This is a genomic window from Providencia sp. UF-183 (assembly GCF_058246155.1).
This window is the reverse complement of record NZ_JBSICD010000007.1, coordinates 57,672-173,014: the sequence shown is the minus strand read 5'-3', so window position 1 is coordinate 173,014 and position 115,343 is coordinate 57,672. Positions and strand designations below refer to the sequence as shown.

The following is a 115,343-nucleotide window of genomic DNA, read 5'->3' as shown; positions in this document are numbered from 1 at the left end:
ACATAACGCGCTTTTACCGTATCACTGAATTGCAATTCCAGAATATCCAAAACCCGTTGCTTTAATAGGGGATCGACTAACTGAACGGCGACTTCAATTCGGTAGTCAATGTTTCGTGTCATCCAATCCGCTGAAGAAATAAAAACTTTGTCATCACCGGCATTGGCAAACACGTAAACACGGTCATGTTCCAAAAAACGGTCAACAATGCTGGTGACTTGAATATTTTCGCTGTAACCCGCTTGGCCAGCCACGAGTGAACACATTCCGCGAACTAATAGGCGAATTTTCACCCCAGCATTGGACGCATCATAAAGCTTGTCAGTCAGTTCTTTGTCAACCAAGTTATTAATTTTTAATGTAATTCCACTTGGTAGACCTTCTAAGGCATTGGCAATTTCTTGGTCAATTAATGCGGTTAGTTTTGTTCGTGTATTTTGCGGGGAAACCATCAAATTCTCGAAGGTAACAGGACGGTACGGATTTTCAATAAAACTAAACACACGGCGAACTTCATTGGTAATTTGCTCGTTAGCTGTTAACAAGGAATAGTCGGTGTATAACCGCGCGGTTTTTTCGTTGAAGTTCCCTGTACCAATGTGGGCGTAGCGAACAATTTGGCCTTCTTCCATTCGGGAGATAATAAATAATTTGGCGTGGATTTTCAGTCCCGGCGCGGAGAAAATAACGTGGACTCCCGCTTCTGTAAGTCGCTTCGCCCAATGGATGTTAGCTGCTTCATCAAAACGCGCTTGTAATTCAACGACCACAGTGACTTTTTTGCCGTTGTGCGCTGCGTGGATCACTGAATCGATGATGCGCGAATCTTTTGCGACACGGTAAATATTGATTTTGATGGATAACACATTCGGGTCGAATGAGGCTTGGCGCAGTAACTCCAAGGTATGTTCGAAGGTGTAATACGGATAATACAACAGTACATCCCGCTCACGAATAGCATCAAAGCCGTTGCGGAAATTATCGAACCAGCGGTGGCGTAAACGGGGGAGTGGCTTGTTTAATAAGTTTTTATTTCCTTCATTGGGGAAATTAATAAAATCTTTGAAATTGTGATAACGACCGCCAGCAATGACGGAGTCATCATTGGATAACCCTAATTTTTCCCGCAATAAGGCGACCATTTCATCCGGCATATCCCGTTGGTAAACAAAACGCACCGGCTCTGCGGTTAAGCGCTGTTTTAATGTAGACGACATGATTTCCAGTAAGCTGGACTCCATTTCGGTCGCGATATCGTATTCGGCGTCACGGGTCATTTTCATGGAATACGCATTAAGTTCATCGTAATCGAAAAAGCCTTTGAAAATTTCGTCTAGCGTGTAACGCAAGATGTTATCAATAAGGATCATGGATTTGCGGCGTTTTGGCATCTCAGGCGGGAGATTCACAAATCGCGGGACTTTATCCGATGGGATTTCTAACAGCGCATACTGAATATCACTGCCATGAATTATTTCAACCGCAAGATAGGTATAGTCATCTTTTAGAAACTCAACTAAGTCCGTATCTGGGTTGATTAAAATCGGTGTAATGTGCTGGCGTAAATTTTGACGAAAATACTGACGCAGCCAGATTTGTTGGCGCGGGGAAATTTGACGCTCGTTAATCAGGAAGATTTGGTTACGGGCCATTTCAAGCAGTAAGTCATTGTATAAAACGTCAAATTCTTGTTCTTGTTTGGCGACTTTTGATTGAATACGCTTGAGTAAATGGCGAGAGCCACTGGCCGATCCTCGTTCTTCGTTAATTAAAATACGGCGCTTTACATCAGCGAAGCGCACTTTATAAAATTCGTCTAAGTTATTGGAATAAATGCCCAAAAAACGCATTCGCTCAATCAGCGGGTTACGCTTATCGGCAGCTTCTTGCAAAACGCGCTCGTTAAAAGACAGCCAGCTGAGCTCTTTTTCATGATAGAGACGTTCTTGGGACATTCTGACTCCGTATTAGACGCTTATTACTTAATGGCTATTGTATCAGCCAGTTAACTAAATGTGATGCTTAATTGCGTTATCTTGTGCGATGACGCTTTCTGGGTTCTCTGATTGCTGTTTCATCGCAAAATATTGCTGTTGGAAAACGCACATACGGATAGCCGTATGGTAGCGACCATTCACGAAAAACTCGTCGATCAATTCACCTTCGGTATGGAAGCCAAGTTTATTATAAATGTGGATCGCTTTGACATTTTCTTTATCAACAATGAGATAAAGTTTATATAAATTTAATACAGAGAAAGCATAGTCCATTGCCAGCCTTGCTGCACGGCTCGCATACCCATGGCCTTGATGGCTCGGGGCAATGATAATTTGGAACTCAGAACGGCGGTGAACATAATCAATTTCAACCAATTCAACTAACCCAACTTTTTCGCTATCATTTTCCACGATAAAACGGCGTTCGGATTGGTCATGAATATGTTTGTCGTAAAGATCACTTAGCTCAACAAAAGCCTCATAAGGCTCTTCAAACCAGTAGCGCATCACACTGGCGTTGTTATCAAGTTGATGAATAAACGCTAAATCTTCACGTTCAAGTGGGCGCAACCTAAACGGATGAACTTGCCCGGTAGTCATAAAACACCTCTATTGGTTATGAAAAAACATTTTTTGCTTAAATAAGGATACCACTTATTTGCGATAAAATAATGACATAACACAGAGAGATCATCCCCTTGTTGAAGAATAGTTCACTTTATGCAGAACTAAGTGGTTAATCGCAGAAAAAACAATCAATTGACAGGTTGTATATTCGCCAATTTTAGTGCAACAAAAAGGGTGGAAATTCCACCCTTTGAATCGTTATTTAGACAGTCAATAAACTACTCATTAGCATAACCCTGTTGAGGGAGCACTTTACCATCTAATACGGCTTTACCGTCGACCATAGTTAGGCGGTTATCACTAAACCATTGTACAACCAGAGGGTAGATAGCATGCTCTTGCGTTTTTACACGCTCAATCAGGTCTTCTTCGGTATCTTCAGGGAAAATAGGCACTTTAGCTTGTAAAATTACAGGGCCGCCGTCTAATTCTTCAGTGACAAAGTGAACGGAAGTACCGTGTTCTTTATCGCCATTTTCCAAGGCCTTACGATGAGTATGAAGCCCTGGGTATTTGGGTAATAAAGAAGGGTGAATATTGAGTAATTTCCCTGTGAAATGAGTCACAAATTCTGGGGATAAAATACGCATAAACCCAGCTAAGACCACTAAATCGGGCTGGTACTGCTCAATAAGCGATAATAAAGCAGCATCATAGGCGTGGCGATTTGCATACATTTTTGCATCAAGGCAAGCGGCAGGGATCCCTGCCTGCTGTGCCCGCACTAGCCCATAAGCTGTGCTTTGGTTGCTCACTACGGCAACAATACGACCCTTTATCGTGCCTGATTGGCAACCTTCAATGATCGATTGTAAGTTACTGCCACTGCCAGAAATGAGGACAACAATTTTTTTCATTAGCGGATCACAACCTGCTCTTCACCGGCAGGTAACTGACCGATTGAGCCAATTTGCCATGCGTTTTCACCCAGTGCTTCTAATAACGCTAATGCTGCGTTAACTTCACTTTGTGGCAGAGCAATGATGATACCAACACCGCAGTTAAAGGTGCGGTACATTTCATGGGTACTGACATCACCCGCGTGTTGTAACCAGCTGAAAACAGAAGGCCATTGCCAGCTGCTACCATCGATAATGGCTTGGGTGTTATCAGGAAGAACGCGAGGGATATTTTCCCAGAAACCGCCACCCGTAATGTGCGCGATTGCATGAATGTCATTCTTCGCGATCAGCTCTAGCACGTTTTTCACATAAATACGTGTAGGTTCTAATAAATGGTCTGCTAATGATTTACCATCTAACTGTTCAGTTTCTGGGTTCGTTTTGCTGACTTCTAAAATTTTACGTACTAATGAATAGCCATTTGAGTGGGGACCACTTGAGGCGAGGGCAATTAGTGCATCACCAGCGCTGACTTTACTGCCATCAATGATTTCAGAGCGCTCTACCACACCGACGCAAAAGCCTGCAACATCATAGTCTTCACCATGGTACATGCCTGGCATTTCAGCGGTTTCACCACCCACTAATGCACAGCCAGACTGTTTACAGCCTTCAGCAATTCCCGTGATGACGCTGGCAGCGGTATCCACGTCTAATTTGCCTGTTGCGTAGTAATCAAGGAAGAATAATGGCTCAGCCCCTTGAACGATTAGGTCATTGACGCACATAGCAACAAGGTCAATCCCGATTGAATCGTGGCGTTTTAAATCCATTGCCAGACGTAATTTTGTACCAACACCATCGGTACCTGAAACAAGTACAGGCTCGCGGTATTTTTGTGGCAGGGCACATAATGCACCGAACCCACCAAGACCCCCCATCACTTCGGGACGACGCGTTTCTTTTACAACACCTTTAATACGTTCAACCAGTGCGTTACCTGCATCAATATCGACACCGGCATCTTTATAGCTGAGAGAGGTTTTATCAGTCACTACGGCCCCCAAGGCAATTACATTTTTGAGAAAAATAACATCATGGGGCGTATTCTAACAGGCAAAGCAAACGTTTGCGATAGCTTTGTGAATGAAAATTCTTATGGCTGGAAATGGCAGAAAGTGAGCGTGTTCACAAGGTGAAATGTGTGTGGTATTTAAATATTGGCAAAAAAATAAATTCAGAGGATCATCAACATGCAACTTAACCGATATGGGGTATACTATTTTAAAAAAGTTTGCCTAATCGTTGATGTTTTGACCAAAATCAAACGTAATCTAGTGGCATTCATGGTTAAAAGAGTTATAATCCCGCGATTTTTTTGTCCGCCAGCGTCTAAAATAGTAGGAGAAACCCATGAAGATCGTTGAGGTAAAACACCCTCTCGTTAAACATAAACTTGGCCTGATGCGAGATCATGATATAAGCACCAAACGCTTTCGTGAACTGGCCTCAGAGGTTGGTAGCCTACTGACTTATGAAGCAACCGCTGACCTAGAAACTGAAAAAGTGACTATTGATGGTTGGTGTGGTCCTGTCGAAATAGAACAAATTAAAGGTAAAAAAATCACCGTAGTACCAATTCTCCGTGCAGGTATTGGTATGATGAATGGTGTATTAGAAAGCATTCCTAGCGCACGTATCAGTGTGGTTGGTGTTTATCGTGATGAAGAAACACTGCAACCTGTCCCTTATTTCCAAAAACTGACTTCAGATATCGATGAGCGTATGGCGTTAGTTGTTGACCCTATGTTAGCAACAGGCGGTTCAATGATCGCAACTATCGATTTACTGAAAAAAGAAGGGTGTAAGTCAATTAAAGTTTTAGTTTTAGTTGCGGCACCTGAAGGGATCAAAGCATTAGAAAAAGTCCACCCAGATGTTGAACTGTATACCGCTTCCATTGATCAATACCTCAATGAAGAAGGTTACATTGTTCCAGGCCTCGGTGATGCGGGCGATAAGATATTTGGTACTAAATAAAAATGAGCCGACTGAGAAGTCGGCTTTTTTTTGATTTATTAAATGAGATGAAACGTTTGCAAGCCTTAAGGGGCTTGCATAAACCATAGCTAAAAGGGGATAAGCTAAAATGACACGTCGCACCATTGGTGTTGAAGAAAGGCCACCATTACTACAAACCATTCCACTGAGTTTTCAGCATCTTTTTGCGATGTTTGGCGCAACCGTTGTCGTACCCATTTTGTTTGGTGTAAACCCAGCAACAATCTTGCTGTTTAACGGCATAGGGACATTAATCTACCTCTTTATCTGTAAAGGCCAGATCCCTGCATATTTAGGGTCAAGTTTTGCTTTTATTTCACCGGTGCTGATTTTACTGCCATTAGGTTATGAACTGGCACTTGGCGGCTTTATTATTTGTGGTGTGCTGTTTTGCCTTGTGGCGTTAATTGTCAAAGTGGCGGGAAGGGGCTGGATCAACGTCATGTTCCCACCTGCAGCGATGGGGGCGATTGTTGCCGTTATCGGGTTAGAGCTCGCACAAACGGCAGCGGGTATGGCAGGTTTACTGCCAAAAGATGGAGCTGCGGTTGATACCAACACTTTAATCATTTCATTAACCACGTTATCGGTTACCATTTTATGTGCGGTCATGTTCCGTGGGTTCTTATCGATTATCCCTATTTTAATCGGGTTCTTAACAGGGTATGCATTGTCATATTTTATGGGAATTGTGGATTTCACCCCAGTGATTGAAGCGCCTTGGTTTGCTATCCCAACATTCTATACCCCACGTTTTGAGTGGTTTGCTATCCTCACCATTTTACCCGCAGCGTTAGTGGTCATTGCAGAACACGTAGGGCACTTAGTGGTTACGGCGAATATCGTTGAGCGGGATTTAATGAAGTCTCCAGGTTTACACCGTTCGATGTTTGCTAACGGTTTCTCAACAGTGTTATCCGGTTTCTTCGGCTCAACGCCAAACACCACCTATGGTGAAAACATTGGCGTGATGGCGATTACTAAGGTTTACAGTACTTGGGTTATCGGTGGGGCGGCGATTATTGCGATTTTGTTATCGTGTATCGGTAAATTAGCTGCGGCTATCCAATTAGTACCTGTGCCAGTGATGGGCGGTGTTTCTTTATTACTGTACGGGGTCATCGGTGCATCAGGTATTCGTGTCTTGATTGATTCGAAGGTTGATTACAATAAACCACAAAACTTAATTTTAACCTCTGTGATCTTGATTATTGGGGTGAGTGGTGCGGTTATTCATATTGGACAAGCTGAATTGAAAGGGATGGCATTAGCGACTATTGTCGGGATCTTTATGGCATTACTGTTCCGCTTTATTACTTTTGTTCGCCCTGAAAAACAGTTTATTAACAGTGAAGTTAAAGAGCTAAATAGCGATAAGTAATCGCATTCTTTTATTTCAGGCAATTGCCGCTGTGGTTAAAGCAGCGGCAATTGAACGGGATCCTGTTCATCTAACCGCGTTTTTTGTGGTAAACTGTTTAGCGAAAATTGATTTGTACAGCCAGAGGCAATTCTGAACACACCATCACAGCTTTCACTACCACTTTATCTACCGGATGATGAAACCTTTGCCAGCTTTTATGCAGGGGAAAATGATGCGTTGCTGTCTGCTATCAAATCTGCCATTAACCAAGCCCACGGTAGCTACATTTATTATTGGTCACGTGAAGGCGGAGGGAAAAGCCATTTGCTCCATGCTGCATGTGCAGAGCTTTCAGAGCAAGGCATTGCTGTTGGCTATGTTCCGTTAGATAAACGCGCCTATTTTGTACCTGATGTCCTTGAAGGCATGGAAAACCTCTCACTGGTATGTATTGATAATATCCAATGCATAGCGGGGGATGAAGAATGGGAAATGGCGATTTTCAATTTATACAATCGTATTCTCGAAATTGGCCGTACCTGTTTGTTGATCACCAGTGATCGCCCACCTCGTCAAATTGACCTCAAACTGCCTGATTTAGCGTCCCGCCTTGACTGGGGGCAGATTTACAAACTGCATCCATTAAGTGATGAAGATAAAATCTACGCCTTACAATTACGTGCTCGCATGCGTGGCTTTGAACTGCCCGAAGATGTATGCCGTTTTGTGCTTAAGCGTCTCGACAGAAAAATGGGTACGTTGTTTGATATTCTCAACAAGCTCGATCACGCCTCAATTGTTGCCCAGCGCAAACTCACGATTCCGTTTGTTAAAGATATTTTGAAGCTATAGTAATATTACGGTCTTAATGATTAATATAGTCTTAAACTTGAATGGCAATGGTATTTAAAATAATAAATATAAAAGATATGGTTAGTTGACTATAAAAAAATAGTATTTTAGATTTTTCTTTACTATAAAATAAAGTAAGGAAATCAAATCATGCATGAAAGGGAATATATAGGTTCTTTTACAGTAACAGCAAGCTCTTCATTATTTCGGGCAGAAAAAAACTCAATGATTAGATAAGAAAATGAATACGTGGCCTAGTGGGCTGAAAGAACGATTTTTAACCCATATGCCATCCATATCTGCTCCGCCAAAACAATCTAAGTAAAGTACCCTAATATTATTGGTAGTGCTACGGGTGCTGTATCATCAGAATTAACGAAGAAAAATAGAGATGACAACTTAAACGGAGATAATAAATAAGTGAAAATTTTGTTGTACTTTATCTATTTTTATTTAAGTTTATTTGTTATTTTTTTTGGCGTTATAGCCATAAGCCAATTAATTAACCAATTAAATATACTCTATAAGGTTGGTAAATTATCTTATGGTAAAAGTGATTTTATTGAAGCAATAATAATTTCAAATATAGTGGGCTTTTCCACTGCTTTTTTTTTAACCATACTGAGCTATATGGAATATAAAGGTCAGAAATAACAAAAAACCAGTCTTAATTTTTCAGTGAGACTGGTTTTTGCTTATTAAGAGGAATTTTTACAAAATCTCCAACACTTGCTCAGGTGGGCGGCCTAAACGGGCTTTATCACCCTTAACCACAATAGGGCGTTCAATCAATTTAGGGTTTTCATGCATCGCTTTAATGAGTTGATCCTGCGTTAAACTGTCATCGCTTAAATTCAACTCTTTATACAGCTCTTCCTTCGTACGCATTAATTGACGTGCATCTTTAAAACCTAACATTTTTAGTAATTTTTTAATCTCTGCAGCAGTCGGTGCTGTTTTTAAGTATTCAACCACCGTTGGTGCGATCCCTTTTTCTTCTAAAAGCGCTAAGGTTTCACGGCTTTTCGAGCAACGCGGGTTATGGTAAATCTTAATTGAATCCGTCATTTTGAGTCCTTACGGTTTTGCGTTTTCATCACGTAATTGTAGTTTTCTCAATGCATCAATACGCGCATCGTAGCGTTGTTGTTCATAACTGCCTAAACGGCTTTGGCGGCTGGCATCACTTAAATAATTGATTGCCGTGTCATAACCACCACGCAATGCGAGGCCTTCGGCATAAGCGGCGAGTTCTTCGGGGCGATTGCCTTGTTTTGCTGACGCTTCAGCCAATAAATCCCAACCAATCGGGTCATCTGGGTAATCAAAGGTGTATTTATTCAGCAGTGTAGTGGCTTCTTTATACTGATGGTTGTTGATTAACGCATTCGCCAAGTTAACGATAAATACCGTGTTTTTCGGTGATTTTTTCAGTGCAGTTTGCAAGCGTGTGACCGCTTTCGTTGCTTGGTTTTGTTCAATGTCGATATCGGTCATGCTATCGATAAACCATGGGTTATCTGGCTGTTTATTTAGCAGCTCAGTGAGGATTTTCCCTGCATCTGCATATTTTTTATCCTGTGAAAGGATCAGCGCCTTACCATATTGCGCAGCGAGTTGTTCGTTTGACGTACCTTTTTCGTAGTTTTCAATGATCTGGTCAAGGGCATGTTTTTGGTCTGTGCCATACATGGCTAAAATACGGACTCGGGCTAGCATAAAATCTAAAGATGAAGGCACGCTGACTTTGGGTAACTGACTTGAACGGTTACGCGCATCTGCTAAACGGCTATCGGGAAGGGGGTGCGTTAACAAAATTTCAGGCGGTTTAGACATATAGCGGGTTTGGTCAGCCATGGTTTGCATAAAATCTGCCATTGCATGAGGGTCAAAACCCGAGCGGCGCAACGTTTGCAGGCCAATACGGTCCGCTTCTTGCTCATTCGCTTGGGTGAAACTGATCATCCCTTGTTGCACACCCGCCATGGTACTTGTCAATGCAGCAAAGCCCGCTTGAGGGTTGGCCATCACTAAAAGGAGCGAGCCGATTGTCCCTGCAATGGCTAACGGCGTGGTGCTTTTTTGGTCTTCCATCATTCGCGCAAGGTGCCTTTGCGTGACGTGGGAAATTTCGTGCGCCATTACCGACGCGAGTTGGCTTTCATTTTGGCTGTAACGGAATAAGGCAGAATGCAGCACCACATTGCCGCCAAAGTAGGCATAGGCGTTGATATTTGGGTTATTGACTAAATAAAACTTAAACGGCGTTTTAACTGAGTCGGCATTCTTCACTAAGCGCATGCCAATCTTGTTAACATACTGAGTTAAAAGAGGATCGTAAATAAGTGGTGTGCTGGCACGAATTTGCCGAGTGATGGCATCACCCATAATAATTTCTTGGTTAATACTGAGCGTGCCACCGGCAGTGGTACCGATGTCGGGTAAGGTATCTTCAATTGCGCTATAAGCAGGCAAAACTGCACCATTTATGAGTGCAGCGATCATGAAAGCCAATAATGGGTATTTCAATTTTTTTTTCATGAAACGTGAGTATCCCATACAACGTTTAAAATTTAGGGTAAATACCGACTTTATTTCGAGTTCATAAGTACAAGGTATTAAATAACTCGAAAAGTTTAAAACACATGATAGCAAAAGCTATCGTAAAATCTGTTATTCGGTATAATTTTCGATAATTTAGGAACTGTCCTTCGCATTAATTCCTCAGGAGCAACACATGCTGGAATTGTTTTTACAATGGTACCGTCGGCGTTTTGCCGATCCACAAGCCGTGGCACTGTTTACATTACTTGTCTCAGGTTTTGTGATCATCTTTTTTTTCAGCAGTATACTGGCTCCGTTGCTGGTGGCAATTGCCTTGGCCTATTTACTTGAATGGCCAACAAATATGTTACAACGCACCGGGTTATCTCGCGCTCTTGCGGTGAGTATCATTTTGACCCTATTTGCGGGAATAAGTGCCATGGTAATTTTAATTATTGCGCCAACAGCATGGCAGCAAGGCATTAATTTGATGGCCGATCTGCCTAATATGGTCAATCGCTTTAATGAATTTGCCCAAAAACTGCCTGAGCAATACCCTGCATTAGTCGACGTGGGGATCATTGATATGATGGCAGACAACCTGCGAAGTCGCATGTCTGGGATTGCAGACTCTGTGGTTAAAGCGTCAGTGGCTTCATTAATTGGGATTTTTTCCCTCGCCGTGTATTTAGTTTTAGTGCCATTAATGACCTTTTTCCTACTAAAAGATAAAGAACGTATTAGCCGTAGTTTTTTAAAATTGTTACCAAAAAACCGTTTACTCGTCGGGAAAGTTTGGGTCGAAATGAACGAGCAAATTACCAATTATCTTCGCGGAAAAGTGACGGAGATGGTGATTGTCGGTGTCGCAACCTATTTATGTTTTGCCTATTTCGACTTGCGCTATGCGGTATTGTTATCGGTGTTAGTCGGTGTCGCGGTACTTATTCCCTATATTGGTGCAGTCGCTGCCACCATTCCGGTGGTTATTGTCGCGTTGTTCCAGTATGGCATTGGCAGTGAATTTTGGTACCTGATGTTAGTTTATTTGGTCATTCAAGGGTTGGATAGCAACGTTGTAGTGCCATTACTGTTTTCAGAGGCCGTTAACTTACACCCATTGGTGATTATTTTATCTGTGGTGGTATTTGGCGGATTATGGGGCTTTTGGGGCGTTTTCTTTGCGATCCCGTTGGCGACGTTAATTAAAGCGGTTATCCATGTTTGGCCAGAAGAGCCAGTAGAAGCGGCTAAATAAGAAATCAATCATAGTGCTGTATGGGATATACAGCACTATTGAATTATAAAATATTATGCGTTTGCGTTGATGTACGCGAGAACGATTTCGTGGTGGTTAGTGGTCTTGAAATCATCAAAAACGTGTTCGATTTTCCCTGTTGGGTCGACTAAGAAACTAATACGGTGGATCCCATCATAGGTTTTCCCCATAAATTGCTTTTCGCCCCAAACCCCAAATTGCTCGCACACTTGGTGGTCTTCATCGGATAACAGCGTGAAATTCAACATTTCTTTTTCAGCGAAACGCGACAGTTTCTCTGGTTTATCTGTGCTAATCCCTAAAACTTCGACGCCTTTTGCTTTGAGTGTATCCATCTCATCACGTAAGCCGCACGCTTGAACAGTACAGCCGGGAGTCATCGCTTTCGGGTAAAAGTAAACTAATACGCGCTGACCCTGGTAATCAGAAAGATTGATGATCTCACCATCTTGGTCAGGAAGGCTAAATTGTGGCGCCTTATCACCGGCTTTCAATGGGTTCATTACATATATCTCCGTTAACTCTGCATATTGGGGTTGTTAACAATACTGATGTTGCCTTTAGCATTTAGCATTGTACATAGTTGTTGAAATTTATTCTTTATAATTATGCCATTATCGTCCAACGGGTCATGTGCAGTAATCTGAATTTCCAGTTGAGCAGGCATATCATTATTGGCTGGTTGTGTCTTAGAAACAAGTTCTGCGATATTACATTGCGAAGTTGTAAATAAATTTGTGAATTGCTCGACAATTCGAGGTGCATCATCGACAACCACATTCACAGTAACTGTAGATGGGTAATAGGTTATTTGAACACTCTGCGTCCGCTTCATGACGATCAGCAAATCGAGTTCGGCGCCCTTAGGGGGTAACGTTGCTTCAAGCAGGGTAATTGCATTCCAGCTACCCGATAACATCATAATAAAGGTGAATTCCTTGCCAAACATCGCTAAGCGACTATCTTCAATATTGCAGTCGCACTCACTAACAAGGCGAGTTATGGTGTTCACAATGCCCGGACGATCTGTTCCCAGCGCAGTAATGACAAGAAATTGCTGTTCAGTCTTAGGCAAAGTCTATTCCTTATTTTTTTGATTATGCCAGTTAAACATTTGATTATAATATAGCCTTAAAATGAGACTATAAAAACTGACGCACACTGTGGGTAAGGAAACCATAAAAAGTGACATCTGCCAAGAGGCGTCATTCACTCTTGCGAGAAAAGTCAGTGAATTATTACTTCTATTTAAGTTAACTACGCTGGCATTAACAAAATTCATTAAAATCTTGCTGTTGGGTGGTTTTCTTCTTGGAAATGAAAACGTAACATGGAGGTTCAATTATTTAAGGGGTATCGCTATGGCTAATGGAAACGCAAACTACAAAGATTTTTTAACGGGAAGCATTGTTGCCGTTATCACACCAATGGATTCAGCTGGGCGCTTAGATAAAGCAAGCTTAAAAAAATTGGTCGATTACCATGTTGAAAGCGGCACAACAGCCATCGTTTCTGTTGGTACTACTGGTGAGTCTGCGACGTTAACGCATAAAGAGCACGTGGAAGTCGTGAAAGCAACGTTAGAACTTGCTGATGGACGTATCCCGATTATCGCAGGGGCAGGTGCGAATGCAACCGCAGAAGCAATTTCACTGACAAATGATTTTGAAAACAGTGGTGTAGTTGCTTGCCTGACCGTAACACCCTATTATAATAGGCCTTCTCAGGAAGGGTTATATCAACATTTTAAAGCAATTTCAGAAAACACGAGCTTGCCACAAATTCTTTATAATGTACCATCACGTACTGGTTGCGATATGCTGCCAGAAACTGTGGGTCGTTTAGCAAAATTGGCGAATATTGTCGCAATTAAAGAAGCGACAGGGAACTTAGCACGTGTTCATCAAATCAAAGAGCTGGTTGATGATAATTTTGTGCTGCTAACCGGTGACGATGCGACCGCACTTGATTTCATGCAACTGGGCGGAAAGGGCGTTATTTCAGTGACTTCGAACGTTGCTGCCGCGCAGATGGTAAAAATGTGTGACTTAGCGCTTGCAGGCAAATATACTGAGGCGCGTGAATTAAATAAAAAACTGATGGGCTTACACCAGCAGTTATTTGTTGAACCGAATCCAATTCCAGCGAAATGGGGTTGTCATCGCTTAGGTCTGATTGCAGATGGAACATTACGGTTACCTATGACACCGTTAACTGCCGCAGGCCAGCAAAAAGTTGAGGACGCTTTAAAACTCGCTGGGTTACTGTAAAATTTAGGGAATTTTAATGGCAACATTATTGCAAAAATCGAAGGTTATGAAGGTTGCTGGCCTGTCACTTGTTGTGTTACTGGCAGCCTGCTCCAGCGATCAGCGCTATAAACGTCAGGTCAGTGGTGATGAGGAATATCTTAACGCCGCGCCATTGAAAGTGTTAAATGTGCCGCAAGGGATTACATTGCCTGCACAAAATGGTGAATATGACATTCCAAAAACCACGTCAACAGGCCCTGTTGGAAAAGCGTTGGATATTCGTCCACCAGTACTGACGATTTCGCAATTAGCAGGTTCGCGCACGGAAGATAGTGCTGATGCAAGCCGTTTGTTGCTAGAAAATACACCTGAAAACAGTGCTTTATGGTCACAAGTTACGATGATCTTAGAGCAGCGAGGAATTCCTGTTTCCTCAAAAGATGACGGTACGCATTCCATTGAAACCAATTGGGTAAAATGGGATCGTGCAGATGAAAACGTCCCAATGGAAAGCCGCCATAAAGTGTCAGTTAAACCTGAAAATGGCATGATTGCCTTGACGGTGACGAGCTTAGGCATGCGCCAAGGGGATGAAAGCATTACGGATGTCGTTGAAGTTCAACGTTATAACAAATTGTTATTAAATGAATTAACCGACAACTTATATGCATTACGTGATACATCGAACAAAAACAGCCTGCAAAACGCTTATGGCATCATTGATGTGCAAACTGGCAGTGATGACACTGGTTTACCACTGATTGTTGTCCGTGCACCGTTTGATGCTGTTTGGGAACGTTTACCACATACCTTAGAAAGCGTAGGGATGAAAGTGGGTGACCGCACGCGTTCAACGGGTTCAGTGATGGTGACTTACAAAGGCTTAAGTAGCTCTGAGTGGCAAGCGCTGGGTATTGATGACCCAACAGTGCCAGAAGCGGACTATAAAGTGCAAGTGGGTGACTTAAACAACCGTAGTACGTTGCAGTTTATTTCGACAAAAGGTGTTGCGTTAACGCAGAAACAAAATGACGAAATGGTTGCAGCATTAAAAGCGGCGTTTAGTAAAGCCCCTGCAAAGAAATAACTACTCCGTTTTGATCGTTAAAAATAGAAACCGTGGCTCTGCTAGCCGCGGTTTTTTTATGGATAAACAAATAATAATGTTCGATTATCTATATTGATAAGTGATACAGCTAGCGTATATCTTGATGAATTTATCACCAGCAATTTTTCGGATATACTTCATTTAATATCAATAACAGCGCGGAGGTGAAACGTGCATAATCATTCGACGAAACCCATAAAAGACGGTAGCAGCGATATTATGCCAAGAAAAATTTCAGGGACGGAATTTAACCAAAAATTACGCATCACCCGCCGAAATGTAGAAGATACCCAATATTTTTTAACAGAAGGTGTGTGTGAATTTGTACTTGCCAATTTTGCCTTACCCGAAGGTTATCGGTTAGTAAAATCACGAAAGAAGGAGCAATACCGCTTAATTTCAGAAGGTGAGAAGCCTGAAACGGTATATTTGGTTGAATTGCGGTTTCGGCAGGACATCGTAATAGGGAAAACCACGGGTACTCAGGTTAAAGTCTGGCGCAGTAGCGCATATAACCATGTTGAAATAATTAAAGATTTACCTCGTCAGTTTTTCATTAACTTACTGAATTCTTATTCCATTATGGTTACTGATGAAGAACAAACCGACGCTGGGCAGCGTTTTTGGGAAACGATGATCAGTTGGGCTTTTAGTCAAAATTATTTTGTCTACGCCTCTAATGGCGAAGAAGAAGAGAGGCCCCTTGGCCGTATTGCGAATATGGAGGATTTTTACCTTAACTGGATGGACGTGTACTGGGGGAAAGACAAGGATATTCATCCACATAAATTAGTTGTTATTAGTCAATCACCATTGAACCAATCAAAATAATAACTCTGATTATTAATCAGTTTATTCATTATACCGCTTCCTTTTGTTATCAAAGATATAGCTAGCTAATTAGCTATTAGCAAATTAAAGGCAGATACTTCATTTTAACACCTCCCATTATTAATGATGACTTTCAATAGAAAAAACAAATGGACAAAAAATCAGTGTTTATCGCTAAGTAATCGTTTGCGTCAGGCGTGAAATTTTATTATCATAATAGGTATTGAAAGATAAAATATTGAATATCAGTAAGTTAGATAAGTCGCATGGTTTGATGGCTAACTGACTGAAACAGAGCAAAAAATTAACAGTGAAAGGGGGTTTTTTACCTGTTTCCCATCTTCCGTTAATTTTGTGTTCTGCAAAACAGCGCCACAAAATCTATTCATGTATTGTTTTTCTCTATAGTTTAATCACATCTCTGGAGTGTGTAAGATGCAAAAGAAAGCTGAGTTGTATCGTGGCAAGGCAAAAACTGTCTATACCACTGAGGATCCTGATCTGCTAGTTCTGGAATTCCGTAATGATACATCAGCACTCGATGGTGAGCGTATCGAGCAATTTGACCGTAAAGGTATGGTTAATAATAAGTTTAACCACTTCATTATGAGCAAATTAGAAGAAGCGGGTATTCCAACACAAATGGAAGCGCTGCTGTCTGACACTGAGGCATTAGTCAAAAAATTAGACATGGTACCTGTTGAGTGCGTTATCCGTAACCGCGCCGCAGGTTCATTAGTGAAGCGTTTAGGTGTTGAAGAAGGTATGGTATTAAACCCACCATTATTTGACTTGTTCTTAAAAGATGATGCCAAACACGACCCAATGGTTAACGAATCTTACTGTGAAACCTTTGGTTGGGTGAGTAAAGAAAACCTCGCTAAAATGCGTGAACTAAGCTACAAAGCCAACGATGTATTAAGCAAAATTTTTGCAGATGCAGGTTTGATTTTAGTCGATTTTAAACTGGAGTTTGGTTTATTCAACGGGAAAGTCGTGCTGGGGGATGAGTTCTCCCCAGACGGTAGCCGTTTATGGGATAAAGAAACCTTAAATAAAATGGATAAAGACCGTTTCCGCCAAAGCCTTGGTGGTTTAATCGAAGCTTATGAAGAAGTTGCGCGCCGCATCGGGGTTCAATTAGATTAATCATTTCCTATAAATAGAACGACTTTAGCCTGCTTAGCAGGCTATTTTTTTATCTAATCAGAGGGAAATGAAATTTCTAACCCACGCTTCAGGTGTGACTGATCCAGATGATAATGTCAATGTTTGGCCCAATGAAATCAAGGTAGGGGCAGGGAGCGCAGACTCAACTTGCAATGCAGGGTGATTGAGCACCTCAATCGGTAAACCATCAGCAATCAGTTTTCCATGGGATAAATGTAGCACCCGTTTAAAATGACGTGCCACAAAATCAAAATCATGGCTAATCGTCACAATGGTCGTGCCTTTATCTCGTTGTAAATTAAGCCAGTTTTCAAAGCGCTGCATCCATAATGCATCAAAATCGCGGCTTGGCTCATCCAGCAAAATGAGTGAAGGAGAGACTGCCTCTAAACAGGCGACTGCAACCATTCTGCGTTGCCCCGCATGAAGGTCAAGGGGGTGTTTTTCAGCGACATCGGCTAAGTGGCAAGCCTCCAGCGCATTTTGCACGCGTTCTGTAACGACCTCTTTTGCCAGCTTTTGCCGCTTTAGTCCGAAAGCGACCTCGGCTTTAACCGTGCTGTGGAAAATTTGCTTTTCAGCCTCTTGGAATAGGATACCGACTTGATTAGCGCGTTCTGGAGCCGTTAATTGGGCAAGTTGCTGACCATGTAACCGTAAATCCCCTTGATTAGGGGATAATAACCCAGCAAGAAGCCGTAAGAGTGTGGATTTCCCTGCGCCATTATCACCGACAAGCGCAACCCATTCACCCGTTTCGACCTTGAACGATAAATTAGCGATATTGTTGATAGTTGAGCTTGGCCAGCGGTAACTTAAATCATTGAGCTCTAGCATATAATTCCTTAAACGCATTCACTAATTGAGTTTCATTTTGAGGGATTGCGCTTTGCCATTTGCCGAGTTTGACTAACTCACCCACCACGCGCCATGCATCGGGCATATTAACTGTGGCAATTGAGCTCGGAAAAATCGTGTCTAAAGAACCACTGACGAGCATTCTTCCTGCCTCTGAAAATACATTTCCTGTACTTAACAACAGAAAATTCTCACAAAAACTGATAGCAGGTAACAAATTACGCTCAAATAATATGACGCAGCAATTTGTTTGCATTGAATAGTGTTTCAATTGAGTTAATAGTCGCTGAGTCGCACTAGGCGTCAGTCGGCTAAAAGCTTCATCTAACAACAATAATTGTGGGCGCATAGCAAGGGCGCTCGCCAACACAACACGTTGCGCTTCCCCACCAGATAAGGTTGCGGGGTGCCGATGCCTGAGTGATTCACAAAACGTAAAGGCGATGGCATGCTCTACGCGCTGGGTAATTTCATTTTCGGTAAGGCCTAAATTTTCGGGGCCAAAAGCTATTTCTTGTTCAACCGTAAATGTGCAGCCTGAAAGCTGTAAATGTGGTGATTGCTGAATATATTGGCGCGTAGCAGATGCTTGGACTAGTGAGTTATTGACTAGCGGTTGCTGCAAGACTTCGGCTATTCCTGTTAATTCGCCGTGTAATAAATCCCCATGCCAACCAGCAACAAGCTGAGCTAACGTGCTTTTTCCACTGCCATTTCCACCCAAAACACAAAACCATTGCCCCGCATTAAGCTGGAGATCAATGGGCCCAAGTAAAGGTTGTTGCACACCTTGGGGAGTAAAGTGCATTTGCTGTAAATTTACCACCACAGAACTAGCCCACCCTCAATCAAAATCAATAATAATAGGCTGTAACGCAGTACAACTTGCCAGCGATTATCTACAGGCGGATTTAATGTTGTGCGTTTGGCACTATAGCGAAAAGCATGCATATCCAGTGCTGCACCACGAATACTTAACTCGCTTAATGCATTGCTGGCTAAGGGGAACAAAATGGCGGGTAATGAAGTGCACCGTTGCCAAAAATTACCGTCAAGGGGAACGCCTCTTGCTAATTGTGCTTCACGGATAATATTCAGCTGTTGCTTAAGTTGTTCAGCAAGCAATAGAGGCCCAGCAAGAAGGTAAGAAAAGCTAGCAGGTAGCCTGCTAGCGAACAAAGCACGGATAAACCGCTCGGTTGGAACATATTGTAGCCAGATTTGGGAAGTACTGATGATGGTGAGTAGCTTAAACCATAATGCTAAAGCGAATTCAGGGCGGCTATTTTTCAAGGTTTCACCCGTCAGTAATTGCGCTAACCAGCCCCCGTGTATCAGCCATAAACCTAACCCCATCGGGAGCATAAACCACGCGACAAATTTCCAGCGAAAGCGAGCGGGTTGCCACAATAATAAAGCAATAAACGTGCTGCACCCCAGCAGAACCAATGGCCAGCCCAGCGGCAAATAGATGGCACTGACACTGAGCCAAAACCACGCGGTTAGTGAGGTAAAAGGGTGCATTTAACGTACCTTCGCCATATTAGGATAGTTACGCTGTACGCGCTCAGGTAATTGTCGAACCAATAACCATGCGACAAGTGCTGAGATAATTTTATCGGCAATATTTGCACCTAATACTGTAATTGCAACGGATTCAAGTAAGTTATCGCCTACAGCATGGAAATAAGCGACAAAGAAGTCTGCACCGCTACCAGTTGTTCCGCCAAACAAATAAGTACGAATTGGCACGGCAACAATCATTAATGCAAAGGTGATGACAACACCCGATAAAATCACTCTTGGTAACGTACGAAACCCACCTGCACGCGCTAATAAACCCGCACTTAACCCAATCATCATTGCGACGGGGGCAAAAGCCGCGGCAATAGGCCCGCTTAATAATCCCCACAATAAGTTAGTGAGTAGGCCAGTTGTTAATGCGGCCCAAGGCCCTGCGAGTAATGCACAAATAATAGTGCCAATAGAGTCGAGGAAAATCGGCAGCTTTAACATGGAACTTAATTGGCCAACAACCATGTTAATCGCGATTGAAAAAACAATTAACGTCAGTGTACGGCTGGAAATAAACGATGACTTACTCATAAGAAAACCATTCCTTGCAAAAATAAAATATGAAAATCAACGTGAAATAACAACAAGCTCTTCGTAACCTGAAAGAGCACAGTGTTCTCGTGTAAAGGCGATATTTTCAAGCTCGCCAATAACTAACTCCAATGTGGTTCTAACGCTACAGCCTGGCATCATATGGCCACCACGCATGTGGCCTTTTTCATCAGAAACGGATAAATGAAGATGCTCACCATTGGCTTCTAATGTGCCAATTAACGAAACAATTTCGAATTTCCCACGGGTATGGTCGGTGTCTTCTTGTCCAGCAAAGCGTAACGCAACGTCCGTTAAACTCCCGACACAACCCGCAATAAACGCGGCTTGGAACCCATGAAGGGCAATCTGTTTTCTTAACGTTAATAAAACGTCTTCACCTGGAAGCAAACGCACAGCGATAAAACGCGCGTTTGAGTAAGGGGATAATGTTTGGGTCATGTTTTCAATCCTAGAGCTGAAATTGTGCAGAATGTCGCACAACCATGTAAAACATTAAAATGATAAATAATGCTAGGTTATAAGTTTTTGTGTATTGATTACTCAGGGGTATTATACGCAATAATTGAAGGGTTTCTGGGGGGAGATGTCATTTGAGGCAAACTTCAGGAAAACACACTGTAAGTTGGTGTTTATGGTGTGGAAAATCAAAAAAAAGGATAAGTTAAAAATTAAAGAGTGATGAATATTCCGAGAATTTAGCTTAAGTTTTTCCTCTCGATGTGAAAAACCAGCACAATCATGGTTTGTTTTTACATTTTGTCGGTTTGCCATGGATTATGCTGGGAGGGGAATTTGCTATGGCGTGTAATACAGGACGCCAATTTTAATAATATCTCGCCCTTGGGACTTTCGATGTTTATTGGTATCCCTCAATGAGTAAATGCAACCACAGTATTCTTGTTGATAAAATTGTTCACGTTTACTTATTTCGATCATTCGGGCGGAGCCGCCTTTTTTGCGCCAGTTATAGTCCCAATATTCCATACCTTCATAAGGCGCAACGGCACGTTTCCCGCAATCATTGATTTGCTGCATATCTTTCCAACGCGAAATCCCAAGTGAACTGGAGATCACAGAAAATCCATTTTCGGCAGCATACAAAGCCGTGCGTGCAAAACGCATGTCAAAACACATAGTACAACGAATGCCACGCTCAGGTTCATCTTCCATTCCTTTCGCGCGTTCAAACCAATTATCAGTATCATAATCAGCATCAATAAATGGAATATTATGTTTTTGAGCAAAGCGAATGTTTTCTTCTTTGCGGATTAAATATTCTCTTTTAGGATGAATGTTAGGGTTATAAAAGAAAATTGTATAATCAATTCCAGAGGCCTGAATGGCTTCCATGACTTCGCCTGAACAAGGAGCACAGCAGGAGTGCAATAACAATTTGTTGGCATTTGCAGGTAAAGTGAGTTTTTCTCGAGTTATATTCATAAAAAATTCTTATGTTGAGTCTATTTGCTGGCAGTATAAAACAATCAGATAGAAATTAAAGTAATAACTGTTGCTGATGAGTATTTAAAATGTAATGCCTAAGTGAATAAAAATCATGAGCCTGATACTGGATAGGGTTAATAACAAAAAGAGTTGATGTAATTGTTTGCTTCTTAACTAATGAGCCAATAACATGTTTTAAAATAAGTTATTTTGCTACTCACAAAAAATTGCCAGTTTTACAGGGAAAAATCTATGAGTCACGTTGACCCCACATTAATCATTCTTTTGGTCTTAGCAGGGTTAGGGATTATTAGCCATAATATGACCGTCACACTTGCCATGTTATTTTTATTGGTTGTCCGAATAACACCACTAAATAATTATTTCCCTTGGATTGAAAAATATGGGTTAACCATCGGGATCTTGATTTTAACCATCGGAGTCATGGCGCCCATTGCGAGTGGTAAAATCAGTGCGGGTGAAGTACTGGGGTCATTTTTAAATTGGAAATCCATTCTGGCAATCGTCATTGGTATCGCGGTTTCTTGGTTAGGGAGCCGTGGGGTAACTTTGATGTCAAACCAACCCTCGACCGTCGCTGGGCTGTTGGTTGGTACCGTGATAGGGGTTGCCTTATTTAGAGGTGTGCCTGTTGGGCCGTTGATTGCCGCAGGGATATTATCATTATTAATTGGGAAATCTTAATCACCTCATGAATGATTTGCTGTCTGCCTGCGTAGAGCAGCTGCGTATATTGGGTTTTCGTCGTTTGTTGGTTTTATCTGGCGATGATGAATGGGTTACTCAGCAATTAATCGAACTACAAACCCGCTTAACAGGGGATTGGGTAACGCTTTCTTCGGAATTACCCAATAGTGAGCGACCAGAAAATGCCCACTTATTGCTGGGGCGTGAGTTCTTGCATGGTGTTTTTGATGCACGCAAAGGCGTTCACAGTGAAGCGCTTGCCATGCTATCTGGCACGTTAAAGGCAGGAAGCTTGCTGGTCTTTTGTACTGTGCTGCAAGAGGTTTGGCCAAACCATCCAGATATAGATAGCTTACGCTGGAATGAACAGCATGGCATTATTCCAACGCCCAATTTTGTTCACCATTTACAACGCACGATGAGTAACTCGGAAGGCGTTATTTTTTACCAGCAAGGTAAGAACCCAAGCATAAAATTGCTGAATAATTATCCTACATGGCTACCGCCTACAGGGCAATTAACAACGCAACAGCAACAAGTCTTGAATCAATTATTATCTGCTACCACTGGCGTTTGGGGGATCATTGCGCCAAGAGGCCGGGGAAAATCAACGGTAGCAGGTCAGCTCATACAACAATGGCAAGGGGAGTGTTGGTGTTGTGCTCCCGCTAAAGTATCTACCGAAGTTTTGGCGAAACATGCGGTGAAACCTCCGCATTTTTGGGCGCCAGATGCATTGCTCGCTTATTGCCAAGCGGGTAATAACATAGCAGCTGATTGGTTGATTATTGATGAAGCCGCGGCTATCCCAAATTATATATTACGCCAGTTGGTGAATTATTTTCCTCGTGTATTACTGACGACCACGGTTGATGGTTATGAGGGGACAGGGCGCGGTTTTATGTTGAAATTCTGCGCAAGTTTACCGACTTTTACACTATTAACCCTTGATGAGCCTATTCGTTTTGCGCGCCATGACCCGCTCGAAAACTGGCTAAATGAGGCGCTATTATTGCAAGAGCCAAATCCAACTTTTATACCGCATGCGCTTATCGAACATCTATCAATTAGCCAAAGTGAGTTAGCAAAAGATGAGCGTAAATTAGCGTCATTTTATGGCTTACTAATGAGTGCCCATTATCGAACCTCACCATTAGATTTACGGCGTTTATTAGATGCAAAAAACCAACATTTTATGGCTGCATTTAATTCACAAAATGATGAGAGTTATTTAGGTGCGTTATGGTTGGTAGATGAGGGATTATTAAATGAATCATTAAGTTGGCAAGTTTGGGCCGGATTACGTCGTCCTCGTGGGAATTTAGTTGCTCAATCATTAGCTGCGCACAGTTATTTTCCGCAAGCGGCTCAGTGGAAATCGCGACGGGTAATGCGCATTGCTGTCAATGCCCATTATCGGCGACAGCAAATTGGCCTGACGTTGCTTGAACAACAAAAGCAGGATTGCATCGCACAAGGTATTGATTTTCTTTCTGTTAGTTTTGGTTTAACGCCAGATTTACTTAAGTTTTGGCAAAAAGCTGGGTTTAGGATTATTCGAATAGGTTCACAGAAGGAGGCCAGTAGTGGCTGTTATACAGCGATGGCTATTTTACCGCTATCATCGAGAGCTAAGCTATTATGTGAGCAGGGTGAAACCTTGTTTCAACGCGATCTCCACTGGCGAACAGATCTCACTGAATTTTCCCTGCGTTCAACGGATGACCAGCAACTTAAACAAGAGGATTGGGTTGAACTGATTGGTTTTAGTGAGTTTAAACGCCCAGTTTCCGCCAGCCAAAGTGCCATTTTACGTCTTTTAGCTGAAGTTTCTGATCCTACGCCTCTTTTACGAAATTACTTTGAGCAGGAGCTGCCATTAGCGAAAATTTGCGAAGAATTTAAGCTAACAGGGCAAAAACAGTGGTTAAACAGTGCGAGAACGCAGGTTGGTATTTTTGTTAGGCAATACCAGCCAGCATTATTATCAGAAATTATTCAAAAGGTTACTGCTTCTTGTCCTTAGGCCAATCATCTTCATCATCCCACAAATGGTTATTATCTTTATGGGGAGGGATCTCGGGTTTATCATCAAGAAACTTTTTAGGGTCAAGCTTCATCATTTCTTTGACGGAATTCCAAATGAGCCCAACCAAGAGAAGCGGAATTATCCACCAGTAGTCTGCTAACCATTGCATTTTTTATCACCATTTATCATTTTTACTTTGTCGCTGTGTGAGTTCTATAACGTTTATACCACTAATAAAAATTGCACGATATAAACCAACGATTTCACTGATGGGTTTAAACAGGGAAAAGCGACTTTTCATTAAACACGTTTACGATTACAGTATATCATTGATATTACTGTGAGTTACCACATGTTTATCAGGGTTTTTACTTTTGTATGAGTTTGCAAAGGAGCGCAGGCAAATTTGAAAAAAATCCTTCTTATTATACTCGGTTGGCTGGCTGTGGCGCTTGCATTTGCAGGCGTGGTATTGCCCGTCCTTCCCACAACGCCTTTTTTATTATTAGCAGCATGGTGCTTTTCGCGCTCCTCACCCCGTTTTCATCATTGGTTATTGTATCGCTCTTGGTTTGGTGGGTATATACGTCATTGGCAGAAGCACAAAGGGCTACCGAAAGGCGCTAAACCTAAAGCGATTATCTTGATTTTGCTTACCTTTTCGTTATCGATTTGGGTTGTGAGCTATTTGTGGTTGAAAATTGGTTTGTTTGGGTTACTTTGCTGGCTGCTTATTTTTATGTATCGGCTTCCTGTCGTTGAAGAACCTATCCCGACGCGTGATAAAACAGCCCCATAGGCCAATATTAGGCTTATGGGGGTAATAAAAAGGAAGGGGTTAAATGTTACTCTGGAATTTTAATATAGCGGTTAAAAACATAATCTAGGTTGCTGATTAACCAGTTTTTTCCCAAGATATCTTCTTGTTCTAACACTTGTTTGATAACATCCGGCGTTAATAATTGTTCCGCTTCGTGTGAAAGCGGCCAATAACTAATATGCCAAGGTTCGTAGGCAACGCCAGCATCTTTCGCTGTGAAAGGGCGATAAAAATCAAAAGTGGCCATATTGTCTGACAGCCAATCATTTAATTGAGCTAGGTAACCACCCGTTTCATACTCCCAAGGCTCTAATTGCAATGTTTGCCCAGTAGGAATGCGCAAGGGGTCATAAACGTCAACTTCAGTTCCCCAATGATGGCGGCTTGCTCCGGGTAATGCAGACCAATGCAAGATAGCTTCACACAGTTCGCCTTCTGAAAGCCTTGTTATATCAAGAGGCTGGCTGTGAGTGTCTAGAACAGGGCGCTTACCTGAAAACTTTTCATTCCATATCAGTTGTTGCCGCGAAAAATCACGAAATGCACTTGCTGATTGTAATTTAAAGCCTGCCTTTGCTGCGGCTTGCTGCATCGCCAGAAAGGCTTTGGTTGCATTAAATTGTAAACAATGGGGGCCACCAAGAGTGACTAAGTGGTCCGTCGAACGGCCTGTTAGCATTTCAATGGTGATCATAGGATTAGTAGCTCCATAATTCGTTCATAAATCAGTGCTAGCTGCTGTAAATCCTCCACGCTAACGCATTCATCAACTTTATGAATAGTGGCATTTAATGGGCCTAACTCAATAACTTGTGTCCCCATTTGTGCAATAAAACGCCCATCGGAAGTACCACCGCTGGTGGATAACTCTGCGGTACGACCGGTTAATTCTTGGATTGCTTGTAAGGTTGCAGAGACCAACTCGCCTTTATCGGTAAGGAAAGGTTGCCCAGATAATGACCATTCGATTTTATATTCCAATCCATAGCGAGATAGCATCTCTGTGACCCTGTCACGAATTACAACATCGGTTAGTTCTGTACTAAAACGGAAGTTAAATTGCACAAATAGCTCACCAGGAATGACATTACTTGCCCCGGTACCTGCATGGATATTGGCGATTTGCATCGTGGTTGCAGGGAAAAATGCGTTGCCGTTATCCCATGTTGTCGTGGTTAACTCTTGTAAAAAGGCCGTTGCGCGGTGGACAGGGTTATCGGCGAGGTGCGGGTAGGCAACGTGGCCTTGAGTGCCTAGTACAGTTAAATCAGCAGTAATTGACCCGCGGCGTCCATTTTTGATGATATCACCGAGCTTCGATTGGCTTGATGGCTCACCCACTAAGCAATAATCAACCTTTTCATTACGCTGCATCAGTGCTTCGACAACTTTGACGGTGCCGTCGTGGGCATCAGCCTCTTCATCAGATGTGATTAAAAAAGCGAGACGACCTTGATGGTCAGGGTGTTTTTCAACGAAGCGCTCTGCGGCAACAACCATTGCAGCAACAGAACCTTTCATGTCCGCAGCACCGCGACCATATAGGTGTTGATTAATAATGGTCGGGGTAAATGGCGGTGTTTGCCAATTTGCGTTATTTCCTGCTGGGACAACGTCGGTGTGACCTGCAAATGCGAGTGTTACACCGGATCCTCGATGTGCCCAAAAATTGAGTGTATTGCCAAATGGCATTGATTCGATAGTGAAACCTATCTTTTTTAGGCGCTCAGTCAATAAAACTTGGCAGCCTTGGTCATCTGGGCTAATTGAAGGTCTTGAAATAAGGTCTTTAGCTAATTGAATAACAGGGCAGTCCATAATATTTCCTGATTACTTGTGAGTAAATGCTTTATATTCATCAGCATTAAAGCCGACTAAATAACGATTATCCGCAGAAACGAGCACAGGGCGTTTAACCATTGCAGGCTCTTCAAGCAAAACAGCTTTTGCACTTACTGCATCAATGACGGCATTTTTTTGCTCATCACTGAGTTTACGCCAAGTGGTACCACGCTTATTCACCAAGACTTCCCAATCTATGTGATCCATAAATGTAGAGAGTAAGGTGTCGTCTAAGCCGTCAACGCGATAATCATGAAATTGATAGTCGACCCCATTGTCTTCCAAGTAACGGCGTGCTTTTTTTATGGTGTCACAGTTTTTAATCCCGTACATAATATAAGGAGAAGATGGGGTTTTAGACATACGATTTTCCTCTAAAGCAAATGATTTAGCTTACATAATGCGGGAAAATGCATTACGGATCTACCCCAAGAATACAAATAAAAGCAGGCGTTTATGATGATGATTATAATAGGTGCTATTTGTAATCATAATAAATTAATGTGTATCTTATTATATTAAATTTAATAATTCATATTGATTATTTTGAGCGCATATAAATTAAACTGGCTTCTAGGCGAGAACGAACGCGTAGTTTTTTTAAAATATTGCGAATATGGACTTTAACGGTTTCTTCTGAAATAAAAAGTAATTTGGAAATTTCACGGTTTTTTAGCCCGGCCGCGAGTTCATGTAAAATTTCACACTCTCTTCGGGTCAATGTGGATAATGGGTCACTTGACTGGTGACGTGTCATTAAATGCTGGTATATTTTTTCGCTAAACACATGTTGCCCAGCAGAAGCTTTTTTCATACTGTAATAGAGCATATCAAGTTCACTACTTTTTAATAAATAGCCTTGTGCTCCAGCATCAATAGCACCATAAATATCCGTTTTTATTGTAGAATACGATAAAACCAATAGGTAACTATTTGAACATTGTTTACGGAGTAACCTTATCGTTTCAAATGTTTTGTTGCCATGCATATTAGTATCTATGACGATAAGGTCTGGTTGTAAATGGGTGGCAATACTCAATGCTTCTGTACAGTTACAACTTTCCGCTGTAACAACAAAATGTTCATCTGTATTCATGAGCTGACGCAATCCAAAGCGTATAATAGGATGCTCATCAATAATCATTACTGTGTAATTAGACATAGAGGGTTCCTTTGTTATGTCTGAAACGTCATGGACTATTCTGGTAGGCGTGAAGAAATAATCACTATGTTGACGTTAATATAATCATTTTATTTTTTAATATATTAATGATTATAAATTTGATATGAATAAAATTATTTGACATTACTAAAATAAGCTATTTACAACGAAATTAAAGATAAAATTAAGATGGCTTTTGCTGTTTTTTGATAATACATTAAATTCAAAAAAATAATATCAGTAATTTAAATAAATTAAATGATATTTAATAAATGATGAAAATAAAATTGAAAAATATATAATAAATATATTATCTAAATAAGAATGAATAAGAAATAAATTATAAGCCTATAATAATATTTGGAATGCACTAATTGTATATTTTAAAGTGTCGTTAGGTTGTTAGTTGTGGTTTGGGTGGGGAACTGCACAAAGAAACTTATTGAAATGATGATGTTTTATCCATTTTATTGTCATTTTAGGTGTGTAAAAAGATTTTTCTGGAAATTGCCAGCATGATCATGATTTGCTAGTAAGATGTGTTTATACTGTTAGCGCTCTTACCTTACCAATTTGAAAGGACTTGACGATGGATGATAAATTAAAACAAAGCGCTCTTGATTTTCATGAGTTTCCACATCCAGGGAAAATTACGGTTACCCCGACAAAACCCTTAACAACTCAACGTGACCTCGCGCTAGCGTATTCGCCTGGTGTGGCAGTACCTTGCCTTGAAATTGCCGATGACCCACTTAAAGCCTATCGCTACACAGCAAAAGGTAACCTCGTTGGTGTGGTTTCAAACGGTACGGCAGTTCTTGGTTTAGGCAATATTGGAGCCTTAGCAGGCAAGCCTGTTATGGAAGGAAAAGGCGTTCTGTTCAAAAAGTTTTCTGGCGTTGATGTCTTTGATATTGAAGTCGATGAAACTGATCCTGATAAATTGGTAGATATTATTGCCTCTCTTGAACCGACCTTTGGTGGGATAAACTTAGAAGATATCAAAGCGCCAGAGTGCTTTTATATTGAGCAAAAATTACGTGAACGCATGAAAATTCCTGTGTTCCACGATGACCAACACGGTACGGCGATTATTTGTACAGCTGCGGTAATTAACGGCCTGCGTATTGTGAAAAAAGAAATTGGCGATGTTCGTTTAGTGGTCTCCGGGGCAGGGGCTGCATCAATCGCATGTATGAATTTATTGGTTGCATTAGGCCTTAAACGTGAAAATATCACTGTTTGTGACTCAAAAGGTGTGATTTTTAAAGGCCGTGACGAACGTATGGATGTCACGAAAGCCGCTTATGCGATAGACGACAATGGCCAGCGCACTTTAGCGGATGCGATCCCTGATGCTGACATTTTCTTAGGTTGTTCTGGTCCTCGCTTATTGACACCTGAAATGGTGAAAACAATGGCGAAGGACCCGCTGATTTTAGCGCTAGCGAACCCTGAACCCGAAATTTTACCACCACTGGCGAAAGAAGTTCGTCCAGATGCAATCATCTGTACCGGACGCTCTGATTACCCGAATCAGGTCAATAACGTATTATGTTTCCCATTCATTTTCCGTGGTGCGCTGGATGTTGGGGCGACGACCATTAACGAAGAAATGAAACTGGCTTGTGTTTATGCTATTGCCGATTTGGCGCTTGCAGAACAAAGTGAAGAAGTGGCTTCAGCATATGGTAACCAAGACCTGTTCTTCGGTCCTGAGTACATCATTCCAAAACCATTTGACCCACGTTTGATTGTTAAAATTGCCCCAGCAGTTGCGAAAGCGGCGATGGATTCTGGTGTGGCAACTCGCCCAATTGCAGATTTTGACGCGTATATCGAAAAACTGAATCAATTTGTTTATAAAACAAACTTGTTTATGAAACCGATTTTCTCCCAAGCGAAAACAGCGAAAAAACGCATTGTTTTAGCTGAAGGGGAAGAAGAACGCGTACTGCATGCAACGCAGGAACTGGTTTCCCTAGGTTTAGCATTCCCAATTTTAGTGGGTCGCCCAAGTGTTATTGAAATGCGTATTCAAAAACTGGGCCTACATATTGAGTTAGGCAAAGATTTTGAAGTGGTCAACAATGAAAATGACCCGCGCTATAAAGAATACTGGCAGGAATATTACCAAATCATGAAGCGTCGTGGTGTTTCGCAAGAAATGGCTCGCCGTGCAGTGATCAATAACCCAACACTAATTGGCGGTATCATGGTGCTACGTGGTGAAGCTGATGGGCTGATCTGCGGCACAGTAGGCAGCTATGGTGAACACTATGAAGTAGTCAAAGATCTGTTTGGCTTCCGTGAAGGCGTTCATACAGCAGGTGCCATGAACGCATTATTGCTACCAACGGGTAACACTTTTATTGCCGATACTTATGTCAATGAAGACCCAACCCCAGAAGAGTTAACCGAAATTACGCTGATGGCTGCGGACACTGTACGTCGTTTTGGTATTGAGCCAAAAGTAGCCTTGTTATCTCGCTCAAGTTTTGGTTCTTCTAATTGTCCTTCTGCACAAAAAATGCGTGATACCTTAGCGATGATCAAAGCACGTGATCCACACCTTGAAATTGATGGTGAAATGCATGCCGATGCAGCATTGGTTGAGTCCATCCGCAAAGACGTGATGCCAGATAGCCCGTTAAAAGGCTCTGCTAACCTGTTGATTATGCCTACAATGGAAGCTGCCCGTATCAGTTATAACTTGCTACGTGTGACTAGCTCTGATGGCGTGACCGTTGGGCCGGTATTAATGGGGGTTGCGAAACCTGTGCATATTTTAACGCCAATTGCCTCTGTTCGTCGTATCGTGAACATGGTGGCACTGGCTGTTGTTGAGGCACAAACAAACCCGCTTTAATATTCTAGTTGGTCAGTATTAAAATTAAGCATAAAAAGGCTTCCATATTTATAGGAAGCCTTTTTAATTGAAAATGATTATCATTATCTGTATTTTGTGGGCTTCATCTGCAGAACGGAAAATAAAATAATGATATCAAAATGCTTTATTGGAAAAGCTATCGCATTACTGGCTGGCTTCGTATTACTGGCGGGGTGTGTTCAGAAATCCCCGCAAAAAATAGTTCAACTCGATGATAAGCTCGTAGAACAAAATCAATTGATTGATTTATCCACGGGGAGATCAATCACTCCAGAGCAACTAATACAACAACTCGCTCAATCTTCCCATGTGATTGTGGGCGAAAAACACGATAACCGTTATCACCATCAAATAGAACAGTGGATAGCCCAAGAAATGCAGCAGGTCAGGCCGCAAGGTTCTGTTTTATTGGAGATGATGACACCCTCGCAACAGAAAGAATTCAATAGAGCAAAAGCGGAATTACAGGGTAATACTTATATCCGTGATGAGCGGTTACAAACGGCGATTAAATGGAATACGGGTTGGCCATGGGAGCAATACGGCGAGCTGATTAAACATGTATTAGCGCAACCTTACCCTGTGTTAGCTGCAAACTTAGATAAAGATGTGATTACAAAGGCTTATGCAAATCCGCCTAAATTGACGGGAGCACATTCAACTCAACCCGTTGTACAAGAGATTATTAGTAAAACGATTGAATCTTCACATGGCGGTGAATTGACAACTGAACAGGTCGCCAAAATGACGGTTATTCAACAAATGCGTGACCGCGCAATGGCTACCGCTTTGATTAATGCGCCGCAGCCTGCATTGTTATTTGCGGGGGGATATCATGCAACTCGTGCTATTGGCGTACCACTTCACTTACAAGATTTATCACCAGAAACGGAATTTAAGGTGTTAATTATTTCAGAAAAAGGCAGCGAGATTGATAACTTACATGCTGATTACGTCTGGTATACCCCAACAAGTGATTAATCGTCAGGTTAATTAAGCTAAATAAATATTAATAATGTGAATGAATTAGCACTATTTATAATAAATAGTTTTCATTTGCATTTGTTATTGATTATCATTTGCGTCCTTTGTTGTTACGTGAAAGATTAAAATGTCGACGATCACTTTAGAATACGCTAGAACGACGAAAACCAGTGGTGCTTTTGCTTCAGCCGTTATTCTGCATGTTGCAGTTATTCTCCTTTTTTTAAAGGTCACTGAAAATGATTGGCAACATTTATTACCACCCCCCTCAGTGGTGATGGAAATTTCCATTGAGTCACAAGCAAAACAGTTAACTGAAACTAATATCGGTGAAACTCAAGAGCTCTCGATTGCCAGCCAAGCGCAAGAAGCGGTTATGGATGATGTTGACATCCCCTCAGTGCCGATTAACGAAGAGGCTGAAGTGCTAGTGACAAAGGTGGAAAAAAAGAAAACTACACCGCTGCCTAAAAAAGAACGCAAGGATGTAAAAAACAAGCGTATTAGTGAGTTGGAAAGTGATAACTCAAAAGCCAGCGATGCCCCTGTTACAAGTGATGCAGCAGCGAAACAACAAACTGAGCGCGTTGCGGCGGCATTTAACAGTCATGCCCAATCAGATGATGAGCAACGCCAATGGGAAGCGCTCGTCCTTGGGCAACTGAATAAATTCAAGCGTTATCCAGAGGATGCCAAACGGCGTAATCGTATTGGAAAGCCAGTAATTAAATTTGAGGTAGATGCGCAGGGGTATATTGTGAATAGTGCATTAGTCAGAAGCTCAGGCACAAATTCATTAGATAGAGAAGCGCAGCGGGTACTCAGTCGAGCAGAGCCTTTACCGATACCGCCTGCTGATATGTTAATTCAGGGCAAAGTGACGGTAGAATTGCCGATTGATTTTACGATTGAAAATAAATAATCAGGGTAAAAAATGCGAACGCACTTAAATAGATTGTCAGGCTTATCAGGAGCCGTTAAATTTTGTCTTATTGCATTATTGGGATTACAGACAAGCGCAGTGTTTGCGGAGGAACGAATGACAGCACCGATGGCCAAAAAACAACCACACACGATGACTATCCACGGTGACACCCGTGTCGATAACTATTATTGGTTAAGGGATGATGAGCGCAAAGCACCAGAGGTCATTGACTATCTCACCAAAGAAAATGCCTATACACAGCAAGAGCTTAAATTAGGTGAGTCATTAAAAAAAGAGATTTATGATGAGTTATTCTCACGGATGAAACAAGATGATGAGTCAGTTCCGTACGATTTTAATGGTTACACGTATCGCACACGTGTTGTTGCTGGAAAAAACTATGCAATTTATGAAAGACGCCCTGTAAATAGCCAAGGTGAATGGGTTGTTTTGGTGGATGGCAACCAACGCGCTGAAGGTGTTGAATATTATCGCATGGGAGCGTTAACTATTTCTCCCGACAACACCATGATGGCAATTGCAGAAGACAGGCAAGGGCGCAATGAATTCGCAGTTTCATTTCGTAAAATTAATGAAAGCCAGTGGCAAAATGATGTTCTGCTGAATACATCAGGCAATATTGTTTGGGCGAATGATAACCAAACTTTATTCTATGTGAATAAAGACAAGCAAACTTTATTACCATATCAAGTCGTTAGCCATAAGTTAGGCACAAAGCAAGCGCAAGACAAACTGCTTTATGAAGAAAAAGACGACACGTTTTATGTGAGTTTAAGCAAATCGACTTCGAAAGATATCATTTTTATTGGCATTACCAGTACTGAGACATCTGAATACCGTTTTATCGATGCTAACCACCCTGACAAAGCGATTGAAACCTTTAAGCCTCGCCAAACGGGTGTGGAGTACTACCCTGATCATTTCAATGGAAAGTTCTACATTCGCTCAAACCATCAAAACCCATTATTTGGCTTGTATACCAATAACAATGCAGAAAAGCATGATGATTTTGCTGCGTGGTCGACATTAATCGCTCCTCGCGATGATGTTGATTTAGAAGGGTTTGAACTCTTCAATAACTGGCTAGTGCTTGAAGAACGAGCGAATGGGTTGGTAAACATCCGCCAAATTGATTGGCAAACCCAGCAAGAAAATTATGTGACGTTTGATGACCCTGCGTATATGGCATGGATATCCAATAATCCAGAACCTAATACCAATAAATTGCGTTATGGTTATTCATCGATGACCACGCCGTCTTCTGTATATGAAATTAATATGCAAACGCAAGAAAAACAGTTACTAAAACAAGAAGATGTCAAAGATTTCGATAAGGCAAATTACCAAAGTGAACGTTTGTGGATAACGGCGAAAGATGGTGTGAAAGTGCCTGTTTCATTGGTTTATCGCAAAGATCTCTTCAAGCAGGGTAAAAACCCATTACTTGTCTACGGTTATGGCGCGTATGGTTATGGTTTAGACCCTTCATTTAGTTCATCAAGGTTGTCACTGTTAGACCGTGGTTTTGTCTATGCTATCGCGCATATTCGTGGAGGGGGTGAGCTGGGTAAAAAATGGTATCTGCAAGGTAAAACTATCCATAAGATGAATACCTTCACTGACTTTATCGATGCAACTAATGCACTTATTGACCAAGGCTATGGGCAAAAAGGGCATATCTATGCGATGGGTGGCAGTGCAGGCGGTTTATTAATGGGGGCCGTTGTGAATATGGCGCCTGAGTTATATGAAGGTGTGGTTTCTGCGGTGCCGTTTGTGGATGTTGTGACCACAATGCTTGACCCTTCTATTCCATTGACCACAGGGGAATATGATGAGTGGGGCAATCCAGAAAATGAAGAGGCTTATTGGCGCATAAAATCCTATAGCCCTTACGACAATATTAAAGCACAGCGTTATCCACATATGTTGGTGACTACTGGCCTGCATGATTCCCAAGTTCAATATTGGGAACCCGCTAAATGGGTGGCTAAATTACGCGACATGAAACAAGGTAATTCCTTATTGTTATTAGAAACCAATATGAATGCAGGGCACGGTGGTAAATCTGGGCGTTTTAACGCACTTGATGATATTGCATTAGATTACAGTTTTCTTTTAATGCTAGAAAATAAAGCAAAATACTTTCCTTATTTAAAATAGTTTATTTAATCTAATAATAACCCTCTAAATGTGTTGATGCATTTAGAGGGGGCTTTTTGGGAAAATTCAATTAAGGGTATTGAATTTATCCTTTTTATATTGGAATGCACTGTGGGCGCGAATTGAAATATTGCGTTTACAGGAATGGTTTACATGAAAAATAAAATAATAATATTGAGTGCGAGTATGGTTTTTACTGGCGCTCAGGGCATTGCTTTGGCTGAAAATACACAGCAAGAAAAGCAAGGCAAAGAGAAAGTTGTTAAATTTAGTCAATTAAAAGTCTCAGGTGCGCAAAAACAAACACCTTTGGTTAAAGCACTGGAAAAGCCCGGTGCTTACAGTGCTGTTGGTACGGAAAATAAGTTACAAGGTATGGATAAAATTATCCGAACTATGCCCGGAACGTATACCCAAATGGATGGTAGCCAAGGCACAATTAACGTAAATATTCGAGGCCTGAGCGGTTTTGGCCGCGTGAATATGATGGTGGATGGGGTAACGCAAAGTTACTATGGTATTTCGCCTAGTCAATATACACATGGACAACAACCCAATAATGATTTCGGCGCGTTAATTGACCCTAATTTTATTGTTGAAGTTGAGGTAGAAAAAGGGCAATTAAATAGCAGTAATAGTGTGAATGCTTTAGCAGGCAGCGCAAACTTTCGTACTCTTGGTATTGATGATGTCATTTTTAAAGATAATTTATATGGACTACGTAGCAAAGGAAGTTGGGGAGATAACGGCATTGGCTATAACGGTATGGTTTCCGTTGCAGGAAAAACATTATTAAATGATGGGGATGGATATTTTGGTGGTTTAATTGCCGTCAGCGGTCACAATATTCCCGGAAGTTATAAAAATGGTGCGGGATATGACAGTGATGATTTTGCAACGGATTCAACGTTCAAACAAAAGCCTCAATCACAATTAACCAAATTAAAATATAAACCCAATGATACGCATGAATTAGAGTTTAGCGGTCGTTTTTTACAAAATAAGTTAACTCGCCGTAAAATTGACAGTGAAGATTATTACCTTAAATATAAATATACGCCATTAAATGAACTAGTGGATATTGAGGTGTTGGCAAACCACAGTAATAGCAACCAAAAGTTTGAAGGGGATTCCCTTGGGTGGGCTTTAAGAGAGGGCGGGTCTAAAAATATTGCAGATGGCCTTAATGTTTCAAATACCAGCCGGTTTTCTTATGGGGATATTGATTTTCAATGGAAAATAGGTTCTAAATTATCGAAAACGAAATACCAAAAGACAGTTAGTTCAGTTATTGATGATGACACATTAAAATATAACCCTTTTTCCCCAGAAGGCACACTGGACTTAGCCAGCGGTTATACGCAATTAGAAGCGACATACGATATTTATACGGCAGTATTTGATTTAAATTATATGCACTATCGTTTAAAAGGTTATAAACCCGCTTGCGATGAAACAGAGAAATGTTTCCCTCAGGAAGAAGCCAATATTAACTTAAAAGAGAGTGGCTTTAACCCTGGAGTATTACTTTCTGCTGAAATCATACCTGAATTCCAGCCTTTTGTGAGTTATGCACATTCAATGAGGGCACCAAATTCACAGGAAGTATTTTATTCGCAAAATGGCGGACAAAGTATGAACCCATTTTTAAAAGGCGAAAGAGCAAATACGTGGCAGGTTGGGTTTAACAGTTTAAAACCTGATTTATTTGTTGAAGGCGACCAATTTAATCTTAAAGCGTTGTGGTTTAATACAAAAATTAAAAATTACATTACGAGCAAGCCATATTTATTGTGTAAGCCAACAAATGCGGCTGAATTAGAATGGTGTTTGATGAACGATGATGTTTGGGATAACGAGTTTCCGAATATTACTCAAAAAAGTTATATCTATTCGAATGAAATAAAAGACGTTAATTTGCGTGGTTATGAACTGCAAGCAAACTATGATGCAGGTGTATTCTATTCAATGCTTTCTTATACAAAAGAGACTGGAGACCAGCCTACGTCCATCGCAAAAACAGCAGATTTTAGTGCAGGAGATTTTACGGAACTACCTGATTATTATCTAACTTTAGATTCAGGTGTCCGTTTATTGGATGAAAAGTTAACATTGGGAACGACGGTTACATGGACTGGGCCATCCAAACGTATTGGTGTTGAATCTATTGTAGATAATGAAGGGAATGCTTTAAAAGATAAATATGAAAAGCAGCCAACCGTGATTGATTTATACACCGATTATGAAATCAACAAGAACGTCAAATTGATGATGACAATAAATAACGTAACAAATAAAAACTATTCTGATGCACTAAACCGTTCAAATTCGACAGCAATTATGGAGGAACGTGGTAAACACAATGCAACAGCAAGAGGGCGCACCTATATGCTGGGTGGGCAAATTCGTTTCTAATTAGATTTAAAATATGGGTTTCATTAAATTAAAAAGATGAAACCCATAAAACAGTTAATTTGTTTTTTTCGTTGAGCGTTTTGTTTTTACTTTTTCAATATGGGTAACTTCACTTTCTACCCAACCATCATTTAAGCGCGTTCGCAGTTGTTGCCCCAGTTTAACTTGAGTGGTTTTTTTCAAAACGGCGCCATCAGGTGCTTCGCTGATACTAAAGCCACGCGCCAGTGTTGCTAATGGGCTAACAGCTTCCATTTTTGAACACGCCACTGCAAAACGTTGCTTATAACTATTCACTAACTGCGTCATCATATTTTGTAGATGATATTGTGTTTGTTGCAGGTGTCGTTGTTGTTTTTGCAATTGCGGTCGTAAATCATTTTGTTGCAGGCGACGGTTGGCTCTATCAAATTTAACAGAGGCAGTTTGCAATTGACGAGTCATTGACTGAGCAAGTTTTTGTTGTAACAAATTCAACTGATTATGTTGCCTTGCTAAGCGTAATTGCGGGTGTTGCTGTTGTAAACGGTGGTGGAGCTTAGCAAAGCGTTGCTGTTGCCCCGCAATGTAATAATCCATCGCCATTTCAAGGTGTTGCTGTGCCGATTTTATTTGGCGTAGCATTTCTTGTTGGTTGCGGCTGACCAGTTCTGCGGCCGCAGATGGCGTAGGCGCTCTCACATCAGCCACATAATCGGCAATGGTGACGTCAGTTTCATGGCCTACAGCGCTGATGATGGGCAATTGGCTTGAAAATATCGCTCTTGCGACGATTTCCTCATTAAACGCCCATAAGTCTTCTAATGAGCCACCACCACGGCCAACAATCAATACATCACATTCACGACGTAAATTCGCTAATTCAATCATACGTGCGATTTGTGCCGGAGCGAGATCCCCTTGAACCGCAGTGGGGTAGATAACAATCGGCAGTGAAGGGTCACGGCGGCGAAGAATATTTAAAATATCGTGTAAAGCCGCCCCCGTTGCAGAGGTAATAATCCCCACGGATTTTGCTGGGCTGGGTAACGGTTTTTTATGCAATGTATCGAATAAACCTTGCGCACTTAGCGTTTGTTTTAGCAACTCGAAGCGTTGCTGTAATAACCCTTCGCCCGCGGGTTGCATACTTTCGATGATTAACTGGTAGTCACCACGGGGTTCATACAATGTGACGGTGGCGCGTACTAAAACCTGTTGCCCATTTTGAGGGCGGAAGGTCACTCTTGCATTTTGCCCACGGAACATCGCCGCACGAACCTGCGCACGGTCATCTTTCAGCGTCAGATACCAATGGCCTGAACTTGGCTGAGAAAAATTGGAAATTTCTGCGGTTAGCCATATCCGACCCATTTGCTGATCGAGAAGTTCGCGAACGGCAAGGTTAAGCTTACTAACAGAAAAAATTGCACTATTTTGTGATGTCGACATGTGAGCCAGATCAAATTTTAAAACAAGGACTTAATCGCTAAATACTAACCTAGCTATCGGAGTTATCAAGTAATTTTTCAAAAAAAGGCTGGAAGCAACCGATTACGGTGTGTATAATGCCGCGGCAATATTTTATACCTTTCCATAACGCTGCCTGGTGGGATATTGCCTATGTTACGCATTAAAAAAGAAGCACTAACTTTCGACGATGTATTACTCGTTCCAGCACACTCAACTGTATTACCAAATACGGCTGATCTCTCTACTCAACTGACTGCAAACATCCGCCTGAACATTCCAATGCTTTCTGCAGCAATGGACACCGTCACCGAATCTGACCTTGCAATCGCCTTGGCTCAAGAAGGTGGGATTGGCTTTATCCACAAGAACATGTCTATCGAGCGCCAAGCGGAAGAAGTTCGCCGCGTGAAGAAACATGAAAGTGGTGTTGTCACAGACCCTGTCACTGTTACCCCAGATACCACTATTCGCGAAGTGCAAGAAATGGCTGAGCGTAATGGTTTCGCGGGTTACCCTGTGGTGGCAAAAGACAATTCATTAGTCGGTATCATTACGGGCCGTGATGTGCGTTTCGTAACAGATTTAGACCAACCTGTTACTGCGGTTATGACGCCAAAAGAGCGCTTAGTGACGGTCAAAGAAGGCGAAGCACGCGAAATCGTATTACAAAAAATGCATGAAAAACGCGTAGAAAAAGCCTTAGTCATCGACGATAACTTCCACCTATTAGGAATGATCACCGTTAAAGACTTCCAAAAAGCGGAACGTAAACCAAACGCGTGTAAAGACGAGCAAGGTCGTTTACGTGTTGGTGCGGCGGTAGGTGCTGGTGGTGGCAATGAAGAGCGTGTTGATGCGTTGGTTGCGGCAGGTGTTGACGTCTTACTGATTGACTCTTCACACGGTCATTCTGAAGGTGTATTACAACGTATTCGTGAAACTCGCCAAAAATACCCTGACTTACAAATCATTGGTGGTAACGTAGCAACTGCTGAAGGCGCAAAAGCGTTGGCAGATGCTGGCGTGAGCGCAGTAAAAGTCGGTATTGGCCCAGGTTCAATCTGTACAACTCGTATCGTAACGGGTGTGGGTGTACCACAAATTACCGCAATTGCAGAAGCGGCGGAAGCACTTGAAGGCACGGGAATTCCAGTTATTGCTGATGGTGGTATTCGTTTCTCTGGTGATATTTCCAAAGCGATTGCAGCGGGTGCTGCGTGTGTGATGGTGGGTTCCATGTTCGCAGGGACTGAAGAGTCCCCGGGTGAAACTATTTTATTCCAAGGTCGTACTTACAAAGCATACCGTGGTATGGGGTCATTAGGGGCAATGTCTAAAGGCTCTTCAGACCGTTATTTCCAATCGGATAACGCCGCAGATAAGTTAGTGCCAGAAGGTATCGAAGGCCGTGTTGCTTACAAAGGCCGCCTGAAAGAAATCATTCACCAGCAAATGGGTGGTTTACGTTCCTGTATGGGGCTGACCGGTTGTGGTACGATTGACGCTCTGAGAACAAAAGCGGAATTTGTCCGTATCAGTGGCGCAGGTATTCAAGAAAGCCACGTACACGATGTGACTATCACAAAAGAATCACCAAACTATCGTTTGGGACAATAACCGATAACTATACAGGGTGGCGTGCTGATGTCCCGCATGCTACCAATTTCTATTTTTGACTTGAATTTTTGGAATTCTCCTCAAATGACAACAAATATCCATAAGCATCGCATCCTTATCCTTGACTTCGGTTCGCAATATACACAGCTAATTGCCCGCCGTATTCGTGAAATTGGCGTTTATTGTGAACTCTGGGCGTGGGACGTTACAGAAGAGCAAATTCGAGAATTTAATCCAAATGGTATTATTCTTTCTGGTGGCCCAGAAAGTACGACTGAGACTGATAGCCCACGTGCGCCAGATTACGTCTTCAATGCCGGTGTACCAGTATTAGGTATCTGCTATGGCATGCAAACTATGTCTATGCAACTGGGTGGCGCGGTTGAAGTTTCAGGTGAGCGCGAGTTTGGTTACGCTAACGTTGAAATTACAGAGCAATGTGAACTGTTCCGTGATATCAAAGACTCTCTCAATGAAGCGGGCAAACCTGTTTTAGACGTGTGGATGAGTCATGGTGATAAAGTGACTGCTATCCCAGCAGACTTTAAAACCATCGCGAGCACGCCAAGCTGCCCGTATGCCATCATGGCAAACGAAGAGAAAAAATTCTACGGTGTGCAATTCCACCCAGAAGTGACTCACACTCACCAAGGTCTGAATATTTTAACGCGTTTTGTTAAAGATATCTGCCAGTGTGATGCATTATGGACACCTGCGGCGATTATCGAAGACACCGTTGCGCGCTTAAAAGAGCAAATCGGTGATGACCACGTATTACTGGCATTGTCAGGTGGCGTAGACTCTTCTGTTACTGCGTTACTGTTAAACCGTGCCATTGGCAAACGCTTAACCTGCGTTTTCGTTGACAACGGCTTATTGCGTTTAAATGAAGCTGACCAAGTGATGGAAATGTTCGAAGGTAAATTTGATCTGAACATTATTCACGCGAAAGCCGAAGATCGTTTCTTAAGCGCTCTGGCAGGGATCAGTGACCCAGAAGCGAAACGTAAGAAAATTGGCCATGTGTTTATCGAAGTTTTCGATGAAGAATCATCTAAACTGCCAAACATCAAATGGTTAGCTCAAGGTACTATCTACCCAGATGTTATCGAGTCAGCGGCTTCTGCAACGGGTAAAGCACACGTCATTAAATCTCACCACAACGTGGGTGGGTTACCGGATGACATGAAACTTGGTTTAGTTGAGCCGTTAAAAGAGCTGTTCAAAGACGAAGTGCGTAAAATCGGTTTAGAGTTAGGCCTGCCTTATGACATGTTATATCGCCACCCATTCCCGGGCCCAGGTTTAGGGGTTCGTGTATTAGGTGAAGTGAAGAAAGAGTACTGTGACTTACTGCGCCGCGCTGATGCTATCTTTATCGAAGAACTGCATAAAGCAGATTTATATCATAAAGTTAGCCAAGCATTTACTGTGTTCTTACCTGTTCGCTCTGTTGGCGTTATGGGTGATGGCCGTAAATACGACTGGGTTGTCTCACTGCGTGCCGTTGAAACCATCGACTTTATGACCGCGCACTGGGCACACCTACCATACGATTTCTTAGGCCGCGTTTCTAACCGCATCATCAATGAGGTTAGTGGCATTTCCCGCGTAGTTTATGATATCAGCGGTAAGCCACCTGCGACAATTGAGTGGGAATAATCCTGCAATAAGAATTAGCTAGCACTGACTAGCAAAATAACTATCTAAGCCCATGTAAAAATGGGCTTTTTTGTTTTTTTAGTTTGCCGTATCTGGCACTGATTAGCAGCGTCAAGCACAAGTTGAATGGGGTATTAAAGTTGGTATTATCGCAAGCAGATGCCATGAACACCGACTGATACCATGCGATAGTTTTTGATCTCCTCATGGTATTAAAAACAAGTAATTGTTTGTTTTTAAAGGAATTGAATCATAGTTTCCTATGGTTGTTTTTGCATGGTATCAAAACGTTAAAAAAGGATAAAAATGAATGCTGACTGATACCAAACTGAGAAATTTAAAACCGAAAGAAAAACTCTATAAAGTGAATGACAGAGATGGGCTGTATGTCGCTGTAACACCTGCTGGCTCTGTCTCTTTTCGTTATAACTACGCTATTAATGGCAGACAGGAAACGGTGACTTTTGGTCGTTATGGTATTGGCGGGATTACTTTAGCTGAAGCCAGAGAGCGGCTAGGGGAAGCCAAAAGAATGGTGACAGATGGTAAGTCCCCGGCTAAAGAAAAAGCCAGAGATAAAGCGAGAATTAAAGGTGCTGAAACATTTGGTGCATGGGCTGAAAAATGGCTTCGTGGTTATCAGATGGCTGATTCTACACGGGATATGCGGCGATCAGTTTATACCAGGGAACTCAAGGGTAAATTTGGCAACCTGAAGTTAAATGAAATCACACACGAAGACTTACGGGCGATCACTGACACTATTGTTGAACGTGGTGCACCAGCGACTGCTGTTCATACACGAGAAATCGTACTTCAGGTTTATCGCTGGGCGATTGAACGGGGTCAGAAGGTAGAAAATCCAGCAGATTTAGTGAGGCCTGCAAGTATTGCTAAATTTGAACCCAGAGATCGCTCGTTAACGCCAGGTGAAATTGGTTTGATGTATCGCTATCTTGAGAAGGTTGGGACAACGCCCTCAATTAGGGTAGCTGTAAAACTGCTATTGTTAACAATGGTACGTAAAAGTGAGTTAACTAATGCCACCTGGAGTGAAATTAATTTCAGTGAAGCAATTTGGACAATCCCAAAAGAGCGAATGAAACGTCGCAATCCGCATTTGGTTTTCTTATCGCGTCAGGTAATGGATATTTTAGTTGCCTTAAAAACCTTTGCAGGCGGTTCTGATTTTATTCTACCATCGCGCTATGATTCAGATGCACCAATGAGTAGTGCAACAATGAATCGGGTACTGGATCTTACCTATAAAGCTGCACAAAAAGACGGACACGACCTTGCTAAATTTGGACCTCACGATTTACGCAGAACAGCGAGTACATTGTTGCATGAAGCTGGCTATAACTCGGATTGGATAGAGAAATGCCTGGCACATGAACAGAAAGGGGTTAGGGCAGTGTACAATAAAGCTGAGTACCGCGAGCAGCGCACCGCTATGTTACAGGATTGGGCTGATATGATAGATGAGTGGATAATTTAATATAGAAGATCCTCTGAAAAGGAATAACTTTAAAGATTATATAATAAAGTTAATATTGATATAAATGCGTAATATCCATTACACAAATTTGAGTATTCTGTATGAAAATTAATACAGAATAGCTCAAATCTGATCAGATATATAAATCATTATATATCTATTTTAAGCTGCGTTTAAGCCTAGCAACTCTATTGATTTTTGTTAAGAGAGATATTTGACGCTGTTTCATATTTCCTCGTAAAGCTTTATCTTCAATAAAATCAAAAGTCACTTGTATGGCTGAACCGTTAGATTTTGTTCTTTTTATTTGGTATGTAAGTGCCTTTTTTATAGTGGATAAAAATGGCACAGCCATACCTAAGGCATCTAATCCTAAATCTAGACCATGTCTGATCTTGTTTTTATTTTTGAGTGCTTTCTCAAGCTCAATATTATATTGGTGTATGCGTTCATTCCTATCTGTTTGGTCAAGAGTGCTTAACTCTGAAAACAAAGATTGCATATATTTACGCGTAGTGCCACTAGACAATTCATTCTCAAACTCTAATATTGGAATATACTCATTAATATCAAATATAGAAATAAGAGATAAGCTAGGGTTTGTAATCATCTTCATTTCATTCATATCATAACACTGACTCAATGTTTGGTAGCTATACTTTTTATAAAAATTTAATAAGTGCCCCATCATTAGTGCATAGGGATGGTCTGAATATTCTGCATTTTCAGTATAGAAAGGAAAATATGTAGCATCCAAAGCATGTGCTAAATGAATCTGATTACTATTAACTGTAAATTCAAAGTCATAACTTTGTTTATTTTTAGATGGTAATAACCTAGTAATTGTATTATTGACCCCATATTGAGCTATTCCTATAGGACCTGATTGATTTAATGTATCTAAGCTATTTCTTAACGCTTTTTTTGGCCAAAGTATGAAATTGCTGATTAAATCTAAATTAATAGCTGTAAGCTCAGAAATTTGTTTCAATAGAGGAAGTATGTGTTTTTCCAATTCTGGGTCACTGAATATATAAGATTGGTTTAACTCAACTAGATCGATAGCAGATAATGCTGAAAGTGCTCTTCTGCTTATTACTGAGGACGGATTTTCGCTATATGCTTCGTTAAGTAAACCATAATCTAATCTGATTTCAGGCTGTATGTTTAATATTTTAATCCGACCTCGTTTAAGTAAAGTTAAAAATTCAAATCTACTTATTTTTTGATCTTCAAAAAAGTTATTTATATTTTCAGAAAAGGGAAGTACGCAGTAAACTATATCATAAAGTAATAAGTGATTTCTTAAGTTTGAATTTTTAAAAATAGAAAAATTCACTAGGCAACTAGACTTGTTTTTTTCAATGAAATATAATTCAGATTTTTTAAATTCGCCAGAATATATTTTATCAATATTTTCAAACCATAGGCTTTCATCACGTTCTAAAAAATTACAATTTAAATCCTTTTTATATTGAGATGGTGCGATACTGAATACTTCATCATGCATTATAATTTTTTTTGCTTCAGTATTCCCTATGATAACTTGAAATGAGTATGGGGATTTTAATTGACTAGTAGTTTTTTCAACATTATCAAGATCATGTTGTTTGCTGTTTGGAGCTAGTTCAATAATAATTCTGCTATTTTCATGATCCTCTCTGATTTGTGAAAACATTACATTAGAGTGTATAGACGCAATATGAACCAGCATTTGATCTAATGTAAAAGGTATACCTTCAAAATTTGAAGGTATATTTTCATCTGCAATCGATGTGAGTTCATACTCGTACTTTTCAGGAATTTTTGCAACAAGTTTTATAGGTGTTGTTATATATCTAATTTTGTTATCAAATATTTTCTCTATGTGGGAGAAATCTTCAGCTAAGCCAATGGCATATAAATGATATTCATAGTTACTTATTTTGAATATTCTTGTAGATATATAAGGATACTCGGCTCGAAAATTTAAATCAATTCTTCTACACCAGCCATCATAATTTAGTATCAATTTCATTACTCCATGTATACATGCTTATTTGATATATAATTTAATTGAAATTTATCACAAACTGATTTTATAGCCTTAGATACCGCTTGGTGTGATAATTTTTTACCGATCAGTGAGCTGATTATTTCAGCTATCTCTCGTTGATTAAAACCTTTTTTGCGTAAAACTAACATGCGCTTTTTATTATCTGATAAACGTGAATTGACCATTTCACGGGCAATATTGCGTATCTTATCTATATCATCAGGCCCCAAAGAAATTCCTGCATTTGTCATGTTATTAACAATACTAATTATTTTCTCACATGTTTTTTCATCAACGGTAATTGATCCAGAAAATGTATTTTGGATATGCTCAAAACATGTAAGTGATTGAGCGTAATTTATTGTTTTATTTTTAAGATAATAATAAAAATACTCATCTATGAGATTATCACCTGACATAGCGTTTAAACGCTCTGGTTTAGCTATTTGGCGACATAATCTTAAAACTTCCAATTCAAATTGTTTAGAAGAGCGCATTGCTTGTTTATAGGCTGGGTTCCAAAAGCCATCTTGTAATTGTGGTTTATGGTGAGCACAGTATTTATGGCTAAAATCTGGCCCTTTCTTTAGTCCATATTTTTCTTCAGTATCATCAATAAAACCGTCGTTATCCCAATTGGTAATAAATGAAGAAAACTCAGTTGGGTTGCCACAAAGACGACATAATCCTTTGCTTCTTTCCGTATTAAAGTAGATATCAGGTGCAAGCCTTGATCTTTTGGGGCGTTTTCCTTTGCAGTGGGAAAATAAGCTTTTTAATGTTTCTTGAGTAGCTATGAATAATTTATCTGTCTCTGTATACGTAGAATGTTCAATAAAAGGCCTAAGATAATCGCCAATACAATCCGAGCAGTAATGAAAACCTCTCATTTTGATTAAATCGCTGTAAGTTAGCTTAGCTGACGCTATTGGACTATATCGCAGATAGTTGTCTGGAAGACTATTCAAGTATTCAGATACAGCTGGGTCAACTAATTCTTTGATTAATCTGACTATATTATGGCTTTTGGAAACTTGAGAATATGAATGCCATTGTTCTCTAAACATCGTAATGGCAGCCGCTACGGATTTATCACAGCCAGCCCATATTGGAATGTAGAACTTACCTAATCGTTTTTGGATATCAAATTCTAGTTCCATTTAATAAATTCAACTTTTTTGTCCAATGGTATGGTTAATGTACTAGCAAAGCCTGACATTATCTAGCAAATAATGTTTAGGAGGAGTAAGTAATGAGCATATCAGTGAAAAATAAAAGGCTGATCAACCGTAAGACATTGTTGAAAATGATCCCATTATCAGACCGAACCATCTACAACCTGGAGCAACGAGGGGAGTTTCCTCGTCGTATTGTGCTGACAAGTCGGAGCGTTGCCTGGGATTTGGCTGAAGTTGAAAACTGGATAGAAGAAAGACGCAGAACATTGTTAAAAGCGGCTAGACCAGGAGATTTATGCAGGGAGTTATCATGGCGATTGAAATAATGTCTGCATTTACAAACGAACCACCTTTATTTGACTATGTTTTACCCAATATGGTCGCTGGGACTGTAGGGGCAATAGTTGCTCCAGGAGGTGTAGGTAAGTCTATGCTGGCTTTGCAATTAGCTGTTCAGATAGCAGGTGGGCCTGATTTATTAGGAATGGGGGAGCTAATGACAGGTCATGTTGCGTATTTACCTGCTGAAGATCCAACGATAGCGATATATCACAGACTATATGCTTTAGGTGCAAGTCTTACTTATAAGCAACAGCAATCCGTGGCAAATGCACTCATGATTGAACCTTTAATTGGCAAATCCCCAAATGTTATGTCTTCTGAATGGTTTGATGATCTACGTAATATTGCAAAAAATAGACGTTTATTAATTTTGGATACTTTAAGGCGTTTTCATATTGAGGAAGAAAATGCCAGTGGTCCAATGGCGCAAGTAATTGCAAAAATGGAAGCGATATCAACCGAGACAAATTGCTCAATCATCTTCCTGCACCATTCAAGCAAAGGAGCTGCCATGATGCGTACAGGAGATCAGCAACAAGCCAGCCGAGGTTCCTCTGTATTAGTCGATAATATCCGTTGGCAATCATATCTATCAGCTATGACACCTGAAGAGGCAGCTGAGTGGGGCATAGAGCATAGCCAAAGGAACTATTTTGTTCGCTTTGGTATCAGTAAAGCAAATTATGGTGAGCCTTTTACTGAACGCTGGTTTCAACGTCATGAGGGCGGGGTGTTATTACCAGTTACTTTGACAAAAAAGAAACGCCAGAACGTAACCAGAAACAAAGCAGTGGTGATGAGCGATGACGATAACTGGTAAGAGGCTTGTTCCAACAAGCACAGTTTTACAGGCGAGAGTGGTTATTTATCAGCCGAGTAAAAAGCCTTTAGAGCGTAAAGGTCAGTGGATTGATACTTCATTTGGCAGGTGCAGAGTGACAGGAAGACTGGGTCAACGGCACGCTGATATTGTTGAAAGTATGCTTTTCGTGGCAGAACGTAGGCGAGACATAAATGATGGCGGAATAGAATTGCTGGTCGACCCTGCAAAACTGAGGAAAGTATTATCAGACAATCAATATAGTGGAGGAAGGTTAAATAAATTACTTCTGGAGTTGAAGGCTGCAACAGTTGAAATTGTGACTCCAAAACTTGATCAAATTGGGGAGCGTATTATTGGTGGCTTAATTGATCATGTTATTCCGTCACCAATGACGAGGAATAATCCTCTTCCGGATAGTCAGGGAGGAGTTCGCAGGCTTTGGAAGGTAAGACTAGGTATCGCGCTTGTTATGTTACTGGAGCGTGATTTGTCTTTATATTATCGGCCTGAATTAATTGCACGACTGAAACATGGAATTAGCCAGGCAGTAGCTCGCCATGTACTAACACATAATAATAACCCGCCTGGTGGTTGGTATCTTGATACATTATTTGTCGCAGTAAGTGGCAATGATGTTAGCGCAAAGACAATGAGTAATTATCGAACCAGAATTAAAGATGATATAGAAAGTTTGCGCGTTATAGGCGTTGATATCAATTCAGAAAATCGGGTCAAACGACTCACAGGGGCCCGAGAGTAACTCACAGGGGCCCGAATATAACTCACGACGGCCCGATGTTGACTCACAGGGGCCCGATATTTTTGGTTTTGGCAGGATCTTTAGAATTATTCAGGATATACAAAAGGTGTATTGCCCGCTTTATGCGGACATAACACCTAAATTCAATCGGCATACGCCGATGGTTTGAACGCCAAGAAAGGAACAAAGTTTTATCTGTGAAATAAAGCTTCTTTCCTGGCGTTTGGTTCGCCCAAAGGGCGAATCAATAAAATGATGTTTTAACACTACCAGAACACAACTCAAACGCTATTGAAATGCTATTTGAGCACTATAACGACACTATTTAATCGCTGTTTTATCACTAAATTATTAAATGATAGTAAGAATGTGGTGATATAAAGCTGTTAATTTAGGTATAGCGAAAAAATAGCGATTTATTGTATGAGTATGAAGTGAAGTAATGAACTCTGAAGTTAGGGCAGGATAGGTGAAGTAGGACTACCAACAAGTTGTTAGTCGCTCTTCACTCGATTTTATTCGCACTTCGGTGCTCAACAATAAATCCTGCTCTACGAGGTTATAAGCTACCGCTATTAATGAGGTGATGATGAATAAAGAATTAAACGAAACACGGAAGAATAGCACGCCTATAAAAGTTTATTGTTTGCGAAGTGAAAAAGAGAATATTGAATCTCAAGCTAGAAAAGCAGGTATGAGAGTTGCTAAATATTTACGGGAAGTAGGTCAAGGCTACCGAATAACAGGAATAGTTGATTATGAATGTGTTAGAGAGCTAGCAAAAATAAATGGTGATTTAGGTCGGTTAGGAGGGCTATTAAAATTATGGCTAACAAATAATATCAAAACAAAAAACATTAGCAGTGTAACCATAAGAGCAGTATTAAACAAAATAGAATCTAATCAAAATGAAATAGGAAGAATAATGAAAGATATTGTAATGCAAAAATAATAGTAAATTTTAGCGGCTAAAATTTACTTCAGACTTAAAAAATAAATATCCAGTAATTAAAAGCAGCATCTTAATGTTAATTATCTTTTATAAAGAGGTATACCTATGCAAAAAATAAAAATTTTAGCGGCTAAAATTATGTTTGTCGCTTCAATTACAACTGTGACTTACATACAGTCCCCAATTGCTATGTCAGCAGGCATTCCCGTACTTGATGGTACGAATTTAAGCCAGAACATTATGTCTGCTATGGAAGCTGTAGCCCAAACAGCGAAGCAAATTGAACAGTACCAAACTCAACTACAACAATATGAAAATCAATTACAAAACACATTAGCACCTGCGGCCTATATCTGGGATCAGGCTCAAACTACGATTGATAATTTATTACAGGCAACGGATACACTTCAGCACTATCAGAATCAATTAGGAAGCTTGGATGCATACCTGAGTAAATTCCAGGATGTTTCATATTATCGAGGATCTCCTTGCTTTAATGGTAGAGGCGGATGCACGCCATCAGAAAAAAAAGCAATGGAAGAAAATCGCATATTGGCTTTTGAATCGCAGAAATCTGCGAACGATGCGCTATTTCGTGGATTAGATCAGCAGCAAAAAAATATACAAGAAGATGCAAGGAAATTACAACGTTTACAACAAGCAGCCCAAGGCGCTAATGGACAATTAGCAGCAATTGGTTATGCAAACCAATTGGCGAGTAATCAGGCAAACCAGCTATTACAAATTCGTAGTTTATTAATTACTCAGCAGAATGCCGCTGCGGCTAGATTATCCTCTGAACTGGATGATGAGGCTCGCGGTGCAGCAAGAGAAAAACAATTACGGACATGGAATTATCAACCAAGCCCAACCGATAATTATTGAGGTAATAAATATGAGTAATTTATTTTTTATCGCGTTGACTTTATTTTGTGTTTTTTTAACTGGATGTGAAAGAACAATAATAGAGGCTAATAAAATAACATGCCATGAAGATAATTATGAAAAGTCATTATCGGAAATTAAAGATAAGAGTTTACAGAAAATATTTATTGGTGAATGTAACTCCATAAGAAAATCGAAGGGAATGAGAGAGTGGGAATTTAAATCAAGTCCAGAAGACAACTTTTAAGGGAAAAAATTATGAAAGTCACTATCTCATGTTGTTTCTTAATTATATTAGGGTTATTTCCTGATATTGCATTAGCACAAGAACTAAGTAGTAGCGGTGTGATGAATGATGTTCTTAATCGTTTTCATAGCGCAGCCTCAACCTGGGCTCCAACAATAGAAGGTGCTGCCAGTCGGTTATTCTGGACATTAGTAACTATTTCTATGGTGTGGACGTTTGGCATGATGGCGCTACGTAAAGCGGATATTGGTGAGTTCTTTGCTGAATTGGTTCGTTTTACTATTTTCACTGGTTTCTATTGGTGGCTACTCTCGAATGCAACGCACGGAATGAATATAGCAGGTTCAATAGTGGATTCATTGCAACAGTTGGGAGCCGAAGCGGGAGGGCTGAGTAGCAGTAAATTAGGTCCTTCCAGCATTTTAGATATGGGCTTTGAATTATATGACAGGACTGTTGAGGCAACGTCAGAATTAAGCTGGAAGGAGTTTGCCACAGCTTTAATGATGGAGCTAATGGCATTGGCAGTACTGGTTGTATTAGCCATTATCTCAGTGAATTTATTATTACTGTTAGCTGCCAGTTGGATTTTATTATACGCAGGCGTGTTTTTCCTTGGTTTTGGCGGTTCCAGATGGACTTCTGACATGGCGATCAACTATTACAAATCCATTCTTGGTATAGCTGCACAGCTATTGTCTATGGTGCTTATCGTCGCTATTGGTAAACAATTCTTGCTGGATTATCACAATAAAATTAGCGAGAACATGGCAAGCCAGGAATTAGCCGTGATGTTAGTTATTTCTCTTTGCTTACTGTTTTTAGTGAACAAGGTTCCACCGATGATTTCAGGTTTAGTTTCTGGCGGTAATATCGGAACGATGGGGATTGGTTCATTCGGTGCAGGAGCCGCGATGGGGACAGTGATGACAGCGACAAGTATGGGGGCTGCAGGGATGAAAATAGCAGGTGGTGCGATAGCAAGTGGGGCTGCTAATGCGACTAGTGGTATCAGTGCGATAAAGGCGGCTTTTGAACAAGCACAAAGCAGCATGCTTGATGGAGCCATGCCAAGTGGAGGTAGTGAGACAACACAAAATAGAAGTGGTGGGTCTAGTACTGATTCAGGCGATTCACCTTTCAGCAAAGCCGCTGGTTTCGATAGCACGGATAGATCTTCTGTAAGCCCCCAAAACCGCACTAAGGATGCAGACTCGCCTATTCGTGATGATATGGCAGAGACAAGTGCTGATAGGGCCGAGTTTTCCGATAATGCTTTGTCAGGCGGGGATAAGCACAGTATGGATCCTGATAATGATGAGGTTAATGACTTTGTTAATCGTAACAAATCAGATAAATAAGAGGCATTGAACATGAAACAAAGTAGCTTCTTGGTAGCATTTGATTTACTTGACCAGAATGCGGATTTAAATGCAAAAGTTGCCTATGAGCCGATTGATGTTGTGCTCGCGGAAGAAAAAGTAGATGCGACAGAAGAAATAACTAATTTCATTAAAAAGAGTGAAATTGAAGTTAAAAATGAGGGATTTTGTAGTGAACTAGCCAGTAATGTGTTTGAGGAGAAATCGGAAGATAGTCCATTTTCAATAGCTGCGGGGCTTACTAGCTAGTGTTTTTAAAGCACGCAGGCCAGTGATGGTGCACTGACCTGCATTTTCACAGACCACCTGGATATGAGGTGATATATGACAACTCCATATAATACAGAAGTTCAAAAAACAATTCATCACGTAGCGAGCGAACTGGCAGCGTTAGAGTTTATAAATCAAGATGCTGCACGTGAGATCTCTCAAGTTGCCGAAGCGGTTGCCAACATGTTTACGGTACTTTATTACCAGGCAGAAACCGGAGATGCAACAAAACAGGATTTTCAGGAAGCACAGGCTAAGCTTCAGGAAGTGTTGTTAATATTATGATTTGTTGATTCAAAGGCGGTAATTAGCCGCCTTTTTATCTGCTGAAGCAGTCAGCTCTGTCGAAAATATTGATTTTTTCTTTTGGAGTTATGTTTCCAGCTTTTTCCAAGCTTATAAGTCATTGTTGGGTAGTCATCCCAGGGAGTTGCCAGTTGCTTTCCTCTAGCAGATCGTAGTCTTAACGGGTAATCTTTATACTCAAATTTGTGTAAAAAGTAGTAACCTTTCTCTTGCTTGGTACTGAAATGTTTATGTATCCAACTGCGAAGGAAAGGGTAGTATTTCCATTCCCTTTTTATTCCAAAATAAGTTTCAGGGTTCTGGTACTGCAATTTTAGTTTTTTCATAGTGCTCCTAGGTTTCTTTAAGTTACCTAGAAGTGATCTTTTGCGTAGTAGTTCATATATCTCTTATTCATATTCCCATCCCCATGAATGTAAACATTGAATTGCATGAAGAAGGGTGCATATATAAATACTTTTAGAAATGAAGAAAGGATATTTCCCGCAAATGGTTTTATCAATTTCCTCAGGAAGATTTATATAGCTTAATATCGGTTATATTATTTTGATTATAGTGGCCAAATTAACTATGTCATTACACTCATAAGCAATAAAATACGAATGGTTTCAATTTTTTTCCACAACAACCTAAGATGTCTGTTATTTTTGCAAGCATCTTAGGCTCTAAGTTAGTTAGCCACCTTCATCTTATAGTGAATTGTTAATTAAAAAATTTTTATTTTTGATTGCTGAGACTAAGGATCTTTTCTTTTAGTTGAGAGGCATACTTAGGGGAGTCACTCTTACGCACTCCAGCGTCAAGTAAGCCAATATAGTCTTCTAATCCTAAGGCTCGGTGAATGTCACTTTTAACTTCTAGGAATGAGGCTTCAAAACTAGCTGAGAAGTCCTGAAGTTTATCAATCCCAACATCAATTCTTTCTAACGCTTCTGAAAATTTATTCATACCAAATAATGATTTCGATAACCAGAAATATACGAACGGGTCGCTATCATTATTATCGAGAAGTTCCAAACAAATTGTCTCGGATTCTTCATATTGTCCTAGTAAGCAACGTGTCTCCGCGATCCTACGTACATGAAAAGGTTTTCGACGTATTACCGACATGTAAAATTCAAGCGCTAAATTTAAATAAACTTCGGCTTTAGGGTCATTCATTCTAAGGTGAATTTTTCCAGCCTCACGATAGAGATCTCCAACTGAGTTTTTAGTATTGTCATCAGAAATTAAAGAAAACGGGGGTAAAGGTAAGTAGCCAAAAATGTCTAAAAATTTCTCTGGGTGATTGAATGCCCAATCCCCAGCAAAAACACTAAAAGCACGATACGAATGGTCATAACCAAATGCCATCGATTCCTTTATAATTAATGAAATAAGGTCAGAATACTTTTCATTGAGCTCTTTTTTATACTCTCTCATCGATGTACGAGAAACTAACTCAAAAGAGGCTAGTGCCACAGAGATTGAAGGGCTACTTTCGGTTTGCCAAGCATCGAGGATTTCTTCTATTAGTTGCTTGGCCTCTATAGCTCTATCGGATTTTGAATAAATTCGTGCTAGCTGGAGCTTCACTTCGTACATAGAAGCATACTCTTGGTTAAGAATAACAAACTCAGTTTCAGCTTTCGATTCTTCGTTTAATCTAAGTAAGCACTTAGCATAGTGGTGCATAACAAGCTTAAGTAGTTCAATATCTTCTGTCACTAACCCTTTAAGCTCCAAAAAGATTGATAATGATTTTTCCAGCTCAGATTTAGCAAAATCTATAGATGTTTCTTTATCCAATAAATAAATGTTTTCTATCGATTCTATAAGAGCCAAAACTTGAGTTCGTTCTATCTTAGGCAAAAAACTACTTATATTCGCGAACTGGTCTGATGGTGAAGCAATCTCACTCTTATTTAATGTAGAAGGTACACTGGCAATCAAACTTGAGTATAGATAGATACTATCACCAGTTGACTTATACAAGCGGTAAATTAGCTCTTGATGTCGATGTGATACTCTCAAAAATGCAGCCCACATTTCTGCTTCGGTATTTTCTAGATAATCCTTTAATAGGCCTGAAATATTTGACTGTTCTATATCTAGGCTTGCTAGGGCTTCAAATATGACATCGTGTACTTTCAAAAATCCAAGATTCGATTTGGTAACAATAGTAGATTTAATTAGTTTTTTTACACCAATAGGTTTAATAGAAGCCTTAGCAAAATCTAAATCAATAATTTTAGTTTCGCATGCCTTCAAAAATGAAAGTTGTGTAGCTAAACTTCCTTGAAGGTGACCAAGTAATCTTTCTGTAAGCTTCTGGTTTTTATCATCTTCATATTCCAAAATAGCATCACAGTCACTGTCAATATCTTCCCACTCGTAGTCATCTGAACGTATATTTGCATTCATCAGCCCGTAAATAAGTGGGTAACCACCGACAACATCGTAGACCTTCTTAAAGGTAGATTCAGGACATGGTGCTTCTGTGTCGTACTCTAAAATAGATTTAGCAACTTCAGTAGATAGTAGTGGTAGTTGCCAATCACTTTTATCAACAACATTTCTTCGCGTAGCCAAAATAACAGATTCGTTAAAACATATATCTTCGAGGTGTTGTTGACTTACTGGTGCAAATAAATTGTCAAGAATTAGAAGTATTTTCTTTGATTTAAGAAGTCCAAGAATATTGACCTGATGTCCATTGCGGTAAACATCATAGTGTCCTAAATCACCTAAATTTTGTACTTCAGAAGCATCCAGCCATAATGCTAGATCGAACTCTTCTTTAATAGAGTTTGCTATAGCTATTGCTAGATTCGTTTTTCCAGCCCCCCCAAAGCCTACGACAACACATGAATGTCCCGTTAGTAATCGATGAGATAACTCAGACTCTATGTCGGCTCTCGGTTGGTAGGAATCTTCGACTTTTGGAAGGGTTAAGTTGAGAGCAGATTCATTTCGGATTGTTTTAATTGACGGTAAGAAATGCGCTAAGCGTTCGGTTACGGCTTCATCGAACAATAGATCATTGACAATATACTCGGCAATTTTACGGGCATCCCAAATTATCAGTTCTATTGAATTTGTTGCTTCAGCATTTGATACTAATTCTGTTACACGCCGTTGCGATTTTGGCGGGCACTCACGATTACTTAACAAGAAGAGAGTTTTTAGTGACTCGGGATAGTGCTCTAGAGCATGAACTTTGTCGTTCTCGATTTTTCTAAAGTCAATAAAGTATCCAGCATCGGTACTATACTCAGCTACGACTTGGCTACAAGAAGAGAAGGTATCCACGGCATGGCCTACCGGGGCACCAGCTAAATTTGTCCCTCGATGATTAAGCTCATAGTCACTAAAGACTTGTTCAACGATAATGTATCCAAAACGTTCGAATGTCGATCCTGTTAAGACTTCCGACATCTCTTTCGTTATGCGTGCGATATATGTATTTCTTAACTCTTGTTTCATCTTCATTCCTAAGCATAGTCATAGGATGTATAGTATTGAAGCTTTATACATTCAATACTAAGTAAAATCGCCTGTAATATGATCAGACGATAAGCAATGAGTATCATATTCATTAGTTTATTTTGATCAATAAATAGAAAGCAAAATTAGAGTTAGCATTGATACGAAACAGGCATGGGCTAGAGTGTGTTTTGAGTTTTAGGAACAAGAATCAGTACCACTGACTCGGTATAGTTGTAGGATCGAAGCATACTTTGGATACTCTTTATCACTCTACTCAGCAAGACAGGGCGGTGTCTTTTATTGTATATTCAAGAGCGAGACGTGAGTGATATTTTTTAAAAATAACATCCAGCACTAGAGATGGCGGATATAGCGGTTCAGCAGCTTATGAGGAGGAGCTAACCAGCACACGTAGTAGTTGGTGTCTATTGTTGTCTTAGGTACTAACCAATCGAAAAACTAAAACTGCACCAAAATCGTTCTGGTAAGAGTCTCTAAGAAGTTTACAATCAAATGTTATCACTGGTTTTCCTCTTTGTCCCCATACCATGTCTAGCTCTTTAATCACTAACACCTGCCCCAGTTTAAAGGGACATTTTTCCAAGATACTTACATTATTACCTAAAATGTGCTCTGGGTTCCTTAGAATATTACAAATGTGAAAAACCACAATAAATATATAAATCAATGGATTATAATTAATATGGCTAAGTTAGTTGCTCTCAAGGAAAAGTCTTCTCAACAATAGTAGTGAGCATACTTTCCGGCGTGGGGAAGGTGATTCCTCGATTGTGGCACATAATGAAGGTTAGAACGACTCCAACATTAAATTGAATAAGCTCATACACTTATTGTATAATGTAAGAGCTCTTTAGCTTAGGACGAATTCGTCTAGTCGGGTGTTTAGCCAGACTCTAATTTATTGAACGGTTTTATGGTTGCGATAGGTTCGCAACCTGATCTCCTCACCCGTTCGTCAATCAGGTTGCGAACCTATCGCTTCCTCTAGTAAAGAGTTGAGCCCAGCCCAAGAGTGCTGCTCTTGGGCTTCTTTATGGGGTTAGATATGATGTTGATAGAAAAATTAGCATTAATGTTGCAAAAGAGTGAAGGCGAAGTCACTAGTTTTCTTCAGAATGCGCCTAAAAGGTATAAAGTCTATACTATTCCAAAGCGTACTTTAGGGCATCGCGTTATAGCTCAACCATCTAAAGAGTTGAAAGAATATCAGCGTAAATTTTTAGAAATTCAACAGTTTCCTATCCATGCTTCAGCGATGGCTTATAGGAAAGGTATGAGTATCAAACAAAATGCAGTTGCTCATAAAAATAATTCTTACCTACTTAAGCTGGATCTTGAAAATTTTTTCAATTCCATTTCAAATAAAATATTTTGGGAAGTTTGGGAGTCAATACTTCCTTTACCCTCAAACCAAGATAAGCAAACTTTAGAAAACTTACTTTTCTGGTGTCCAAGTAAAAAAACTGGAGGCGCATTAGTTCTTAGTATTGGAGCACCAAGTTCTCCACTTGTGTCTAATTTCTTTATGTACCAATTTGATTGCGCTGTTAGCAATTTATGCATTGAAAAAGAAATTGTTTATACTCGGTATGCTGATGACATGACCTTCTCGACCAAGCATAAGGATTCTCTCTTTGTCGTTCCTAAGCTCATAAAAGATAAGTTGGCTGAATTATTTGGAGGAGCGATAAGAATTAATAGGAAGAAAACTAGGTTCTCATCTAAAGCTCATAATAGGCATGTAACAGGTATAACCATTACTAATGATGGAGTTCTCTCTCTAGGAAGAGAACGAAAAAGATATATCAAACATTTAGTGCACCAAGTTCAACTAAATATACTTGATACTGATGACAGACAACATCTTAGAGGACTTATTGCTTTTGCTAAGCATGTCGAGCCCATGTTTATTCAATCATTGAAACGAAAATATACCTCTGAGTTAATTACTCAAATTATAGAGGAGTCAAATGACTAAGTTACGTAAAAATAGAAGTAGGTCTGTTAAACACCTAGTTCAAAGCTCAGATAAAGGTAATTTTCAATCTTCGTATCAGTTGTTTAGAAATTACTCTGAAGGTAAGAATGTGGCGCATAAAAATGAGGACTTAGCTTATCAATATTTAAATAAAGTAGAATCCGCGCTTCTTGAAAAGAAACTTACTTTATCTTCAGTGCACCTGACTGATTTTAGAAGATTTACAGACCTTGATATTTCATTCGATGACAAAGTTACTGTACTTATAGGCGCTAATGGCGCAGGTAAAACGAGTGTTGTAGAAGCTATTGCGAAGACATTTTCATGGTTGAATAATAATCTGGAAAAAACAGACGTAGTTGGTAGACCAATTACAGAGAGTGATATTCATGTTGGCTCTAAAGAGTTCAGTGAAGTCATGACTCAATTTAAATTTGATAATCAGAATACCTTTGATGTGAGCTTAGGTAGTACTGTTTTGGGATATGAGGGTAGTTCTCCTACAGATGTGGTTGCTATAAGGCAAGTTGCCGATATGTATAAAAGTATAGCCAAAAATCCATCAATACATATTCCCCTTTTAGTATTCTATTCAGTTGAACGTTCAGACTTTTCCTTATCTTCAACGATCACAGAAACAGCGTCAGGAGATAGTGCTAGTAATAGATTTTCTGACCTTAAGACCGCGTTGGATGGAAGCGGAAAACTAGAGGACTTTTCTAAGCTTTATATTGAGCTCGTAAATAGAGCAAAAGGTGAAGATAATAAGGAAGTTCAAGATCTGAAGGTTCAGATCTCAACGCTGCAGGCTACTATTGATGATGTGTACGCTGGCCAAGTACCTCCAGAAAATGATGTATTCAATGCTAAGCTAAATGCTAAAAAACAGGAATTAGAAAATTTAATAAAAACTAAATCCTCAGCAAAATATCAAAGACATTTAGATTTAGTCAATCGAGCAATAGAGGTACTTGTTCCAGATGTGAAGAATCTCGAGGTCGATCGTAGTTCAGGAAGAGCCAGACTAATGGTTGATAACTTTGGAAATAGAGTGAATATTGCCCAGTTATCACAAGGTCAAAAAATGTTAGTAGCTCTTTCTGGAGACCTGGCAAGGCGTTTAGTTAAGTTAAATCCTGACTCTAGTACCCCTTTACATGGGCATGGAATTGTAGTTATTGATGAAATTGAATTACACCTTCATCCAAAGTGGCAACAAGAGATCCTAATAGGTTTTCAAAAAATGTTCCCTAACCTACAGTTCATCGTGACCACTCATAGCCCTCAAGTGCTTTCTACTGTAGATAAAGATTGTATTCGTATACTTCGATTTGATAATAATGGAGTTGCTTTTATAGACAAACCAATATTTCAGACCAAAGGTGTGTGTAGCTCTGATGTCCTAGAACAGATTATGGGAACATTTTCTGTACCTCCAGTGTGCGAAGCAAATTGGATTTCTGACTATTCAAGTTTGATAGCAGAGAAACTTTGGCAGTCGGAGGATGGTATAAAATTATTTGATAAAATAGTTAATCATTTCGGCACTGAACATCCTGAGGTTATGAAAATTAAAGGAGACATTAGAACTCAAGAATTCAAATTAAAGGCCAGAGCACTTAAAGGAAATTGATTCTGATGAAAAAATTAGTTCGTGGTTCATCTCCTTTGTGTTTAGCTCAATTCAGGCATGGCCAAGACAATTGGTCTGTTATTTCTAGCAATGGTTTAACTAGCGATATTTGGGAAAAACTCAATATCATGCAGCATGGCTTTTGTGCATATTGTGAGTGTCAGTTACATGAAGATAATACCAAAAGACATATTGAACATTTTATTCAAAAGGGCCGCGACCCAAGTATGACATTTAATTGGAATAATTTATTTGGTTCATGTAACAATCCGAATCGTTGTGGGAAGTTTAAAGATGAGGATTTAAAAGCTAAAAATATAGATTTAGCTAAGGTATGTAAACCAGATGAAATGGACCCTAGTGAATTAATGCTGTTTCTTAATACTGGAAAAATTAGAGCTAGAACTTCTTTAACATCAGAACAAAAAGAAATTGCTGACAACACTATTGTTATTTTCAATCTTGATGGTGACAGTACACTCGAAAACGCTAGAAAAGCTGCTATTGCGGGAGAAAAGAGTTTGGCAGATACTTATTGGAAGATGCTAGCTGATGATGAGAACGGCGAGCTAATTGAACTTTTAGAATCGGAGTTATCTGAAGCATTAAAAAGAATTAAAACAGTTCAGCATTCAACGGCATTGGAACATTTGTGGATGCATAATGAACAGTTTTAATTGATTGATAAGCCATAACCTGAATAGTTGTGAAGGATTGTATTAAAAATAATTTAAAAGTATCTCTAAGGTTTCTTGTGGATAGCTCACTTTTTGATGAGATACTATAAAGAATATAGTGACAAGTTGAATAGAGTTATGGGCGACATTTTTTTACCCCTGAAGATAAGTAAGAGCTTCATCGTGATATGGCTGAATTATCTGCCTGGGCAAACCTTAAAACGTCGGCGAGCAACAAAAATCAAAAAATTCTGTGTATGGCATTAATGATGGTATCGATAGTGATTACCATTCTAACTATCTGTTATATAGATTTATTTCCTTATCATTGATACTAGAGTGGGAATAATTTCCCAATAAAAACTCGCTAGCACTGACTAGCAAAATAACGACTTAAGCCCATGTAAAAATGGGCTTTTTTTATGGCATCAATTTTTCTTGATTATCAGAAACTAATGCAGTCAAAAAATCGGCAACAACACGTATTCTTCGTGAATGGGCGAGGTCAGAATGAATGGCTAACCAAATTGGTTGGTCGCAGCCAATATCATCCAGTAGACAAATCAAACCCATTTTTCTTGCAATAAAATGGGGTAAAACGGCGAGTCCAAGACCCGTTTGTACAGCACTAAATTGAGCTGACATTGTGGTCGTAGTCAACCGGCAAGACCTTCCTCTGAGGGTTCTTTCTAGCCACTGCGCAGAATTAAGGTGCTGTTGTGCTTCTGACCAACCTATAAAATCATCATATTCTAAGTTGTTAGGCCTATCTGGATTAGGTCTGCGTTGTAAATAACTTTTTGAGGCATAAAGGCCGAAGCCAAGAGTACCTAATTTGCGGATCCGTACATTACCACTCTCAGGTCTCACCATACGTAGAGCGATATCGGCATCTCGTCGATGCAAATTAACGGTTGAAACACCTGTGACAATTTCGAGGGTTAGATTGGGGTTAACGTCAGTTAACGATGGTAGAGCAGGGATAATAAGGTGGTCAGCTAAGCCTTGTGCAGTTGCTAAGCAAACATGACCCATAACGCTTTCATTCTTTTTGTGCGCAGCATTGCTAAATGCGAAGCCTGCTTGCTCTAAAGCCTCTGCCTGTGAAATTAACGCACTTCCTTCATCCGTAAGTTTATAACCAAGCTGATCGCGAGTGAATAATCGAACGCCTAATGCTTCTTCGAGTCGTTCTAAGCGCCGTGATGTCGTTGCAATGCCCAGTTTTAATACCTTGGATGCAGCACTTAGCGTGCCTTCTCGTGCAATAGCTAAAAATATTTTGGCATCATCCCAGTTCATCTTCTTTCTCACTGTTTTCCATTTTTGGAAAATTGATTGTTAATATTGCCCATATGAATAGCCATTTTAGGAAAATATACTCAAATACGTTAAATAAACCAAGGGGCAGATGATGAATAAACGTATTTTAGGAAATGGGCTCGAAGTTTCGGCAATTGGGCTAGGTTGCATGGGAATGAGTGAGTTCTATGGACCACAAGATGATCAGGCGGCGATGGCTGTACTACATAAGGCGGCAGAACTTGGTTGCACATTGCTAGATACAGCCGATACATATGGCAATTTTCATAATGAAGAACTGATTGGGGATTTTCTTAAACAGACGGATGCAGAAATCAAGGTTGCAACAAAGTGTGGCATTGTACGCCGCGCAGGGGAATATGAGCGTAGAATTGATAATAGCCCTGAATATATTCGCAGTGCTTGTGAAAGTTCATTACGTCGATTAGGTGTCGATTGTATTGATTTGTATTACATTCATCGCCTAGATCCAAAAGCATCAATAGAAATGACAATGGAAACATTGGCGCAATTAGTTGCTGAGGGGAAAATTGCACACATAGGGTTATCTGAAGTGAGCGCGGCTACACTTAAACAGGCACATTCTGTGTTTCCCGTTACCGCAGTCCAAACAGAATATTCCCTTTGGACGCGTGATGTTGAAGCTGAAATTTTGCCAACTTGCCAAAAGCTGGGTATTGGTTTTGTACCGTATTCCCCTTTAGGCCGTGGGTTTTTAACGGGTCGTTTTAATGATAAGAGTTCGTTTGACAGTGGCGATTTTCGAAAGGGATTACCCCGTTTTACATCTGAGAACCTCAAGGCTAACAGCACATTATCTGATTTTATTATTCAGATGGCGGAGCAAAAATCATGTTCACCTGCACAGATTTCACTGGCGTGGTTGTTGGCTCAAGGAGATAACATTGTGCCAATACCGGGAACGAATAAAGTAAAACATCTTGAAGACAACTTTGGCGCGGCTGATATTCATTTAACATCAGAGGATTTACGTCAAATTAAGCATGCCATAGACCGTTTTCAACCAGCGGGATCCCGATATTCTGTTGAGGGTATGAAGGGGATTAATGCTTAAATAGGGATTAATCAGGGAATAACAGTGTTTAGGCATCTGATATTTAATGGATGCCTTTATATTATCAATACGAAATGATCTTGTAAGATAGTTTGGTTTTTTATGCAAATAAAGTGAATTATTACTTGTTCAATTTCCTTAAATTGCTATCATCCAAAGAAGTTATACATTTTGTGTATATTTCCATGCCCTGTAATCATAAAAATAATGAGTTGGGGCAACATGACAACAGCTAAGGAAAAACCTTGTGGCATTTCGTTTAAAATATTTGGCATTACTCCCTCTTTTTGTTGCAGCAACTGCATGCCAGCAGCCAACCAATACAAATAACACTTCAATTGCAGCGCCAGCAGCGCAAGTACAGCCTGTGATTGTGAACAATTCATGGATTGAAATCTCAGAAAGTGCATTGGATTTTAATATCAAAAAAGTTCAAGCGCTATTAGGGGATAAATCATCCATGTGTGCCGTTCTCAAAGGCGATGCTTATGGGCATGACCTCTCATTAGTCACGCCAGTGATGATTGCTAATAATGTGCAATGTATTGGCGTGACCAATAACCAAGAATTAAAAACGGTGAGAGACCTTGGTTTTAAAGGCCGTTTAATGCGCGTTAGAAGTGCAACCGAAAAGGAAATGGCGCAAGCGACACAGTACCAAACGGAAGAACTGATTGGTAACTTAGAAATGGCGCAGCGCTTAAATGCCATTGCGAAACAGCAAAATAAAGTCATTCCTATCCACCTTGCGTTAAATTCCGCCGGTATGTCACGTAATGGTTTAGAAGTCAGTACCCCAACGGGCCTTAATGAAGCGAAGCTGATTTCACAATTACCTCAGTTAAAAATTGTCGGCATTATGTCCCATTACCCAGAAGAAGATGAGGCGCAAATCCGCAAAGATCTCGCTAAATTTAACAAAGAGTCTCAACAAGTATTAAATGTGACGGGTCTAAAACGTGAAGACGTCACACTGCATGTCGCGAATACTTATGCAACAATTACTGTGCCTGAATCATGGTTAGATATGGTGCGTGTTGGTGGTATTTTTTACGGTGATACCGTTGCAACAGACGACTACAAACGTGTAATGACATTGAAATCAAATATAGCTTCAGTAAATCATTATCCTAAAGGCAACACTGTCGGCTATGACCGTACCTTTACATTAAAACGTGACTCTGTTTTAGCAAATATCCCTGTGGGTTATGCAGATGGTTATCGTCGAGTGTTTAGTAATACAGGGCATGCACTGATCAACGGCCAGAAAGTGCCTGTATTAGGAAAAACTTCAATGAATACCGTGATGGTGGATGTGACCGATTTAAAACAAGTCCGTCCGGGTGATGAAGTGGTGTTCTTTGGTAAACAAGGTAATGAGGAGGTTACCGCTGAAGAAGTAGAAGACATCAGCGGTGCATTATTTACAGAAATGTCTATCCTTTGGGGCGCTACCAATAAACGCGTCTTAGTGGATTAAACTTATTTTTCACTCAACATATTTTAACCCGCATTGATTGCGGGTTTTTTTATTCTAAAAATAGCCTAGGATTTTATGCAATATATTGCTATGTGTTGATAACGTGCTGTTTAGGTGAATGACTCTCGAAACCTTCACGTTGATATGTTAGCTTGGTTGAACCTTGTCTGAGCGGATAGACTCAGAAAGCAAATAGTAGAATAAGAAGGATATTATTTATGTATCAAGTTGATTTACATGCCCATACCATTGCCAGCACCCATGCTTACAGTACGGTTAATGAATATTTTGCCGAGGCGGCAAGCCGTGGGGTAAAGCTATTTGCAATCACCGACCATGGCCCTGAAATGCAAGATGCACCCCATGAATGGCATTTTGGTAATATGCCTATTTTGCCACGCATTGTTGATGGTGTCGGTTTACTGTATGGCATTGAAGCGAATATCAAAAATAAGCTAGGTGAAACAGATTGTAATGAAAAAATTGCTCGCCACTTAGACATTATTCTCGCTGGCTTTCACGAACCCGTTCTTGAGCCGCAAAGCCTTGCAGATAATACCGAAGCAATGATTGCGACGATCCGCAGTGGAAAAGTTCAAATTATTACCCATCCTGGTAATCCCAAATATCCGATTGATATTAAAGCGGTTGCTCAAGCCGCCAAAGCGTGCAATGTGGCATTAGAAATGAATAATTCATCTTTTCTACATTCAAGAGCGGGTAGCCAACAAAACTGCCTAGAGATTGCGAAAGCAGTAAAAGAAACAGGGGGTTGGGTTGCGTTAGGCTCTGACTCCCATTTTGCGGGTTATTTAGGGCGTTTTGATCGCGTAGTGGAAATGCTTGAATCGATTGATTTCCCTCAATCACAAATTTTAAATGTGACCCCACGTCGAGTATTGGATTTTCTTGAATCCCATGGACGTAAACCAATCCTTGAATTTGCCGATTTTTAGTTAGCTAATAAGATAATTTGCAAAGAATAGAGCCGTTATAAGAATTAACGGCTTTTATTTTTTGTGTCTTACAACGCTATTTTCATATGAATACAGGCAAGATTAGTCTGAGCAAGTGCCGAATAATAGTTTTCATGGCGAATAGACATGAACCCGTGTTTTTGGTAAAAGCGTTCTGCATTCGGGGATGAATCTAAGGTTAGGGTGCTTATTTTTCGTTTTTTCGCCTCGGCTTTTATTGCATCCAATATTAAGCCCGCAGCGCCATGTCCCATATACTCAGGTAGAGTAAATATCGCATCAATACTATTTGATTCTAAATTTAAAAAACCTGTTGATACGGCTTCATCACGTTCATTGACAGCAACAAAAAATGGGTTGTTCTCAACCATTCTTATGTAGCTTAGGGGCATTTCATCAGGCGTCCAATTGCAAATCGTTTCTGGGTCGTAACTCGTTTTACAGCCATGACGAATGGCTTGATTGCGAATAAGCCATAACCGTTTGGCTTCTGTTGGTGAGGCTAATCGAACTTTCATTTTTTTACCTAAATAATGTCATTGCATATAATTTTATTAAAACCAAAAACAAAAGGTGAAAGCAAGTTATAAAAGTATCGGTAAGCTAAATTTGTGTAGACAAACTAAAAAAAGCGATAACAAATTAATTGATTTTAAATGGGTGATTATAATTAAAAAATTGAAATCAAAAGCGGATAATAATTAATGCTTTGTTTTTAAAGAGTATTTTTTGATTTCATTTATAATAAAAAAGAAAGGAAAAGTAAATAAATAATCAACAAACTGCAAATATATATACGCAAAAATAACCTATAAAATATTTATAAATCTTTAAATTTGTCCTATTGCGGGGGAATATTCATTTGTGGTTTATTAGTGTTGCAAGAACATCCTTGCTTTAAAATTCTAAGGTACAAAAATGAAAACGTTATTAGCAATTGCAACGGTTATGTCTATTGCTGTTTCTGGTGCTGCATTGGCGAATACAACAGTAAAAAATGAACCTGTGACTCATGTAGCCAAAGTTCAGCATACTGCGAAAACCCACCATGCTAATAAATCAAAAGCCGAGAAAAAAGAGGATAAAAGCAAAACGGTAGAAACCAACAAAGCAATATAATGCCCAAAATCTGTGACAATTATCTTTGTATTTTAATGTAAGATTTATATCAAATTTAAAGGTAGAAAAAATGAAAAAATTAGTCGCAATCGCAACCGTATTATCATTTGCTATTTCTGGTGCTGCATTAGCAAATACAACCGTTAAATCTGAGCCTATTTCACCTATCGCACAGTCGCACCAAGCGGCTAAATCATCTCACCTGAAAGCAAAAGTTGAGAAAAAAACAGCGAAAGAAAAGAGTGCTGAAAAAAGTAAATCAGCGAAATAATCAGTCATAAGTTTCGCTAACGTCACGGTGCCATGGGATATTTTCCATGGCGCTGCATCGTTGCTTCTATGGTATACTGACTATTATTTTGCGATCAGTGACCTTTATGAATTATCAATGCCCACTTTGTTTTACACCTCTCTTACAAACTCACCATAGTTATCGCTGCGAAGCAAATCACCAATTTGATTGCGCGAAAGAAGGGTATGTTAATTTACTGCCTGTGCAACACAAGCGTTCGAAAGATCCTGGTGATAGCGCCGAAATGATGCAAGCGCGCCGTCAATTCCTTGATGCAGGGCACTATCAACCCATGCGTGACCAAGTAGCTGAAAAATTAGTTCAATTTTTACCTTCAAACCAATTATCGCTATTGGATATCGGCTGCGGTGAAGGGTATTACACTGACTATTTTTGGCAAACACTGCAAAATAAATTTGGGGGCATCCAAGTTTTTGGTTTGGATGTGTCAAAGGCAGCGATTCGTTATGCGGCTAAACGCTATAAATCAGTTAATTTCTGCGTCGGCACTAGCCACCGTTTACCTTTTCCTGAAAAAAGTTTAGGGTCAATTGTGCGTATTTACGCGCCTTGTAAAGCAGAAGAGTTAAGCAGAGTATTGGTCGATAACGGCATATTAATTACTGTCACTCCAGCAGCAGAACATCTGCAAGAATTAAAAGCCCTTATCTATGATGAAGTTAAGTTGCACCCCGTTAAAGACGAGGATTTGCCTAATTTTAAATTAATGGATGAAAGCCGATTAAATTATAAGATGGCACTAACGGGTCAAGAGGCGTATGAATTGTTAGCAATGACACCATTTGCGTGGCGAGCGTCTGAAGACGTGAAGCAGAATTTGCAGCAAGCTGAAGTGAAAAATTATACGGCAGATTTTTTAATTCGAGTTTATCAATATCAAGCCGTATAATATTAATAAAGCCCCCTAAGAAAAGTAGGGGGCAATAAACTCTTATGGTGCGTACATAAATAATTCGAGGTGTTCAAACAGGATATTAAACCCAATACCAATTAATACCACACCACCGATAATTTCTGCTTTTTTTCCTAATAATGGTCCTACATAACGGCCAATCATCATACCAATAGTTGCCATAATCATGGTCATTAAACCGATGGTCATTGCGGTATGAACAATATCCACTTGTAGGAAAGCGAGACCTAAGCCTATCGCCATCGCATCTAAGCTCGTGGCAATTGCTGAAAAGATTAGGCTAGTCGAGCTGTGGCTTGAGGGTTTTGAACAACATTCATCATCTTTTGTTTTAAGGCTCTGCCAAATCATGCGAGCGCCTAGAACAAACAATAACGCAAATGCAATCCAGTGATCCCAACGAATAACGTATTGGCTAGCGAGAATACCAATTCCCCAACCAATAATAGGCGTGATGGCTTCAATAAAACCAAATATGAATCCAGTACGAAGAATTTCTCTAAAACGGGGTTTATGTAGGACGGCACCTTTGCAAATTGCAACTGCAAATGCGTCCATTGATAGCGCAAGGGCTAAGACAAGGGTAGCGTAAAAACTCATAACATAACCTCGGTTGGGTGTTTCCATATACACATAAACTACCCCCAACCTAAGGTGTGTTTATGTGTCTATGGTCTTGCCAACCAGATTATGGTGTCCGCACCACGTTTGAAACCAAACGAGTATGTTGATACGGACTTTCTGGAATTAATATATTTCCAGAACAGGCTACTCCCCAATGACGTGGAAAGAAAGATACCACATTTTATTTTAAAGGCAACACTTAATTAATTGTGGATATTAAACGGTAGTGAGAATTATTATCAATTGGGTTAATAAGAAAAAAAAGGTTAATTATATTTTTAATTAACCTTAGTATTTCCATGAATATATATAACGTTTATTTATGATTAATAAGAAACTCATAAATACGTTGTAAATCATCAAGATGTGAGACTTGAATGTGGATTTTCTTTTGCTCTAACCCTATTATTAGAATACCATCCTCTGATAAATTCATTGATTTTATTCTATCGTAAGAAATAAAAGTATTGGCAAAATAAAAACCAGTTTGTTTAAAAAATAACTTAGGTGTTCTAATAAATGCCAAGTAGACTGACATAAATATAGTAATCATTAATAAGTAAGTGGTTAATAAATTACCATGTCGAACAATATTTGTATAAATAACGATACAGATTAAGACAATAAAAATAATGGCATCAACGCGATGTTTTCGTTTTAAGTTAATTTTTAATAGCGTTTTACCTTTTAGCAAATGCTGAATAAATTCATCATAAATAGCATATACAAGCATGATCAAAATGATAATGGCGAGAATGGCATCATTTAAGGTCATTGGTGCGCCCTTGACTAAGTAAACATATGACAAAGCTTAAAATTAAAAAAGGGAGGCTGCAACCTCCCTTGGTTAAATATTAGAAAAAATTATGGTGCTAAGAATTTCAGCCAAGCACCTAAAATACCTAAACCGAAGAAGCCAATAATAATCCACAATGCATTCACTTTGCGGCGTAATAACCACATACAGCCGAATGTGAGTAGCAGAGGAACCAATCCCGGCATTAATTGATCGAGGATCATCTGGACGGTCGTAATATCTTCAACACCCGTGGTTTGGTTTTTAATGCGCGAAACCTCGAGCGGGATATTCACATGGGTCCATTTATTGACAAGGGCCCCCATAACGAATAAACCGAGTATGGATGCTCCCTCCGTTAGTTTTTGCAGGAAACCACCGCCCATATCTTGAACGATATCAATCCCTTTCTTATATCCGTATGCAACACCATAATAGCGGGTTAATAAGCGAACTAAGTTAAACAAAACGAAGAACAGAACAGGACCAAGTAAGCTACCTGTCATCGCGATACCCGCACCTAATGCTGCGAATACAGGACGAACGGTACCCCAGAATATCGGGTCACCAACACCCGCTAAAGGGCCCATCAAACCGACTTTGATACCGTTTATCGCAGCATCGTCAATGTCGGCACCATTCGCGCGTTGTTCTTCCATCGCCATCGTCACGCCAAGCACAGGAGCAGCAACATATGGGTGAGTATTAAAGAACTCTAAGTGACGCTTAATCGCTTGTTTTCTATCGTCATTGTTTTCTGGATAAAGACGACGAATAACCGGTACCATTGAGAAACAAAAACCAAGGGCTTGCATCCGTTCAAAGTTCCAAGAACCTTGGAATAAGTTGGAACGCAGGAACACACCGCGAATATCGCTCTGTGTCAGTTTTTTCTCTGTAGACTGAGTTGTATCAACCATGTTTGCGCTCCTCCTAGTCTAATTCGTTATCAAGGTTATTGTTGCTATTGCCTTGTGTGACAACAACTTGTGATTTGTTGTATTTTGGACTGAGCTGGATATACAGAACAGCCATAACCACACCGATGACACCGAGGGCAACAAGGTTGAAGTCTGTAAATGCGGCAGTAACAAAGCCTAAATAGAAGAACGGCATTAAGTAGCCAGCACGCATCATGTTGATAACCATCGCATAACCCACAACGACGATCATGCCACCCGCAATGTTCAGACCGCTGGTCACAACTTCAGGGATGGAGCTTAACAAGTGTTGAACTTCAGATGTACCAACAGAAATAGCAACAATAAGCGCAGGAATAGCAACACGCATCGCTTGCAGAACTAATGCACTGACGTGAATAATGCTTAGGGATGTCAGGTTTCCACTGATAGCAGCACGGTCAGCCGCATGCTGGAAAGCAACGGTGATAGTACGAACAATGATTGTTAATACTTGTCCCGCAGCGGCCAGTGGGATTGCTAGGGCAATACCCGCACCAATGCTTTGGCCACCTGCGATAACTAAGATAGTTGAAATGATGGAGGCTAAAGCCGCATCCGGTGCAACAGCCGCACCGATATTCATCCAACCTAATGCTATCATCTCCAGCGTACCACCGATGATGATACCTGTTTTCATGTCTCCCAGAACGATACCTATAAGCGTACAAGCAACGAGAGGGCGGTGAAACTGGAATTCATCGAGGATTGACCCCATACCGGCGATACATGCGACGATAAAAACCAGTACTATTTGAACAACGGTAAGTTCCATTGTTTAATCTCCTGTAACCAACAAGTTTTAAAATCTGTTTGAGTAATGGTTTAAAAAGCAAAATTAAAAGTTTGGTAACACATTATTTTTTGAGCTTATTAATTAAGTCCATCATGAAGACTTTGCTGTCAGATGAAACTTTACGGACTTCTAGCTCAATTTTTTTGTCATTCAAATAATTAAAGGCATCGATATCAGTTTGGTTGATGGAAACCGCATTGGTTACCATAGTTTTACCCTCATGATATGCCATACCACCAATATTGACGGATTTAACCTCCACACCTTCCTCAACAATACGCTTAACATCAGTTGGGTTAGTAAATAACAACATCACGCGCTCACCTGCATATTTCGGGTTGTTATAGACGCGAACACATTTTGCAACGTCAACAACGTGAGCCGTAACCCCAGGAGGCGCAACTTGTTTTAACAGTGTCGAACGGACTTGGTCTTTTGCGACCTCATCACTGACGACGATAATACGTTTGACTTGCGTTTCTTTTGTCCAGCGCGTTGCAACTTGGCCGTGAATTAAACGGTCATCAACACGGGCAAGGGCAATCACCATATGCTCACCGGGACCCGCTTTTCGAGCTGGTGCTGGTGGTGGGGTGCTTGCAGCAACAGGCGCAGGTTGAACTTCAACTTCTTTAAATTTAAATGGACGAACACCGCCTCGACCCGTTTCTAATGCAACGGTGATGAGCTCATCCAAAGATGGGTTATCATCGCGGCACATAAAGGTTTCAACCAGCATTGGAACATTCACACCGGTGATAATGTCATAATTATCGTGCTCATTCACAATACGGCTAGCAGCATTAAATGGGCTACCTCCCCAAGTATCGACAAGGAATAGCACCCCTTTAGAGGTGTCTAAATCAGTCAGTTTTTGTGTGTACTTTTCAAACAGGGTGTCTGCGTTTTCCCCAGGGATAAAGTCAATAAACGAGACATTATCTTGCTCGCCGATTAACATTTCGGTGGTTCGGAGAAGCTGCTCAGCGGCGACTCCGTGGGTACCAATCATAATAGCTATACTCACTATTTTTCCCTCATTGATAGATAAAACGAAATATTATCTGTAGATAAATTGGACACTAAAGTTAGACTCCTTTTTATCAATTTCCCCTGTATCATAATATTAGCTGAATAATTACAATTTACTCATGGCGGTCACGAGTCAGCTATTTGAATTATTAGTATGAAGTACATTTGTAGCATATCATTTTGTTTTAACCTAAAAACTTGTTTCGCGTCAGAAAAATAAGAATATACCTAAAAACACTTAATAATTTGCGATTAATAACTTTTTATTTGTTGTTTGTTTCTATTAAATTATGCAAAATAATTATTTTGCAGTGTAAATTATTGTTATCGGTAACAAGTGGCGAATAAAAAAATGTTTACCGTTGATGTTTCGATTAAAATTCAACCGGTTTTGTATGATAAATACAGTGTGAAGTGAGCTAATAAAATATGTTTTTAGAATAAAATAGTATTAATTTGCGATTGTGCTGATTGGCGAAATTAAATGAAATACTCCATGAGTAGACAAATTAGCGTGAAGAATTGATTAAATAAATTTGTTGATAAAGCTAAGGGTTAGTGAATAAAAGTGAATAAGATTACATGGATGGAGAATGAAAAACGCCCTTCAGTGTTCAGAAGGGCGTTAGAGGGATGTAACAGGTTAATTAGTCACATTGGACTTTGATTGCTAAACCGCCGCGAGAGGTCTCACGGTATTTTGCATTCATGTCTTTCCCTGTTTCATACATAGTTTCAATGACTTTATCCAAGGAAACACGAGGCTCACTGGTTCTGCGAATAGCCATCCGTGCTGCATTCACCGCTTTGACGGAGGCAATTGCATTACGTTCGATACATGGCACTTGAACTTGACCCGCAACAGGGTCACACGTGAGACCTAAGTTGTGTTCCATACCAATCTCAGCGGCGATGCACACTTGCTCAGGGCTACCACCGAGTAATTCCGCTAGGCCTGCGGCAGCCATTGAACAAGCAACACCGACTTCCCCTTGGCAACCCACTTCAGCACCTGAAATAGACGCATTCATTTTATAGAGAATACCAATTGCGCCGGATGCTAAGAAATAACGTAGGTAAAGTTCAGGTGTGACAGGCTCGATGCAGTGGTTGTAATAAGCTAGCACCGCAGGAACAATTCCACATGCACCGTTGGTTGGTGCAGTAACAACACGTCCACCCGCTGCATTTTCCTCATTTACCGCTAGGGCATACATATTAATGAGGTCAATGACATTCATTGGGTCATTCGATAATTTACTGGAAGATGTCACCACACGGTTTAATGCAGGAGCGCGGCGCGGCACACGTAATGGGCCCGGTAGAACACCTTCCGTATTTAAACCACGCTCAATACATGCTTGCATGGTGTGCCAGACATCAGCAAAGTATGCGTCGATCTCTTCTTTTGAGTGAAGGTCGAGTTCATTTTTCATCATCAGGCTGGAAATTGATAAACCTGATTTTTTGCAATTTAGCAGTAATTCATCTGCTGAATTGAAAGGGTAAGACACCGGCTTGCTATCAACAGTTGATTGACCAAAATGCTCTTCATCAACGATAAAACCACCACCGATTGAATAATAGGTTTTGGTATAAATTTCATCATTTCCAGCAAAAGCATGAATAGTCATGCCATTTTCGTGTAACTCAAGGTTATCTTGACGAAAATTCATGCCGCCATCACGTGGAAAATCAACTAATTGAGTACCATTAGCTAAAGGCAATTTTTCTGTGTCTTCTACCGTCTTAATAAAAGTTGGGATAGATTCAATGTCAACGGTGGCAGGTAAGTTACCCGCTAGCCCCATAATAATGGCGATATCAGTATGGTGCCCTTTACCAGTAAGCGATAATGACCCATAAACGTCAACAGAAATGCGAGTGACGTTAGGCAATAGATTTTTGCTCACTAAATCATCGACAAATTCTTTACCAGCTTTCATTGGACCAACGGTATGAGAGCTTGACGGGCCAATGCCCACTTTAAACATGTCGAAAACGCTTATCACGTAGGACTCCTTAAAAAAAGTTGAAAATAGAGTGCTTTATTTTAAAAGGCGCTACTTTACTGTTATTTAGTAGTGTTAACCAGTAAGTTTAAAGTATTTTTTGAAATAAGGTAGTTGCTTAGGAATAATTGATTGTAAATAGCACAATCTGCTTGTGTTTTGCTTTAAATTTATACAGTCACATTCATAAAATTAGGAATGATAGGGAAGCAGATAAAAGTTAGTGGGAAATTTTTGTTTGAAAAATTAATTTTATATAGTGATTTATGTTGTCAACGCTAATCTAATTGTAATGCCAATTGGTGTAGAATAGAAGCCGTCAAACCCCAAACGAGATGGCCGTTATACCAATAGAAAAAAATCCGATTTTCACGGCCTGAACGTTTGATATCCACATATTTGTGTTGTCGCAATGACAATGCGTCAAAGAGTGGAACTTCGAAAATGGAGGCAACCTCACTTGGGTTTGCTTGATATTGAATATTGGCAGGTAGCAAACCAACAATAGGAGTGACTTCATAACCCCCATAACTTTGCAGTGGTGCAAGCTGGCCCAGCACCTTCACTTTTTCAGGTGGGATGGCGACTTCTTCAAAAGTTTCACGCAGCGCAGTGTGAATTAATGAACCATCTTCGGGATCTTTTGCTCCACCCGGAAAGGCCACTTGCCCTGCATGAGAACGTAAAAATGGGGAGCGCTGGGTTAGCAGCAGCGTTGGGTTAGGTTTATTAATAATCGGTAATAAAACCGCAGCCGATTTCCCCGTCTGGCGCTGTGCCTGACGGGTTGCCGGTAAAGTAAACTGAAAACGGTTGATAAAGTTATTCAGCTCGGTCATCCGAATTTAACGCTCCTAATAAAGGTAGAATAAGGCTCAATTTGTCGAAAGTTTCTTGGTATTCTTTATCCGCTTGGCTATCTGCCACAATACCACCGCCTGCCCAACAGTAAATCTGTTTTTTATAGGTCAATAAAGTTCGGATAGAAATGTTAGTGTCCATATTGCCACAAAAACTAATATAGCCTATTGCACCACAATATCCATGTCGGCGATGAGGTTCTAATTCTTCAATAATTTCCATCGCACGAATTTTTGGCGCCCCTGTAATGGACCCACCAGGGAAGCAAGCTTGCAATAAATCGGTGGCTTGGTAAGGGCTGTCTAATCTTGCCGTGATAGTGCTGACCAAGTGGTGAACGGCGGGGAATGGTTCAACCACAAACAATTCTGGCACCTTAACCGTTCCCGGTTTAGCAACACGGCCGATATCATTGCGCAATAAATCGACAATCATTAGGTTTTCTGCACGGTCTTTAGGGGAGTTAGCCAGTTTATCAGCTTGCGCTAAATCTTCTTGCTTATCCTCTAAACGCGGAAGTGTGCCTTTAATCGGGCGTGTTTGGATATCGCCGTCTTGTAACAAAATAAAGCGTTCAGGAGAAATGCTAATCACAGCATTTTCCGGTAGACGTATAAAGGAAGAGAATGGGGCGCCATTCGTTTCAAGTAATGCTAGGAACGCATTCCATTCATCTCCTTTATATTTGGCTTTAAAGCGCTGCGCCAGATTAATTTGATAACAGTCGCCATTACGCAAATATTCATGAATACGTGCAATATTTTGCTGGTACTCATCTTCAGTCATATTGGAGTGCCAAGGTGTATTGAGCTTAAACTTATTTTTGCGTGGCGTTTTCTGGCTTTGCAGCCAAGTTAAACGCGCCTCGGCATCTTCATGGCTAATTAATGTGACGGTTTTGTCTTGGTGATCAACAATCAGCGCCCATAAATAGATACCTACGGCCATATCGGGAAATGTTAATTCAGTTTTCGCGATTTCAGGGATTATTTCAATACGGCGTCCAAGGTCATAGCTCCAAATACCGAGAGCGCCACCATTAAATGGCAATGTGTTATCCAATATTTGGTTTGCATGGTGCTTATCAAGTTGTGCTTGAAGCAGGGCGAATGGTGATGCTTCAGAAATAATAGGTTCTTGATTCTGTTCAGTAATTGTTGTCTGTGTCTGATAAGTTATGAGTGTTGTAATGGGATCAGCTACAATAATATCAAACCGGTTATGTGAGTGTTTCGCATTGCCTGAATGCAGTAGCATCGCCCAAGGTTGGTGAGCGAGGGGCGTAAAATAATCAATTGCCGCAGTTGGGCTATAAGGTAACTGAATTTTATTAATAATCATGGTGATAAGTTTACTTTTTCGCAAGTGATTCTAGCTGACTAACAGATACTCTTATCTTAATAATCGAAGAGATGTTAAAATCTTAATTATTGATTTTAGTCTTTTATGAATGAGGTTTAAACCATGTTATCAGGGATCCCTGCACTTAATCATGAAGAACAGCAAGAAGCGGTAGAAAAAATTCACCAATTAATGGCTGACGGTATGAGTAGTGGCGAAGCTATTGCACTCGTTGCACAAGAAATTCGTGAGAAACATCAAGGCAAAGAGCAAATACATGTTCGTTTTGACGATGAAAATTAATAATAAGTAAACATACTATTAACATCCATACATGAATCTGATAGATTAATATTAGTTAAGTCATTCTGTTTATCAATGTCGTTAGAAAATAACTTACAGATAACGCGCAAATTTAACACCTTCTTATAGGCTTAAATAGGCAGCAAAACTAATCAAAAATCTTTACCTAACAATTAGGTATCGGGGGAGAGTATGGAAGCGAATAAAAAAATTGCTATTGCTTTAGGGACGTGCGCTCTTGTTTTTAGTTCTTTCGCACTAAGTGTTAACAAGGATGAAGGTAAGGCTGCACCGTTTGTGAGCTGTGGTGCACTAACTGAGCCACAAATTGCGGCTCAGGTTAAAAGTGATTTTATGCATAATCGTTTACCGCGCTGGACAGAAGAAAAAGCCGCATTAGGTAAAAAAGCTGTCGCTTGGGTTAATGATAATGAGGTTACGAAGACAGATACAGGATATACCATCCCGTTAGTCGTTCGAGGTTCAAAATCTGATCTGCATTATTCTGTTTCAGTGGATTGTCAAAATAATACTGTAACGTATAACACGTCTAAATAATTCAGCAGTATTCAGCTGTTTGCATTGAAAAATTGAAAAGAGGGTTATCCCCTCTTTTTTCTTAACGATTTCTCGGTTCGTACGGTAACCGTGAGAAATTTTGTGATAACTGACGGTAATAAACCAGCCGTTCTCTAAAATACTCCCTCAAATGTTCGGGTTGCTCCCGCTCAACAGCATCGGCAAGAATGGCGATGTTATAGCGTTCTTTGAATGCAACGCCAGATGCCAATAAGTCAACGTTAACTTTATCCATTTCATCTTTGGGTAATAAAGCAAGATTGTGGCTCATATTAATTCTCTATCACATAATGGAACTTAGGAATATTGTAGCGATTAAATGAGAAGAAGTCTCAATTCTTTATCGAAAAGAACGTGAAAATATAACTAAAATAATATAGTTTTATATTTAATTAATAACTTTGAAAACAGTGAAAGATAATGAGATTGATTATTATTGTTTTTAACAAAAGTTATTAATAATCAGTAAATTGGATTTTTTTGTTTTCAGAATGTTTTGGGGTTTTAATTATTGTAATACTGTGCATAATAGCTTCAGGAATATTTAAACATTAAGGTAAAAAATATGTTAACTACTGATATGGTCAAAAAATTAAACGAACAATTAAATCTTGAGTTTTACTCTGCGAACCTTTATTTGCAAATGAGTGCGTGGTGTAGCGATAAAGGCTACGAAGGCGCGGCTGCTTTTTTAAAAGCACATTCTCAAGAAGAAATGGAACATATGCAGCGTTTGTTTGATTACCTTAGCGATACAGGGGCTCTGCCACTATTAGGTCAAATTGCGGCACCACCTGTTGATTTTAAATCTATTTCAGATGTTTTTAATCAAACGTATGAGCACGAGCAATTAATTACGCGTGAAATTAACAAACTAGCGCACTTAGCGATGACAACACAAGATTACTCAACGTTCAACTTCCTACAATGGTACGTTGCTGAGCAGCACGAAGAAGAGAAATTATTTAAATCTGTGTTGGATAAACTGGACATGGTGGGTGAGTCTGGTAAAGCGCTATTCTTACTGGATAAAGATTTAAAAAACCTGTCATCAACAGCGCACATTTAATTTTGTGTTGTGAATAGGTCATTACTAAAACGTAATCTCTCTATTTGATGTATAAAAACCGTAATAGGCTTATGGACAAAAGTGGTTAATTTCAATGTTCATAAGCCTTTTTCTTTTCATTTTGTGTGAATACTCACAGGATGAGCCCCTAAATCCCGTTTTTAAGCGGCACAAACCGTTTTTTTCCGTATAATGATTGGCAAATATTCTAAATTCACCTGCAAATTAAGAGGTTACTATGCCAATTACCCATATTAAATCTTCATGGCGCAAATTAAGTGCAATTGCTGTTCTTTTCTTAGGGATGTCTTTCCAACAAGCTTTTGCCCATGCTCATTTAAAAGACCAACTTCCAGCGGAAGGCGCTGCGGTTGAGCAAACACCTGAGTCAATCACGTTAAATTTTTCTGAAGGCATTGAGGTTAACTTTACAAAGGTGTCTATCATTGGCCCTGAAAAAAACATTATCAAAACAGGGAAAGCAGCGTTAGACCCTAACAATGACACTAAAGTGATTGTGCCAGTTGAAGATAAACTGACTTCAGGCAAATACGATGTTAACTGGAGTGTTGTTTCTGTTGATGGTCACAAAACCAAAGGGACCTATAGCTTTACAGTGAAATAATATGTCACTTGAAGCGTTTTATACCTTAATTCGTTTTATTCATTTTATCGCTGCAATATTGATGTGTGGAATGTCAATATTTGCGGCGTTGCTCAGTTGCGGGCAATTTAGCTATTTAATTAGTCGTTATTTGAATAAAGGGATTAACTTCTGTGCTGTTATCACCATTGTGACCTCTTTTGGCTGGATGCTAGCACAAGCGGGTTTAATGGGCGATGGCTGGGAGGACGCGACGGATTGGGATATTTGGCAGGGTGTGCTCGGGACATCATTTGGCCAAATTTGGCGTTGGGAACTTCTATTCTCGGTGATTTTATTGGTGGTTTTGCTTGTTAAATCCATCAAGATCCGCCTGCACCTTATTTTAATTCTATCTATTATTCTTCTTGGGTTACACGCACTTATCGGCCATGCTGCGATGCAAGATGGCATTACTGGTGCGCTTTATCGCTTTAATCAATTTGTTCATCTTATTAGTTCAGCCTATTGGTTTGGGGGCTTATGGCCATTTTTAATCTGCATACAGTTTTTGCGTAATAAACGTGAACTTGTCGCAGGAATGGATGCACAAATTATTAAGACAATGAAGCGGTTCTCGCGTTATGGGCACGTCGCAGTCGTTTTGGTGGTCATCACTGGTGTTATTAGCGCAATAAGCATCTTACCACAATGGCCGATGGTCTATTCAGGTTCAGAATATCAATCGCTGCTTTGGTTTAAGATTATATTGGTCATGGGAATGATGATGCTAGCATCAATTAATCGCTATTATATCGTGCCAAGGATCAAGCAAAAAGGGCAAGTCAATTACCTGATCATCAATAGTTGGGTCGAATTATTGCTTGGCACAATGGCAATTTTAGCAGTAGCCATTTTTGCCACGTATCAACCTGTGTAGCAAAACCACTCTATTTATTTGATAATAGCGGCTTATTATCTCATTCGTTTAACAAGGTCATTTCAATGAAATCTAAACTCATTATTTGCTTATTATTGGTTGGCGGGACAATTAGCGCGGCTATTGCTGCGCCTTTAACATCCGTTAGTAAAAAACAATTTGGCGATGATTGGCCATTTACACGTGAAGAGGTGATGTTGGAGTGTCGCAGTAATGGTGCGCTGGTGGTGATCAACCCAGCTACGTTAATGCAGTACCCATTAAATGATATCGCAGCAACCCAAATGGATAATAAAGAAATTAAAGGCCAACCAATCGATGTATTACTCAAACCGATTGAGACCACAAAAAGTGTTGAAGAGCGTGTTTTGCCGTTAAAAGAAGCAGCTGCGAAATTGTGTGGTAGTAAGTAGGCCTTTTTATGGCGGTTTTATCATTGCAAAAAGAGAGAAGGGAAAAACGGTCGATTATTTAAATGCGTGTTATATATCAAATAGATAATTGATTGAAAGGTTTTGTTGATTGCTTACATAGGCACAACCTATTGAACAAATAGTTCAATATTAGAAAATTAAACAATAAATTGTGTTAATAATATGTAAAATAATTGATAATTAATGTGGTAAGAACGTGCATTGAAAGCTAGTATTAAGGTGTACTTTGTTACGTCTCAATGGCAATTTTAGCGCACGGCTCTGCCAGAGCCATTTCCCAAGGCCCGGTAATCGGAATCTACCAGGCCTCTTTTTTTGCCTATTGTTTTGCTTTCGCACATATTGACCCATCAATAATAAGCCAATCATCTTTGTATTAATCACACTATTGCCCAATAAACGACTAAGCAACTTTCATGACCCAATGATGGTTTTCTTTGTCATAACGGTGGCGATACAACAACACTGGTTTCTCATCAATTGTTGCAGGGATACTCGTGTGTTCATCCCAACCATCTAATTGCATGCAAAAATCGGTATCAGAATCGCAGGGGATACTAACGGTATCGCTTTTATGGGTTTCCATAACAGCATCATTGATTTCATAGGAAGATATTTTCAATTTAACTATACACATAATGTCACCTCATTGATTGATTTTAACTGTATAAATTCAGCCCAACGAAATTAAGCATAGTATAAATGGAATCTATTTCCAAAATAAATTTTCAATGAGTGAAAAGAAAAAGGTGCATTGTTATGTTAACAAGCACCTTTGTAGAGGTTATTTTTTTGGAATAGCCGTTCCCCATTCCAAATAATCGCTAGGCGGCTCTAATTTTAGAATGAAGTGCTGTTCGGGCTTAGCATTAGGGGCTAATGGCACTGTTGGTGGGGTTGCAAACACAATACCACCGCGTACAAATTGCTTAAATGTCCCACTTTTAACAACGCCTCCCGTTAAACCAAAGGAAAGATTGAAGCCAGAAGATAACCAAAATTGGGTATTATCACGCACCAGATATTGATATTCTTTACCGATACGGGTAGCAACATAAACACGATCGGAAAGCTCTCCCAAATATAAACCTGTCACGACGCCAACTTCTAACCCTCTAAATAAAAGAGGTGTTCCTACTTGGATAGACCCAACGTCAGTAGCATCTAGGTAAACAGTCAGGCCATCTAAATAACGTGAATCAGTAATATTGGCGGCTTGCAATTCAAATTGGTAACGGTTTTTATTACTGCGGCCAGGTTCGGCACTAATGTAAGGTTGGAGCAAGCTATCTAAATTGTTTAAGCCAGCAGGGGATAGTTCAGGTGTGACAACGGCAAAACGACTACCTAATTTGGTAAAAGTGTTCACATAATCAGGATAGAGGATTGCTTTCGCTTGCACCTCGCGTTTATCTGCCGAGAGCTTTAAGGATTCAATCTGGCCGATATTAATGCCTAAATAACGAATTGGCATACCTTCAGAAAGCTTTGAAGCATCAAAGGTGGTTAATGTTACGACACTGCCTATGGCTTTTGCCGCGGTTTCGTTGGGGTACAATGTATGCTGACGAGCTTTATTGCCCGTGGAGCTATCAAAGTTATCAAAGCTAATTGCGCCACTAATTGCGCGGCTGAGCGGGGCAGCCTGAACGGTTAAGCCATTACTGTTGAGTTCGACTTTTGCGCCACCTTCGGCCCAGAAAACACTGTTATCTGTGAGGAGATGACGGTATTCACTGGATATATTGACATCAATGGCAAATCCCGATTTTGTCGGTTTAATAGCAATAATTTTTCCAACAGAAAATTGACGATAAAGCACCACTGAGCCTGTTTGGATATCGGGTAGTGTTGCTGCATTGAGTGTAATTGTTGTTGGTGGTGAAACACCAAGGATACCCGCTTTGGCATTTTCGTCACTGCGATAGAGTGGGAATGTTACAGGGAGTTTTTCTTGGCTACTACCTGCAATTAAATGAACCCCACCATCAAGCCACTCCTGTGGCGTCGCCCCTTGAAACTGAAGGCCATTTAACCCTAATTGCACATCAACGCGGCTATTCGCCACAAACTTGCTATCTGCACGGACTAAATGGCGATATTCATCATAAATCGCAATATTAAAGTCAACTTTATCGGTATTTAAGTGACGCTGTAACACTTCGCCAATTTGAATGCCTCGGTAAACAATGGGTTGCCCTTGATTGACACCAAAGGTGTCATGAGCCCATAAGGTTAATTTTAGTGGTGATTTTGCGTTTTGCTTTGCTTCATTAGCCACATCGGAACTACTTTGCAAGACAAACGATTGACCTTCTTCGGCTTGTGGGCTGTTTTCTGGGGAGTCAAATGCAACCGCACCATTAATCACCGCAGAAAGGCTTTCCATTTTAACATTTGCGCCAGACTTTAGGTCGAAACTGCCTTGTAAACCAGAGACATTCCAAAACTGGCTGTCTTTGCGAACTAAATTTGCATAGCGTTTTTGCACGATAGCGGAGATGGTCACACCTTGGTTATCAGGTAAAACGGTGTAGCCTGAAATATGACCAACGGGGACTTTGCGATAGTAAATAGGCGAGTTTTCATTTAATGAACCTAAGTCAGGAGCCGCAAGGTGTATGAGCAGCTCTCCTTGGTCAATATTTTGCTGCGGAGGCGTGTCTTGTGCGACAAAAGAAAACTGTTCAGAACCTGTACTTGGCAACATGCCAATATAGTTACCGCCGACAAGCGCATCGAGTCCCGAAATACCTGCAAGTGAGGCTTTTGGTGTCACCAGCCAAAACTTAGTCCCTGAATTCAATGCCGAACGCATATCTTTGTTGATACTGGCAGTGACAATGATATTTTTCATATCTTTACTGATTGCTACCGATTGGACTAAACCCACTTCGACACCTTGGTATCGAATAGGGGTACGATTCGCCACCACTCCGGGAGCTGAGGTAAATTCAATGGTAATATCTGTGCCACGCTCGACCCAATGTTGGAATAATAACCACCCTGCAATAAAGATAGCAACTAAGGGGAGCAACCAAAAAGGCGAAATACGCGCACGCCTGCGTTGTATGGCTTCTGCAACGTCATCAGAAGGTTCATTTTGTGGGTTTTGTTTTTCCATAAGAATCCCAAATTAAACGGCTGTCTAGCCATTCAACGGCTAAAATCGTTAGAATCACGGCAGTGCCAAAATAAAGCGCGGCAGGGCCCATAGTAAAGGACATTAATTGTTCTCGGTTAACGAGTGTCATCATCAGTGCAATGACAAACAAATCTAACATTGACCAACGACCAATCCATGAAACAAACTTCAGCAGTTTCATGCGTAAGATGGGGTCAGTTTTGCTGTTAAGATGAATCGAAAATAGCAACAAAATCATGATAATAATTTTAATAAACGGGACTAAGATACTGGCAATGAAAACAATAAGTGCAATCGGCCAGTTACCCGAATCGATTAGCGAGACAACACCTGAGTAAATGGTATCTTCTAACCGTTGCCCATTTAAGTAAAAAATGGAAATGGGCATTAGGTTAGCAGGAAATAGCAACACCATGGCAGCAATCAGTGCGGCCCACGTTTTTTGTAAACTATAAGGATCCCGATATTGCACAGGGCGATGACAACGCTGGCACTTGCCGTATTTATTTGGCGGGGCAGTGTAATGGCAGGCTGTGCAGGTGATTGCATTTGCTTGCGAACCTTTTTCTTCGATGGGATAAAAGGTTTTCCATAGCACATCAAGGTTCATGTGGATGAGGATCAACAGACTCAAAATAGACATTGTGATAAAGGCAATCAAGCCATGGCCGATAAATACGCTGGCGTAATCTTGCATTTTGATAGCGGCGATACCCAGTGCAATTAGGTAAACATCGAGCATAACCCATTCTTTAATATGGCTTAAAACCAACAAAATAGGCCTAAGGTTTAACCCGATTTTTTGGCCAATCAGTAACGACAAAATTAAAATTGGTAGCAGTAACGGAGCGGCAATCGCACAAAAAGCCACTATACTGGCAGTTATAGGATCACCTTGTTGATTGATTAAGCGAATACCTTCTATAACGTTGGCATTGATTTGACTGCCTAATAGATGAATCGATATCAGGGGCTGCCAAAATGCAATGGGTGCAAGCATTAGCAGTGTAATGGCAAGAATAGACAGTCGACTTAATGACCATGAACGGCCGTCATTGAGTTGAGAGGCGCACCGTGGGCAAATAATCACCTGCCGCGGGCTAAATGGCGGCGTATAAATTTTTTGATTGCAGTGACTACAACGTTGCAAAATCAAGTCAGTATGATTAATGTGATTCATATTTGCTCATTTTAGGGTTTTGCCTAGATGTAATCTAGTGTAAAAAAATTTACCTCAAAGTGACAACTTGGTAACCTTAGCATTACTCTTACATATGTGTATTTTAATTACTTGATTATTACTAGAAATAATTATGGATAAAAAGAAGTATTATCTCGAACTTTCAGATAATCTCTCTGCATTATTGGCGGGAGAATATGATTTAATTGCGACCTTGGCAAATACCAGTGCGTTATTATATGAACGTTTAGATGGAGTGAACTGGGTTGGCTTTTACTTGAGCAATGGGCAAGAACTGGTTTTAGGGCCATTCCAAGGAAAAGTTGCTTGTGTTCGAATTCCATTTGGTAAAGGGGTCTGTGGTACGGCATTTAGTGAAAATCAAGTTCAGCGTGTGGAAGATGTTCACGCTTTTCCTGGTCATATCGCTTGTGACGCTGCCAGTAATGCTGAAATTGTCTTTCCGTTGGTGGTAAATGGTCAAAATATCGGGGTTTTAGATGTCGATAGCCCAAATATTAGCCAATTCGACCAAGAAGATGAAAAAGGGTTACAACACCTTGTAAACCAGTTGTGTCAGCATCTGGCAATGTGTTCTATGCCAAAATATTACTAAATATTGGGCTGTAAAATTAATAGTAACGTGGCAATTGTCAGCAACACGATTATAATGTCGGCTTGTTCATGCCCGTGAGGTTGGCAAAATCGTTGTTATCAGGAAATTTCATGGAAAATCAACCTAAGTTGAATAGTAGTAAAGAAGTTATCGCATTTCTAGCAGAGCGTTTTCCACGCTGTTTTATCGCTGAAGGCGAAGCACGTCCGTTAAAAGTCGGAATTTTTCAAGATATCGTAGGGTGTTTGACAGACGAAGATGGTATTAGCAAAACGCAATTACGTTCTGCGTTACGCATGTATACTTCAAGCTGGCGCTACCTGTACGGTGTTAAAGAAGGCGCAAAACGCGTTGACCTAAATGGCGAAGATTGCGGTGAGTTAGACGCAGAGCACATTGCTCATGCTCGTCAGCAATTAACTGAGGCGAAAGCGCGCGTTCAAGCACAACGTGCTGAACAAAAAACGCAAAAACGCCCAGCAGCGAAAAAAGCCGGTGACAAACCTGCTCGTAACCCAGATGCTGCTAAAGACAAAGCACCACGTCGTCGCCCATCAGACAATAAAGAACGCCCGCAAAATACATCAGCGAAAACTCCACGTCGTAACAATCCGGCACCTGAGCAAAATCTGAAATCAGTTACTGATATCAACGCACTTACAATAGGTCAAACGTTGAAAGTGAAAGTCGGTAGCAGCTTGATGGACGCCTCTGTGTTGGAAATTGCGAAAGACGGTGTTAGGGTTCAATTGCCAACTGGACTGGCAATGATTGTACGCGCGGAACATTTAAAGTTCTGATACGGAGGTCAATCAGGTCATGAACAAACTTCTTAAAGTTGCACTTGTTGTTAGTCTGGCGACTTTCGGCAGTGCAATCGCTAATACTCAAGCAGTGGCTCCGGTCACTGCTGCTCAGTTACCTGTCTTAAAACAGAGCGCACAGCACGGCACAGTCAGTGAAAGGGTAACCTCACGGTTTACGCGTTCACATTACCGCCAATTTGATTTAGACAAAGCGTTTTCTGGGAAAATATTTGACCGTTATCTCAACATGTTAGATTTCGGCCATAATGTTTTGCTTCAATCCGATGTTGACCAATATGCCAAAGATAAAGGAAAAGTAGGTCAATGGCTTGAAGATGGCAAATTAGATACGTTTTATGACCTGTATAACCTGTCTCAGGAAAGACGTTTCGAACGTTTTAAATATGCCTTAGCACGTTTAGAGCAACCGATTGATTTAAACGCGACGGATTCGATTGAAGTTGACCGTTCAAAATCACCTTGGCCTAAAGACAAACAAGAACTTGATCGTCTTTGGGATCAAAAAGTGCGTTATGACTGGTTGAACTTGAAACTTTCAGGCAAAGATGACAAAGAAATCAAAGAGAAGCTCACTAAGCGCTATAATTTCGCGTTACGTCGCTTAACACAAGCGCAAAGTGAAGATGTTTTCCAATTGATTGTTAACTCATTTGCCCGTGAAATCGATCCACACACGAGTTATCTTTCTCCTCGTAACACAGAACAATTCAATTCTGAAATGAGTCTTTCATTAGAAGGGATTGGTGCTGTTTTACAGCAAGACGATGAAAATACGGTGATCAACTCACTGGTTGCTGGCGGCCCAGCGGCTAAAAGCAAAGAGTTGAAAGTCGGTGATAAAATTATCGGTGTTGGCCAAACGGGTAAACCGATTGTTGATGTTGTTGGTTGGCGTCTGGATGATGTTGTTGCGTTGATTAAAGGGCCAAAAGGCAGCCAGGTTCGCTTGGAAGTCGTTTCTGATACTAAAGGGGCGAAGCCACATATCGTTACCATAGTTCGGGAGCAGATCCGACTGGAAGATCGTGCGGTAAAACTGACGATTAAACAACAAGGTAAAGACAAGGTTGCTGTACTGGATATCCCAGGTTTTTACGTGGGTTTAACCAATGACGTGAAAACTCAGCTGCAAAACATGGCGAAAGACAATGTTTCGGCGTTAATCATTGACCTTCGTGGCAATGGTGGTGGAGCACTGACTGAAGCGGTTTCATTATCGGGCTTGTTTATTCCAAAAGGGCCAATTGTTCAAGTTCGTGATAACAATGGTCAAGTACGCCAAGATGTGGATGATGATGATGTGATTTACTATAAAGGGCCATTGGTCGTTTTAGTGGATCGTTTTAGTGCATCAGCGTCTGAAATTTTTGCCGCGGCAATGCAAGATTATGGTCGAGCGTTAATTGTAGGCGAACCAACTTTTGGTAAAGGAACTGTTCAGCAACACCGTAGCTTAAGTCGTGTGTATGACCAGATGCTGAAACCGGAATGGCCATCATTAGGTTCTGTGCAGTATACCATTCAGAAGTTTTATCGTGTGAACGGGGGCAGTACGCAACGTGAAGGGGTCACCCCTGATGTGGTGATGCCAACGGGGCAAGATCCTGCTGAAACAGGTGAAAGCTTTGAAGATAATGCGCTGCCATGGGATAGCATTCCTGCTGCAAATTACAGTAAAGTCGGTGATATTTCACCTGATTTATCTGCCATCAAAACTAAACACCTCGATAGAATCAGTCAGGATCGCGAGTTCAATTATATCGATGAAGATATCGCGCGCTATAAAGTGAGTAAAGAAAGTAAAAATCTGATTTCATTAAATTATGCAGAGCGTAAGAAAGAAGATGATGAAATCGAAGCGACGAAACTAAAACGAATAAATGAACGTAATGCTAAAGAAGGTAAACCACTCCTCAAGAAGTTAGATGATTTACCAAAGGATTACGAAGCACCAGACCCATATTTGGATGAAACAGTGAAGATGTCGGTTGATTTGTCAAAACAAAACACCAAAATGCTATCAGGTAACCAGTAGTTCGAAATACATCAAAAAGCCAGCGTAAGCTGGCTTTTTTTGCACTAAAATTACCATCTTATACTTTTTTTTATTCATATTACGTCAAAACAAAAATATTATTGAAGTTAACGTAATATCCTAATTATCGATTTCTTTACCTTTGCTTAATTTATCCTAAACTTTTGGTGTAGCTCCCTTAAACATGAGGCAATACCATGCGTAAATTACTTTTAGGATTAATAGCTGTTAGTGTCATGATGGTCTCTGCGGTCAACAGCGCCAGTGCAAGAAATTATCCTTGCTCGGGCAGTAAAGGTGGGATAGACCGCTGTGAAGATGGCAAATTTATTTGTAACGATGGTTCGACTAGCCGTTCAGAGCAAGTGTGTACCATTGAATTAAAAAACGATATAAACAGCAAAGCGGGCGCAGCTGGTGCTGTAATTGGTGCGGGAGTGGCGAAACAATCCAGCAAACCTTCTGTATCTGATTCAATTAAATCGACAGGGGACAAAGCAAGCAAAACTGCGAGTGATAAAGCGACAAAAGCGTCAGATAAAGCCTCAGATAGCGCAAAAACAGTCAAAGAGAAAGCCTCCAAAGCCGCAGATAAAGATGTTGTGAAGGAAACAAAGGAAAAAGCGTCCAAAGCAGCGGATAAAGAATCTGCAAAAGCAGTAAAAGAAAAAGCGTCTAAAGCGGCTGATAAAGATGTCGTGAAAGAGACAAAAGAAAAGGCCTCAAAAGCCGCAGATAAAAAAGATACAGTGAAAGAAACAAAAGAAAAGGCCTCAAAAGCATCGGATAAAAAAGATGCAGTGAAAGAAACAAAAGAAAAGGCAAGCAAAGCAGATAAAGAAAAAGCAGTGAAAGAAAAAGCAACTAAGGCAACAGATAAAGAACCTGCTAAAGCCGCTAAAGAATCAGCTAAAGCAACTAAAGAAAAAGCAGCAAAAGTAGCTAAAGAGAAAGCCAATTAGGACACGCGTTTTTTGCTGTTTCCCTATTATATTGTGATGATAATGCCACCGCTGTGTGGCATTATTTTTTGTAAACGAAATCCTAACTATTGCTTATCAGGCTAAGAAAGAGCTCAAAAGAGCCGATAAATACATTATTAAGATTCATACCCTTCAATAATTAGCTTTCTCGATTCAATTAAAAAGTAGTTTAAATTGAAATGGTTATGAATTGACCCTTTTAAAACAAATATTTAAAAATTGGATGCTAAATAAGATGAAAGGCATAGGGAGTGCTTTCCCATTTTTTAACCTCTTAGTGTAAAGTTATGTTATTTTTTACTGTTTTCGTGTTAATTGACTTGAAATAGTGTGAAAAAACCTTATTTATAAAGTAAATTCTACGTGATCTTAGTTTTTACCAAGGAATGCAAAAAAATGATGAGAATTGCTTTATTCTTGCTCACGAACTTAGCAGTAATGTTTGTGTTTGGAATAATTTTGAGTTTAACCGGTATTCGTGGAAGTAGCGTTCAAGGCTTGCTGATTATGGCGGGCTTGTTTGGTTTCGGCGGTGCTTTTATTTCATTGCTGATGTCTAAATGGATGGCACTGAAATCGGTGGGGGGTGAAGTTATTGAAAACCCGCGTAACCAAACTGAACAGTGGCTAATGACGACGGTACAGCGTCAAGCGCAGCAAGTGGGCATTCAAATGCCACAAGTAGCGATTTACCATGCACCTGATATTAATGCTTTTGCAACAGGGGCTCGCCGTGATGCATCGTTAGTTGCAGTGAGCACTGGGTTACTTGAAAATATGAGCCGCGATGAAGCAGAAGCGGTTATTGCCCATGAAATCAGTCATATCGCCAATGGTGATATGGTGACAATGACGTTACTGCAAGGTGTTGTGAATACCTTTGTTATCTTTATTTCTCGTATCATTGCCCAATTAGCGGCAGGTTTTATGTCAAACAATGATAACGAAAGTGAGAGTAGCAACGGTAACCCAATGGTTTACTTTGCGGTTTCAATGGTATTGGAAATTGTATTTGGTATTTTAGCGAGCATTATTACTATGTGGTTCTCTCGCTACCGTGAATTCCATGCTGATGCAGGCTCTGCAAAATTAGTGGGGCGCGAAAAAATGATCGCGGCACTGCAAAGGCTGAAAACGAGTTATGAACCGCAAGAAGAAGGGCGTTTGATGGCATTTTGTATTAATGGTCGTGGTAAGGCATTTAGTGAATTATTCCTGTCTCACCCACCATTAGACAAACGAATTGAAGCACTTCGCTCAGGCGAATATTTAAAATAGTCTAGAAAGCCACTTCATGTGAAGTGGCTTTTTTATTGTGTATGCATAGGGATAGTAATGAAACTTTCACAGAGTGTCAGTGGTGCACTGAGAACTTTTGCGTATTTTATGACTAGTGGTAGCCACTACATGTTAAGTGATGTTGATTATGTCGAACTATGCGCTGACAATCCTAGTTTAGTTGAGCAAGTGTATGCCATCTTAATCAATACCCTAGAGCTTGATGAAAATGGAGATGTCACTAATTTCAAACATGCGCAAAAACGCGCAACAGACTATATTCGTTGGTATGATGACCATTCATATGTTGTCGAACCGCCCTATGAAGATTGGGAAACTGAGCTGTATTGCATACCCGCGAATTAAAACCAGAATATGAATTTCTAGAAAATCAGCTAAAACTGACTCGTCATTTATTGTTATCACGTAAAAATACCTATTTATTTGATAACGAGGCATTAATATCTTCCACAATAAGCTATATTAACTCTAACTATGGGTAATTTTGCTTGTGTTTAATTTCATATGGGAGCCAATACATGGACATACTTGTTAAAACAATACTCTTCGGTAACTCTTTTCAAACAGAGCCTAACCCTGCGCGACTTATTCCCATTAAATTTGAAATTTACCAATCAAACCAAGGGTTTTACCACCGAATTTACAAAGAAGTCGGGATGTCTGGTGCAAACGTAGGGCAGGTCTTTCGCGTTTGGGCTTTCGAAGAGCAAAAAAGTTGGGATAAGCAAACGAAGAATACAACAGTGGATGAGTACGCGAACTACTGCAATAGCCTGTTTACGCAAGCAGGGCAATAATTAAAAGCAAAAAAAAGCCCCCTTCATAGGGTTTTGAAGGGGGAGCTAAATGAATAAAGAATGGTTTAATTCGTAAATAAAGATAGATGATTTTGATAACAAAAACTTAGTTATTTGTGCAGTTAATCCATTCTTGAATACTTTTGTGCTTTAAATAGCATTTATCGCTAAATAATCTATTGGCGATAGCCAGTTTTAATTTGTTCTAAGATGCTTGTATAGGTTTCTGCTTGTTTTTCGTCTTCCATTTGAGCAACTTCACGTTGCATTTTGATCAAAATTTTACCTGCATCAGCTTGGCCAATTGCTTTAAGCATATGAGTCACTAGATTCTTTAAGCAGGTCACTTCATCGGCAAGTGCTTGGACATCAGGCTCAGTAGGAAAATGGGTTTTCATTAAATCGATCCTTTAAGATAAAAAGTAATTTTATGGATTGTAGCATAGAAAAAATAATATGTGCTTTCAGATAAATAAGATGTATGCAATCGAATATAAAGCATGCAAATTCTGATGCATTTGATTAATGTTTTGGAAATATTGGCCAGTTTTTTGTCGTGATGCTTTTTAGAAAAGATTATTATTGGAGTTTAGTGCTTTGAGGTTGATTATCAATATCAAGAGTGAGCTTTAAAATAGCTAAATAGTTGTGATACAATTCACAAAAATATGGCGTGTAGAGCAATAAAACACCGCTTAATCGTTCAGTTTAGTTCTAAACATATGTTTCCCTTAGGCCATCATCACAAGTCGGTAACCGATTTGTGTCATTAGCTTATGGAAAACTGAAGGCAAGATAAATAATGACACAAGTATCGAGAAAAACCGCTTGGATCCGCGTTTTAGCGCTAGCGGTTGCTGCATTCGTTTTTAATACAACAGAGTTCGTGCCTGTTGCATTATTAAGTGATATTGCGGCCAGTTTTGACATGACGGTAGCGCATACAGGGTTGATGATCACCATATATGCGTGGGTGGTAGCGTTGATGTCATTACCATTAATGTTATTAACCAGTAAAATAGAACGTCGTAAGTTACTGGGATTCTTGTTTGTTATTTTTATTATTAGCCATATTGTTACGGGTTTTGCGTGGAACTTTGATGTGCTGATTATTGGGCGTGTGGGGGTTGCTTTATCACATGCAGTCTTCTGGTCGATTACGGCTTCTTTGGCCATTCGTGTTGCCCCCGCAGGAAAAAAAGCACAGGCACTAGGGTTACTCGCAACGGGGACCGCATTAGCCACTGTTTTAGGTCTACCAATTGGTCGTGTTATTGGGCAGTTTTTAGGCTGGCGGGTGACTTTCTTGTGTATAGGTGTTGTGGCGCTATTCACAATGGTTGCACTGATCCGTTTCCTACCACGCTTACCAAGTGAACATTCAGGTTCATTGAAAAGCCTCCCTGTATTATTTAAGCGCCCTGCGTTGGTAGGGATGTTTGCTTTAACTGTGTTAGTGGTGACAGCACACTTTGCAGCATACAGCTATATTGAGCCTTTTGTCCGCGATGTAGCACATCAAAGCCAAAACTTTGCGACGGTATTACTGCTTATTTTTGGCGCAGCAGGTATTATTGGTAGCGTTATTTTTAGCCGCTATAGTACAAAACTTTCATTAATATTCTTGCCATCCGCGATAGCTTTAATGACGCTATGCCTGTTGTTGCTGTTGCCTATGGGGGGCAACGCCTGGTCACTGATAACCTTGTCCGTGTTCTGGGGAATTGCGATGATGTGCATTAGTTTAGGCATGCAGGTGAAAGTGATTGATTTGGCACCGGATGCAACGGATTTAGCCATGGCTATCTTCTCGGGTATCTTTAATATTGGGATCGGTGGCGGGGCGTTGCTAGGTAACCAAGTGATTGTGCATATGGGTATGACGCGAATTGGTTACGTGGGTGCGGTTATTGGCGCAATAGCATTTATTTTGTGTCTCTATTTATTCAGACGTTATAGCCAAACATTGAGTGATAAACTGACTCCAGCCGCACAACATTAATACGTTAAATTAATTGCCTGTTAAATAAGCTCTGTAGTGCTTTTAAAGCATACGGAGCTTTTTTCTGTTTTATCGCTATATTTTATTTTTTAATACAACAATAAGGAACAACAATGAAAGGGTTAAGTTTTCTTTTGATGTCTATTATTGCAGAAGTAATTGCAACCACTACATTAAAAGCTTCTGATGGGTTTAGCCGCTTTTGGTCGTCATTAATCGTCATTATTGGTTATGGTGTTTCTTTCTGGGGATTATCACAGGTAGTGAAAGTGATGCCACTGGGGATAGCTTATGCTATTTGGTCTGGTTTAGGGATCGTATTAGTTTCAGTCGCTGCAATTTTTATTTATAACCAAAAACTCGATTTACCTGCAATTATTGGTATGCTATTAATTATAGTTGGTGTTTTAGTCATCAATTTATTTTCAAAAAGCAGCACGCATTAAGTGCAAGGGATGACAGCGGTTTTATAGGAGAAAAAGAGCATGGGGCGTAAGGTCAGCCAGTTATTAAAACCTGTGATGGCAGTTGCTGTTGCGGGTGTAATGTCAGTGATGTTATCGGCTTGTGGAAGCTCAGAAGTGAATAAAACCGTTGATAACTCAGCAGCTCAGTATGCAAAGCAAGTGGTTAATTTAGGACCTGGAATCCAAGAAGCTTGTGTCTCTGCGGGAGGATTGCCTGCATTAACACTTGAATTAAATGGCGATAAAACGGCAGTTTGCCAATTTGCTAATGGTAGACGTTGTGCCGCAAATGCTATCCAAAGTGGTGCCTGTATTTAATGTTTATTTCAGCCTAATAAAAGAAAAGCCCCTTTAATTTGGGGCTTTTTGCATTTAGTGAATTTGTTTGTGATTAAAACGATTTTTTAGCAGGGAAAAACTGGCTAATTAACACAATAACTGCCACTAAAATATAAGCAGCAAAAATACCAATCAACCACTGTGGCATATCAAGGCCTAAAAATGCCCACTGCCTCACCGCGCAGTCACCCGTCGCTTCGAACATCGCAGGCACCCATTCTTGTAATGGTAGCCAATCTGGGAAGTTGACAAAGAAATCACAAGACGCAAATGGAGAAGGGTAAAGTTGCAGCATGGTGTGTTCCCATGCGAGATCTAAACCACGCCATGCTGCGTAAATCCAAACAACAATAGCTACCCAGCGGATAATGATATTTCGGGGGGCGATCGCGCCAATTAAGCCTGCAAACATAACACCCAGCAATGCAACGCGTTCATAAATACACATTACACAAGGTTGTAGCTTCATAACATGTTGAAAATATAATGCCGCACACTCTAACATAAAGGCTGTAAAGGCCATCAATAGCCATGCGCCTCGTCCTTGTGAGCAGTAGTTAAAAAATCGGAACATACTTGAGATATCCTAATTGAGTGATGCGCACATTTTGCCCCTATCTGCCTGATAAAAAAAGCACCTAAAGCAAAATAAATACCGATTCGAGTTAGGTTTTACCTAACATTACAATCAGGCGCTGATAAAACGCCTGATTGATGTTGAGTATAATCCCTATCCAAAAGTTATCAAACCGATGGACTCCATCCAATGGGTAACTGGTACGAGCCAGTATTCTACGCCTAATAAGCCCACAATGGTCATGACAATAGTATAAGGCAGAGCCATCCAAACCATTCGACCATATGATAAACGAATTAATGGTGAGAGTGCGGAGGTTAATAAGAACAAGAATGCGGCTTGCCCATTCGGTGTTGCAACAGAAGGGAGGTTTGTCCCTGTATTGATAGCCACGGCTAAAAACTGGTATTGCTCAGATGAAATAAGCCCTTCATTCGCCGCCTTCATTGCTTCCGTGATGTACACAGTACCCACAAAGACGTTATCAGATACAGCGGATAACAACCCGTTAAACAGATAAAACAGTGATAGCTGAGAAGATTCAGATGATTGCAAAACAAACTGAATAAAAGGCGTGAATAGCTGTTGATCAATAATAACGGCAACAATACTGAAAAAGACGGTTAATAATGCGGTGAATGGGAGCGCTTCTTCAAACGCTTTACCTAACGCATGTTCTTCAGTAATACCACAAAATGTAGTCGCTAACACAATCACAGATAAACCGATAAGCCCAACTTCAGCCAAGTGGAACGCTAAAGCGACGATTAGCCAAATACCAATTAACCCTTGTACCCATAACTGCGCTTGTTCCTTTTTCGTGCGCTTTGCTGTCATTTTTTTATCGTGGTCGGTTAAAATTTGGCGAACACTATCTGGCAATTCGGCACCATAACCAAACAGTTTGAATTTTTCAACGAGAAAACAAACGATTAAACCACATAGGAAAACAGGGATAGTGACAGGCGCCATGCGTAGGTAGAAGGTGATGAAATCCCAATTAACATGTTTTGCAATGATTAAGTTTTGGGGCTCGCCGACCATAGTCATCACACCGCCGAGTGCCGTACCGATCCCTGCATGCATCATTAAGCTACGCAAAAACGCGCGAAATTGTTCTAACGTTTGTTTTTGCTCGCAGCTATCGATAAATCCATCATTTTGCAGGTCAATATCACTGTGCTGATTGGAGGCATATTGATGGTAAATAGAATAGAAACCAATGGAAACGCTGATCACGACAGCTATAACGGTTAACGCATCTAAAAAAGCAGATAAAAACGCACTTGCTAAGCAAAAAGCTAATGACAGAATTCGTTTAGAACGGACGTTTATTAGTAATTTGGTGAAAACAAATAACAAAAGCTGCTTCATAAAATAGATGCCTGCCACCATAAAGATCAGCAGTAAAACCACTTCAAGGTTGTTACTGATTTCATGGGAAATCTGTGCAGGGCTTGTCATGCCAATAAGAACTGCCTCGATAGCGAGTAAGCCACCGGGTTGTAATGGGTAGCACTTTAATGCCATTGCGAGTGTGAATATAAATTCAATCACCAATAGCCATCCCGCGATAAATGGGCTGGCAAAATAGAAAACAATTGGGTTGATTATCAGGAATATAATAATCGCAAGTTTGTACCAATCGGGGGAATTTCCCAGAAAGTTTTTCAAAAATGCACTTTTTAAACTAAAATCCATTATGGCTCGTTATCCTCTTATTGGATGTTATGTCACGTTCCACAACATACTACTCTTATCTTTTAAGGATTTTAAGTCTATTTGCTAATTGATAATGTATGAATTATATGGAAATTCTATGATTTGTTTCACTCTTTATTTTGAGTCTAACTATATCAGAAGAAGACAATCTGGTATGATTTCCCCAATATCCGTTTAAAAGGTTTGGAATAATAAAAATATGGTTATTAAAGCTCAAAGCCCGGCAGGTTTTGCGGAAGAGTACATTATTGAAAGTATATGGAACAACCGTTTCCCACCAGGTTCAATCTTGCCCGCTGAGCGCGAACTGTCAGAGTTAATTGGTGTAACACGCACTACCTTACGTGAGGTGTTACAGCGTCTGGCTCGTGATGGTTGGTTGACCATCCAACATGGTAAGCCAACGAAGGTGAACAACTATTGGGAAACGTCGGGCTTAAACATTTTAGAAACGCTTGCTCGATTAGATCACGATAGAGTTCCGCAACTGATTGATAATTTACTGGCGGTACGGACAAATATTGCCGCGATTTTTATCCGAACAGCATTTCGGAACAACCCAGAAAAGTCTTTAGAAGTATTAGCGGGCAGAGAAAAAGTGGAAGACAATTCTGATGCATTTAGCGATTTGGATTATAACATTTTCCGCGGTCTCGCTTTTGCGTCAGGTAACCCAATTTATGGGCTGATTATTAATGGGTTAAGAGGTTTGTATACCCGTGTTGGCCGGTATTATTTTTCTAACCCGGAAGCAAGGCGCTTAGCATTAAGCTTTTACCAGCAACTGAGCCACCTGTGCCGTGAGCAAGCCTATGACCGTATTATGGAATGTGTACGTAATTACGGTAAGGAAAGTGGCCTGATTTGGCATTCAATGCAAGGCAATATGCCATCTGATTTAGCCCATATTCGTTAAGCATATAGCATAACCAAAATTTCAATGATTAAAGCCAGCATTCAACGATGATTGCTGGCTTTTTTATTGTTAGTCTTTTTAAGACGTGCGTTTTATCGTTCTTCATGGGAATGTACGCTATAACAATCGATATAAAACGTTTAATTAAAATAATATTCTATGAATATTGCAATTAACGATGTATTGGCTTTTAAAGTGGGCGTTGGTGAGTGTGAGGTAATCGACAGTAAGTTCTTACTCTTTGATAGATTATACTGAAAAATATCATTTTGATTTTTAGGTTTATTTTCAATTCTTATTGTAATTCATTGATAATTATGATTTAAATGGATTTTATTATATTCCATCTATTAGAATAAAAATCCATATTGTAAATATATTGTGACAATAATTGAACTTTTTATCTGAATTGTTAAAAGTGTTAATTCACTGCATTGGCAAAAGAATACTAGAATATTATTCTAATGAATAATTCATCATTTCGCGGCTGAGGGCCCTATGAAAATTCTCGTGTTAGGTGCAGGTGTTATTGGTGTGACAACAGCATGGTATTTGGCGCAAGAAGGCCATGAAGTTATTGTTGTGGATAGACAGTACGATGTTGCTGAAGAAACCAGTGCGGGCAATGCAGGACAAGTTTCACCCGGGTATGCAACGCCATGGGGTGCCCCAGGAATTCCCCTGAAAGCCGTGAAGTGGATGTTTGAAAAGCATGCGCCACTGGCAATTCGTCCAGATGGGTCGCTGTTTCAGTTACGCTGGATGTGGCAAATGCTCAAAAACTGCGATATTCAGCATTACGCAATGAATAAAAGCCGAATGGTTCGTATTGCTGAATATAGCCGTGACTGCATGCGTGAACTTAGACATGATATCGGAATTCATTATGAGGAGCGCCAAGGGGGCACGCTGCAACTGTTTCGCACTGCAAAGCAATTTGATAATGCCGCGAACGATATCACTGTGTTACAACAAGAGGGCGTGCCGTATGAATTGCTAACCTCTGATGAATTGATCAAAGCAGAGCCTGCGCTCGAATTTGTAAAACACAAATTGACGGGCGGGTTGCGTTTGCCAAATGATGAAACTGGGGATTGCCAACAATTCACTAAGAAGCTCGCTAAAATGGCCAGTGATGCAGGGGTAAAATTCCAATTTGGTGTGCAAGTTGAACAAATTCTAACGGAAGGCCAACGCGTAAGTGGTGTGCGTATTGATGGTCAGATCCTGCAAGCGGATAGATATGTGGTGGCCATGGGGTCTTATTCCACAGCAATATTGCAAAAATTGGTTAAAATCCCCGTTTATCCACTCAAAGGCTATTCGTTGACAATGCCAATTATTGATGCCGAAAGAGCGCCAACCTCCACCATTTTAGATGAAACCTATAAAATTGCAGTGACACGTTTTGACGAACGCATTCGTGTCGGTGGCATGGCAGAAGTGGTTGGTTTTAATTTAGAGATCCTAAAAAAACGCTGTGAAACATTGAAAATGGTGGTACAAGACTTGTATCAAGGTGGTGGTGATATCAGCCAAGCGCAATTTTGGACAGGGCTCAGACCTATGACGCCAGATGGTACACCGATTGTCGGGCCAACCGCGTATAGCAATTTATATTTGAATACGGGGCACGGCACGTTAGGCTGGACAATGGCATGCGGTGCGGGCAAATTGCTGGCGGATTTAATTTCAGGAAATACACCTGATATTGCCTCTGATGATTTATCAGTATCACGGTATTTAGATGGGTTTAATACGAAATTAGTGGCAGGTGGGCATTTAAACCCCGCGCGTTAATTTATTTAGGTTAGATAACCAATGTGCTGACATAAAAATAGACATGTATTTAAGGAATTGAGATGCCACGCCCAATTAGTGCTGTTATTCATTTAGGCAATTTACAACATAATTTATCCGTTGTGCGTCAGCATTCAGGGCAAGCAAAAATATGGTCAGTCATGAAAGCGGATGGTTATGGTCATGGCATTAAACACATTTGGCCCGCATTAAAAGCGACAGATGGTTTCGCAGTGTTAGATATTCAAGAAGCTATTTTGTTGCGTGAGGAAGGTTGGGAGGGGCCAATCTTGCTCCTTGAAGGCTTTTTTCAGCCGCAAGATTTAGGCGCTATCGACCAATATCATTTAACCACCAGTGTACACAGTGAATGGCAACTTTATGCCATTGAAAATGCACAGTTATCTTCCCCAATTTCGGTGTATGTAAAACTCAATAGTGGGATGAATCGTTTAGGTTTTACTGCCACAGAGTATCAAGCGGTTGTTCAACGGCTGGTGGGTATGCCAAATGTTGCCTCAGTAACATTAATGAGTCACTTTGCTAATTCAGATACGCATACAGGGGTTGCTGAACCATTTGAACAAATTAAGCAATTTAGCCACTTGTCTCTACAAACTTGCATTGCTAATTCGGGGGCGACACTTTGGCATAAAGATACGCAATATGATTGGATACGGACGGGGATCTTACTGTATGGCGCATCGCCAAGTGGTAAATCAGCAGATGTGCATCAATATTCACTAAAAGCTGCCATGACGTTGCAATCAGAAGTGATAGCGATACACGATATTACGGCTGGAGAGTCGATTGGCTATGGTAGTCGATTTACGTCATCAAAACCCATGCGTATTGCGACAGTGGCTTGCGGCTACGGGGATGGTTACCCTCGCCATGCACCGAATGGTACGCCCGTTTTGTGTAACGGAACGCGCTGTGATTTACTCGGTGCTGTCTCCATGGATATGCTGACGATTGATATTACCCACTGTGATGATGTGAAGTTAGGAACAAAAGTCGAATTGTGGGGACAAAACCTACCCGTAGATGACGTGGCACAAGCCGCGGGGACGATCGGTTATGAATTAATGTGTGCCCTTGCAAAAAGAGTTCCTGTTCATTACGAAAAAAGCGTAGAATAATTGTTAACCAATGCTGTAAATAATTTCACAGATTTAGCTTTAAATGTGATTTAGATTATGAATATTGGGAATCTTTCCATATTGATATAACATATAACGTTGATCCGTCTCTCATTATTTTTAGGTTTAAATATGTCTAAAACAATTAAATTAACCACACTTGCTGTGACGTTGAGCGTGTTATCTAGTGCTGCTTTAGCGGGTACATGGTCTGTTGGTGGCTCAGTATTGGCACAATCTACGCCATATAAAGGCATCAAGTCTCGTGATTACATTACACCAGTACCCATTGTAAATTATGACAGTGAAAACTTTTACTTTCATACATTAGCGGCGGGATACTACCTGTGGAATGACACGCAAGATCAACTGTCTTTAGATGCATTTTATTACCCACAATTTTTCAAACCTAAAGACAATGATGACAAAGCGATGCGTGAATTAGACCGTCGCCGTGATACTGTCATGTCAGGTTTAACTTATCGCCATAAAGCGGACTGGGGAACACTGCGCACCAATATTTCAGGTGACATCCTTGGGATAAGCAACGGTATTCGTGGTGAGTTTGCGTACCTGTATGGTTTCGAAGGTGACAAATGGTCAATCACACCGGGCTTGGGTATCAAATGGGATAGCAAAAATCAAAACCGTTATGAGTATGGTGTTTCTTCAAAAGAATCCCGTAACAGTGGTTTAAAACGCTATAACCCAGGCTCAAGCTGGACGCCGTATATGGAAGTCACAGGTAACTACCGTTTCGACGAAAATTGGACTGTATTTGCGATGGGGCGTGTTGACCGCCTACCGAGTGAAGTTAAAGACAGCCCAATGGTTAACAAATCCGTTTCTGCGATTATGTGGACGGGTGTAACTTACACATTCTAATGTGTCGTTAACAATCATAAAACCCCAGAGGGTGATCCTACTGGGGTTTTATTTTATCTCAATATCAATCTTGCGGTTTATTATCGCGGCTTACCATCACTAAAGATAGTCGAGCAGGGTGCTGCGCATCACTTTTCATTGGCACATTAATACTGGCCGTTTCAACACAGACCATTTGTTTATAACCATTATTCGGCATGTCTTGCATGCTGCATGATAATTCCGCCCAAGGGTTCCAGCACACCACATCACTATTATGATAATGATGTAGTTCAATCGTGCGGTTCCAGCCATCATCGCGTAGAAGGCTGTACTCTTCAGGTTCTGAATAGATGCGGTCAGTATGTTTATTGAATTTTAACGGTTCAGACTCATACACTTCTTTATCGGCGACTTTATCGAAATAATGACCACCAAGGCCATAAACAGTGGCTTTATGGATATCACTGATATTGAAATAAGTGTGCAATGCCGCTGTCGTTTCAAAATCACCATAACTTTCGAGCTCAAGCTCACAGGTCTCACCGAGTTTCATTCGCAAAATCAAGGTGAACTCATGGGGCCAGAGTTTACGAGTATATTCTGTGTCGGTGAGCGTGAAAGTTAAAATCACGCCATCATCATGTTCATTATGGGCAGTAAACTGCCAAGGTAAAATACGCGCAAATCCGTGACTAGGGCTTGCTACAGGGCCAAACCATGGCCAACAGATAGGAATACCACCACGGATAGCCACACCGTCTTTAAACGCACTTTCAGAGCTTAACCAGAGGCACGGCTTTTGCCCTGCAGGCTGCCAATCAATGAGATGAGCGCCTTGTAGACTCACTGCACCACGTACTTTTGGGTGAGAAACTACAATCAGTGGCAAGTCACCTAATTGACGTTGGGTGATATAGGCAGAAAGTTGTTTAATGACGGGTAGAGCAAAAATTTTTTCGTGCATGGTATCGGCCTGTGTTAGTGGAGACAGAATGAATACGCATTATACGTTTTGCGTGTGGCAGATTTGTGCGATGTGTGGCACTTATCTTAAATCTTACGAAAATCATGTTTATACAGTATCGAATAATGGATTAAAGATAAATGAGGTGAGTGAAAATGTTAATGCAGTATTCGATATGATACAAAAGAGCCGCCAATAGGCGGCTCAGTCAGACTAATTACTTAACAGCTCTTATTTAGAGATGTGAGCAATCAGGTCTAATACTTTGTTTGAGTAGCCAGTCTCGTTGTCATACCAAGAAACTAATTTAACAAAGTTATCGTTCAGTGCGATACCTGCTTTAGCATCAAACACAGAAGTCAGTTTTTCACCGTTGAAATCTGTTGATACAACGTCATCTTCAGTGTAACCCAGAACGCCTTTCAGCTCGCCTGCAGCCGCATCTTTGATAGCATCACAGATTTGTGCGTAAGTTGCTGGTTTTTCCAGACGAACAGTTAAGTCAACAACTGAAACGTTTGGAGTAGGAACACGGAAAGACATACCAGTCAGTTTGCCGTTCAGCTCAGGGATAACTTTACCTACAGCTTTAGCAGCACCAGTTGAAGATGGGATGATGTTTTGAGCAGCACCACGACCACCACGCCAGTCTTTGTGAGAAGGGCCATCAACAGTTTTCTGAGTTGCCGTTGTTGCGTGAACAGTGGTCATCAGACCTTCAACGATACCGAATTTGTCGTTGATAACTTTAGCCAGTGGAGCTAAGCAGTTAGTTGTGCAAGATGCGTTAGAAACGATTTCTTGACCTGCGTAAGCTTTGTGGTTAACGCCCATAACGAACATTGGGGTGTCATCTTTAGAAGGACCAGTCAGAACAACTTTTTTCGCGCCTGCTTGGATGTGTTTACGTGCAGTTTCGTCAGTCAGGAAGATACCTGTAGCTTCAGCAACAACGTCAACACCGACTTCGTTCCATTTCAGGTTTGCAGGATCTTTTTCTGCAGTAACACGGATTTTTTTACCGTTTACAACTAGGTGACCATCTTTAACTTCAACAGTACCGTTGAAACGACCGTGAGTTGAATCGTATTTCAGCATGTAAGCCATGTATTCTGCATCGAGCAGGTCGTTGATAGCAACGATTTCGATATCAGAACGCTCTTGTGCAGCACGGAAAACGATACGGCCAATACGACCAAAACCATTAATACCTACTTTGATAGTCATAGTATTTCCACCAGCTATTTATTCGTGAATTAAGTTGTAGTTAAAGTTACCAAAACCTTGCCAGCCGTCAAGCGGAATCGTGTCAATTATTGAAAAAAATCAATTCTGATACCACTAACTGCTTATTTGTCAGCCATTTCAGCGGCAAATACAGCCGCACGTATTATCGGGATTGTACGGCATAATGAAACCATCTATCAGTGATATATGTGATACGCTTCACAAATCAAAACGGAAAGTAAGATGCTTCTTAGTTTAGAATAGTTTTATAAAAAATGTTGTTAATTTTTTGTTGCTAAAAATTACAGCATGATAGTCATCAACCGAACAAACTATTTAAATACGTGGGTAAGTCATGTCACAGAAAGATAAACAACACGTTGATATTTCAGATTTAAATGAGATGCAGCGCTATGTTACACAGCAAGCGGGCACCGAACCGCCATTCAGTGGTCAATTATTGCATAACCGTAAAGAGGGTGTGTACGAATGCCTGTGCTGTGGTACACCTTTATTTATGTCTGAGACCAAATTTGATGCAGGTTGTGGGTGGCCGAGCTTCTATGAAGCAGTGAACGACCATGCCATCAAATACATCGAAGATTTCTCTCATGGGATGCACCGCATCGAAGTTCGCTGTCAAAATTGCGATGCACACTTAGGGCATGTGTTTCCTGATGGTCCTATGCCAACGGGACAACGTTACTGTATTAATTCAGCATCCTTAAGCTTTTTGGATGAAGAGTCAGGTGAAAAGACACGTGGATAGGCAGCTGAAGGGTGCTGAAGTTTATTTTTTACTTTCAGCTTTTGCAGGCAATAACGATTCAGCTAGAAATAAAAAAGCAGTTTAATTAAACGTCAGTTTACATTTTCGAAGGAGCGTGCCGTGAGCGTAGAAGTCGACCCAAAACATATTGAACAATTACTTGCAGTGATGACCCCGGAAATTTATGAGCGCCTTGTCACCGCGGTTGAGTTAGGGAAATGGCCTGATGGGGTTCCTTTAACGGCGGAGCAGAAAGAACATAGCTTACAGATGGTCATGCTATGGCAATCGCGTAACAACCATAACCCTGAGCATATGACGGTAGGGACAAACGGTGAAATCACCATGAAGAGTAAGCAAGAGCTCAAAACGATGTTCCAAGGGGAAATGCTAGCCACACTCAAACCGCAAAATAACGATTAAGTTAAACTGCAGTATTTTAATGGAGTGCCAAAAGGCAATATTTTCTCAAGGGACACCGAGCCTGAGAAAATATTGCCGAAGATAATGGACGATTAGACGATATCATCTAATGTGATAAGTTTGGCACCTTGCTGTTCCATCTCGATTAACGCATTCTGGCTGTCATTAGCCGTTAAGTTAACCCCACGGCAGCCATCCACTAGCACGTCGACACTGTAGCCCAAATTTAAGGCATCAAGCACCGTAAATTTAACGCAATAATCGGTCGCAATCCCCATAATCATTAAGCGGGTGATCCCTTGAGCTTGTAGCCATGCATGTAAGCGTGTTTGGCTCACTTTGTCGTTATCAAAGAAAGCACTATAACTATCAACTTGTGGGTTTTCACCTTTGGTAAACGTTTCTTGGATGGCTTGCGTGTTTAATCGGGGATGAAAATCCGCACCTTGCTCGCCTTGGACACAATGCACGGGCCACCACACTTGCGGTAATCCATTAAGTTCACCGATATCGCCAACTTGTGTACCTGAATTTTCCGCAAAGCTTAAATGTTCCGCAGGGTGCCAATCTTGACTCGCAATGACGGTGATGTCTTTTTGTTGGCAAACCGTGATTGCCTTATTGGCTACGACTATAACATGTTCACTTTCATTCACGGCGAGCGTACCGCCTGTACAGAAATCATTTTGTAAATCGACTAACAATAGGGCCGTTTTCATCATTTCCTCAGTTATTCATCAGCGTAGCTCAATTCACCACGTAAATTATTTTGCATTAATTCGCGGATCAGCGCAGGTGTGTAATCTTGACTTAGTAAGTAATGTAATTTACTCAAGGCCGCTTCAAAAGTCATGTCATAACCGCTAATGACCCCTGATTCTGCAAGGGCATGACCTGTGGCATAGCCTTCCATATTCACACGCCCAGAGATGCACTGTGTTAGATTGACCACAATAATCCCACGATTGGTGGCTTCACGTAGGATACGCAGTAACTCAGGTTGCTGAGGTGCGTTTCCAACACCATAAGAGCGCAGAATTAATGCTTTGACGGGCTGCTGAAGAATATTACGAACAATCTCAATCGATAACCCAGGGTAGAGTGTGACAACGCCAATAGGTTGCGGGGTGATGCGATGGGTTTTGAATTCACCCACACCAATAGGTGCAGGGCAAGCATTGAAAGTACGAATGTGAATACCGGCTTCCATCAACGGGGAGCAGTTCGGTGAGCTGAAAGCATCGAAACCGTCTGCGTGAGCTTTGACTGTGCGATTACCGCGGTACAATTTATTATTGAAAAATAGCCCGACCTCATTAATCGGGTAATTCGCTGCTAAATACAACGCATTCAATAGGTTAGTTTGCCCATCAGAACGTAACGCTTCCAGTGGGATTTGTGACCCTGTCACGATAATTGGTTTCTTTAAGTTCTCAAACATAAAAGAAAGTGCAGATGCCGTGAACGCCATGGTATCTGTGCCATGTAAAATAACAAAGCCATCATATAGTTCATAATTTTGGCGAATGTCATCGGCAATGAGTTGCCAATCTTCAGGTGTGATATCAGAAGAGTCGATTAGCGGTTGGTGCTCACGAATTGTGAACTCAGGCATTTCTGGACGGTGAAATTCAGGCATCTGAGCCAATTGCGCTTGTAAATGACCCGAGACAGGGATGTAGCCTTGTGGTGAGTGGCGCATGCCGATAGTACCGCCCGTATAGACAACATAAATAGATTTCTTCTGCATTTGGTTACCTAATTTATTCGCGCATGGAGAAGTGAAAATAATTATCTGAATTTTGACGTAATTACAGGTGTATTACTATCGTTAAATTGCGAATTGGCAGATTGAAATGAGGTAATTTGAGTATACTGTGAGAGAAATCCCCTCCCGGAAGTGAGAGGGGGATGTGAATTAATTAATTTCAGCGCAATTTAAGCAAAATGCATAACGATTTTGTGGGTCATTCATTTTTAAGAAAAATTGAGCTTGTTGGCGAATATCGGTTGCCACAGCAGGTGGTAAAAAGACTTGCAGAACATCTGGCATTGCCGCTTGAACATTGCTGGTTAACTCAAGTAGAAGTTGATCCATAAAGGACAACTCTGGCTTCATCCAATCTAGCTGCACATCGGACAGTTTAGCCAATTCTGCAGCTTTATCCACCGCATCATCAAAATCACCCAGTTGGTCGACAAGGCCATTTTTCAGCGCATCTTGACCAATCCAAACGCGGCCTTGAGCAATTTTATCGATTTGCTCAGGAGTCTTGTTTCGCGCTTTTGCCACGAGGTTAATAAAGGTGTCATAACCATTTTCGATGGTAATTTGCATCATATCGGCAAATTGTGGGTTGATCCCTTTGGTGAGGGAAATATCAGCGAGTGGTGAGGTGGAAACCCCATCAGTGTATACACCAATAGAATCCAGTGATTTTTCAAATGTATTAATTACGCCAAAGATACCAATTGAACCCGTTAGCGTGCTTGGGCTTGCGATAATATAATCCGCAGGCGTGGAAACCCAGTAACCGCCTGATGCCGCCATGCCGCCCATAGAAACAACAACAGGTTTACCTGCTGCATGGGCAGAGGCTAATTCGCTACGAATAAGGTCAGATGCGCTAACGCTTCCTCCTGGACTATTCACTCGTAGGACAATGGCTTTAATATTGTCATCAAGGCGGGCATCACGTATTTGCGCTGCAATGGTATCACCACCGGCAATTCCCGGTGTCTGAGGGCCATCCATAATCGCGCCTTGCACCACGATCACCGCAATATTGCCACCTTGGTTTGCAGTGGTATCGGCAATCTTAGCGGAATAATCATAGATACTGATATTATTGAATTGCTTAGCATCTTTATTCCAACCAAAGTGCTTGCTGAGGAGCTCTTCAACTTGCTCATTGGTGTAAATTTTATCCACTAATTTCTGTTTTAATGCGTATTGAGCGCTATCCCCTTTGACTGCACGTAGCTGGCTAAGAATAGCATCTGCACCAGGGAAAATTTGTGAACTAGTCATTTTACGGTTAGCCGCTAACGCATCCAAGTAATTGTTCCATAGTGCATTTAACCACTGTTGATTCGCTAGGCGTGCTTCAGGGGACATATCATCACGCATCATTGGTTCAACCGCAGATTTATACGTTCCGACACGGAAAATATGGCTGCTAATTTTCAGTTTTTCTAACAGAGACTTGTAGTAAATACTGTTTGTCGCGAAGCCATATAAGCCAACGGAGCCTTGCGGGGTGAGGTAAATATCATCCGCAAAACTTGCAAGGTAATATTGTGGCTGAGAAAAATGGCTGCCTACTGCGTAAACTTGTTTACCCTTGCTCTTAAATTGTGCAATCGCTTTACCGATATAAGCGAGGGAAGGCTGATCCGCTCCCACTAAGTTATCAAGGCGCAAAACCATCCCCGTAATCCGGTCATCATCGGCCGCAGTGCGGATGGTGTCGACAATATCGAATAGGGAGTTTTCTTGCATTCGGTTATTTGAGGTGCCTAATAATTCACGGCTCATACGCCCAAATGGGTCTGGAGCAGAAACTTGGTCAACGACCACACCTTGCAAGTCCACATACAACGCGCCATAGTAATTTTTTTCAGGCTCAGATTCTGATTGATAAAGGGCAAAAGACCCAATCACAATAAAGAACAGCACAAGGAAAATTGCGTTAAAAACGAATTCTCGAATGAAGTTAAGTGCCTTCCAACTGATTTTAAAGATGGTGGCGAGGATGTCCCATAGTTGACGCATTTTTTCTCCTATCCTGCATATTTTGCGCTCATGTTTTTGATGGTCTTGAGGCGCAAGCTATATTGGATACTGCTTTCTAATTCATTCATTAGCAATACAGTTATTTACTAATGAATCATTTTTTATGCATAACAAATCCGTTATGCGCGATATACAATGTCACAATGATATTTTTCACTCATGACAAATGATATAATTCAATGAATTAATAATCTAATTAATGCAACTCACGTTAATCGTCAAGCAAAGTCATAGTTTAACGATAAGCTTACTATAACAATAGGTTGTGTGGGTATAATTACCTGATTGAATGATTATCAAATCAGTCTACTCTTAATCGGAGACAAATATGGATGCTTTAACCCTTTTGTTGAACCGTCGTTCAGCTTCCAGGCTCACTACACCCGCGCCACAAGGCGAAGAGCTCAACAATATTCTTGCGGCAGGTATGAGAGCACCAGACCACGGTGCATTACGCCCTTGGCATTTTGTTATCATGCAAGGTGATGGCATTAAACGTTTTAGCCAATTGCTTGAAAAAGCAGCGATTGAAGGTGGGTTAGGTGCAGAAGTCGAAGAAAAAGCACGTAATGCACCTTTTCGCGCTCCGCTAATTATTACCGTGATTGCGAAAATTAAAGATCATCCTAAAGTGCCACAATGGGAGCAACTTGTTGCAGCGAGCTGCACTGTCCAAGCGATGCAAATGGCTGCGGTAGCACAAGGTTTTGGTGGGATTTGGCGTTCCGGCTCATGGACAGAGGATGAAATTGTACGTGCAGGGTTAGGCTGTGAAGAAAATGACCGTATCGTGGGTTTTCTCTATTTAGGCACGCCAGAACTTAAAGCACCAACCAAAGTTCAAATCCCAGAGATGAACGGTTTTATCACACATTTTTAAGGGAACAATTATGACTGAGAAAATTAGGCTCACGCAGTACAGTCACGGTGCGGGTTGCGGCTGTAAAATTGCCCCAAAAGTATTAGAACAAATTTTACATACAGAGCAGGCCAAATTTCATGACCCACACTTGTTGGTTGGTAATGAAACGAAGGATGATGCCGCCGTTTACGATTTAGGTAATGGCCTTGGGATCATCAGTACTACTGATTTCTTTATGCCAATTGTTGACTCCCCATTTGAGTTCGGACGCATTGCGGCAACTAATGCCATTAGCGATATTTTTGCCATGGGTGGCAAGCCGATTATGGCGATAGCGATTTTAGGATGGCCGATCGCCAAATTGCCTCCTGAGGTTGCGCGTGAAGTGATTGAAGGTGGCCGTGCAGCTTGTGCAGATGCAGGAATTTCTCTTGCTGGTGGTCACTCTATTGATGCGCCCGAGCCCATTTTTGGTTTGGCTGTCACAGGCGTCGTGAACACGGAATATGTGAAGAAAAACAGCGCTGCAACCGCGGACTGTGAGTTATTTTTAACAAAACCACTGGGCATTGGTGTGTTAACGACTGCTGAGAAAAAAGGCTTACTCAAAGAAGAGCACCAGCACCTTGCTGCAGAAACCATGTGCCAGCTGAATAAACTCGGCGCAGTGATTGCTCCAATCGAAGGCGTTACTGCGATGACAGATGTGACGGGTTTTGGTTTACTTGGTCACTTAAGCGAAATTTGCGAAGGGTCTGGGGTTCGTGCTCAAGTATCGTTCACAAAAGTACCTAAACTTGCAGATGTGGAAAAATATATAGAAGCAGGGTGTGTTCCAGGTGGAACATCACGTAACTTTGATAGTTATGGTCATCTTATTGGCCCGATGAGTGACATGCAGCGTCAGTTATTGTGTGATCCGCAAACCTCGGGTGGATTATTGATTGCTGTAAAACCGTCAGAAGTTGCTAAAATTAAAGAGATTGCACAGCAGCAAGGTGTTTTGCTACAGTCTATCGGCAAATTGCTCCCCCATCAGGACAATGTCCCATTAGTTGAAGTGATAGATTAATTCATGCGTTTGTTTATTGCGGAAAAACCGAGTCTCGCTAGGGCGATTGCCGATGTATTGCCAAAACCTCATCAACGAGGGGATGGCTTTATAAAATGCGGTGATGGCCAAACGGTCACATGGTGCATTGGTCACCTTCTTGAACAGGCTGAGCCCGATGCTTATGAGCCTCGTTATGCGCGTTGGAATTTACAAGACTTGCCGATTATTCCTGAAAAGTGGCAGTTAAAACCGCGCCCCTCAGTAACCAAACAGCTGAAAACCATCGAAGCACTACTCAAACAAGCAACTGTCGTTATCCATGCAGGAGACCCTGATAGAGAAGGACAGTTGCTGGTGGATGAAGTGCTCGATTATCTACAACTTGATGCAGAAAAACGAAAAACAGTAAAACGTTGCCTTATCAACGACCTTAACCCTCAAGCGGTAGAGCGTGCTATTGAGCGGTTAAGGGAAAACCGTGAGTTTATCCCATTGTGCGTTTCTGCCCTTGCCAGAGCAAGAGCGGATTGGCTGTATGGCATTAATATGACTCGGGCTTATACGTTGCTTGGGCAGCGTGGTGGCTATCAAGGTGTGCTTTCTGTGGGACGGGTACAAACCCCAGTCTTGGGACTGGTGGTGAGGCGAGATGAAGAAATAGAACACTTTGTGCCGAAAGACTTTTTTGAAGTGAAAGCGCATATTGTGACGCCAAACGATGAGCGCTTTGTGGCGACATGGCAACCGAGTGAGTCTTGCATTGATTATCAGGACGAAGAAGGGCGTTTATTTCATCGACCGCTTGCTGAGCATGTGGTTTCCCGAATTGAAGGAAAACCCGCAATTGTCACGCTATATCAAGATAAACGTGAGTCTGAAATTGCGCCATTGCCTTTTTCATTGTCTGCATTGCAAATTGAAGCCGCCAAAAAATATGCGTTAAGCGCACAAGAAGTGTTAGATATCTGCCAGCGCTTATATGAAACCCACAAATTGATTACGTACCCGCGTTCAGATAGCCGTTATTTACCAGATGAACACTTTGCGGGTCGGCATAGTGTCTTAAATGCGATTGCTGTTCACCAACCCGATCTTACTGAATTTGAGCTACCTGAATTAGATAAGAAAAATCGTTGTTGGGATGACAAAAAAGTTGATGCTCACCACGCCATCATTCCTACGGCGAAAGCGACTGCGGTGAAATTAACAGAAAATGAAAGTAATATTTATCAGTTAATTGCACGTCAATATATTATCCAATTTATGTCTGATGCGGTTTTTCGCAAGTGTACAATTGAATTGGAAATTGAAAAGGGCAAATTTATTGCGAAAGCACGTTTTCTGGCAGAAGCGGGCTGGCGGGTTGTTTTAGGTGGAAAAGAGCGTGATGCTGAAAATGATGGCATGCCGTTGCCCGTTGTTGCTAAAGATGATGAGCTTTTGTGTGAAAAAGGGGAAGTGGTTGAAAGGCAAACTCAGCCACCGAGGCCTTTTACTGATGCAACGTTGTTATCCGCGATGACCGGTATTGCCAGATTTGTGCAAGATAAAGCATTAAAAAAAGTATTGCGAGAAACGGATGGCTTGGGAACAGAAGCAACTCGTGCAGGGATTATCGATCTCTTATTTAAACGCCAGTTTCTCTATAAAAAGGGGCGTTATATTCATTCATCTCCCGCAGGTAGAGCCTTAATTCATGTATTGCCGGATATGGCGACCTTGCCAGATATGACCGCCCACTGGGAGTCCGTTTTGACGCAAATCAGTGAAAAGCAAACTCGGTATGATGATTTTATGCATCCTTTGAGTGAAACATTGATACAGCTGATTCATTATGCACGCCAATCCACTAATTTACGTGCTTTTCGAGAGTTACCACCTGCACCAAGCAAAGGTGGCAAGAAAAGCGTTAAAACTGCAAAGAAAACGAAAAAGAAATCAGATTAACCAAACTGAAAAAGGCACTCAAATGAGTGCCTTTTTCTATAGGGAATATCAGCTATTTACTTAAATCGAATTCAGACCAAACAGGGGCGTGGTCAGACGGTTTTTCCATTCCACGGATCTCATAGTCGATACCTGTTGCAATACAGCGCTCAGCAAGCTTATTTGATGCCAGCAATAAATCGATGCGTAAACCTCGGTTATCATCAAAACCTTTTGAACGGTAATCAAACCATGAATAGCAGTCATCTACATCCGGGTTCTTAGCGCGATATGTATCAACTAAGCCCCAACCTAAAAGTTTATCTAGCCATTCACGTTCTTCAGGTAAAAATGAACATTTACCTGTTTTTAACCAGCGTTTGCGGTTGATATCACCAATACCAATATCTAAGTCTGTTGGACTGATATTCATATCGCCCATAATTAATAATTGTGATTCTGCTGTTTGTGTTGAGGTGATATAGCTTTGTAGATCACGGTAAAATTTTTCTTTAGCTGGAAATTTTGTTGGATGGTCACGGCTTTCGCCTTGAGGGAAGTAGCCATTAACAACGGTTAGCGGCCCACGTTCTGTGTGGATATCAGCCATAATAATTCGACGTTGGGCATCTTCATCGTCGGTCGGGAAGCCTTTTCGAACAGCGATGGGTTCATTTTTTGTTAGCAGCGCAACACCATAGTGAGCTTTTTGGCCGTGATAAAAAACATGATAGCCGAGCTTGCTAACTTCTTCATATGGAAACATATCATCATGCACTTTGGTTTCTTGTAAGCCGATGACTTCAGGTTGATGTTTTTCGATGATGGCAGCAAGTTGATGCGGGCGAGCACGAAGACCATTAATGTTAAACGATATGAATTTCATGGATTTTTTATCACCTATTGTCAGTATTCCTGCGATTGATTCTAACAGATGATAAGAACACTGTAACCCATATGATGTGCGTTACGGGTTAAAGTTTTTATATTAAATAGTAATTAATCAATTGAAGGTATTCAAAATTGAAAAGGATGTGTATTAAAAAAGGATATCAACAAATTTAATTATTTATAATTTATTAGTAGGAATTAAATTATCTACCATATAAAAACACTATGGATAATTAATAAATGGTTGTTACTTAAAATAAACAAGGGATATTAATTTCATTTAAAGTCAATTGGTTATTTGTATTTTAATGTGATTTAATAGTGGAGTCATAAAAAATAACTAAGCGAAACAGTATAATATATTGCTTTGCTATGTTGGAAATTATAAAAATACTTTTATGAAATATTGTTACTCATTCAATAAAAAATTAAATTTTATTTTTTATTGAATGATTTTGGTTATGGGCTAATCGGTACGTTATTTATTAGATAATAATGCTATTGATTAACATATTAATAAATAGAATGGGGTCATAGATATGTTCTTTTCAAGAAAATTAGAGGCGTTTATGGCGGTTGTTGAAAATGGCTCGTTAAGTAAAGCTGCAAGAGTGATGAACCGTACGACGCCTCCTATCGCGAAGTCTATCAAAGACTTTGAAACAAGCCTAGGTAAGCGGCTTTTTAAACGAGAAAAATTTGGAATGACATTAACTAAGGATGGCCAGGAGCTTTATAACGATCTTAGAGATCTCTATTTGCAGGAGAAAGAAATCACGAAAAAACACTTTTCAGGATATATTGTTAACGAAGCGAATATTTATTATGACTGGGGTAAGGAAAGTCATTTAATTAATCTTTATCAAGCTGCTCATCAAAATAATGTACAAGTAAATATATTAAGGTTTAATTATGATGAAGTGGATGAAATAGTTGACTATGACGGTAATACATTGATTCTAAGTTCAGAATTGGTGGTTAGTGAGCGTTTTTCATTACAAAAAAAAATAGAGAACTCCCCACTAGGAATATATTGCCGTAAAGAATTGTATGAAAAATTTAATCATGAACTCGTCTCACTATTACAAGAAAGCACTTGGCTTTGTGACCCTGCATTTTATAAAAGCTCTTTGATGAGTGATTTATTAGGAAAGGTAGAAACGTTAGATAGTAAAGTGAGTGTTAGGCAAATGGATAATATTGGGTGCTGCCAAAGCTTTATTCAAGATGGTGATTTTATTGGTATCATCGATCATTATCCAGAAGAGGAGTTAGTCGATAAATCATTGATATATATATCATTGAATAAATTATTAGGGCAAAGTGAATGTTATGTTTATAAATCAAAAGCACATTCTAGTGTATTGAACCGTTTTATGGGTGTCGTTGATAAACTAGGCGTTGAATGTGTTTAGATGGTGGTGGGAGAAGGATTCGAACCTTCGAAGTCTGTGACGGCAGATTTACAGTCTGCTCCCTTTGGCCGCTTGGGTATCCCACCAGATTTTGAATTGCTGTAATCGTTGACAGCGGGCGGCATAATATCAAATGACGCGCCGCTGTAAAGCATTAATTTTCAATAAAACGTTCGTTTGCTGTTTTTTTGCTCTTAATGCTTGTTAAGTCTACAAATTTCACTTAGAAAAGTCACCAGCGTGTATTTGTTTATAAGATAATGGTGCGGTTACCATATACAAATACACGTTGTGCCAGCACCCAGTATAATGCGTGGCTCAGAACATTTTTCTCAACATCACGTCCTGCACGCATCATATCGTCCGCTGTAAATGTATGGTCAACATTGATCACGTTTTGCGTGATAATTGGCCCTTCATCCAAGTTATCATTCACAAAGTGCGCAGTAGCGCCAATAATCTTCACTCCACGCTCATAGGCTTGATGATAAGGACGCGCCCCAATAAAGGCGGGTAGGAATGAGTGGTGAATATTAATAATCTGATTAGGGTAGTGCTGAACAAATGCTGGCGTTAAAACACGCATGTACTTAGCGAGGACAACATAATCAGGTTGGTACTGGTCAATTTGTGCCGTCATTTTTTCATCGTGTTGTTCACGGGTTAAACCTTCGTGACTGATAAGATGGAATGGGATGCCAAATTGTTCGACCAAGTTTTTTAGCGTGTCATGATTGCCAATAACGGCAGCAATTTCAACTTCTAACCCGTCATAGGCACTTTTCATCAATAAATCACCTAAGCAATGAGCTTCTTTTGTCACCATTATTACGATGCGACGACGACCAGAAACATTAAGCTCACGTTTAGAGCCTACGGGCAAAGCATCATCAAGATCAGCTAAGAGGGTTTCATCATTAAAAATACCCTCAAGCTCTGTTCGCATGAAAAATCGGCCAGTACGGTGATCCACAAATTCATTATTTTGCACAATGTTAAGCTGGTGTTTGTAACAAATATTGGTGATTTTTGCGATTAATCCTTTTGCATCAGGGCAAATTGTCCTGAGGATTTTTTTTTGTACAATTTTTTGTTGCATGAAGCTGTCTATCCTTAACTAACAGAGCCTATTTCATAAGGCCAATAACATACGATGTCATGAACTTGATTGGCAGTAAAATTTCTGGGTCTTGAAATGAATTAGCCTTGGTCACAGCATTTTTTATATTTTTTGCCAGAACCGCAGGGACATAAATCATTTCGTCCTACTT

The 115,343-nt window shown here is 40.5% G+C and carries 111 protein-coding genes, 1 tRNA gene and 1 riboswitch (2 of these 113 cut by a window edge); of the genes, 63 read left to right on the top strand and 49 right to left on the bottom strand.

The features are described 5' to 3' along the window. From ppk1 to purM, 4 genes are all read right to left on the bottom strand, one after another. On the bottom strand, positions 1–1,955 hold the 5' portion of the coding sequence (gene ppk1, locus AC4IFT_RS09015; RefSeq protein ID WP_490730961.1) for a polyphosphate kinase 1. It extends 115 nt beyond the left edge of the window; the window shows 1,955 of its 2,070 coding nt (coding positions 1–1,955); the start codon lies at positions 1,953–1,955; the stop codon falls past the left edge of the window. A gap of 54 nt (positions 1,956–2,009) precedes the next feature. Further along, a complete protein-coding gene (gene speG / locus AC4IFT_RS09010; RefSeq protein ID WP_490730959.1) occupies positions 2,010–2,597 on the bottom strand; it encodes a spermidine N1-acetyltransferase in 588 nt (195 codons plus the stop codon). A 245-nt stretch (positions 2,598–2,842) separates the two neighbouring features. Further along, complete coding sequence (gene purN / locus AC4IFT_RS09005; RefSeq protein WP_490730957.1) at positions 2,843–3,481, bottom strand: phosphoribosylglycinamide formyltransferase; 639 nt, start codon at positions 3,479–3,481, stop codon at positions 2,843–2,845. Next, positions 3,481–4,521: a phosphoribosylformylglycinamidine cyclo-ligase gene (gene purM / locus AC4IFT_RS09000; protein ID WP_490751135.1), complete on the bottom strand. Its 1,041-nt coding sequence runs from the start codon at positions 4,519–4,521 to the stop codon at positions 3,481–3,483. Before purM ends, purN begins: the two co-directional genes overlap by 1 nt. A 358-nt stretch (positions 4,522–4,879) precedes the next feature. Between purM and upp the strand changes: the two genes are divergently transcribed. The 3 genes from upp (at position 4,880) to hda (ending at position 7,742) form a co-directional block, all read left to right on the top strand. Continuing rightward, positions 4,880–5,506 (top strand): uracil phosphoribosyltransferase, encoded by a 627-nt coding sequence (upp, locus tag AC4IFT_RS08995; RefSeq protein WP_047757238.1) that lies wholly within the window; start codon positions 4,880–4,882, stop codon positions 5,504–5,506. Between the two features lie 109 nt (positions 5,507–5,615). Then, entirely contained in the window at positions 5,616–6,908 is a 1,293-nt protein-coding gene (uraA, locus tag AC4IFT_RS08990) for a uracil permease (RefSeq protein WP_219247510.1), read from the top strand. Positions 6,909–7,037: 129 nt separating this feature from the next. Continuing rightward, positions 7,038–7,742, top strand: a complete 705-nt coding sequence (gene hda / locus AC4IFT_RS08985) for a DnaA inactivator Hda (protein ID WP_490731483.1) — start codon at positions 7,038–7,040, stop codon at positions 7,740–7,742. A gap of 711 nt (positions 7,743–8,453) precedes the next feature. Here the strand turns inward: hda and arsC are convergent. Continuing rightward, complete coding sequence (gene arsC / locus AC4IFT_RS08980; protein WP_490751134.1) at positions 8,454–8,810, bottom strand: arsenate reductase (glutaredoxin); 357 nt, start codon at positions 8,808–8,810, stop codon at positions 8,454–8,456. A gap of 9 nt (positions 8,811–8,819) precedes the next feature. Then, on the bottom strand, positions 8,820–10,283 hold the full coding sequence (bepA, locus tag AC4IFT_RS08975; RefSeq protein WP_490730951.1) for a beta-barrel assembly-enhancing protease: 1,464 nt from the start codon (positions 10,281–10,283) through the stop codon (positions 8,820–8,822). Positions 10,284–10,479: 196 nt separating this feature from the next. Between bepA and AC4IFT_RS08970 the strand changes: the two genes are divergently transcribed. Beyond that, on the top strand, positions 10,480–11,544 hold the full coding sequence (locus AC4IFT_RS08970) for an AI-2E family transporter (protein ID WP_490730949.1): 1,065 nt from the start codon (positions 10,480–10,482) through the stop codon (positions 11,542–11,544). A gap of 53 nt (positions 11,545–11,597) precedes the next feature. Here the strand turns inward: AC4IFT_RS08970 and bcp are convergent, their stop codons facing one another. Both bcp and AC4IFT_RS08960 read right to left on the bottom strand, forming a co-directional pair. Continuing rightward, positions 11,598–12,068: a thioredoxin-dependent thiol peroxidase gene (bcp, locus tag AC4IFT_RS08965; RefSeq protein ID WP_206086558.1), complete on the bottom strand. Its 471-nt coding sequence runs from the start codon at positions 12,066–12,068 to the stop codon at positions 11,598–11,600. A 14-nt stretch (positions 12,069–12,082) separates the two neighbouring features. Then, a complete protein-coding gene (locus AC4IFT_RS08960) occupies positions 12,083–12,640 on the bottom strand; it encodes a glycine cleavage system transcriptional repressor (protein WP_353241479.1) in 558 nt (185 codons plus the stop codon). Positions 12,641–12,926: 286 nt separating this feature from the next. Between AC4IFT_RS08960 and dapA the strand changes: the two genes are divergently transcribed. The 4 genes from dapA to purC all read left to right on the top strand — a co-directional run bounded on the left by dapA (position 12,927) and on the right by purC (position 16,905). After that, positions 12,927–13,835 (top strand): 4-hydroxy-tetrahydrodipicolinate synthase, encoded by a 909-nt coding sequence (gene dapA / locus AC4IFT_RS08955; protein ID WP_490730946.1) that lies wholly within the window; start codon positions 12,927–12,929, stop codon positions 13,833–13,835. A gap of 16 nt (positions 13,836–13,851) precedes the next feature. Further along, the gene (gene bamC, locus AC4IFT_RS08950) at positions 13,852–14,904 is read left to right on the top strand and encodes an outer membrane protein assembly factor BamC (protein WP_490751133.1); all 1,053 of its coding nucleotides are present in this window, start codon (positions 13,852–13,854) and stop codon (positions 14,902–14,904) included. A gap of 192 nt (positions 14,905–15,096) precedes the next feature. Continuing rightward, positions 15,097–15,756, top strand: a complete 660-nt coding sequence (locus AC4IFT_RS08945) for a hypothetical protein (RefSeq protein WP_490751132.1) — start codon at positions 15,097–15,099, stop codon at positions 15,754–15,756. 435 nt (positions 15,757–16,191) lie between these two features. Continuing rightward, positions 16,192–16,905 carry a phosphoribosylaminoimidazolesuccinocarboxamide synthase gene (gene purC / locus AC4IFT_RS08940; RefSeq protein WP_490751131.1) on the top strand — a complete coding sequence of 238 codons (714 nt, stop codon included), beginning with the start codon at positions 16,192–16,194 and terminating at the stop codon, positions 16,903–16,905. Between the two features lie 57 nt (positions 16,906–16,962). Here the strand turns inward: purC and AC4IFT_RS08935 are convergent, their stop codons facing one another. From AC4IFT_RS08935 to AC4IFT_RS08910, 6 genes are all read right to left on the bottom strand, one after another. Then, positions 16,963–17,763: an energy-coupling factor ABC transporter ATP-binding protein gene (locus AC4IFT_RS08935; protein WP_490751130.1), complete on the bottom strand. Its 801-nt coding sequence runs from the start codon at positions 17,761–17,763 to the stop codon at positions 16,963–16,965. Next, a complete protein-coding gene (locus tag AC4IFT_RS08930) occupies positions 17,747–18,613 on the bottom strand; it encodes an energy-coupling factor ABC transporter ATP-binding protein (RefSeq protein ID WP_490751129.1) in 867 nt (288 codons plus the stop codon). The genes AC4IFT_RS08935 and AC4IFT_RS08930 overlap by 17 nt, the downstream gene beginning before the upstream one ends. Then, the gene (locus AC4IFT_RS08925) at positions 18,604–19,308 is read right to left on the bottom strand and encodes an energy-coupling factor transporter transmembrane component T (protein ID WP_490730936.1); all 705 of its coding nucleotides are present in this window, start codon (positions 19,306–19,308) and stop codon (positions 18,604–18,606) included. The genes AC4IFT_RS08930 and AC4IFT_RS08925 overlap by 10 nt, the downstream gene beginning before the upstream one ends. Further along, a complete protein-coding gene (locus AC4IFT_RS08920) occupies positions 19,309–19,890 on the bottom strand; it encodes an ECF transporter S component (protein WP_490730934.1) in 582 nt (193 codons plus the stop codon). 36 nt (positions 19,891–19,926) lie between these two features. Further along, positions 19,927–20,352 carry a PPC domain-containing DNA-binding protein gene (locus AC4IFT_RS08915; protein ID WP_490751128.1) on the bottom strand — a complete coding sequence of 142 codons (426 nt, stop codon included), beginning with the start codon at positions 20,350–20,352 and terminating at the stop codon, positions 19,927–19,929. A gap of 357 nt (positions 20,353–20,709) precedes the next feature. Continuing rightward, a complete protein-coding gene (locus tag AC4IFT_RS08910) occupies positions 20,710–21,354 on the bottom strand; it encodes an epoxyqueuosine reductase QueH (protein WP_490730930.1) in 645 nt (214 codons plus the stop codon). A 255-nt stretch (positions 21,355–21,609) separates the two neighbouring features. On the opposite strand from AC4IFT_RS08910, the gene AC4IFT_RS08905 reads away from it, so the two are divergent. Together AC4IFT_RS08905 and AC4IFT_RS08900 are read left to right on the top strand one after the other, a co-directional pair. Continuing rightward, a complete protein-coding gene (locus AC4IFT_RS08905) occupies positions 21,610–22,062 on the top strand; it encodes a DUF441 domain-containing protein (RefSeq protein ID WP_369310960.1) in 453 nt (150 codons plus the stop codon). Between the two features lie 7 nt (positions 22,063–22,069). Further along, on the top strand, positions 22,070–24,091 hold the full coding sequence (locus AC4IFT_RS08900; protein WP_490751127.1) for a tRNA(Met) cytidine acetyltransferase TmcA: 2,022 nt from the start codon (positions 22,070–22,072) through the stop codon (positions 24,089–24,091). Here AC4IFT_RS08900 and AC4IFT_RS08895 read toward each other — a convergent pair. Then, a complete protein-coding gene (locus AC4IFT_RS08895; RefSeq protein WP_353166721.1) occupies positions 24,072–24,263 on the bottom strand; it encodes a YpfN family protein in 192 nt (63 codons plus the stop codon). The genes AC4IFT_RS08900 and AC4IFT_RS08895 overlap by 20 nt on opposite strands. Before the next feature lie 237 nt (positions 24,264–24,500). Between AC4IFT_RS08895 and AC4IFT_RS08890 the strand changes: the two genes are divergently transcribed. Next, positions 24,501–24,893: a DUF454 family protein gene (locus AC4IFT_RS08890; RefSeq protein WP_490730925.1), complete on the top strand. Its 393-nt coding sequence runs from the start codon at positions 24,501–24,503 to the stop codon at positions 24,891–24,893. A 46-nt stretch (positions 24,894–24,939) separates the two neighbouring features. On the opposite strand, the gene AC4IFT_RS08885 is transcribed toward AC4IFT_RS08890, so the two are convergent. From AC4IFT_RS08885 to AC4IFT_RS08870, 4 genes are all read right to left on the bottom strand, one after another. Then, positions 24,940–25,608 (bottom strand): M15 family metallopeptidase, encoded by a 669-nt coding sequence (locus tag AC4IFT_RS08885; RefSeq protein ID WP_490751126.1) that lies wholly within the window; start codon positions 25,606–25,608, stop codon positions 24,940–24,942. Then, positions 25,605–26,732 (bottom strand): succinyl-diaminopimelate desuccinylase, encoded by a 1,128-nt coding sequence (gene dapE / locus AC4IFT_RS08880; protein WP_490751125.1) that lies wholly within the window; start codon positions 26,730–26,732, stop codon positions 25,605–25,607. The genes AC4IFT_RS08885 and dapE overlap by 4 nt, the downstream gene beginning before the upstream one ends. A gap of 12 nt (positions 26,733–26,744) precedes the next feature. Beyond that, a complete protein-coding gene (locus AC4IFT_RS08875; RefSeq protein WP_490751124.1) occupies positions 26,745–27,119 on the bottom strand; it encodes an ArsC family reductase in 375 nt (124 codons plus the stop codon). A 178-nt stretch (positions 27,120–27,297) separates the two neighbouring features. Then, complete coding sequence (locus tag AC4IFT_RS08870; protein ID WP_490751123.1) at positions 27,298–27,918, bottom strand: LuxR C-terminal-related transcriptional regulator; 621 nt, start codon at positions 27,916–27,918, stop codon at positions 27,298–27,300. A 589-nt stretch (positions 27,919–28,507) separates the two neighbouring features. Between AC4IFT_RS08870 and maeB the strand changes: the two genes are divergently transcribed. The 5 genes from maeB to AC4IFT_RS08845 all read left to right on the top strand — a co-directional run bounded on the left by maeB (position 28,508) and on the right by AC4IFT_RS08845 (position 37,316). Then, positions 28,508–30,787, top strand: coding sequence for an NADP-dependent oxaloacetate-decarboxylating malate dehydrogenase (maeB, locus tag AC4IFT_RS08865; RefSeq protein ID WP_490730915.1), 2,280 nt, complete (start codon positions 28,508–28,510; stop codon positions 30,785–30,787). Positions 30,788–30,916: 129 nt separating this feature from the next. After that, positions 30,917–31,789: a ChaN family lipoprotein gene (locus tag AC4IFT_RS08860; protein ID WP_490751122.1), complete on the top strand. Its 873-nt coding sequence runs from the start codon at positions 30,917–30,919 to the stop codon at positions 31,787–31,789. A 130-nt stretch (positions 31,790–31,919) separates the two neighbouring features. Next, entirely contained in the window at positions 31,920–32,714 is a 795-nt protein-coding gene (locus tag AC4IFT_RS08855) for an energy transducer TonB (RefSeq protein ID WP_490751121.1), read from the top strand. A 12-nt stretch (positions 32,715–32,726) separates the two neighbouring features. Beyond that, the gene (locus tag AC4IFT_RS08850) at positions 32,727–34,901 is read left to right on the top strand and encodes a S9 family peptidase (RefSeq protein WP_490751120.1); all 2,175 of its coding nucleotides are present in this window, start codon (positions 32,727–32,729) and stop codon (positions 34,899–34,901) included. 153 nt (positions 34,902–35,054) lie between these two features. Beyond that, positions 35,055–37,316: a TonB-dependent receptor gene (locus AC4IFT_RS08845; RefSeq protein ID WP_490751119.1), complete on the top strand. Its 2,262-nt coding sequence runs from the start codon at positions 35,055–35,057 to the stop codon at positions 37,314–37,316. A 54-nt stretch (positions 37,317–37,370) separates the two neighbouring features. On the opposite strand, the gene xseA is transcribed toward AC4IFT_RS08845, so the two are convergent. Further along, positions 37,371–38,747, bottom strand: a complete 1,377-nt coding sequence (gene xseA, locus AC4IFT_RS08840; RefSeq protein ID WP_490730905.1) for an exodeoxyribonuclease VII large subunit — start codon at positions 38,745–38,747, stop codon at positions 37,371–37,373. 171 nt (positions 38,748–38,918) lie between these two features. Here xseA and guaB point away from each other — a divergent pair, with 171 nt between their 5' ends. The 3 genes from guaB (at position 38,919) to AC4IFT_RS08825 (ending at position 43,545) form a co-directional block, all read left to right on the top strand. After that, positions 38,919–40,385: an IMP dehydrogenase gene (gene guaB / locus AC4IFT_RS08835; protein ID WP_225818752.1), complete on the top strand. Its 1,467-nt coding sequence runs from the start codon at positions 38,919–38,921 to the stop codon at positions 40,383–40,385. An 84-nt stretch (positions 40,386–40,469) separates the two neighbouring features. Then, entirely contained in the window at positions 40,470–42,047 is a 1,578-nt protein-coding gene (gene guaA / locus AC4IFT_RS08830) for a glutamine-hydrolyzing GMP synthase (protein ID WP_273803079.1), read from the top strand. Between the two features lie 310 nt (positions 42,048–42,357). Next, positions 42,358–43,545 carry a tyrosine-type recombinase/integrase gene (locus tag AC4IFT_RS08825; RefSeq protein ID WP_490751118.1) on the top strand — a complete coding sequence of 396 codons (1,188 nt, stop codon included), beginning with the start codon at positions 42,358–42,360 and terminating at the stop codon, positions 43,543–43,545. Between the two features lie 157 nt (positions 43,546–43,702). Here the strand turns inward: AC4IFT_RS08825 and AC4IFT_RS08820 are convergent, their stop codons facing one another. Together AC4IFT_RS08820 and AC4IFT_RS08815 are read right to left on the bottom strand one after the other, a co-directional pair. Continuing rightward, complete coding sequence (locus AC4IFT_RS08820; RefSeq protein WP_490751117.1) at positions 43,703–45,562, bottom strand: hypothetical protein; 1,860 nt, start codon at positions 45,560–45,562, stop codon at positions 43,703–43,705. Beyond that, positions 45,562–46,740 carry a hypothetical protein gene (locus AC4IFT_RS08815; protein WP_490751116.1) on the bottom strand — a complete coding sequence of 393 codons (1,179 nt, stop codon included), beginning with the start codon at positions 46,738–46,740 and terminating at the stop codon, positions 45,562–45,564. The genes AC4IFT_RS08820 and AC4IFT_RS08815 overlap by 1 nt, the downstream gene beginning before the upstream one ends. A 92-nt stretch (positions 46,741–46,832) precedes the next feature. Here AC4IFT_RS08815 and AC4IFT_RS08810 point away from each other — a divergent pair, with 92 nt between their 5' ends. From AC4IFT_RS08810 to AC4IFT_RS08770, 9 genes are all read left to right on the top strand, one after another. Then, a complete protein-coding gene (locus tag AC4IFT_RS08810; protein ID WP_490751115.1) occupies positions 46,833–47,084 on the top strand; it encodes a helix-turn-helix transcriptional regulator in 252 nt (83 codons plus the stop codon). Then, on the top strand, positions 47,069–47,920 hold the full coding sequence (locus AC4IFT_RS08805; RefSeq protein WP_124725530.1) for a helicase RepA family protein: 852 nt from the start codon (positions 47,069–47,071) through the stop codon (positions 47,918–47,920). Before AC4IFT_RS08810 ends, AC4IFT_RS08805 begins: the two co-directional genes overlap by 16 nt. After that, a complete protein-coding gene (locus tag AC4IFT_RS08800) occupies positions 47,904–48,683 on the top strand; it encodes a hypothetical protein (RefSeq protein WP_036971681.1) in 780 nt (259 codons plus the stop codon). The genes AC4IFT_RS08805 and AC4IFT_RS08800 overlap by 17 nt, the downstream gene beginning before the upstream one ends. 589 nt (positions 48,684–49,272) lie before the next feature. Continuing rightward, positions 49,273–49,635, top strand: a complete 363-nt coding sequence (gene traJ / locus AC4IFT_RS08795) for a conjugal transfer transcriptional regulator TraJ (RefSeq protein WP_490751114.1) — start codon at positions 49,273–49,275, stop codon at positions 49,633–49,635. Positions 49,636–49,740: 105 nt separating this feature from the next. Then, positions 49,741–50,520, top strand: coding sequence for a P-type conjugative transfer protein TrbJ (gene trbJ / locus AC4IFT_RS08790; protein ID WP_490751113.1), 780 nt, complete (start codon positions 49,741–49,743; stop codon positions 50,518–50,520). A gap of 10 nt (positions 50,521–50,530) precedes the next feature. Next, on the top strand, positions 50,531–50,767 hold the full coding sequence (gene trbK, locus AC4IFT_RS08785) for an entry exclusion lipoprotein TrbK (RefSeq protein ID WP_490751112.1): 237 nt from the start codon (positions 50,531–50,533) through the stop codon (positions 50,765–50,767). 11 nt (positions 50,768–50,778) lie between these two features. Beyond that, on the top strand, positions 50,779–52,128 hold the full coding sequence (trbL, locus tag AC4IFT_RS08780; protein ID WP_490751111.1) for a P-type conjugative transfer protein TrbL: 1,350 nt from the start codon (positions 50,779–50,781) through the stop codon (positions 52,126–52,128). 12 nt (positions 52,129–52,140) lie between these two features. After that, the gene (locus AC4IFT_RS08775) at positions 52,141–52,398 is read left to right on the top strand and encodes a hypothetical protein (RefSeq protein WP_240105184.1); all 258 of its coding nucleotides are present in this window, start codon (positions 52,141–52,143) and stop codon (positions 52,396–52,398) included. 75 nt (positions 52,399–52,473) lie between these two features. Beyond that, positions 52,474–52,704, top strand: coding sequence for a type I toxin-antitoxin system ptaRNA1 family toxin (locus AC4IFT_RS08770; protein WP_115983585.1), 231 nt, complete (start codon positions 52,474–52,476; stop codon positions 52,702–52,704). A 738-nt stretch (positions 52,705–53,442) separates the two neighbouring features. On the opposite strand, the gene AC4IFT_RS08765 is transcribed toward AC4IFT_RS08770, so the two are convergent. Then, entirely contained in the window at positions 53,443–56,190 is a 2,748-nt protein-coding gene (locus tag AC4IFT_RS08765; RefSeq protein WP_490751110.1) for a hypothetical protein, read from the bottom strand. A gap of 1,069 nt (positions 56,191–57,259) precedes the next feature. On the opposite strand from AC4IFT_RS08765, the gene AC4IFT_RS08760 reads away from it, so the two are divergent. The 3 genes from AC4IFT_RS08760 to ptuB are packed head-to-tail and all read left to right on the top strand — an operon-like array spanning position 57,260 to position 60,502. Then, positions 57,260–58,192 carry a retron St85 family RNA-directed DNA polymerase gene (locus AC4IFT_RS08760; RefSeq protein ID WP_210782886.1) on the top strand — a complete coding sequence of 311 codons (933 nt, stop codon included), beginning with the start codon at positions 57,260–57,262 and terminating at the stop codon, positions 58,190–58,192. Then, complete coding sequence (gene ptuA, locus AC4IFT_RS08755; RefSeq protein ID WP_210782888.1) at positions 58,185–59,825, top strand: retron Ec78 anti-phage system effector ATPase PtuA; 1,641 nt, start codon at positions 58,185–58,187, stop codon at positions 59,823–59,825. Before AC4IFT_RS08760 ends, ptuA begins: the two co-directional genes overlap by 8 nt. A gap of 5 nt (positions 59,826–59,830) precedes the next feature. After that, on the top strand, positions 59,831–60,502 hold the full coding sequence (gene ptuB / locus AC4IFT_RS08750; protein ID WP_375084279.1) for a retron Ec78 anti-phage system effector HNH endonuclease PtuB: 672 nt from the start codon (positions 59,831–59,833) through the stop codon (positions 60,500–60,502). 420 nt (positions 60,503–60,922) lie between these two features. Here ptuB and AC4IFT_RS08745 read toward each other — a convergent pair whose 3' ends face one another. Further along, a complete protein-coding gene (locus tag AC4IFT_RS08745; RefSeq protein ID WP_490751109.1) occupies positions 60,923–61,816 on the bottom strand; it encodes a LysR family transcriptional regulator in 894 nt (297 codons plus the stop codon). A 100-nt stretch (positions 61,817–61,916) separates the two neighbouring features. On the opposite strand from AC4IFT_RS08745, the gene AC4IFT_RS08740 reads away from it, so the two are divergent. The 3 genes from AC4IFT_RS08740 to AC4IFT_RS08730 all read left to right on the top strand — a co-directional run bounded on the left by AC4IFT_RS08740 (position 61,917) and on the right by AC4IFT_RS08730 (position 65,336). Continuing rightward, positions 61,917–62,900: an aldo/keto reductase gene (locus tag AC4IFT_RS08740; RefSeq protein WP_490730810.1), complete on the top strand. Its 984-nt coding sequence runs from the start codon at positions 61,917–61,919 to the stop codon at positions 62,898–62,900. Positions 62,901–63,147: 247 nt separating this feature from the next. Next, a complete protein-coding gene (gene alr / locus AC4IFT_RS08735) occupies positions 63,148–64,380 on the top strand; it encodes an alanine racemase (protein WP_490751108.1) in 1,233 nt (410 codons plus the stop codon). A 218-nt stretch (positions 64,381–64,598) separates the two neighbouring features. Further along, positions 64,599–65,336, top strand: a complete 738-nt coding sequence (locus AC4IFT_RS08730) for a phosphatase (protein ID WP_490751107.1) — start codon at positions 64,599–64,601, stop codon at positions 65,334–65,336. Between the two features lie 68 nt (positions 65,337–65,404). Here AC4IFT_RS08730 and AC4IFT_RS08725 read toward each other — a convergent pair whose 3' ends face one another. After that, the gene (locus tag AC4IFT_RS08725; protein ID WP_490751106.1) at positions 65,405–65,875 is read right to left on the bottom strand and encodes a GNAT family N-acetyltransferase; all 471 of its coding nucleotides are present in this window, start codon (positions 65,873–65,875) and stop codon (positions 65,405–65,407) included. Between the two features lie 400 nt (positions 65,876–66,275). Between AC4IFT_RS08725 and AC4IFT_RS08720 the strand changes: the two genes are divergently transcribed. From AC4IFT_RS08720 to rlmA, 3 genes are all read left to right on the top strand, one after another. Beyond that, positions 66,276–66,476 (top strand): acid-shock protein, encoded by a 201-nt coding sequence (locus AC4IFT_RS08720; protein WP_490730802.1) that lies wholly within the window; start codon positions 66,276–66,278, stop codon positions 66,474–66,476. Between the two features lie 70 nt (positions 66,477–66,546). Beyond that, entirely contained in the window at positions 66,547–66,747 is a 201-nt protein-coding gene (locus AC4IFT_RS08715; RefSeq protein ID WP_219247645.1) for an acid-shock protein, read from the top strand. 106 nt (positions 66,748–66,853) lie between these two features. Further along, a complete protein-coding gene (gene rlmA / locus AC4IFT_RS08710; RefSeq protein WP_490751173.1) occupies positions 66,854–67,678 on the top strand; it encodes a 23S rRNA (guanine(745)-N(1))-methyltransferase in 825 nt (274 codons plus the stop codon). A gap of 42 nt (positions 67,679–67,720) precedes the next feature. On the opposite strand, the gene mntP is transcribed toward rlmA, so the two are convergent. From mntP to pabB, 8 genes are all read right to left on the bottom strand, one after another. After that, positions 67,721–68,302, bottom strand: a complete 582-nt coding sequence (gene mntP, locus AC4IFT_RS08705) for a manganese efflux pump MntP (RefSeq protein WP_490730799.1) — start codon at positions 68,300–68,302, stop codon at positions 67,721–67,723. Then, positions 68,303–68,491: riboswitch (yybP-ykoY riboswitch) on the bottom strand. It lies immediately after the preceding gene. Between the two features lie 151 nt (positions 68,492–68,642). Further along, positions 68,643–69,101 (bottom strand): DUF986 family protein, encoded by a 459-nt coding sequence (locus AC4IFT_RS08700; protein ID WP_490730797.1) that lies wholly within the window; start codon positions 69,099–69,101, stop codon positions 68,643–68,645. Between the two features lie 89 nt (positions 69,102–69,190). Next, on the bottom strand, positions 69,191–70,042 hold the full coding sequence (locus AC4IFT_RS08695) for a PTS mannose transporter subunit IID (RefSeq protein WP_490730795.1): 852 nt from the start codon (positions 70,040–70,042) through the stop codon (positions 69,191–69,193). Between the two features lie 13 nt (positions 70,043–70,055). Further along, positions 70,056–70,856 (bottom strand): PTS mannose/fructose/sorbose transporter subunit IIC, encoded by an 801-nt coding sequence (locus tag AC4IFT_RS08690; RefSeq protein WP_219247653.1) that lies wholly within the window; start codon positions 70,854–70,856, stop codon positions 70,056–70,058. Between the two features lie 82 nt (positions 70,857–70,938). Beyond that, the gene (manX, locus tag AC4IFT_RS08685; protein WP_490730793.1) at positions 70,939–71,904 is read right to left on the bottom strand and encodes a PTS mannose transporter subunit IIAB; all 966 of its coding nucleotides are present in this window, start codon (positions 71,902–71,904) and stop codon (positions 70,939–70,941) included. Between the two features lie 652 nt (positions 71,905–72,556). Then, positions 72,557–73,921, bottom strand: coding sequence for an L-serine ammonia-lyase (locus AC4IFT_RS08680; protein WP_490730791.1), 1,365 nt, complete (start codon positions 73,919–73,921; stop codon positions 72,557–72,559). A 278-nt stretch (positions 73,922–74,199) separates the two neighbouring features. After that, positions 74,200–74,760 carry a CoA pyrophosphatase gene (locus AC4IFT_RS08675; RefSeq protein ID WP_490730789.1) on the bottom strand — a complete coding sequence of 187 codons (561 nt, stop codon included), beginning with the start codon at positions 74,758–74,760 and terminating at the stop codon, positions 74,200–74,202. After that, positions 74,744–76,123 (bottom strand): aminodeoxychorismate synthase component 1, encoded by a 1,380-nt coding sequence (gene pabB / locus AC4IFT_RS08670; RefSeq protein WP_490751105.1) that lies wholly within the window; start codon positions 76,121–76,123, stop codon positions 74,744–74,746. The genes AC4IFT_RS08675 and pabB overlap by 17 nt, the downstream gene beginning before the upstream one ends. Before the next feature lie 123 nt (positions 76,124–76,246). On the opposite strand from pabB, the gene AC4IFT_RS08665 reads away from it, so the two are divergent. Then, positions 76,247–76,426 carry a YoaH family protein gene (locus AC4IFT_RS08665; RefSeq protein WP_219247663.1) on the top strand — a complete coding sequence of 60 codons (180 nt, stop codon included), beginning with the start codon at positions 76,247–76,249 and terminating at the stop codon, positions 76,424–76,426. A gap of 192 nt (positions 76,427–76,618) precedes the next feature. Next, positions 76,619–76,984, top strand: a complete 366-nt coding sequence (gene yebF, locus AC4IFT_RS08660; protein WP_490730785.1) for a protein YebF — start codon at positions 76,619–76,621, stop codon at positions 76,982–76,984. 61 nt (positions 76,985–77,045) lie between these two features. On the opposite strand, the gene AC4IFT_RS08655 is transcribed toward yebF, so the two are convergent. Then, the gene (locus tag AC4IFT_RS08655; RefSeq protein WP_206086175.1) at positions 77,046–77,276 is read right to left on the bottom strand and encodes a DNA polymerase III subunit theta; all 231 of its coding nucleotides are present in this window, start codon (positions 77,274–77,276) and stop codon (positions 77,046–77,048) included. 294 nt (positions 77,277–77,570) lie between these two features. Between AC4IFT_RS08655 and ftnA the strand changes: the two genes are divergently transcribed. The 4 genes from ftnA to AC4IFT_RS08635 all read left to right on the top strand — a co-directional run bounded on the left by ftnA (position 77,571) and on the right by AC4IFT_RS08635 (position 80,010). After that, complete coding sequence (gene ftnA, locus AC4IFT_RS08650) at positions 77,571–78,074, top strand: non-heme ferritin (RefSeq protein ID WP_490730783.1); 504 nt, start codon at positions 77,571–77,573, stop codon at positions 78,072–78,074. A 238-nt stretch (positions 78,075–78,312) separates the two neighbouring features. Next, positions 78,313–78,699 (top strand): CopC domain-containing protein YobA, encoded by a 387-nt coding sequence (yobA, locus tag AC4IFT_RS08645; RefSeq protein ID WP_490730781.1) that lies wholly within the window; start codon positions 78,313–78,315, stop codon positions 78,697–78,699. Position 78,700: 1 nt separating this feature from the next. Beyond that, positions 78,701–79,597 (top strand): copper homeostasis membrane protein CopD, encoded by an 897-nt coding sequence (gene copD / locus AC4IFT_RS08640; RefSeq protein ID WP_490751104.1) that lies wholly within the window; start codon positions 78,701–78,703, stop codon positions 79,595–79,597. Positions 79,598–79,662: 65 nt separating this feature from the next. Then, complete coding sequence (locus AC4IFT_RS08635) at positions 79,663–80,010, top strand: DUF2511 domain-containing protein (RefSeq protein ID WP_490751103.1); 348 nt, start codon at positions 79,663–79,665, stop codon at positions 80,008–80,010. A 424-nt stretch (positions 80,011–80,434) separates the two neighbouring features. Here AC4IFT_RS08635 and AC4IFT_RS08630 read toward each other — a convergent pair whose 3' ends face one another. The 3 genes from AC4IFT_RS08630 to yebS all read right to left on the bottom strand — a co-directional run bounded on the left by AC4IFT_RS08630 (position 80,435) and on the right by yebS (position 84,356). Continuing rightward, positions 80,435–80,668, bottom strand: a complete 234-nt coding sequence (locus AC4IFT_RS08630; protein WP_206086170.1) for a DUF1480 family protein — start codon at positions 80,666–80,668, stop codon at positions 80,435–80,437. 147 nt (positions 80,669–80,815) lie between these two features. After that, positions 80,816–83,155, bottom strand: a complete 2,340-nt coding sequence (locus AC4IFT_RS08625) for a PqiB family protein (RefSeq protein ID WP_490730775.1) — start codon at positions 83,153–83,155, stop codon at positions 80,816–80,818. Then, entirely contained in the window at positions 83,130–84,356 is a 1,227-nt protein-coding gene (yebS, locus tag AC4IFT_RS08620) for a membrane integrity lipid transport subunit YebS (RefSeq protein WP_490751102.1), read from the bottom strand. Before yebS ends, AC4IFT_RS08625 begins: the two co-directional genes overlap by 26 nt. A 133-nt stretch (positions 84,357–84,489) precedes the next feature. Between yebS and AC4IFT_RS08615 the strand changes: the two genes are divergently transcribed. The 7 genes from AC4IFT_RS08615 (at position 84,490) to AC4IFT_RS08585 (ending at position 90,913) form a co-directional block, all read left to right on the top strand. Next, positions 84,490–84,972: a GAF domain-containing protein gene (locus AC4IFT_RS08615; protein ID WP_219247678.1), complete on the top strand. Its 483-nt coding sequence runs from the start codon at positions 84,490–84,492 to the stop codon at positions 84,970–84,972. A 110-nt stretch (positions 84,973–85,082) separates the two neighbouring features. Then, entirely contained in the window at positions 85,083–85,772 is a 690-nt protein-coding gene (proQ, locus tag AC4IFT_RS08610; protein WP_490730770.1) for an RNA chaperone ProQ, read from the top strand. A gap of 19 nt (positions 85,773–85,791) precedes the next feature. Continuing rightward, positions 85,792–87,834 carry a carboxy terminal-processing peptidase gene (gene prc, locus AC4IFT_RS08605; protein ID WP_490751101.1) on the top strand — a complete coding sequence of 681 codons (2,043 nt, stop codon included), beginning with the start codon at positions 85,792–85,794 and terminating at the stop codon, positions 87,832–87,834. A gap of 197 nt (positions 87,835–88,031) precedes the next feature. After that, positions 88,032–88,796, top strand: a complete 765-nt coding sequence (locus AC4IFT_RS08600) for a YdcA family protein (protein WP_490751100.1) — start codon at positions 88,032–88,034, stop codon at positions 88,794–88,796. Between the two features lie 417 nt (positions 88,797–89,213). Further along, the gene (gene htpX / locus AC4IFT_RS08595; RefSeq protein ID WP_206086163.1) at positions 89,214–90,095 is read left to right on the top strand and encodes a protease HtpX; all 882 of its coding nucleotides are present in this window, start codon (positions 89,214–89,216) and stop codon (positions 90,093–90,095) included. Positions 90,096–90,152: 57 nt separating this feature from the next. Next, positions 90,153–90,461, top strand: coding sequence for a DUF7677 family protein (locus AC4IFT_RS08590; protein ID WP_490751099.1), 309 nt, complete (start codon positions 90,153–90,155; stop codon positions 90,459–90,461). A 173-nt stretch (positions 90,462–90,634) separates the two neighbouring features. Further along, the gene (locus AC4IFT_RS08585) at positions 90,635–90,913 is read left to right on the top strand and encodes a hypothetical protein (RefSeq protein WP_490736882.1); all 279 of its coding nucleotides are present in this window, start codon (positions 90,635–90,637) and stop codon (positions 90,911–90,913) included. A 176-nt stretch (positions 90,914–91,089) separates the two neighbouring features. Here AC4IFT_RS08585 and AC4IFT_RS08580 read toward each other — a convergent pair whose 3' ends face one another. After that, entirely contained in the window at positions 91,090–91,311 is a 222-nt protein-coding gene (locus AC4IFT_RS08580; RefSeq protein WP_490736880.1) for a DUF2594 family protein, read from the bottom strand. 404 nt (positions 91,312–91,715) lie between these two features. Between AC4IFT_RS08580 and AC4IFT_RS08575 the strand changes: the two genes are divergently transcribed. From AC4IFT_RS08575 to AC4IFT_RS08565, 3 genes are all read left to right on the top strand, one after another. Further along, the gene (locus AC4IFT_RS08575) at positions 91,716–92,915 is read left to right on the top strand and encodes a sugar transporter (protein WP_490751098.1); all 1,200 of its coding nucleotides are present in this window, start codon (positions 91,716–91,718) and stop codon (positions 92,913–92,915) included. Positions 92,916–93,028: 113 nt separating this feature from the next. Then, on the top strand, positions 93,029–93,361 hold the full coding sequence (locus tag AC4IFT_RS08570) for a DMT family transporter (protein WP_490751097.1): 333 nt from the start codon (positions 93,029–93,031) through the stop codon (positions 93,359–93,361). Between the two features lie 39 nt (positions 93,362–93,400). Continuing rightward, positions 93,401–93,700 (top strand): DUF333 domain-containing protein, encoded by a 300-nt coding sequence (locus AC4IFT_RS08565; RefSeq protein ID WP_490736875.1) that lies wholly within the window; start codon positions 93,401–93,403, stop codon positions 93,698–93,700. A gap of 73 nt (positions 93,701–93,773) precedes the next feature. On the opposite strand, the gene dsbB is transcribed toward AC4IFT_RS08565, so the two are convergent. Both dsbB and nhaB read right to left on the bottom strand, forming a co-directional pair. After that, positions 93,774–94,295: a disulfide bond formation protein DsbB gene (gene dsbB / locus AC4IFT_RS08560; RefSeq protein ID WP_490751096.1), complete on the bottom strand. Its 522-nt coding sequence runs from the start codon at positions 94,293–94,295 to the stop codon at positions 93,774–93,776. Between the two features lie 156 nt (positions 94,296–94,451). After that, the gene (gene nhaB / locus AC4IFT_RS08555) at positions 94,452–95,999 is read right to left on the bottom strand and encodes a sodium/proton antiporter NhaB (RefSeq protein WP_490751095.1); all 1,548 of its coding nucleotides are present in this window, start codon (positions 95,997–95,999) and stop codon (positions 94,452–94,454) included. Positions 96,000–96,219: 220 nt separating this feature from the next. Between nhaB and fadR the strand changes: the two genes are divergently transcribed. The 4 genes from fadR (at position 96,220) to AC4IFT_RS08535 (ending at position 100,763) form a co-directional block, all read left to right on the top strand. Further along, on the top strand, positions 96,220–96,936 hold the full coding sequence (fadR, locus tag AC4IFT_RS08550) for a fatty acid metabolism transcriptional regulator FadR (RefSeq protein ID WP_047756875.1): 717 nt from the start codon (positions 96,220–96,222) through the stop codon (positions 96,934–96,936). A 498-nt stretch (positions 96,937–97,434) separates the two neighbouring features. Then, a complete protein-coding gene (locus AC4IFT_RS08545; protein WP_490751094.1) occupies positions 97,435–98,736 on the top strand; it encodes a D-amino acid dehydrogenase in 1,302 nt (433 codons plus the stop codon). A gap of 62 nt (positions 98,737–98,798) precedes the next feature. Beyond that, complete coding sequence (alr, locus tag AC4IFT_RS08540; protein ID WP_490751093.1) at positions 98,799–99,878, top strand: alanine racemase; 1,080 nt, start codon at positions 98,799–98,801, stop codon at positions 99,876–99,878. A gap of 132 nt (positions 99,879–100,010) precedes the next feature. Then, positions 100,011–100,763 (top strand): MipA/OmpV family protein, encoded by a 753-nt coding sequence (locus AC4IFT_RS08535; RefSeq protein ID WP_490736865.1) that lies wholly within the window; start codon positions 100,011–100,013, stop codon positions 100,761–100,763. Between the two features lie 64 nt (positions 100,764–100,827). Here AC4IFT_RS08535 and AC4IFT_RS08530 read toward each other — a convergent pair whose 3' ends face one another. Both AC4IFT_RS08530 and gapA read right to left on the bottom strand, forming a co-directional pair. Further along, the gene (locus AC4IFT_RS08530; RefSeq protein WP_273826647.1) at positions 100,828–101,709 is read right to left on the bottom strand and encodes a D-hexose-6-phosphate mutarotase; all 882 of its coding nucleotides are present in this window, start codon (positions 101,707–101,709) and stop codon (positions 100,828–100,830) included. A 231-nt stretch (positions 101,710–101,940) separates the two neighbouring features. After that, positions 101,941–102,936, bottom strand: coding sequence for a glyceraldehyde-3-phosphate dehydrogenase (gapA, locus tag AC4IFT_RS08525; RefSeq protein ID WP_273803150.1), 996 nt, complete (start codon positions 102,934–102,936; stop codon positions 101,941–101,943). Between the two features lie 355 nt (positions 102,937–103,291). Between gapA and msrB the strand changes: the two genes are divergently transcribed. Next, positions 103,292–103,705 carry a peptide-methionine (R)-S-oxide reductase MsrB gene (msrB, locus tag AC4IFT_RS08520; RefSeq protein WP_490751092.1) on the top strand — a complete coding sequence of 138 codons (414 nt, stop codon included), beginning with the start codon at positions 103,292–103,294 and terminating at the stop codon, positions 103,703–103,705. A 120-nt stretch (positions 103,706–103,825) separates the two neighbouring features. Beyond that, positions 103,826–104,128 (top strand): YeaC family protein, encoded by a 303-nt coding sequence (locus AC4IFT_RS08515; RefSeq protein WP_490736862.1) that lies wholly within the window; start codon positions 103,826–103,828, stop codon positions 104,126–104,128. Between the two features lie 92 nt (positions 104,129–104,220). On the opposite strand, the gene pncA is transcribed toward AC4IFT_RS08515, so the two are convergent. The 3 genes from pncA to sppA all read right to left on the bottom strand — a co-directional run bounded on the left by pncA (position 104,221) and on the right by sppA (position 107,903). Further along, on the bottom strand, positions 104,221–104,847 hold the full coding sequence (gene pncA / locus AC4IFT_RS08510; RefSeq protein ID WP_490751172.1) for a bifunctional nicotinamidase/pyrazinamidase: 627 nt from the start codon (positions 104,845–104,847) through the stop codon (positions 104,221–104,223). A gap of 11 nt (positions 104,848–104,858) precedes the next feature. Then, positions 104,859–105,878, bottom strand: coding sequence for an asparaginase (gene ansA, locus AC4IFT_RS08505; protein WP_490736860.1), 1,020 nt, complete (start codon positions 105,876–105,878; stop codon positions 104,859–104,861). A gap of 168 nt (positions 105,879–106,046) precedes the next feature. Further along, positions 106,047–107,903, bottom strand: a complete 1,857-nt coding sequence (gene sppA / locus AC4IFT_RS08500) for a signal peptide peptidase SppA (protein ID WP_490736858.1) — start codon at positions 107,901–107,903, stop codon at positions 106,047–106,049. A gap of 349 nt (positions 107,904–108,252) precedes the next feature. On the opposite strand from sppA, the gene AC4IFT_RS08495 reads away from it, so the two are divergent. The 3 genes from AC4IFT_RS08495 to AC4IFT_RS08485 are packed head-to-tail and all read left to right on the top strand — an operon-like array spanning position 108,253 to position 111,787. Continuing rightward, positions 108,253–108,804 carry an NAD(P)H nitroreductase gene (locus AC4IFT_RS08495; RefSeq protein WP_490751091.1) on the top strand — a complete coding sequence of 184 codons (552 nt, stop codon included), beginning with the start codon at positions 108,253–108,255 and terminating at the stop codon, positions 108,802–108,804. 10 nt (positions 108,805–108,814) lie between these two features. Further along, positions 108,815–109,858 (top strand): selenide, water dikinase SelD, encoded by a 1,044-nt coding sequence (selD, locus tag AC4IFT_RS08490; protein WP_490751090.1) that lies wholly within the window; start codon positions 108,815–108,817, stop codon positions 109,856–109,858. 3 nt (positions 109,859–109,861) lie between these two features. After that, on the top strand, positions 109,862–111,787 hold the full coding sequence (locus AC4IFT_RS08485; protein ID WP_490751089.1) for a DNA topoisomerase III: 1,926 nt from the start codon (positions 109,862–109,864) through the stop codon (positions 111,785–111,787). 52 nt (positions 111,788–111,839) lie between these two features. On the opposite strand, the gene xthA is transcribed toward AC4IFT_RS08485, so the two are convergent. Continuing rightward, a complete protein-coding gene (xthA, locus tag AC4IFT_RS08480; protein ID WP_490736850.1) occupies positions 111,840–112,652 on the bottom strand; it encodes an exodeoxyribonuclease III in 813 nt (270 codons plus the stop codon). Between the two features lie 544 nt (positions 112,653–113,196). Here xthA and AC4IFT_RS08475 point away from each other — a divergent pair. Continuing rightward, a complete protein-coding gene (locus AC4IFT_RS08475) occupies positions 113,197–114,072 on the top strand; it encodes a LysR family transcriptional regulator (protein WP_490751088.1) in 876 nt (291 codons plus the stop codon). Between the two features lies 1 nt (position 114,073). On the opposite strand, the gene AC4IFT_RS08470 is transcribed toward AC4IFT_RS08475, so the two are convergent. The 3 genes from AC4IFT_RS08470 to AC4IFT_RS08460 all read right to left on the bottom strand — a co-directional run. After that, positions 114,074–114,158, bottom strand: a tRNA-Tyr gene (locus AC4IFT_RS08470). A 164-nt stretch (positions 114,159–114,322) separates the two neighbouring features. After that, positions 114,323–115,171: a formyltetrahydrofolate deformylase gene (purU, locus tag AC4IFT_RS08465; protein WP_490736846.1), complete on the bottom strand. Its 849-nt coding sequence runs from the start codon at positions 115,169–115,171 to the stop codon at positions 114,323–114,325. A 101-nt stretch (positions 115,172–115,272) separates the two neighbouring features. Further along, positions 115,273–115,343: the end of a YchJ family protein gene (locus AC4IFT_RS08460; RefSeq protein WP_490736844.1), read on the bottom strand. It continues 409 nt past the right edge of the window; the window shows 71 of its 480 coding nt (coding positions 410–480); its start codon lies off the right edge, out of view; its stop codon occupies positions 115,273–115,275.

What these genes read in the sequence shown, in the direction of transcription:
- AC4IFT_RS08625 (WP_490730775.1), bottom strand. Translation starts at nt 83,155, where the DNA reads ATGGAAAAACAAAACCCACAAAATGAACCTTCTGATGACGTTGCAGAA.
- trbK (WP_490751112.1), top strand. Translation starts at nt 50,531, where the DNA reads ATGAGTAATTTATTTTTTATCGCGTTGACTTTATTTTGTGTTTTTTTA.
- AC4IFT_RS08775 (WP_240105184.1), top strand. Translation starts at nt 52,141, where the DNA reads ATGAAACAAAGTAGCTTCTTGGTAGCATTTGATTTACTTGACCAGAAT.
- maeB (WP_490730915.1), top strand. Translation starts at nt 28,508, where the DNA reads ATGGATGATAAATTAAAACAAAGCGCTCTTGATTTTCATGAGTTTCCA.
- AC4IFT_RS08715 (WP_219247645.1), top strand. Translation starts at nt 66,547, where the DNA reads ATGAAAAAATTAGTCGCAATCGCAACCGTATTATCATTTGCTATTTCT.
- purU (WP_490736846.1), bottom strand. Translation starts at nt 115,171, where the DNA reads ATGCAACAAAAAATTGTACAAAAAAAAATCCTCAGGACAATTTGCCCT.
- dsbB (WP_490751096.1), bottom strand. Translation starts at nt 94,295, where the DNA reads ATGTTCCGATTTTTTAACTACTGCTCACAAGGACGAGGCGCATGGCTA.
- pabB (WP_490751105.1), bottom strand. Translation starts at nt 76,123, where the DNA reads ATGATTATTAATAAAATTCAGTTACCTTATAGCCCAACTGCGGCAATT.
- fadR (WP_047756875.1), top strand. Translation starts at nt 96,220, where the DNA reads ATGGTTATTAAAGCTCAAAGCCCGGCAGGTTTTGCGGAAGAGTACATT.
- AC4IFT_RS08725 (WP_490751106.1), bottom strand. Translation starts at nt 65,875, where the DNA reads ATGAAAGTTCGATTAGCCTCACCAACAGAAGCCAAACGGTTATGGCTT.
- AC4IFT_RS08655 (WP_206086175.1), bottom strand. Translation starts at nt 77,276, where the DNA reads ATGAGCCACAATCTTGCTTTATTACCCAAAGATGAAATGGATAAAGTT.
- yebS (WP_490751102.1), bottom strand. Translation starts at nt 84,356, where the DNA reads ATGAATCACATTAATCATACTGACTTGATTTTGCAACGTTGTAGTCAC.
- gapA (WP_273803150.1), bottom strand. Translation starts at nt 102,936, where the DNA reads ATGACTATCAAAGTAGGTATTAATGGTTTTGGTCGTATTGGCCGTATC.
- AC4IFT_RS08545 (WP_490751094.1), top strand. Translation starts at nt 97,435, where the DNA reads ATGAAAATTCTCGTGTTAGGTGCAGGTGTTATTGGTGTGACAACAGCA.
- AC4IFT_RS08885 (WP_490751126.1), bottom strand. Translation starts at nt 25,608, where the DNA reads ATGATCACCATTGAAATGCTAACAGGCCGTTCGACGGACCACTTAGTC.
- AC4IFT_RS08970 (WP_490730949.1), top strand. Translation starts at nt 10,480, where the DNA reads ATGCTGGAATTGTTTTTACAATGGTACCGTCGGCGTTTTGCCGATCCA.
- proQ (WP_490730770.1), top strand. Translation starts at nt 85,083, where the DNA reads ATGGAAAATCAACCTAAGTTGAATAGTAGTAAAGAAGTTATCGCATTT.
- AC4IFT_RS08600 (WP_490751100.1), top strand. Translation starts at nt 88,032, where the DNA reads ATGCGTAAATTACTTTTAGGATTAATAGCTGTTAGTGTCATGATGGTC.
- AC4IFT_RS08765 (WP_490751110.1), bottom strand. Translation starts at nt 56,190, where the DNA reads ATGAAACAAGAGTTAAGAAATACATATATCGCACGCATAACGAAAGAG.
- AC4IFT_RS08825 (WP_490751118.1), top strand. Translation starts at nt 42,358, where the DNA reads ATGCTGACTGATACCAAACTGAGAAATTTAAAACCGAAAGAAAAACTC.
- dapE (WP_490751125.1), bottom strand. Translation starts at nt 26,732, where the DNA reads ATGGACTGCCCTGTTATTCAATTAGCTAAAGACCTTATTTCAAGACCT.
- msrB (WP_490751092.1), top strand. Translation starts at nt 103,292, where the DNA reads ATGTCACAGAAAGATAAACAACACGTTGATATTTCAGATTTAAATGAG.
- AC4IFT_RS08730 (WP_490751107.1), top strand. Translation starts at nt 64,599, where the DNA reads ATGTATCAAGTTGATTTACATGCCCATACCATTGCCAGCACCCATGCT.
- AC4IFT_RS08820 (WP_490751117.1), bottom strand. Translation starts at nt 45,562, where the DNA reads ATGAAATTGATACTAAATTATGATGGCTGGTGTAGAAGAATTGATTTA.
- sppA (WP_490736858.1), bottom strand. Translation starts at nt 107,903, where the DNA reads ATGCGTCAACTATGGGACATCCTCGCCACCATCTTTAAAATCAGTTGG.
- AC4IFT_RS08895 (WP_353166721.1), bottom strand. Translation starts at nt 24,263, where the DNA reads ATGCAATGGTTAGCAGACTACTGGTGGATAATTCCGCTTCTCTTGGTT.
- AC4IFT_RS08850 (WP_490751120.1), top strand. Translation starts at nt 32,727, where the DNA reads ATGCGAACGCACTTAAATAGATTGTCAGGCTTATCAGGAGCCGTTAAA.
- ansA (WP_490736860.1), bottom strand. Translation starts at nt 105,878, where the DNA reads ATGCAGAAGAAATCTATTTATGTTGTCTATACGGGCGGTACTATCGGC.
- AC4IFT_RS08565 (WP_490736875.1), top strand. Translation starts at nt 93,401, where the DNA reads ATGGGGCGTAAGGTCAGCCAGTTATTAAAACCTGTGATGGCAGTTGCT.
- copD (WP_490751104.1), top strand. Translation starts at nt 78,701, where the DNA reads ATGTCACTTGAAGCGTTTTATACCTTAATTCGTTTTATTCATTTTATC.
- AC4IFT_RS08805 (WP_124725530.1), top strand. Translation starts at nt 47,069, where the DNA reads ATGGCGATTGAAATAATGTCTGCATTTACAAACGAACCACCTTTATTT.
- AC4IFT_RS08770 (WP_115983585.1), top strand. Translation starts at nt 52,474, where the DNA reads ATGACAACTCCATATAATACAGAAGTTCAAAAAACAATTCATCACGTA.
- yobA (WP_490730781.1), top strand. Translation starts at nt 78,313, where the DNA reads ATGCCAATTACCCATATTAAATCTTCATGGCGCAAATTAAGTGCAATT.
- AC4IFT_RS08875 (WP_490751124.1), bottom strand. Translation starts at nt 27,119, where the DNA reads ATGTCTAAAACCCCATCTTCTCCTTATATTATGTACGGGATTAAAAAC.
- AC4IFT_RS08485 (WP_490751089.1), top strand. Translation starts at nt 109,862, where the DNA reads ATGCGTTTGTTTATTGCGGAAAAACCGAGTCTCGCTAGGGCGATTGCC.
- AC4IFT_RS08575 (WP_490751098.1), top strand. Translation starts at nt 91,716, where the DNA reads ATGACACAAGTATCGAGAAAAACCGCTTGGATCCGCGTTTTAGCGCTA.
- AC4IFT_RS08845 (WP_490751119.1), top strand. Translation starts at nt 35,055, where the DNA reads ATGAAAAATAAAATAATAATATTGAGTGCGAGTATGGTTTTTACTGGC.
- AC4IFT_RS08530 (WP_273826647.1), bottom strand. Translation starts at nt 101,709, where the DNA reads ATGCACGAAAAAATTTTTGCTCTACCCGTCATTAAACAACTTTCTGCC.
- AC4IFT_RS08495 (WP_490751091.1), top strand. Translation starts at nt 108,253, where the DNA reads ATGGATGCTTTAACCCTTTTGTTGAACCGTCGTTCAGCTTCCAGGCTC.
- speG (WP_490730959.1), bottom strand. Translation starts at nt 2,597, where the DNA reads ATGACTACCGGGCAAGTTCATCCGTTTAGGTTGCGCCCACTTGAACGT.
- AC4IFT_RS08580 (WP_490736880.1), bottom strand. Translation starts at nt 91,311, where the DNA reads ATGAAAACCCATTTTCCTACTGAGCCTGATGTCCAAGCACTTGCCGAT.
- AC4IFT_RS08915 (WP_490751128.1), bottom strand. Translation starts at nt 20,352, where the DNA reads ATGACCCAAACATTATCCCCTTACTCAAACGCGCGTTTTATCGCTGTG.
- AC4IFT_RS08700 (WP_490730797.1), bottom strand. Translation starts at nt 69,101, where the DNA reads ATGACCTTAAATGATGCCATTCTCGCCATTATCATTTTGATCATGCTT.
- nhaB (WP_490751095.1), bottom strand. Translation starts at nt 95,999, where the DNA reads ATGGATTTTAGTTTAAAAAGTGCATTTTTGAAAAACTTTCTGGGAAAT.
- AC4IFT_RS08935 (WP_490751130.1), bottom strand. Translation starts at nt 17,763, where the DNA reads ATGCTAGAGCTCAATGATTTAAGTTACCGCTGGCCAAGCTCAACTATC.
- prc (WP_490751101.1), top strand. Translation starts at nt 85,792, where the DNA reads ATGAACAAACTTCTTAAAGTTGCACTTGTTGTTAGTCTGGCGACTTTC.
- traJ (WP_490751114.1), top strand. Translation starts at nt 49,273, where the DNA reads ATGAATAAAGAATTAAACGAAACACGGAAGAATAGCACGCCTATAAAA.
- yebF (WP_490730785.1), top strand. Translation starts at nt 76,619, where the DNA reads ATGGAAGCGAATAAAAAAATTGCTATTGCTTTAGGGACGTGCGCTCTT.
- purC (WP_490751131.1), top strand. Translation starts at nt 16,192, where the DNA reads ATGCAAAAGAAAGCTGAGTTGTATCGTGGCAAGGCAAAAACTGTCTAT.
- guaA (WP_273803079.1), top strand. Translation starts at nt 40,470, where the DNA reads ATGACAACAAATATCCATAAGCATCGCATCCTTATCCTTGACTTCGGT.
- AC4IFT_RS08695 (WP_490730795.1), bottom strand. Translation starts at nt 70,042, where the DNA reads ATGGTTGATACAACTCAGTCTACAGAGAAAAAACTGACACAGAGCGAT.
- mntP (WP_490730799.1), bottom strand. Translation starts at nt 68,302, where the DNA reads ATGAGTTTTTACGCTACCCTTGTCTTAGCCCTTGCGCTATCAATGGAC.
- pncA (WP_490751172.1), bottom strand. Translation starts at nt 104,847, where the DNA reads ATGAAAACGGCCCTATTGTTAGTCGATTTACAAAATGATTTCTGTACA.
- arsC (WP_490751134.1), bottom strand. Translation starts at nt 8,810, where the DNA reads ATGACGGATTCAATTAAGATTTACCATAACCCGCGTTGCTCGAAAAGC.
- uraA (WP_219247510.1), top strand. Translation starts at nt 5,616, where the DNA reads ATGACACGTCGCACCATTGGTGTTGAAGAAAGGCCACCATTACTACAA.
- AC4IFT_RS08870 (WP_490751123.1), bottom strand. Translation starts at nt 27,918, where the DNA reads ATGTCTAATTACACAGTAATGATTATTGATGAGCATCCTATTATACGC.
- AC4IFT_RS08810 (WP_490751115.1), top strand. Translation starts at nt 46,833, where the DNA reads ATGAGCATATCAGTGAAAAATAAAAGGCTGATCAACCGTAAGACATTG.
- AC4IFT_RS08900 (WP_490751127.1), top strand. Translation starts at nt 22,070, where the DNA reads ATGAATGATTTGCTGTCTGCCTGCGTAGAGCAGCTGCGTATATTGGGT.
- AC4IFT_RS08615 (WP_219247678.1), top strand. Translation starts at nt 84,490, where the DNA reads ATGGATAAAAAGAAGTATTATCTCGAACTTTCAGATAATCTCTCTGCA.
- AC4IFT_RS08720 (WP_490730802.1), top strand. Translation starts at nt 66,276, where the DNA reads ATGAAAACGTTATTAGCAATTGCAACGGTTATGTCTATTGCTGTTTCT.
- AC4IFT_RS08800 (WP_036971681.1), top strand. Translation starts at nt 47,904, where the DNA reads ATGACGATAACTGGTAAGAGGCTTGTTCCAACAAGCACAGTTTTACAG.
- upp (WP_047757238.1), top strand. Translation starts at nt 4,880, where the DNA reads ATGAAGATCGTTGAGGTAAAACACCCTCTCGTTAAACATAAACTTGGC.
- trbJ (WP_490751113.1), top strand. Translation starts at nt 49,741, where the DNA reads ATGCAAAAAATAAAAATTTTAGCGGCTAAAATTATGTTTGTCGCTTCA.
- trbL (WP_490751111.1), top strand. Translation starts at nt 50,779, where the DNA reads ATGAAAGTCACTATCTCATGTTGTTTCTTAATTATATTAGGGTTATTT.
- AC4IFT_RS08590 (WP_490751099.1), top strand. Translation starts at nt 90,153, where the DNA reads ATGAAACTTTCACAGAGTGTCAGTGGTGCACTGAGAACTTTTGCGTAT.
- AC4IFT_RS08690 (WP_219247653.1), bottom strand. Translation starts at nt 70,856, where the DNA reads ATGGAACTTACCGTTGTTCAAATAGTACTGGTTTTTATCGTCGCATGT.
- AC4IFT_RS08675 (WP_490730789.1), bottom strand. Translation starts at nt 74,760, where the DNA reads ATGACCGAGCTGAATAACTTTATCAACCGTTTTCAGTTTACTTTACCG.
- selD (WP_490751090.1), top strand. Translation starts at nt 108,815, where the DNA reads ATGACTGAGAAAATTAGGCTCACGCAGTACAGTCACGGTGCGGGTTGC.
- AC4IFT_RS08535 (WP_490736865.1), top strand. Translation starts at nt 100,011, where the DNA reads ATGTCTAAAACAATTAAATTAACCACACTTGCTGTGACGTTGAGCGTG.
- AC4IFT_RS08815 (WP_490751116.1), bottom strand. Translation starts at nt 46,740, where the DNA reads ATGGAACTAGAATTTGATATCCAAAAACGATTAGGTAAGTTCTACATT.
- AC4IFT_RS08925 (WP_490730936.1), bottom strand. Translation starts at nt 19,308, where the DNA reads ATGCACCCTTTTACCTCACTAACCGCGTGGTTTTGGCTCAGTGTCAGT.
- xseA (WP_490730905.1), bottom strand. Translation starts at nt 38,747, where the DNA reads ATGTCGACATCACAAAATAGTGCAATTTTTTCTGTTAGTAAGCTTAAC.
- rlmA (WP_490751173.1), top strand. Translation starts at nt 66,854, where the DNA reads ATGAATTATCAATGCCCACTTTGTTTTACACCTCTCTTACAAACTCAC.
- bcp (WP_206086558.1), bottom strand. Translation starts at nt 12,068, where the DNA reads ATGAACCCATTGAAAGCCGGTGATAAGGCGCCACAATTTAGCCTTCCT.
- AC4IFT_RS08475 (WP_490751088.1), top strand. Translation starts at nt 113,197, where the DNA reads ATGTTCTTTTCAAGAAAATTAGAGGCGTTTATGGCGGTTGTTGAAAAT.
- htpX (WP_206086163.1), top strand. Translation starts at nt 89,214, where the DNA reads ATGATGAGAATTGCTTTATTCTTGCTCACGAACTTAGCAGTAATGTTT.
- bamC (WP_490751133.1), top strand. Translation starts at nt 13,852, where the DNA reads ATGGCAACATTATTGCAAAAATCGAAGGTTATGAAGGTTGCTGGCCTG.
- AC4IFT_RS08630 (WP_206086170.1), bottom strand. Translation starts at nt 80,668, where the DNA reads ATGTGTATAGTTAAATTGAAAATATCTTCCTATGAAATCAATGATGCT.
- dapA (WP_490730946.1), top strand. Translation starts at nt 12,927, where the DNA reads ATGGCTAATGGAAACGCAAACTACAAAGATTTTTTAACGGGAAGCATT.
- purN (WP_490730957.1), bottom strand. Translation starts at nt 3,481, where the DNA reads ATGAAAAAAATTGTTGTCCTCATTTCTGGCAGTGGCAGTAACTTACAA.
- xthA (WP_490736850.1), bottom strand. Translation starts at nt 112,652, where the DNA reads ATGAAATTCATATCGTTTAACATTAATGGTCTTCGTGCTCGCCCGCAT.
- bepA (WP_490730951.1), bottom strand. Translation starts at nt 10,283, where the DNA reads ATGAAAAAAAAATTGAAATACCCATTATTGGCTTTCATGATCGCTGCA.
- AC4IFT_RS08585 (WP_490736882.1), top strand. Translation starts at nt 90,635, where the DNA reads ATGGACATACTTGTTAAAACAATACTCTTCGGTAACTCTTTTCAAACA.
- AC4IFT_RS08905 (WP_369310960.1), top strand. Translation starts at nt 21,610, where the DNA reads ATGAGTCACGTTGACCCCACATTAATCATTCTTTTGGTCTTAGCAGGG.
- guaB (WP_225818752.1), top strand. Translation starts at nt 38,919, where the DNA reads ATGTTACGCATTAAAAAAGAAGCACTAACTTTCGACGATGTATTACTC.
- AC4IFT_RS08910 (WP_490730930.1), bottom strand. Translation starts at nt 21,354, where the DNA reads ATGAATATAACTCGAGAAAAACTCACTTTACCTGCAAATGCCAACAAA.
- AC4IFT_RS08635 (WP_490751103.1), top strand. Translation starts at nt 79,663, where the DNA reads ATGAAATCTAAACTCATTATTTGCTTATTATTGGTTGGCGGGACAATT.
- AC4IFT_RS08740 (WP_490730810.1), top strand. Translation starts at nt 61,917, where the DNA reads ATGAATAAACGTATTTTAGGAAATGGGCTCGAAGTTTCGGCAATTGGG.
- AC4IFT_RS08570 (WP_490751097.1), top strand. Translation starts at nt 93,029, where the DNA reads ATGAAAGGGTTAAGTTTTCTTTTGATGTCTATTATTGCAGAAGTAATT.
- AC4IFT_RS08860 (WP_490751122.1), top strand. Translation starts at nt 30,917, where the DNA reads ATGATATCAAAATGCTTTATTGGAAAAGCTATCGCATTACTGGCTGGC.
- alr (WP_490751093.1), top strand. Translation starts at nt 98,799, where the DNA reads ATGCCACGCCCAATTAGTGCTGTTATTCATTTAGGCAATTTACAACAT.
- AC4IFT_RS08760 (WP_210782886.1), top strand. Translation starts at nt 57,260, where the DNA reads ATGATGTTGATAGAAAAATTAGCATTAATGTTGCAAAAGAGTGAAGGC.
- AC4IFT_RS08920 (WP_490730934.1), bottom strand. Translation starts at nt 19,890, where the DNA reads ATGAGTAAGTCATCGTTTATTTCCAGCCGTACACTGACGTTAATTGTT.
- AC4IFT_RS08665 (WP_219247663.1), top strand. Translation starts at nt 76,247, where the DNA reads ATGTTATCAGGGATCCCTGCACTTAATCATGAAGAACAGCAAGAAGCG.
- ptuB (WP_375084279.1), top strand. Translation starts at nt 59,831, where the DNA reads ATGAAAAAATTAGTTCGTGGTTCATCTCCTTTGTGTTTAGCTCAATTC.
- ptuA (WP_210782888.1), top strand. Translation starts at nt 58,185, where the DNA reads ATGACTAAGTTACGTAAAAATAGAAGTAGGTCTGTTAAACACCTAGTT.
- AC4IFT_RS08855 (WP_490751121.1), top strand. Translation starts at nt 31,920, where the DNA reads ATGTCGACGATCACTTTAGAATACGCTAGAACGACGAAAACCAGTGGT.
- ftnA (WP_490730783.1), top strand. Translation starts at nt 77,571, where the DNA reads ATGTTAACTACTGATATGGTCAAAAAATTAAACGAACAATTAAATCTT.